The following is an 84,092-nucleotide window of genomic DNA, read 5'->3' as shown; positions in this document are numbered from 1 at the left end:
AGCAGTAACCCAAAACACACAACACCACACGTGAAGCCACAAACCTCATTCACGCGAGGAATGCCCGGACCTGCTCAAATAAACAAGAGCCAGACCGGGCATCAAACACAACCACCAAAAACCGAATCAGTTTTCTGCGGTCATGCGTCCATTGGTGAAACTCATACCCAGACGGCGTTACCGGTACGAGGATCGAAATAATAGAGTTCTTCAGTTATCGGCTGGGCGCGATATTCGCTGTTCGGAGCAATAAGTACATTACGTGGTAGTAATACTGCCACGCGGCTGCTACCAGAAACATGTTCGACGTCGCCATATAGAAATGATTGGTTTCCTAGCTGTTCGACAATACTTGTCTTTAACGAAACACTAGGTTCTTCCTCACGGGCGGGTGTCCAAGACTCAGGCCGAATACCGATCGTAATCTCTTTGTCTAGCTGCGCAGTAACAGTGCGCGGAAGTCGAATCGGATAATTTCCCAAGTACACTGTGCCATCTTCAACGATTGGCAGAGTGAAGAATGATATTGCAGGTGAACCGATGAATCCAGCTACAAACATATTTGCTGGATGGCGATACAAATTAGTTGGCGTGTCAATTTGCTGGAGATGACCGTCTGCTAACACCGCTACGCGATGCCCCATCGTCATCGCTTCGACTTGATCGTGCGTCACATAGATTGTGGTGACGCCGAGTTCTCGCTGTAACGCGGCTATTTCGGCGCGCATCGTTACGCGAAGTTTTGCATCGAGGTTCGAAAGCGGCTCATCCATACAAAATACTGTAGGCTTGCGCACGATAGCTCGTCCCATGGCAACGCGTTGGCGCTGTCCACCTGATAAAGCTCCCGGTTTACGGTCTAACAGATCGTGTATTTCAAGCAATCGCGCCGCCCATTCGATCCGTTCCTTAATCTGCGGCTTAGGGACCTTTTGATTTTCGAGAGCGAAGGCGAGGTTCTGTGCCACTGTCATATTCGGATACAGAGCATAGCTTTGGAATACCATCGCTACGTCGCGGGCTTTGGGGCGCAGGTTGGTAATATCACGGTCACCTATGAGTACTTGACCTGAGTCAAGTGGCTCGAGACCAGCGACCATACGTAAAGAAGTGGATTTCCCGCAGCCAGATGGACCTACAAACACAACGCATTCGCCGTCGTCGATATGAAGATCGAGGTGATCAACAGCAGGTTTTTGCGCACCTGGGTAAATACGTGTTGCTTGATTGAGCGTTACACTGGCCACGGGAAATCCCTTCTAGAATTGATTAGTTACTTCTTGAGCTTGGGTTTGATTTGAGTGTCGATCTGTTTTTGTAGATCGTCTGCAAGCGTCTGCAAAGTGGCTTTGACGTCTGCGCCTTGCGCAATCTTGTCGAGCGCCGCGCCGATCTTCATTCCTCCACCAGCAACGTAGGCACGAGCGGCATCTTGTGCCTTCGTATGAGGCAATTGCTTTATTGCTGTTTCGAAGTTTGGATGCTGCGCGATGTACGCTTTGGTCTTTTCATCGCTTAAAGCAGATGTGCGCACCGGCATATAGCCAGTAGCTTGGCTGAACTTGATCGTATTATCAGTGTTCGTCAAGAAAGCCAAGAACTTAGCTGCAGCGGCTTGATTCTTTGATTTCGCTGGAATAGCGATTCCAGCACCACCTGTTGAAACGCCCGACTTTCCTTCTGGGGCTGGCAAGAATGCGGTGCCTACGGCAAATTTTCCGTCTTTCTCAACGCCGCGCAGCGAGCCAGTTGACTGAAGCATCGTGGCTGCTTGACCTGTTGAGAACGGAACTACCGAATCCTTGGCAGCTTGGAAATATCCGTTTTTGAACTGAGACTGGAGGAAGGACGCGGCTTGCACACCGGCGTCATCAGCGATAGTGACGTCTAGATCCTTGGAATATGCGCCGTCCATCGACCAAATCATGCCCTGGAAGTACCAGTCCATGTAGTTCGAGCCGTCAGGGATCGAGAGTGGGATTACGCCAAGAGCTTTGAGCTTAGGCGCATAAACGTCATTCCACTCCTGCCATGTTGCAGGGCCTTTCGCAGGAAGACCTGCTTTGGCGAAGAGGTCTTTGTTGAAGTAGAACAGTGGGGTGGAACGAGCATAAGGAACGGCGAAGTGAGCGTCGTCAATCGTGTACTCGTCGTAGAGGCTTTCGACATAATCGTCCGTCTTCGCATCTGCCTTCTTCATAAGATCATCGATTTTGGCGAAGTTCCCGTTTAGGGCAAAGTTGTACCAGTTGACGTCCGAAGCGACAACGAGATCAGGTACTTGACCACCGGAAAGAGCGGCATTGAATTTCTGTGCCACTTCCTCGTAATTCTTTCCTGCGTCAGTGAGCTTGATTTTTATCTTGGGATTCTCTGCTTCGAAGGCTTTGATCATTTCTTCTTCGATTGGCTTTGAATTACCTGGATGGTTGGACCAAAAATCGAGGGTAACTTCTTGGTTTGGGTCGTTTTGTGCTGTTTCGCTGCCTGAGCCCGTTCCGGAACATGCAGCAAGCGTTAATGAAAGGGAAATTGCCGAAGCAACGACGGCGATTTTCTTGAGTTTCATTTATTCTCCTTTTGAAAACCCGGTTCAGCCTTTGACTGCTCCGGAAGTTAGACCTTTGATCAGATTCTTTTGAAGGATCAAAAACACGATCAAAACTGGAATGACGGCGAGCACAGTGCCTGCCATGACTGGACCCCAGTTGGTGATTCCTTCGTTGTTTTGAAGGAACGTTAAACCGATCTGGATAGGGGCGGTTCGTTCGTCTTCCGACATCAAGAACGGCCACAAGTACTCGTTCCAGTCGTTGACAATTGTGATCAGCGCAAATGCCGACAAGGTGGGCCACGACATTGGCAATACAACTCTCCAAAGCAACTTGAAAGGACCGGCTCCATCCATTCGGGCAGCTTCTATCACTTCTTTAGGAAGCGATAGAAAATGATTGCGCATAAGAAATGTTCCAAAAGCAGTTCCAGCCAGCGGCAAGATTATTCCCAAAAATGTGTTGCGCAATTCTAGTTGAGATATCAGCGCATAATTTGAAATTAACGTGATCTGATTTGGCACCATCAGCGCAGATATAACTACGAGAAACAGCAGATTTCGGCCAGGGAAGCGCAACAGTGCTAAGGCATAAGCAGAAAATACTCCAAGCAATATTTTCAAAGCGGATAGCACCGTAGTGAGAATGAGTGAATTACGCAGGTACATCCATAGTGGAATGTCAGTGGCAACAGTTCGGTAGTTCTCTGTGGTGAAAGGATGTGGAAAGTATGTGGCAGGAGCCGTGTAAATATCGCCTTGAGTCTTGACGCTCGCCAAAACGATCCAATAGATCGGAATCATTACCGTGAGCAGAACCAAGATCATCACCACGTAGCCAACGATAGTGAACGCTCGAGATTGCCCCACGAAGCGCACCGACTCGTCGTCGATATGATGTGGTGAATTTGTTTGTTTGAGCGAAAAAGTGTGCCGCACTATTTCTCGCCTTTCTCCATGATGCGAACCTGAAGCAGCGTTACTGCCAGCAGAATAACGAAAAGAATTGTTGCTACCGTGGCGCCGTAACCTGCGCGAGTATTGACGAATGTTTCTTGATAGATCTGGTAGACGATCGTCGTCGTACCATTGCCCTGCGGACCACCGCGGGTCATGACGTTAATCAGGTCAAAGACTTGCATCGAATTCAATAAAACAGTGATTGACAAGAAAAACGAGGTTGGTCGCAACTGCGGAAGTAATACCTTGAAGAAACGACGAGCGGGTGATGCGCCGTCGATTTCTGCGGCTTCGTCGAGATCACGGCGTCTTGCTTGCAAAGCTGCCAAATAAATAACGAAGGTGTAGCCGAGATTTTTCCAAATATATGTAATGGTCACCATGAATAATGCCCAGCCAGGGACTTGATAGAAGTCTGGGCTTGGCAAACCGAGACGATGCAAGAAATCAGAAATCAATCCGACGCTCGGATCGAAAATGAATTGAAAAGCAATTCCGATTGCCGCACCCGAAATAATATACGGTGCAAAGACAATTGAACGTATCGCATTGCGCCCTATGAGTTTTTGGTCAAGGATAAGTGCAAGTACTAGACCTAGCACCATCGATCCAATCACCGTGCACGTCGTAAATACGAGCGTATTGAGCAGGACGGTTGCCGTCGAATCTGCAGTAAACCACTCAATATAATTGCTCAAGCCAACGAACGTGGCTATCGGCGCCGATATATTCCAGTCCATGAACGACAAGCGAATATTGTCGATGAGTGGGCGATATGTAAAAACTATTAAGAAGATCAGATTTGGCACCAAAAAGAGGCAAGCCAAGGCGATCTCTGCTGAATCGTAGCGCTTCAATTTGTTGAATAGCCGCGGTTTCACCTTCGCAGAGTTTTGTTCGTGTTCACGTAGTTGAGTGCTTCGAGGCTGCGAGCCATCGTCAGGTACGCCAGCTATCTGCTGTTGCTTGTGCGCCTGTTCGGAGATCGTCGTCGGCATAAGCCAATAGTGATATGGAAAAATTAACTGATAGTTTCGTGAAGGTAACGAAAAGATTATTTTTGCGTAAATGATTGCATGAACGTGGCTGACTCTGTTCTCGTACCCGAGTTCAGTAGCCTGCTGGTACGTGCGCTAGTATCGCAATCGGAATGCGGGCGCGCATCTGTTTGTGCAACCTGATATACAAATTTGTGATCGGCACTGATTGTGATGAGATAAGTCATTTTCATCGAATAATGTGGGATTTCTACGTCCGAAGACGGTACTGTGTAGACAGTATCTAAAACTAGTTTTTTCAAATCTGAATATGCGCACTGCGCTCAACACAAACCGCGAGGAATAGTATGTCCGAAAATAACACAAATAATGGCAAGTTCAATGGTCGCGAAAGACCGTCCTCCGGTTGGCAGTCCGCCTCAGAACGTCGTGGTGGTTTCCGTGATGACCGCCGTAATAACCGCTCGGGTGATCGTGATTTCCGTGGTCGTCGTGACGATGATCGTCGTGGTGGTTTTGGTGGGGATCGTCGTCGTGATGATCGTTTTGAGTCCCGTGGTGGTTTCCGTAATGATCGTCGTGATGATAATCGTGGTGGCCGGCGTTGGGAAGACGGCGATTCGCGCGGCTACCGTGATAATGACCGACGTGACGACCGCCGTGGTGGTTTCCGCGACGACAGGAATAATGATCGTAATGAGCGCCGCGACGGAAATCGACGTTGGGAGGATCGCGATTCGCGTCCACGTCGTGACGATGATCGTCGTGGTGGTTTTGGTGGGGATCGTCGTCGTGATGATCGTTTTGAGTCCCGTGGTGGTTTCCGTGATGATCGTGGTGGACGGCGTTGGGAAGACGGCGGTTCACGCGGTTTCCGTGATAACGACCGACGTGATGACCGTCGTGCTGGTTTCCGTGACGATCGTCGTGGTGGTTTCCGTGACGATCGGGGCTTCCGTGGACGTCGTGACGATGATCGTCGTCGTGATGATCGTTTTGAGTCCCGTGGTGGTTTCCGTGACGAGCGCCGTGATGATCGTGGTGGTCGGCGTTGGGAGGATCGTGATTCGCGTCCACGTCGTGATGATGATCGCCGCGGTGGATTTGGTGGGGATCGTCGTCGTGATGATCGTTTTGAATCCCGCGGTAACCGTTGGGAGGATCGCGATTCGCGCGGCCGTCGCGACAATGACCGACGTGATGATCGCCGTGGTGGCTTCCGTGACGACCGCCGTCGTGGCAACAACCGGGGAGAAGAACGCAACGGACGTTTTAATGATCGTTCCGACTCACCCAACAAAGAATACGAAGTATCGGAGCGTACGCAACTGCACCGTCTTCAATACGATATTCCTGAATCAATTACTGCTGAATCGCTTGACGCCTCAACGCGCCAACACTTGCGTAATCTGAATAAAGAAAATAGTGAGGTTGTGGCACGTCACCTCGCATATGCTGGCGAAATGATGGACATTGATCCAGAAGTTGCTTACCAGCATGCAAAGGCTGCATTCTCTCGTGCTGCTCGAATTGACGTGGTTCGCGAAGCACTGGGCCTGACTGCTTATGTTACTGAGCGCTATGCGGAAGCACTCTCTGAGCTGCGCACTTACCGTAGAATGAGCGACGATTTTTCGCATGTCGCAATTGAAGCTGATGCGGAGCGTGGCCTTGGACGCTCGGAAAAGGCACTTCGCTTCATCGAGGGTATTCCGCTTGCTCGTCTTGATGCCGATGCAAAGATCGAACTTGCGATCGTGGCTTCTGGAGCTAAAGCCGATATGGGCGACAGTGAAGCGGGTCTTGCAGTGCTTAATAAGATCCTCGTGCAAAATCTGAGCAGCGAACTTGGCGCGCGTGTGGAACTTGTTAAAGCTGATCGTCTCGAAGAATTGGGTCGCATCGACGAAGCAAAAGAATTGCGTGAGCAGTGGACGTCGGTTTACGAAGGCAACACGGAAGATGTTTCTATGGTGTTTGACCTCGACGACGTGCTTGACGATGCCGTTATCGAACCCGAACTTGAGCCCGAGTTTGAAGACTCTGAGGACTGGGACGACGCCGATGTGGCTGATACCGAAGAAACTGATCCCGAGTTTGAGGAAAGTTTTGAGGAGCTGTTCGATTCCGAAGATGACGACGATGTGCTTGACGACGAGGACATCGAGGATCTTGACGATCTTGACGACCTCGAAGATATGGATCTAGACGAGGAATTTGAGGAAGAAGATTTCGACGACGACGATTTCGACGTCAACGACTCGGATGATGCTAACGACGATGAACTCGAGCAGAACGAAGAATCACATCAAGAGTGACGGTAGCGCGATGATAGCAAATGCTCAGAATAGGCTCGTAGACGATTTTGACTGCCTCATGCTTGATCTGGATGGCGTTTGCTATCTCGGCGCGCAGCCGGTAAAAAATGCGATTGAAACACTCAATTGTATGCGAGCTGAGAACAAGCAGTTGCTCTATATCACCAACAATTCTTCGCGTGTTCCAGACTCGGTGGCAGCACAACTGACATCGCTTGGCTTGTCAACTAATGACGAGCAGGTACTGACCTCCGCGCAAGCTACTGCGAGGCGGGTGCGTGAGCATTTTCCGTCGTCGTCGAAAATCTTGGCGCTCGGCGGCGAAGGCGTGTTTACTGCCTTACGAAACGAGGGATTCGACGTCGTAAAATCGGCCGACGACGATCCGGTTGCGGTAGTACAAGGCTGGGCGAATTCAATTGGTTGGGCGCAACTTTCCGAAGCGGTGCTTGCGATCAAAAAAGGGGCACAGCATTTCGCGACCAATTTGGACGCAACTTTGCCCACTGAACGAGGTGAAACCATTGGGAATGGTTCGTTCGTTGCCGCTGTACGCAATGCAACGGGCGCACCTGTTATCAGCTCGGGGAAACCAGAGGCGTTTATTTACCAAGCTGCACAGCAGATGTGCATGGCGGAAAATCCATTGGCGATTGGTGACCGGCTCGACACTGATATTCGTGGGGCAAATGCTAGCTCGATACCGTCGATGCATGTGTTGACCGGCGTGAATGACGCACGAGAAGTCATGCTGGCACCGCCAGCGGAACGGCCGAAGTACTTAGCGGTCGATCTTCGAGATTTGCTGGTGCCGTACCCGCAGGTGAAAACCGAGGTGGACGCACATACTGGTGAAGGACAGGCACGGTGTCTTGACTCAACAGTTGAGATTTCGAAGCATGAGCTACGAGTCGATGGTGTTGTGTGCAGTGGCGTTGCAGAAGAATCCGAAGTAGCGATAACGGTCAATGCGTACCGTGCATTAGCCCATTTGCTGTGGCAAATAGCTGATTGCACATCAGAGAGAGCGGCTTTGCCGGTGCTGCCGAAGTTCGTCGTAACGAACTAAGTATCGAGTGGTACTTGAGCAAGTTAGCAGAATTTGGGCTGTCAAGAACTGATTATTAACAACTGATGCTGGACATGCATCAGACATGTAGATGTCCACAGTTATCCCATGTGTAAACTTTTCCCACATCGGCGGTGATGGTAGGTTTCGAGCTTCGTGGTCTAGTATCATCGAAGGAGAATATCGTGTGGATCAAGGAGAGAGGAAGCTCGTGAACCAACAGATGAAGCCGAGCGTGCCAACACCGCGAATTGATCCGCAGTTGATCCTAGATCATCTTGACGATCTTGATACCAACGAGCAAATAGAAGCGCTCGAAAAGGTTCATCAAGAGTTGGTTTCAGAACTGAATCGGGCACAAGCATAATGGCAAAACTTATCCGAATAGACGCTGAACTAGTTCGGCGTGGTTTGGCGAAATCTCGTGCCGAAGCAACGCAGCTTATTCAAGCGGGAAATGTGTGGGTTGATGGCGCAGAGGTCACAAAGCCAGCACGCCAAATAGATCCAGCACAGGCAGTTGTGGTTAAGGCAATTGACACAGATAATTATGCCTCGCGAGGCGCATACAAATTGCTCGGAGCGCTGGAATACTTGGCGGAGCGTGCGCCGATTATTACCGGACGGCGTGCTCTAGATGCGGGTGCTTCGACTGGTGGTTTCACTGATGTATTGCTCAGGCGTGGAGCTCAGAGTGTGGTCGCAGTCGATGTTGGGTATGGTCAACTCTTGTGGAGGCTTCGAGAAGATTCACGTGTTGAAGTGCTCGAACGCACCAATGTGCGCACACTAGAACCTGAGCTGGTTGCGCCTGCTCCCAGTCTTGTGGTTGGCGATTTATCGTTTATCTCATTGAGCCTAGTTATTCCTGCTCTCGTCCGAGTGAGTTCGGCAGATGCCGAGTTCTTGTTGATGGTTAAACCTCAGTTTGAAGTAGGCAAAGAGCGCCTAGGATCGGGCGGTGTAGTGCGCGATCCACGTCTGCACGTTGAGTCTGTGCTGGCTGTTGCACAATCTGCGATTGGCGCTTCTTTGCAAATTATTGATGTGGCACCCTCACCGCTTCCTGGGCCTGCTGGCAACGTTGAATATTTCCTCTATATGAGCAAAACTGAAGGTAGTGCTGATATCAGTAGCGTTGAAGAAATGGTGAGGCTCGCAGTTTCGCGTGGTCCTGCCATGCATGACGAAAGCGAGGCGCGATGAAACGGCAGGTTGCGTTGCTCAAACACGCTTCGCGTGCTGACATTCTTGAATCGGTACGTGCATTCGAAACCGAGATGACTGCAGCTGGATTCGATGTAATCGATATTGATTCTGGAGCTAATTTTTCACACGCTGAACTCGTGGTGGTTTTTGGCGGCGATGGAACAATACTGCGGGCCGTGGAAAAAACGCGTGAGTGCGATATTCCAGTTATTGGCATCAATTACGGACATGTCGGCTTTTTGGCAGAAGCAGAGCCAGATTCACTATCCGATCTAGTGTCTGCGATAGCTGGTCGCTGCTGGACTGTAGACCAACGCATGACCATCGACGTCGTCGTTCGGCGTCCAGACGGAACCGTAGAGCGTAGCTGGGCTCTGAACGAAACATCAGTAGAAAAAGATGCCAGTTCGCGCATGATCGAAACCGATCTGGCAGTGGACGGAAGGGGAGTGTCGTCTTTCAAAGCGGATGCAGTGCTTATGTCCACTCCCACTGGCTCTACTGCGTATAATTTCTCTGCTGGTGGCCCAATTGTGTGGCCGAACGTCGAAGCGATTTTGCTTGTACCGGTGGCAGCACATGCACTGTTTACGCGGCCGATGGTAGTTGGCCCAGCATCTGAACTCGATGTGCAAATTCGTGCCGACAATGCGCTGGTGTGGTGTGATGGGCGTCGCTGTATTGAAGCTCCCGAAGGCTCGGTTATTAACGTGCGACGCGGCGCAAAGCCAGTGCGCTTAGCGCGTATTCATAATACGCCATTCTCGGGTCGCCTTGTTGCAAAATTCGATTTACCTGTTCAGGGTTGGCGAAATCGACGGGAAGATCTTCCATGATAGAAGAATTGAATATACGCGATCTTGGCGTAATCGAAGAGGCACATCTGTTTCTCGGTGCCGGAATGACTGCGGTCACGGGTGAGACCGGTGCGGGTAAAACAATGGCTCTGACATCGCTCGACTTGCTTATGGGTGGCAAGGCCGATGCCAATAAGGTGCGGCTTGGCGCTGAGCGAGCAGTGGTGGAAGGCGTCTTTCGGGTGAACTCGGATTCGCCGGTAATCGCGATGGTAGAAGATGCCGGTGGTCATGTAGAAAGTGACGACGACGGTGCATCAGTTATCGTCTCTCGCCATGTTCTGAGTAAGGGCAGGTCGCGGGCATTTATTGGCGGTGCCTCGGTTCCGGTGAGCACGCTGGTCAATATCGCTCAACATCTTGTGACTGTACATGGACAGGCAGATCAACTCCGCTTGGCATCACCGATTCAACACAGGGCAGCTCTCGATCAATACGCGAATATTTCGGGTTCAGATCTAGAACAGACGTATGCGAAGCAATGGGCGACGTATCAAAAATTGTTGAAAGACGTTGAACATGCGAAAGAACGTGCCGAATCTGCTGGTACTGAGCGCTTAGCTTTGGAAGCCTTGATAAAACGTATTGACGCTACCGAGCCCGAGATTGGCGAAGACGATGCGCTCAAAAATGAATTGCTGCGTCTAGAAAATGTTGAAAGCCTCCGACAAGCAATTGCTCACTCATTGTGGGCACTCTCAGGTGACGAATCGCAACAAGGCGCTTTAAATCTACTCGACTCCTCAGCTCATATACTCGGAAAATCCGATGATTCGGAATTGCAGAACTTAGCCCAGGCGCTCTCGCATTCTTCCGAAATCGCTTCCGAAGTAGTTAACCAACTTGGGATGATTGTTGAAACAATTGATGTTGATCCCGAACGGCTCAATGAGATTCATGAGCGCCGTGCGCAGTTGCGTGCAATTCAACGGGAACTATCGATGGATATTCCAACACTTTTGCAGCGGCGTGAGGATGCGCGTATTCAGCTGAACGAGCTTGCCGATCCACAAGCGCATATTGAACAGCTTGAACGTGACTGTAGCGCATCGTATTCAGAGCTGATGAGTTTGGCATTGCAAGTATCGGAACAACGTATTGCTGCGGCAAAACGACTCGAAAAAGAAGTGACAGTCGAACTGCAAAATTTAGCGATGAAGGATGCAATTTTTACCGTTGCTATAACTAAACTCGACCAACCTACTAAAGATGGAGTCGATTCAATCGAGTTTCTGCTCACACCGCATAATGGTGCAAAGGCGGGAAAACTCGCCACAACGGCCTCTGGCGGTGAACTCTCGCGGCTCATGTTGGCATTGGAAGTGACTCTTTCGCGCGGTTTAAGTGATGCGGATCATACCTTTATTTTTGATGAAGTTGATGCGGGAATCGGTGGCAAGACGGCGCTGTCAATCGGTGAACGATTGGCGATGTTGAGCAGGAAATCCCAGGTCTTGGTGGTTACACATTTGGCGCAGGTAGCTGCGCACGCGACTGCTCACGTGGTGGTAGACAAACAAACCGAGCGTAGTTCAACTGTTACTCAAGTTCGACTTATCGATGCAGGTGAGCGGGAGCGAGAGCTGGCACGCATGCTCTCAGGTCATGAAGATTCTGAGGCGGCACGCACACACGCCGCTGAACTACTTCGCGCCTCAACTATGGCAACATAAAACTGTGGCATTTAATATACGTCGGAAAGTAGTTGCCGAAGGGCAAACGGGAATCGTGCAAGCGGTGGCTCGGGTAGATTCGCGCACCAAGAATTTGACGAAGCGACTTCAGCATGGCGAGATTGCGATTATCGATCATGAGGATATTGATCGAGTTTCAGCCGAAGCCTTGGTGGAGTGTAAGCCATTGGCCGTTCTCAATGCTGCAAAATCAACATCAGGTCGTTACCCGAATCTAGGTCCGGGCATTTTGTTAGACGCTGGCGTTCCGCTCATTGATGATCTCGGTCCGTCGATTATGGATATTCGCGAGGGCGAGTACGTTCGTGTCGACGACGACGGCGCAGTGTACGCCGAGGGAAAACTGATTAGCGAAGGCTCAATACAGACGCCAGAGAAAAACATCGAGAATCTTGCAGAGGCCCGTCAAGGTATGACTGTGCAGCTCAAAGCCTTCGCCACCAATACGATGGAGTATGTTGAAAAGGAGCAAGACCTCATTCTTGACGGTATTGGTGTACCCGATATTGTGACTCGATTTGCCGGAAAACATGCACTGATTGTTGTACGCGGCTACCGTTACAAAGAAGATCTTGACGCATTAAGCCACTATATCCGCGAGTATAAGCCGATTATTATTGGTGTCGACGGCGGCGCTGACGCTGTGCTCGAAGCAGGCTACAAACTAGACATGATTGTCGGCGACATGGACTCTGTTTCAGACAAAGCCTTAAAGTCGGGCGCGGAGATCGTTGTTCATGCGTATCGGGATGGGCGTGCACCTGGGCAAAAACGAGTTGAAGACCTAGGCGTAGAGCACGTCGTTTTCCCTGCTACAGGAACTTCAGAAGATATTGCGATGCTACTGGCTGATGCGAAGGGTGCAGAACTTATTGTTGCCCTCGGAACGCATTCGACTCTCATTGAGTTCTTAGACAAAGGTCGACGCGGAATGGCCTCGACATTCTTGACTCGTTTGCAGATAGGTTCGAAGTTGATTGATGCCAAAGGCGTCTCGCAACTGTACCGAACGAGAATTTCGAATTGGCAGATTGTCTTACTTCTGCTGGCAGGCATTACCGCAATTGGCGCTGCGATGTTCGCGACATCAGCGGGGCAGATTACGTTTGGATTGGCAGCCGTGTGGTGGTCCGATTTCGTGCAGTGGCTCAAGAGTCTCTTTTAGGGTTTTATTTAGGTAGGAAAAATGGTTGATTTTCGATATCACTTAGTTTCTTTAGTGGCAGTATTCCTAGCCCTTTCGGTGGGAATTATTCTCGGTGCAGGTCCATTGCAAAATTCAATTGGTGAGGCGCTCTCTGGAGAGGTCAGCTCTTTACGTGATACCAATATGTCGCTCAAGGCAGATAATGAAGCCCTCAAAGCTATGAAAGAGCATCAGGAAGTTGCTTTGCTTGACGCATCGCCACTCATTATTGGTGGTACACTGTCGGGTTCTAATGTTGCTGTGGTGGTTCTACCTGGCACTCCAAAGGAAACAGTCGACAGTGCAGTTGAATTGATTGGCGAATCAGGTGCGAAAGTATCCGGCGTCGTTGCAATCAACAGCGTGTGGACGGAAGCGAAACAAACTTCATTCCGCTCGGCATTTGCTGAGCAGATTAAGAGTTACATCACGAACGTCGGCGATACTAACGATATCAACACTATCTTGGCGCTTGCGCTCAATCAGATTGTGCGCAATGGTTCGACGCACGAGTCGAACAAGACGCTCTTCGATTTGATGAGTGCAAGCGAACAACCGATGATTTCGGTTAAGTCTGGCGTCGATAAGCCGGCGCAGGCGATTGTCGTCCTCACCCCAGATAACGATGCAACTGGCACGTCAAAGGAAAAGAAAGACGCGGAAACTGAAGCCCAAGCAGATTACGACGTCAAGACATTTTCTTCACTCGTGTCCACGCTTACCAGTAAATCTCCAACGGTAGTGGCTGGCGCTGCAAATTCGAAGAACGATATCGTCGTGGTAGTGCGCACGGCAGGCACCGACGTGTCCACAGTAGATTCTATTGACTCGGCCACGGGCCTTATCAATATTCCGCTAGCTGTTGCTGCTGAATTAAGCAATAAGACCGTCCACTATGGCTTTGGCGATACTGCTTCGAAAGTGTTAGGTGACCGAATTGTCGTTCCTGCTCCGCAGCCAGCGCCTGCATCCTAATGTGAGAATTAGGTAGGGGTTGAGATGGCAATGCGTATGCTCAGTGGTGCATTGGGTGCTTGTGGAGGATATTTTCTAGGTAAGCACATTGTTAAGAAGCTTGATTCGCATCAGTGGGAACGAGCATCTCACAGTGGAAATCCGGTGTCTTTGACAGGCGGCTTTACCACGGTATCGGCATTGAGCACGGGTTTGTTGGCAACGCTTCCGAAGCGCACTAGCATGAGCGCTTTGGTTATTTCTTCATCCGGTGCGCTTGCTGGTTGGATTGACGATCATCTCGAAGACAAATTCCCCGCCCGCGGAAAAGGTTTTAAGGGTCACCTTGGTGCGCTCAAAGAAGGTAAAGTCACTTCTGGCCTGCTCAAAATCGGCACGATTGGTGCAGGTGCGGTGTTTGCAGCTGGCATTGGACAGATAAAGGGTTCGACTTGCCGTTGCAAGCCACTGGTGGTCACGCCAGTGCCGAAGCATCTCAAGAAGCGAAACTTGTTGCTCAAGCGCCTGGCACATATTGGCGTTGACTCTTTGATACTTGCTGGATCTGCGAATTTTCTCAATCTATTGGATCTGCGGCCTGGCCGCGCGCTCAAATTCGCTGGTCTATGCGCCGTTCCCGCGCTATTGATTAGTGACGACGCGCGTTCAACGTCCGGAGTTATCCTTACGACGGCGATCGCGAACCTTCCGTCTGATCTCGCTGGAGAAACGATGCTCGGTGACATGGGAGCGAACGCTTTGGGCGGCGTCGTCGGAACGCTGGTAACCTCCTCGCAATCAATGCCTGTGAAACTGTTGGTGTTAGGCACAATAACCGGTCTCACAGCAGCTTCGGAAAAAGTGTCGTTTTCGAAAGTTATCGCTGAGAACAAGATCCTTTCGGTTATCGACGATCTTGGACGAAAGTAAGATTTTTTGATGAAGCGCGCACTCGGCGGTGTGGTTGGAGCAGCTGGCATTATCGCGATCTTGACGTTACTGTCGAGAATTGCTGGACTCCTGCGCAAGCTTGCACAATCGTGGGCGATGTCGGACGGCGCAGTTGCATCTGCATATGACACCGCGAACACGGTTCCAAATGTGTTATTTGAAGTCGCTGCTGGTGGTGCACTTGCTGGTGCAGTGATCCCGCTGATGTCGAAATTTCTTGCACGGGGTGACAAGGAAAAATTAGATCAAACGGCGTCTGCGTTAATATCGTGGCTTTTGCTGATTGGTCTGCCAATTTCACTGCTGGTAGCGATATTTTCGCATCAGATTGTCGGGCTACTTTTTGGGAGCGACTCCGCGCCACAGATTGTGAATCTGGCATCTGTACTATTAGCCATGTTTGCTTTGCAAATTCCGTTTTATGGTTTGTCGGTAGTGTTTACTGGAATCTTACAGGCACATAAACGCTTCATTCTTCCTGCGCTTTCGCCGCTTTTGTCGTCAGTCGTAGTGATTGCTGTCTTTCTTAGCTATGCGAAAACCGTCGGATTTGGAACGGAGCCGAGCGAGCTTCCGTGGCGATCGATCTTGTTACTCGGTTGGGGAACAACCGCAGGCGTGCTCATTTTTTCATTGCCGCAGCTAATTCCAGTGCTAAAATTGGTGCGTTTGCGGTTCACGCTCAATTTTCCGCCAGGGGTGGCGCGACACACGATGCGCTTGGCAGGTGCTGGTTTCGGTGCCCTCGTGGCACAGCAGATTGCGATTATCGCGATCATGTACACCTCAAATTCCCAAGGAAATGTGGGCACATATAATGCTTTTAACTACGCATTTTCAATATTCATGGTGCCTTATGCGGTCTTGGCAGTTCCGGTTGCCACCGCAGTATTTCCGCGAATTTCGGCAGCAGTTGAAAACGCCAGTATTACAAAGCAAAATCGCGATGCACTTGAATCGTTGGTGTCCACCAGCACTCGTTTAGTAGTTGCTCTCGGTATGGTAGCGGCCGTATTGCTTGCAGTATTAGCCGAACCGGCGAAGATTGTGATTGATTTAGGCCGCGATATTGAAGGTCTCGAAGTTGCTATGACGGCGATGTCAGGTGCATTAGTTGGATACTCAGTGCTTTATCATGGTGCTCGCGTTTTGTATGGTCTTGACGCTGGTAAGCGCGTAATCACGGTGAATTCTTTGGCGTGGGGGACTGTGTGTGTAGTGCTTTTGAGCGGGATCGTGACAGATATTCACGGACGCGTGCCAACCTTGATTCTTATAGGTGCTGCGCTCACTGCGGGCATGTGCGTTGGCGCTTTACTCATCGTTTTGGCAATTCGCGCAGAACTCGGACCTGGTGCTACCGAGCACCTGATGCGCACTGTGCTCTTGCTTTTGACGATTTTGGCACCAGTAGCGATTGTGACGAAACTGCTCACTGATTGGCTACTGAAAATAGGTGGATACTCTATAGCCTCTGCTTTCGGTACTGCCGTTGTTGTAGGCGTGATCGTGCTGGCAGGTGGATTAGCTGCTATCTTCCTGGCAGATCGGCGTGCACTATTATCGTTGCGTAAGTAGAAAATGTTGTTGCGTAAGTAGAGTGTGAAACACAGGTAGATTACGAAACGCACATACAGCGCGAGAAGAGCAATTTTTACTCGTTGGCACAGGAAAATGGCACAGGTAAGTGCACTGGCAACCAATGCTGTGATTCTTCATACCACCGCCGGTGTGGTGCGATCTGCCCGCGAGGCTGTAGAATGAAATTCCATGGTAGAGACAAATTCAGGGATACCTGGGAAACAGCAAAAAGTTACACGTCAAGTATTTGTGACGGGCGGTGTAGCTAGCTCTTTAGGCAAGGGATTGACGGCGTCGTCGCTGGGAAGACTCCTTCGCTCACGCGGACTCAAAGTTGTTATGCAAAAACTTGATCCCTATATCAATGTTGATCCGGGCACAATGAATCCCTTCCAGCATGGTGAAGTTTTTGTGACCGAAGATGGTGCTGAGACAGATCTTGATATTGGACACTACGAACGCTTTTTGGATGTGAATCTTTCTGGAAAAGCGAATTCTACCACTGGTCAGGTGTATCTGAATGTGCTTTCAAAGGAACGTGCAGGCGAGTATCTTGGCGAATGTGTGCAGGTCATTCCGCACATCACGAACGAGATTATTGAACGGATGCGTGCGCAAGCGGTCGCCGACGACGGCGAAGAAGCGCCCGACGTCATCATCACCGAAATTGGTGGCACCGTAGGCGATATTGAATCGCAACCATTCTTGGAAGCTGCCCGCCAGGTGCGTCAGCTGATCGGGCGTAACAACTGTTTCTTCGTTCATGTAGCCCTAGTTCCGTACCTAGCAGCAGGTGGTGAGCTGAAAACCAAACCTGCTCAACATTCGGTTGCGGCGTTGCGATCCATCGGTATCCAGCCTGATGCCATTGTGTTGCGTTGTGATCGTGACTTGCCAGTGTCGGTGAAATCGAAGATTGCGCTGATGTGCGATGTGCCGGATCAAGGCGTGATCCAGTGTGAAGATCGTTCGTCGATTTATGAGATTCCGAAAGTCTTGCATGCACAGGGGCTTGATGCACAGGTTGTGCAACATCTTGGCTTAGCGTTCCGCGATGTCGACTGGTCCGATTGGGACCGTGTGATTGAGCGAGTTGCTTATCCGCATGATGAGGTCACTGTTGGGCTTGTTGGTAAATATATTGACCTTCACGACGCATACCTTTCTGTTGCTGAGGCACTGCATGCAGGCGGTATTCACCACCAGGTAAAAGTCAATATTAAGTGGATTCCAGCCGATGAATGCGCAACAGAAGCTGGCGCTAGCGGGCATCTCGCAAAGGTCGATGCGATACTCGTGCCAGGCGGATTCGGCGTGCGCGGTCTTGATGGCAAGATCGGTGCATTGAAGTATGCACGTGAAAATAAGATTCCTACCCTTGGCATATGCCTAGGCTTGCAATCAATGGTTATTGAGGCTGCGCGCAATTTGCTTGGACTTGAGCAAGCGTCGTCCACTGAGTTTGACCCTGACACCGCAGAGCCTGTTATCGCCACGATGGCTGAACAGCAAAGCGTGCTTGCAGGCGAGGGCGATATGGGCGGAACGATGCGTTTGGGAGCATACCCTGCGGTATTGGCGCCAGACTCGCTTGCGGCACAAGTTTACGGTCGCACAGACGTCTCTGAGCGGCATCGTCATCGTTACGAGGTGAACTCGGCATATCGCGAGCGTTTGGAGGAAGTCGGTTTACACATCAGTGGAACTTCGCCAGACGGAACCTTGGTTGAATTTGTAGAACTCGATCGTGACCTGCATCCTTACTATATTTCGACGCAGGCGCATCCAGAGTTCAAGTCGCGACCAACCAATGCGCACCCGCTGTTCGTGGGACTCATTAGCGCTGCACTCGACAAGCATCGTTCAGCTCGCGCCAAGTGAGGTGCACACATGGATCGGAAATATAACTACAAACTCCGAGATTTTGCAGCACCTGAGCATGTAGATATTATTTCAACGAGCGTTGAATACCGTGGTGGGATTTTCGATATTAGCGATGATCGTATTCGGTTCAATTCTGGCGATGTTGTGCAGCGTCAGTACATGAAGCACGACGACGCCGTGGCAATCGTTCCGATCCGTCGTCGCGCTGATGAGTGGGAAGTGCTCCTCATACGGCAATATCGCCACGCTCCGCGGCGTATTTTTTGGGAGATTCCTGCCGGTTTGCGCGACGTCGGTGGGGAATCTCCGCTGCTGTGTGCACAACGAGAGCTGGAAGAAGAAACAGGGATGGCGGCGTCGGACTGGCGCAAACTCGTTTCCTTCTACACCTCGCCAGGGTGTTCGGATGAAAACTTGGAGATCTTTGTAGCCGTAGAGCCGGTTACGTCTGATGCTGCAGGCTCGTTTCACGCAGAGGCCGAAGAGCGCGAAATAGTGTCACAGTGGTTTGCACTTCGTGATATTCATGACGCGATTTTGAGAGGCGAATTGCAAAGTCCGACGCTTGTGCTGGGTATCTTGGCGGTAAAGTCCTTGCTCAGTCAAGGACTCGAGGCTTTGGAACGCGCTTGACGTGCGATTACAACAGGGCGTGAACTGCTTTGCGAGCTGTTCATTAAGGAACGTTTAAGTTGCGAAAATATATTTTAGCAAGGACAATGTTTCTTAATGAATTGTCTGTGCTGGGAGGTGAATAGATGGATCGAAATGATCTTGGTACCTGTGAACAAATCCTTCGTTTGGTGATTGAACGTGGTCCTATTACCTCGGGAGAATTGGCGAAATTGCTCGTTCTCACTCCAGCAGCAGTGCGGCGTCATATTTCAACGCTTATTGACGACGAATTTATCCAAGAATACAGCGCTCCGAGCTCAGCGCCTTCGCGTAGAGGACGTCCATCTCGCCGCTATGTGGCAACTGCCGCTGGGCAGTCCCAATTGAGTGAGGCCTATTCGGATCTTGCCACGCAAGCATTGGAGTTCCTCCGCGAGAATCTTGGTGAAGAGGGAGTGTCAGACTTCGTCAATCGCCGAATTCAGGCATTGGAGGAGCGCTATGGCGATATCGTTCAATCTGCTGGCGATTCTCCAATGGATAAGATTTTGGCGTTGGCTACGGTGCTTGATAAAGACGGATATATGACGACGTTACGCCGCGGTGGGCCTAATGGCATCGCTTTGCAGCTATGTCAAGGGCATTGTCCAGTTCAGGACGTAGCTGAGGCTTTTCCAGAGTTATGTGAAGCGGAAACTAAAGCCTTTGCACGGCTCCTTGGTATTCCAATTCAGCGGCTCGCTACTTTGGCAGGTGGTGAGCATGTTTGCACAACGAATATCCCAATCGGGATGCCACAAGTGCGCCGAACTCAACAGGGTTCGCAAAGATAAAACCTCATGTATTAGATGAGGTTTGGAAGGAAATCGATGACTCAATCCGAATTGGGCGCAAAGGAAACTTTAACCCAAGAAGAGACAATCGCCTCTATCGGAAATTATGCCTACGGTTGGCATGACTCTGATGACGCGGGAGAAAAAGCGCGCCGCGGTCTGAACGAAGACGTCGTTCGGGACATTTCGATGCGCAAGAACGAGCCAGAATGGATGCTCGAAAAACGCTTGAAGGCGTTGAAGCTATTTGGACGTCGTCCTATGCCAACATGGGGCCCAGACCTTTCTGATATCGATTTTGATTCCATCAAGTACTACGTAAAGTCCACTGAAAATGTAGCGACTTCGTGGGAAGATCTTCCTGAGGATATCAAGGTAACTTATGATCGCTTGGGTATTCCTGAGGCTGAAAAGGCTCGTTTGGTTGCTGGCGTTGCTGCTCAATATGAGTCTGAGGTGGTTTACCACCAGATTCGTGAGGATCTCGAGTCTCAAGGCGTCATCTTCCTAGATACTGATTCCGGCCTGCGCGAGCACCCCGAGATTTTCGAAGAATTCTTCGGCAAAGCGATCCCGTTGGGCGACAATAAATTTGCGTCCTTGAACTCGGCTGTATGGTCTGGCGGTTCGTTCGTCTATGTGCCAAAAGGCGTGCATGTAGAAATTCCGTTGCAGGCATACTTCCGTATCAACACCGAAAATATGGGGCAGTTTGAACGCACGCTCATTATCGCTGATGAAGATTCTTACGTTCACTACGTTGAAGGATGTACAGCGCCTATTTACAAGTCTGATTCGCTTCATTCTGCGGTAGTGGAGATCTTCGTCAAGAAGGGTGCGCGAGTTCGCTACACTACGATTCAGAACTGGTCGAATAACGTCTACAACCTGGTAACTAAGCGCGCCATTGTTGAAGAAGGCGGCACGATGGAATGGATCGATGGCAATATCGGTTCGAAAGTCACCATGAAGTACCCGGCCGTATATCTTATGGGTGAACACGCCAAGGGCGAGACGCTTTCGATTGCGTTTGCAGGTGCTGGGCAACATCAAGACACCGGATCAAAGATGGTGCATATGGCGCCAAATACGTCGTCGTCAATCGTGTCGAAATCAGTGGCGCGAGGTGGCGGACGATCCTCCTACCGTGGCCTCGTTCAAGTGAACGAAAACGCAGCTCATTCGAAATCTAATGTGCTGTGTGATGCATTGCTAGTCGATCAAATTTCGCGTTCGGATACGTATCCCTACGTGGACGTGCGAGTGGACGACGTTGAAATGGGTCACGAAGCTACTGTTTCGAAAGTTTCCGAAGATCAACTCTTCTACCTCATGAGCCGTGGCTTGGAGGAAACCGAAGCGATGGCAATGATTGTGCGTGGCTTCGTTGAGCCTATTGCTCGCGAATTGCCAATGGAATACGCGCTCGAACTCAACCGTCTCATCGAACTTCAAATGGAAGGATCTGTTGGCTGATATGGCACAGGAATCAACACGCACTCAAATTTCCTCGCGCGCAGATCGGCCGCTGTCCTTTAAGGTCGAAGATTTTTCCGTGCCGCAGGGAACCGAAGAAGAGTGGCGCTTTACCCCAATCGAGAGAATCGAAGATTTTTTCGCAGAAAAAGCCGCGGGTGCTGGGCCAACGGTGCAGGTGAGCGGCGATGCTCGTTATGAGATCGTAGATCGTACTGACGCACGTCTTGGTCACCTCCAAGCACCGGAGGATCGCACGGGAGCTATGGCATGGGCTTCTTTCGATGTTGCGCATGTGGTGACTTTGGAAGCTGATCGCCAGTACCCCGATGAAAATGTTATTACGGTGTCGGGGGAGAGCGGCAAAGACGTTGCCGGAATGCACGTACTTATTGACGCGCAAAATTTCTCCGAAGGCACGGTGGTAATCAACCACGTAGGTTCGGCGCGACTTGCCGAAGGCGTGGAAGTTTCGGTGGGCGCTGGGGCGCATTTGACTCTCGTTTCTATTCAAGATTGGGACGACGACGCAGCCCACACGCTTTCCAATCGCATCCGTATCGAGCGTGATGGCACGCTTCGCCACATCGTTGTTACACTCGGTGGCGATATCGTACGCGTGACGACGTCGGTTGAATATGCTGCTCCTGGTGGAAGCGTAGATTTGCTTGGTGCCTACTTCGTAGACGAGAAGCAACACCTTGAGCACCGCCTCTTCGTTGACCACAACCAGCCGCATTGCCGCTCTAATGCAACCTACAAGGGGGCTTTGCAAGGTCAAGATGCTCATTCTGTGTGGGTGGGCGATGTGCTCATTCGGCCAAGTGCTGAAGGAACTGACACCTACGAACTCAATCGCAATCTTGTTTTGACTGAAGGGGCACGGGCTGATTCAGTTCCGAACTTAGAAATCGAAACAGGTGAAATTGAAGGAGCTGGACACGCTTCCGCAACCGGACGTTTCGACGACGAGCAGCTGTTCTACCTCAAATCGCGCGGAATTCCAGAAGATGAAGGCCGACGTTTGGTTGTACGTGGATTCTTTGCCGAGCTCATCAATAAAATCGGTGTGGAGTCCGTGCAGAACAAGCTGATGGATGCCATTGAAGACGAATTGTCGCTAACGATGGGACGCGAGAATGACTGAACATCTCGTGTGCGATACGGCCGCCGTCGCCCCCGGTGACGTTGCACCGTTCACGGTAACGAAAGCGGACGGCGAAACGGTGAACATCGCCGTCATCCATACCGAAAATGACCGCTGGTTTGCCGTGATTGATCGTTGTTCGCACGGTCGTTTCAAGCTGTCGGAGGGCGACGTAGATGGCAATTGCATTGAATGCACACGCCACGGCTCTGCTTTCGATCTCGAGACGGGAAATCCTCTCAATCCACCTGCTTCTATTCCGATACAAACCTTCCCGGTACGCCTAGCAGGCGATGCCGTTTACGTATCCTTAGCATCCAACTGACCCACGAAGAGAAAAGAAATAACGTGACCAATCTAGAAATTAAGAACCTCCACGTTTCAGTTGAAACACCGGAAGGCGACAAGCCGATTTTGCGCGGCGTCAATCTCAAGATCAACGATGGTGAAATCCACGCCATTATGGGCCCAAACGGTTCGGGAAAGTCCACGCTTGCCTATGCAATTGCTGGTCATCCTAAGTACACCATTACTGAGGGTGAAATTTTGCTCGACGGCGAAGATATGGTTCCGCTCTCTGCCGATGAACGCGCACGTAAGGGCCTTTTCCTCGCAATGCAGTACCCGGTCGAAGTGGCTGGCGTTTCAGTTACGAACTTCTTGCGCTCGGCCAAAACCGCGATTGACGGTGAAGCTCCTAAGCTGCGCGAATGGGTAAAGACTTTGAAGAACGTGATGGCTGATCTGAAGATTGATCCAGATTTTGCCCAGCGTGACGTCAATCTTGGATTCTCAGGCGGCGAGAAAAAGCGCTTAGAAATCATGCAGCTTGAAGTGCTCAAGCCAAAGTTCGCAGTGCTCGACGAAACTGACTCCGGCTTGGACGTTGACGCTCTGCGTCTCGTATCCGAAGGCGTTAATCGTGCGCATGCTGCCAACGGAAACGGCATTTTGCTCATCACCCATTACACGCGAATTTTGCGCTATATAAAGCCAGAATTTGTGCACGTTTTCGTAGATGGAAAGGTTGCAGAGTCTGGCGGTCCAGAATTGGCTGACAAACTTGAGGCCGAAGGCTACGCTTCCTACGAAAACTGAGATTTGAGAGTTTGATGATCGCCCCAGAGTCGTTAACTATGCCGTTGCTGCCGCGGAAAGACTTTCCAATTCTTGATCGAAAGATGAAGAATGGGCAGAGCTTGGTGTACCTCGATTCTGGGGCGACTTCTCAAAAACCGCAGGTCGTTGTTGACGCCGAGGTTTACGTGGAGTTGCATGCGAACGGAGCAGTGAATCGCGGCTCACACGAACTCGCTGCACAGGCAACCGATATTGTGGACAACGCGCGCTCTACAGTGGCTCAATTTGTGGGCGCTGATACCGAAGAAATCGTGTGGACCAAAAATTCTACGGAATCTTTGAATCTGCTCGCTTATGCATTCGACAATGTGACGCGAGGTAGAGGTAGCAAGAAAGCGTTCGAACGGTTTGCTATCGAGGAGCATCACAATATTGTGGTGACTCGTGCGGAACACCATGCCAACCTCATTCCGTGGCAGGAATTATGCCTCCGAACTGGGGCACAGCTGCGGTGGATTGATCTCGATGACGACGGACGGCTCGATCTTTCTACTGCCGATGTTATTGATGCCAATACGCGAGTAGTGGCTTTTGCCCACGCTTCGAATGTGACAGGTGCGATTGCTCCGGTCGAACAGCTCGTGGCGCGCGCACACGCAGTAGACGCGCTCGTCGTCTTGGATGCTTGCCAATCTGTGCCGCATATGCCGGTGGATTTCCATGCTCTTGATGTGGATTTCGCAGTATTTTCTGGGCACAAGATGATGGCACCAACCGGGATAGGCGTGCTTTATGGCAAGGCGCAGCTGCTCAAAGAGCTTCCGCCTTTCCTTTTCGGCGGTTCGATGGTTGAGATAGTGACCATGGAAAAAACTACCTATGCGCGTCCGCCTGCCCGCTTTGAAGCAGGAACACAGGCAGTAGCGCAGATTGCTGGGCTCGGCGCTGCCGCGACGTACTTGTCGGCTACAGGTATGGATAAAATCGAAGCATACGAAGCTGACCTGACGCAGTATCTGCTTGCGCAGATTGCCACTGTTCCTCACGTACGGGTATTGGGTCCAACGCAGGCTACCGACCGTTTGGGCGTGGTTGCTTTCGACGTTGATGGAGTACATCCGCATGACGTGGGTCAGATTCTTGACGAAAAAGGTATTGCAGTACGGGTAGGACATCATTGTGCTCAACCAATTCACCAGCATTTCGGCGTGTGGGCATCGAGCAGGGTATCGGTGGCACCATACAATACACGTGCGGATATTGATGCTTTTATCGAGACATTAAGAACTGTGAGAGCGTTTTTTGGTTTGGAAGTGGAATAGACATGAGTGATTTAGAACAGTTGTATCAGGCGATCATCTTGGACGCTTCGCGTGAGCGTTACGGCGAGGGCTCACTCGATAGTCCCGATGGTGAGTCCTTCCAAGTGAATCCAACCTGCGGAGATCAAGTAACGATGCAGGTAGAGCTATCCGACGACGGAACGCGGATTTCACATATCGCTTGGGACGGGCACGGTTGTTCCATTTCTCAGGCATCGATTTCGATTATGACGCAGATGCTTGAAGGTAAGAGCCTTGGCGAAGCTGACGAGCTTTTCCACGAGTTTCGCACTATGATGGACGGGCGCGGTGCTGAGATTTCAGACGACACTGCGGATTTGCTTGAGGACGCTTCCGCCTTCCAAGGTGTATCGAAGTTTCCAGCTCGAATCAAATGTGCTTTGCTCGGTTGGATGGCTTGGCGTGAAGCAACCGATAACGCTCTAGAAAATAAGGAGAATTGATATGACGGATAGTACCGAATCTGGAGCACCAAATCCGATCACGATTGCAGACATAGAAGAAGCGCTACGTGATGTGATTGATCCTGAGCTTGGCATCAACATCGTTGATTTGGGTTTGCTTTACGGAATTACGCTTGATGGAAATTCGGCGATTGCAGATATGACGCTTACCTCTGCCGCTTGTCCTCTCACCGATATGATCGAGGAACAGGCCACGATGGCTGTATCTGGTTTGGTTGACGATTTTCGGATCAATTGGGTATGGCTTCCGCCGTGGGGTCCAGATCGAATTACCGACGACGGTCGTGATCAGTTGCGAGCACTAGGGTTCAACGTCTAATTCGTTTTCTTTACGTCGTGCGTTTTCGGATGCTGCGTGTAAAGTTGTGGGGAGCACTTCAAATGCGATTGAAGTGCTCCCCACAACTAATTTAGTACTTGCACGCTCGAGTTATATCACAGGATATTACTATGGCTGGCGCACAGACCACGTATCACAAGAAGCAATGGTGCCGCCCTTGATGCCACGGGTTAGCCATTCCATACGCTTTTGCGAAGATCCGTGTGAAAAGCGATCAGGATTCGCACGCATTCCAGCGTTTTCCATGATTCGATCATCACCTACTGCGGAAGCAGCATCGAGAGCGGATCGAAGCTGTTGTTGCGTTGGTGGCTTGAGGAATGGAATCCCTGTATCCGGATCAATTGTGCTCGAGGCATTATTGATCCAGACGCCCGCTAAACAGTCGGCTTGTAACTCTGATCGCACCATCGAAGAGGACATCCCGCTTGACTGATGATCAATTTTATTGAGAATGCCGAGATGGTTTTGAATGTGGTGACCCCATTCATGGGCGAGGATATAGAGTTGCGCAAGGGAGGTATTCTGCGCGCCATACTGTTTGAGCTGGTTAAAGAATGTTGTGTCGATATAAACGCTGGCATCAGATGGACAATAGAATGGTCCAGTCTGTGAGCTTCCAGTACCACAAGCAGTGCCAACTGAACCACGATAAAGCATAAGACCCGCAGGATGGTATTGAACTCCCGCTTCTTTGCTCAACTGAGTATTCCAAAACTCATCGAGTGAGTTTTTACCAGCGGCCATGCGGCATTCGTCTTTTGAATTTGCATCTGCACCAGTCTTGCACTCTTGCGAAATTGACTGTTGAGAAGTACCAGCACTTTGCTGACCAGACGATACTAGGCTTCCAAGGTCAGGAACTTGGCCAGTAAAGAAATAAAGTAACAACGCACCGAGAAGGCCTAAACCTCCTACACCACCGCCGATTGCAGCACCACGTCGTCCACGATTCACACCAGATGTGTCGATTGTAATATCGTCGTTAAAGCTCATAGTTTTCTACTTTCTCGCAACAGCTATTTCGATAATACGGGCAACTTTATATTCACCGCGTGCGATATGGCTTTCTTTTCGCCAACGGAATATTTGTTGTGCAGTCTTTCCTATTAGGATTATTGGGTGATTACTTTTCAAGATCTCAATATGCGCATCGGAAGCCGAGAACTTCTCAAGAATGCGAGCTTGCACGTTGACAAGGGGCAGTGCGTTGGACTTGTGGGCCGAAATGGTGCCGGCAAGACCACCTTACTGCGTCTCTTGGCAGGCGAGGGAACTACCTCTGAGATCGTTGAACAAACTGGAACTATTTCCCGGCGTGGCGCCATCGGCTATCTACCACAAGATCCCCGCACTGGCGATCCACAGCAGATTGCGCGTGATCGAGTTCTTTCCGTACGTGGTATCGAAGAGACCTTACGGAGAATCCGCAAAGCGGAGCATGAGATGTCCACACTTACTGGGGCTCGGCAGCAAAAAGCCATGGAACGCTATGTTCGATTAGATGCAGAATTCACCAATGCTGGGGGCTGGGCAGCTCATTCTGAGGCCGCGCGTATTACGGCAGCGCTTGGCTTACCTGAGCGTGTGCTTGAACAGCCGCTAGAAACTCTTTCAGGAGGTCAGCGCAGGCGAGTTGAGCTTGCGCGGGTATTGTTTTCCGACGCCGAAACCCTGCTTCTCGACGAGCCCACCAACCATCTTGACCACGATTCGATCATTTGGTTGCGGGATTGGATCCGTGCGTATTCGGGTGCTTGCATCATCATCTCCCATTCAATTGAATTGTTGCGAGAAACGGTAGATCGAGTGTGGTACTTGGATGCTAATCGTGCCACGATTGACACTTATGCAATGGGATGGGATGCCTACTTAAAGCAACGTGAAAGCGACGAAAAACGCCGTCGTCGAGAACGTCAGAACGCGGAAAAGAAAGCGGCAACGCTCTTGGCACAAGCCGACAAAATGCGGTATAAAGCGACGAAAGCGGTTGCTGCCCAAAACATGGAAAAACGAGCAAAAGAGCTACTTGCGAGTGTGGAGAGTGAGCGCCAGCAAGACAAAGTTGCGAATTTACGTTTCCCCACGCCTTCCCCGTGCGGTAAAACACCACTTGAAGCGCATGATTTGTCAAAGTCCTATGGCTCACTTGAGATTTTCACGGGGCTTGACTTGGCAATTGATCGCGGTTCGCGCGTGGTTATTTTGGGCTATAACGGTGCCGGTAAAACTACGTTACTTCGTATTTTGGCAGGTGTTGAGGCCTCGGATACGGGCGAAGTTATCGCTGGTCATGGCCTAAAACTCGGATATTATGCGCAGCAACATGAAACTATTAGCGATGATCTCTCCGTAGTGGAAAATCTTATGGCAGTAGCGCCAGAGCTTGATAACACAGGATTGCGCAATATTTTAGGTAGCTTTTTGTTTTCGGGTGACGACGCCGATAAGCCTGCGCGCGTTCTTTCCGGTGGAGAAAAGACCAGACTTGCTCTAGCGATGTTGGTGGTCTCGGCGGCAAATGTCTTGCTTTTGGACGAGCCTACGAACAACTTGGATCCAGCTTCCCGAGCGGAGATTCTCAGAGCACTCAGCAAGTATGAGGGTGCAGTTATCCTCGTGACTCACGACGAAGGTGCTGTAGAGGCGCTCAATCCAGATCGCGTGTTACTACTTCCGGATGGTGATGAGGATTTGTGGTCTGATGATTATCTTGAGTTGATTTCAATCGCTTAAGCCACAGATATTGGCGGTGCTCAGGCGGGAAATTCCCAACCAAACATAGCTGCGATAATGTCCAAGCGTGGATGGTTGATCGTGGAGTCTGCTGCCGAAGCCAAAATCGGTTTGGCTCGGTAGGCAAAGCCATGTGCTGCATAGTTAAGCATTTTAAGGTCGTTTGCGCCGTCGCCCACGCATACCACAAGATCAGCGGATATTCCCAAGTCATTGTGCCACTGCTGTGTAAGCTTCAGTTTGGCATCTGCGTCAATGACTGCACCCTCAGTGCGACCTGTGAGCACGCCGTCATGAATCTCGAAACGATTCGCAGCGTAAAAGTCGACGTCGCAGGCCTGCGCAAGCGGCTGAAGAATCTCGAGGAATCCACCCGATACTAAGGCAAATTTTGCACCATTCTTGTGCGCGAGATCTACCAGGCGTAGGGCGCCAGGAGTTAGCGTTATACGTTCGACGACGCCGGTCAAAGTATTGTGCGAAAGTCCAGCTAGCGTAGCTACCCGTTGTGCCAAAGATTGGGCAAAGTCAATTTCACCGCGCATGGCAGCACTTGTAATGCGCTCAACTTCTGCTACTGTTCCTGCATGTGCAGCAATTAACTCAATAACTTCTTGTTCGATAAAAGTCGAGTCAACGTCGCTCACAATCAATCGCGGTCCAGCAATGGCAAGTGCGTCGGTGAAAAATGCGCAATCGGTATCGTTGGCGTTGCTCAGTTGGACGAGCTCTGCCTTGATTGCGGCTAGATCAGATAAAGCATTGGCGTGTGCACGACCACTGAAGGTTACGGCGTCGTAATCGGGAATAGAAACGTGGCGATAGGTGAGGCGTGGATCGAGGGCGCCGAGATGTGCGCATACCTCATCAATCATCCCATCAGATATTGGCGAATAAGACGCGAGGGAGAAACGAAACGGTGTTTCTCCCTCGCGAACGTCGAAATCTTCCATAGTTTAAGGATAGTAAAGGAAGATTAAATGTTCATCATTTGGTTACGATCTTGCCCTTGGGTACAACCACAATTCCACTTTCTGATACGTGCAAACCGCGCGCCAGATCATGTTCGTGGTCGATTCCAACTTGTGCGCCTTCTTCAATCTTTGCGTACTTGTCGATAATCGCGCGCACGACTGTTGCATTTCGCCCGACATTGACGCCGTCGAAAATGACCGAATCACGCACCGAAGACCACGAGTTTACGCGAACATGTGGTGAGAGCACTGAGCCGATCACCTCGCCACCAGAAACGATCACACCAGGAGAAATCACTGAATCGAGAGCGTGACCAAGGCGCTCATGATGTCCGTACACAAACTTTGCCGGTGGGAGACCTGTGTAGCCGGTGAGTAGCGGCCACTTATCGTTGTACAAGTTGAAGATCGGATACACCGAGATGAGATCCATATTAGCTTCGTAGAATGCGTCGATGGTGCCGACGTCGCGCCAATAGGTACGATCGCGTTCAGTTGAGCCTGGGATCTCGTTAAATGTGAAATCGTAGACGCCGCAGTCGTTCTTCGCTACGAACTTTGGCACGATGCTACCGCCCATGTCGTGAGCAGAGGAATCGTCTGCCGCATCTTCGTAGAGTGCCTCGACTAGCGCTTCCGTTGAAAACACGTAGTTGCCCATGGAAGCGAGCACTTCGTTAGGAGAATCGGGCAGGCCTTCGCATTGGGCAGGCTTTTCTAAGAACTCACGCACCTTTTGCTGATTGTTCGGATCGGTATCGATGACTCCGAACGAGGAGGCAAGTTCTTTGGGTTGGCGAATGCCAGCGATTGTGAGCCCAACTCCAGAGTCGATATGTTGCTCAACCATCTGGGAGAAGTCCATCCGGTAGATATTATCTGCACCGGTGATAACAACGATATCGGGCCGTTCGTCGTCGAGAATATTGAGCGACTGATAAACGGCATCAGCTGAGCCTAGGAACCAATTCTTACCAACTCGCTGTTGAGCCGGAACTGGGGCAACATAGTTATCGAGAAGCGTGGACATACGCCATGTTTGCGAGATATGGCGATCCAGTGAATGCGATTTGTACTGGGTAAGTACCACAACTTTTAGATAACCAGAATTAACGATGTTCGACAGTGAAAAATCGATTAATCTGTAAATTCCGCCAAAAGGGACGGCAGGCTTTGCTCGGTCTTGGGTGAGTGGCATAAGGCGCTTACCCTCACCGCCAGCCAAGACGATTGCAAGTACACGTGGTTTTGATCTCATAGTCTAACTTTATCGTGAAACGCCACGATTATGGAGGTTTTACGGAAATTGTTTTCCTGTTGTTTACGCAAATCTGCGAAAAATATACCTACAATATAACTAAACGTGTTTCGTAACTGCGATCACGGCTCATTCGAGATTCGAAAGGAATAATAATGCAGGTCCATCTCCTGACTCGAGAATTTCCACCATTCGTTTATGGAGGGGCCGGTGTTCATGTTTCGGAGCTGGCAAAGGTGCTGAAAGCACACGCGCAGGTGCACGTGCACACGTTCGACGGTGAACGCAACGAGGAATTCGATGGAATAACAGTTAAGGGATATGACTATCCTGAGCAGCTCAAAGATGCGAATGCTGCGCTGCGAACACTCGGTGTAGATCTACAGATGGCGGCAAATCTTGGAGAAGCGGATATTCTCCATTCCCATACATGGTATGCCAATATGGCAGGTCATATTGGCTCTATGCTGCATGGAAAACCACATGTCATTTCAGCACATTCTTTGGAGCCACTGCGTCCGTGGAAACGAGAGCAGCTTGGGGGCGGCTACGAGCTCTCGTCTTGGGTTGAGAAAACGGCGTATGAAAATGCTGCCGGTATTGTTGCAGTGTCTCGGGCGATGAAAGACGATATCCTGCGCTGCTATCCGGCGATTGATCCTAAGAAAGTGCACGTAATCCACAACGGAATTGATCTTGATTCGTGGCGTGCTCCGAGCACTGATGAGGAGTGGGACGAAGCTCGAAAGTACTTTGCGTCTTACGGTCTTGACCCTGACGCTCCTACAATTATTTTCGTAGGTCGTATTACGCGTCAAAAGGGCGTACCTGGTCTTTTGCGAGCACTTCGTCGTGTGCCGAAAGAAGTGCAGGTTATTTTGTGCGCCGGCGCCCCTGATACCCCCGAAATAGCAGCCGAAACCAAAGAACTTGTGGAAAAACTCCAAGCAGAGCGCGATAGTGTGGTGTGGATTGAAGATCATCTGCCACACGAAAAGATTGTGCAGCTTGAAGCCTGTTCTACGACGTTCGTTACACCTTCTGTTTACGAGCCACTTGGAATCGTGAACTTGGAGGCTATGGCGGTAGGTCTGCCCGTCGTCGGCACCAATACTGGTGGCATTCCAGACTGCATCGACGACGGCGTCACCGGAACTCTCGTTCCGATCGAACAGCTTGACGACGGAACCGGCACCCCAATTGACCCGGAGAAATTCGAGGCAGATCTGGGCGAAGCGCTTTCCGAAATGTGTGCAGATCCGCAGCGTGCCGCGCAGATGGGGGCTGCGGGCCGGCGTCGAGTAGAAGAGAATTTTTCGTGGGAATCGATTGCAGAAAAAACGATGGATTTTTACCGCGAAATACTTGGAGAAACCCGAAAGTAAGTCAAACGAGGCGAGGAATTTCGACCAGGCATCGAAATGAAGCGTGTAGGACTTAATCCCTGTATAAATTTAGATTAGGCTTTGAACTATGGGTGATGTACTAGAGGTTATTGACGCAACTGTGCGTCGTGGCGGACATACGATTTTGGATCGTGTGCAGTGGTCGATTAATGAAGGCGAGCGCTGGGTGGTGCTTGGCGCTAACGGCGCAGGAAAAACTACGCTGATCCAGTTGATCGCGGGTCGAATGCATCCCACTGAGGGAAAAGTTTCGATTATCGGTGAAGAAGTCGGAAAAGTTGATCTTGCAGAGCTTCGTCCGCTAGTGGGCTTACTGTCGTCCGCTTTGGACGTGAAGATCCCGGCATCAGAGCGTGTTCTTGACGTTGTTCGCACTGCTGCATACGGAATGACTGCCACGTGGAACGAGTCGTATGAAGAGGAAGACGACGCGCGCGCACGTAGCGTTCTCGCTTCGCTAGGTGTCGAGGCCTTGAGTGAACGCAAGATGGGAACGCTTTCTACTGGCGAGAAGAAGCGGGTAGGAATTGCACGTGCATTGATGCCCAATCCAGAAATACTGGTATTGGACGAGCCTGCCTCTGGTCTCGATTTGGGTGGGCGAGAGAAACTCCTTGGTTCGCTTTCGGATTTATCTGGCGAGATGGCGGCACCTGTGATTGTGATGGTTACGCATCATGTTGAAGAAATTCCACGTGGATTCACACACGCTCTATTGCTCAAATCAGGAAAAGTTTTCGCTTCCGGAGTGATCGATGACGTTATTACATCGGAATACATTTCTGAAGTTTTTGACGTTGACGTGACGATTGAGCAACGAAATGGACGTTTTTCGGTGCTTTCCTAGGAAAAATCAGTCTGTAGTATGACTATATTGCGAGAGTTGCTCAGGTAACATAGCTAACAGGATGCAAGAAAATTCTTAATCGAAGCAGGTGTTCAGATGACTTGGGGGATTTGGGCGATTATCGCAATCGTCTTGTTGATTCTCGAAACTCTCACTGTAGATTTCACCTTTTTAATGCTTGCTGGCGGCGCTTTTGCGGCGGTATTCACTGCAGTAGCAACGGATTCCTTGGTGGTGCAAATCATCGTATTTGCAGTGATTTCGGTGCTTTTGCTGGTATTTATCCGTCCTTGGGCACGCAAGCACGTTAATGATTCATCTACAGGTAATTCAAATGTTTACGCGCTTGCTGGGCAAGATGCAGTAACTCTGACGCTAGTTACTCATTCTTCCGGACGAGTGAAAATTGGCGGTGACGTGTGGACTGCAGCAACTGAAGCAGGAGATATTGACCCTGGTGTCGACGTCGTCGTGAAAGAAATCCGTGGTGTGACGGTTATCGTTGCGCCTAAATAACCGACAGCACTCATAACAAGAAAAGAGGTTCATATGAACGCTGCAGCAATAGGAGGAACTGTCGCCACAGTGGTGTTGGCAGTATTTGTTCTGCTGATCGTCGTGGCTGTGATCCGTTCGGTTTTGCAAGTTCATCAGGGCTATACGGTGATTGTTGAACGCTTGGGTAAGTACCACAAGACACTTACGCCCGGTTTGCACTTTCTCGTTCCGTTTATCGATTCTGTTCGGCAGCGAATCGATATGCGTGAACAAGTTGTTCCTTTCCCGCCGCAACCTGTTATTACTTCGGATAATATCGTAGTCAATATCGACACGGTGATTTATTACCAGGTGACGCAGCCGGAGGCCGCAACTTATGAAATTGCTGATCCTATGTCAGCAATTGAGCAGCTCGCTGTTACAACGCTACGAAATATCATTGGCGCAATGGATATGGAACAAGCACTTACTGGTCGTGACCAGATCAACGGTCAGTTGCGTGGTGTCTTGGATGAAGCCACCGGACGCTGGGGTATCCGAGTATCGCGTGTCGAATTGAAAGCTATTGATCCGCCGGCAACTGTTCAGTCTGCAATGGAACAGCAGATGAAGGCAGAGCGAGATCGCCGTGCAGCTATTTTGACTGCTGAGGGTGTGAAGCAATCTGCAATTCTGACAGCTGAAGGTGAAAAGCAGTCTGCGATTCTTCGCGCAGAAGGCCAAGCTCAGTCCACTATTTTGAAAGCACAAGGCGAATCTCGCGCAATTTTGCAAGTGTTCGATGCTGTGCACCGTGGAAATGCAGATCCTAAGTTGCTTTCCTACGAGTACATTAAGACGTTGCCATTGATTGCAAACTCTTCGTCTTCGAAGCTTTGGATTGTTCCTACCGAGCTCACCGCTGCACTTGATGCGGTCACAAAGGGATTTTCGGGTGCCGGATCGGATGAAGCTGTAGCTGTTGATTTTGATGGCGAGGCAAATATTTCCGACGCTCTTGCTGCAACCAATCTTGAGGATGTAGATGAAGCGCTGGCTTCGGCCCGTGGTGAAGTTTCAAAGGCAAGCAGTGAGGTAGAAGACTCAACTCTGCACACTGGAAAGAAGTTAAACCCTGCCGATAGCATTGTCGATCTTCCTGAAGCAGGTGCAGAGGAAGATCCTGAGAAGCAATAATTTCACGGGGAGAAAATTTCAAAAGTAGACCACTGTTATTGTGGTGACTTCGGGGAGGGTGCGATATTCGCACCCTCCCCGTGCGTCGGATTTGTCTTTTTGGAGAATCGTGGCATTCTGTACACGTGATTATCGAACTGAATGATCTAAATGATTCGCGCTTAGATGACTTTATACGGCTCACCGATGTAGCTCTGCGTAAAAAGCTCGAAACTGAACGTGGACTTTACCTGGCTGAAGGAATAAAAGTCATTGAACGCAGCTTGGAGGCAGGACACCGTCCACGGGCCATTCTTGCTGCGCCGCGGTGGCTGACAGATATTCAGGCGATGCTAGAACGAGTGGGAGAGTGCGTAGCTGATATTCCAATTTTCGTTACATCAATTGACGATCTTGAACAAATAACTGGATATCGTATTCACCGTGGGGCGATGGCATCGATGAACAGGCCTCCGCTGGTTGATGTAGAGACTTTTCTCCAAAATCTTGGACAAGAAAACCTTGGACAAGGTCCTGCTCGAATTTTTGTGTTGGAAGATCTGGTTGACCACACGAACGTTGGCGCAATATTTCGTTCCGCCGCAGCTCTTGGAATTGACGGAATTCTAGTGACGCAGTCGTGTGCTGATCCTTTATATCGGCGTTCGGTGAAAGTGTCGATGGGCAATGTTTTTCAAATTCCGTGGACTCGTATCAACAATTGGCCACGCTCTATCGAAACTTTACACGAGAATGGTTGGATTACGGCGTCTTTGGCGCTGCGTGAGGATGCTAAACCTCTTTCTGAGTTTGCTGCGCTTCCAGAAGTCCGTGATCCCAATTCGAAGATCGCGATAGTTTTGGGAACTGAAGGAGATGGGCTGAGCTCTCGCACCATTGCAAGCACTCACCATAGCGTTGTCATTCCAATGGCGCGGCAAGTGGATTCGCTCAACGTTGCGTCAGCGGGCGCTCTCGCCGCGTGGGAGTTGCGGATTCGCAATTAATTACGACGGCGGTTAGCGGGTTCCTGGGCGGTATTGCACAAATGAGTGGTAGTTTTCGTCCACTTGGTTGTACTCGTTAATTGCGTCGTCAATGAGATCAGATACCGTGCATTCGAGCACACGCGAAAGCCGAATAAGCGTGTGTAGACGCGGATTTAACGCGGAATTATTCTTCCGGTTTGAGCGAGCAGACTCCATGAGTTGGTAGTGGTTTTTATCGATGTCTGCCTCTGCGGCAACCTGTTCTTGCGTCATGCCAAGGGCTGTACGACGGCTACGAATGGTTTTAGCGAGTGCCGATGCCAAGACACGTTCTGCTGCAGATGAATTTTGCATTTCTAAATTTTCCGCTGTGAACCATAAGGGGATCAACCGTGTAAAGACAGTGTTATTGAGAACGTGTGATAATTGTTTTTGTGTATTTTGCTTTTGAAGGAGTGGTTTTTGCTAAGAAATATCCGATGCGCCTGGGAAGTCTAGCTGACGCCACGCCTCATAAATCGCTATTGATGCCGAGTTGGCGAGGTTGAGGGATCTGCGCGAGGGGAGCATTGGAATGCGGAGCCACTTAGTGAGTCGCGGGTCGTTGAGTACGTCGTCAGGCAGCCCAGTTGGTTCTGTTCCAAAAAGTAGCACATCGCCGTCGCGATACTGCTCGTGGGCGTAGTTATTTTCGGTGTGCGAGGTAAATGCAAAGATGCGGCACTCGTCGCCGAAGTATTCTTTCGCTTCCATCCAGTTTTTATGAATGACGACGTCGGCGAGGTCGTGATAGTCGAGGCCAGCGCGTTTTAGGTGAGTATCTGAAAAATTGAAGGCGAGCGGCTCTATGAGATGGAGCCGCGCTCCGGTGCAAGCAGAAAGTCTGATTGCGTTGCCGGTGTTGCCGGGAATTTTTGGTTCATGAAAAACAATGTGAAGCACGAAACTAGGTTAGCTCACTTTTTCTTCGCTGCTGGTATTTTGGGCAATTTTGCTTTAAATGCCTCATTATTGGGGCTGGATTTGGAAGTGGACATTGTTTTTGGCGGGAGAAGTAATTTAATATTTTATCGAACAGGCGTTCGAAGCATGGGTTGGTGTTAGCTGATCCGAAATCGAATATATGGGGAGTGAACTATGGACGATCGACTGAACGTGGCACGGCGCGTACTTGCGCAAGCTCAGCTGCGTACAGGGATGCGTGTAGTTGAGTCCTGGCCCGTATCCGAAAATAATGAGCTTTTTGCGCAAACAGCTCGCAAAGCGTTTACGGTTCCAGATTCCCTTCGGAATGTTTTTCCTTATGGCATTCCGAAAGCTGAAGTAATTAACGTGCGAGGATCAGGGGCGGCAGCTGCGCTTATAGCTGGAATCGCTTCGCAGCAAGGAGCTTGGGTTGCACTTTTGGGAGCAAGCGATGTGGGATGGGATTTTTTGCTTAAAAGTGGAGTGGAAACAGAGCGCTTTGTGTATGTTCCCGCTGTAGAGTCCCTTACTTCGCATGTTCTTTTTGCTGCCATTGACGGCTTTGACGTGGTGCTTTTGGAAGGAATGCGGTTTCGCGCACGTGAAGAAATGCTTATTACTAAACGAGCACGGCTCAAAAATACGTTAGTTGTTTCCGATAGCTGGAATGGCGATCTTTTTCGATTCCACTGTGCTGTGCAGGGAATTGGAGGAATTTCGCGTGGGCGCGGACATATTCGCGAAGTTGCCTACCAGTTCACATCTAAATACGGAACAGCGTACCTGAACTTTGGAATGCATGGATGGAATTTCAATAACGCAGGTATTACACGAAAGCAGCATTCGCCCGATGCTGAAGAAGTACTTGATACGGTTATTCCTAAATTAGCGGTGGTGAAATAATATGCACGCAGTTGTGTGGATTCCTTTGTGGCCTGTAGAAACATTGCGTTCGCACGGTTTTATTAAGCAGCAAGAAGGAGTGGCAGTCTACGACCATAACGGGATCGTAAGCTTTGATAGTAAAGCAGCTCAGCTGGGAATTTCGTACGGAATGAAAAAACGTTACGCCAAAGCCTCAGCTCCTGAGATCGAACTGGTGCGCCGGCGTCTTGACTTGGAGAATTTCAATTTCGAAAAAGTCATGAAGGCTTGTGAAAATTTTGTTTCCAGCCTCACCATCTTGCGTCCTGGCATGCTTATTTTTCAGACGCGTGGTGCGGTAAGGATGTTTGGCTCCCAAGAAAAGCTAGCGGAGGAAATCTTGGGGAAGATAACTGAAGATACCGGACATGAGGCACATATTGGTTTTGGTGAAGGGACTTTATGTGCAATATTGGCTGCATATAACGATCAATTTGTTGAAAACGCCCAAACGTATCTTGACCCTTTGCCAGTTGAAGCTCTCGAGCATGCATGTTTCTCTCCGAAGCTCCAAGCGCAGATGAAAACATTTATTGCAGATTTACAATTGCTTGGTATTGCTACCCTCGCTGATCTTCGTGCCCTAGACAAGTCTTTACTTTATAGTCGTTTCGGATATATCGCGCAGTTTGCATTCTCCTTACTTGAATTAGAGTTTTCCTTACCCGAACAAAAAGAAGAATTACGCCGCTATATTGCGGTAAAACGAAATCTCGATCCTCCTGTAACAAACAGTGAGAGCTTTGCCTTTTTAGCACGAGAACTTGGAAATGAGTTAGTGCAATTACTCGAGCGAGAAAGTTGTTTTGCAAAAGAACTCTGTGTGTATGTGCGAACCTCAGATTCTAAAGAACTGAGCAGAACGTGGCATTTAGATGCAGTGGACGTTCCAACCATTGTGGATCGCACTCGCTGGCAGCTCAAAGTCTGGATGGAGCAATTGCATGAGAGCGATTCTGACGATGAGGGGCAAAGCGTTACTTACCTCGAAATACGAGCTCAAAGTCTTTTTCCGGCAGGATTTTCACAAGGCGTGTTATGGGGCAGGGAGGACAGCTACTCAGAACTTGCTCATAAAGCAATTAACCGTCTGCAAGCTTTAGTTGGTCAAGAAAAAGTTCTGATTCCTACTTTGAAAGCCCAGTTAGCTCCGAATACAGCATATAAGCTCGAGCCATGGGAATGTGGAAATAACTCCGCTGATAAGGGGAAAGATGGATCTTGGCCAGGTGCGATACCAAGACCTTGGCCAAGAAAAATATTGGAAACATATGAGCCAATAACAATTTGTGATGTACAGGGGCACGTATGTGTAGTTAATTCGCTAGGTCGATTCTATTGTGTGCATGGTTGCGGATTTGTTGAACCTGTTTTCTTTAACTCACAGAGATATTCAGGTGAAATAAACAGCTATTCTGCGCCTTGGTTACATCGGAGACAATGGTGGGCGCCGAAAAAAGAAACAGATCACGTGTGGTGTGAAGTGGTGCTTGATGATTTACATGCTTTTCTTTGCCGATGGGATTCAGCTGGATGGCGTTTAGTAGGTGAATACACATGATGCGTCCTTATTCCGAACTTCATGTGCACTCTGCTTATAGTTTTCTTGATGGGGCATCGATGCCGGCAGAGCTTGTACAACGCGCTGTGGAATTGGAACTAGAAGGTATTGCTTTAACCGATCACGATGGTTTACCTGGTGTTGTACAACTCTCAACTGCTGCGCGTGCAGCAGGACTCCCTACCATTATTGGATCTGAAATATCTATTGCGGATAGTACGGGTGAATTAAAAACACGGGCTGGTCAACGTGATCCACAAGCCAAACACGTAATTGTTTTAGCACGCGATACAGATGGATACCGGCGTCTTTCTCGAACTCTTAGTGAAGGAATGCTTAAATCGGGCGAAAAAGGAAAATCGTCTATTAATTTGGAGATGCTGTCTGATTCGGGGAAAGGGTATTGGCAGATACTTACCGGATGCCGGAAGGGGTATGTGCGCTCGGCACTTGAAGAAGAGAGAGGGATGTGGGCCTTTGATAAAGCCTATTCAGAACTTGATCGTTTGATTCAGCTCTTCGGAAAAGATTCAGTAGCTGTGGAGATCACAAATTGGGGGCAGCCGCTAGAACGAGAAAGAAACGATGTTCTGGTGAATTTAGCTAAGAAAGCGGGAGTGCGAGTGGTTGCTACCAATAATGTGCATAGCGCTCGATTTAAGGACGTGCCACTCAGCGACGTTTTGGCGGCTATTCGCGCGGGAGAAACTGTAGAGGACTTGGCATTTTCTCTGCCAAGCTGGGGGAGCTATTTGCGCTCAGGAAATGAAATGGAAATTATCCACTATGACCATCTTGAAGCGGTTGATACGGCTGCGGAGATTGGCCGGGAGTGTGCATTCGACTTAACTCTTGTGGCGCCGCAGTTACCACCTTTTCCCGTTCCTGCCCAGCATACAGAAGCTACATGGTTACGTGAACTGGTTGAAAAACAAGGAACAAAAAGATACGGATCGCGCCAAGAAAATACCGTGGCTTGGAGACAAATAGATCATGAGCTAGAAATTATTTTGGCACTAGGGTTTGCTGGATATTTTTTGATTGTTCATGAGATTGTGGAGTTTTGTAGGACGCGCGGAATTTGGTGTCAAGGTAGGGGATCAGCTGCTAATTCGGCAGTATGTTTTGCTTTGGGGATCACTGCAGTTGATGCAGTTAAGCATAAGATGCTTTTTGAGCGGTTTATTTCTCCGGGTAGGTCGGGTCCGCCAGATATCGATTTAGACATTGAAGCCCGGCTGCGCGAAGAAGTGATTCAGCATGTATACGAGCGCTATGGCAGAAAACATGCTGCGCAAGTTGCGAATGTAATAACATATCGACGTCGTTCGGCTATTCGCGATGTAGCAAGAGTTTTTGGGTATAACGATGGAATCTCTGACGCTTGGGCAAAAGACTTTGAGCGTAAAAGTAGCGTACGTGCTGATGAACGAGGGGTTCTGGAGCCGAAATCTAGTTCACATATGCCCTCACACGTGGAGTATTTTGTGTCAAAAATTCAAAATTTACCACGTCATTTGGGAATTCATTCGGGAGGCATGGTCATATGCGATCGCCCGGTAGTTGAGGTGTGTCCAGTTGGGTGGGCCAATAAGCGCAACCGTACCGTATTGCAATGGGATAAAGACGACTGCGCAGAGGCCGGATTAGTGAAATTCGATCTGCTTGGTTTGGGCATGCTTACAGCGTTAAAGATTGCTTTTACCTCATTAAAAGATTTCGGAATACGTGCCGATGATGGATCTGATCTGCATCTATATAACGTAAATCAGGAAGATAGCAGAGTTTTTGATTTGCTTTGCGCGGCGGATACGGTGGGAGTTTTTCAAGTTGAATCACGAGCGCAGATGGCAACGCTACCGCGACTACAACCGCGCACTTTTTACGATATCGTGATCGAAGTAGCTCTTATTCGTCCAGGGCCGATACAAGGTGACTCAGTGAACCCCTATCTCAACCGTCGTCGGGGGAGAGAAGCGATAACTTATCTGCATCCGCTGTTGGAAAAGTCCTTGAAAAAGACCCTTGGAGTTCCGCTGTTTCAAGAACAGCTGATGCAAATGGCTATTGATGTGGCAGGTTTTAGTCCAGCTCAAGCGGATAGGTTGCGAAAAGCAATGGGTAGCAAACGCAGCCATGAAAAAATGGAGGAGCTGCATGCTGAAATGGTGGCCGGAATGAAAAAGCGTGGAGTTGATGACGAAACATGCGAAATAATTTTCCGTAAGCTACATGCTTTCGCTGATTTTGGGTTTCCAGAGTCACACTCCTTCTCTTTTGCATATTTGGTATATGCGAGCGCTTGGCTGAAAGTGTATTATCCCGAATTTTTCTATGCGGGAATTTTGGCTGCACAGCCAATGGGATTTTATTCGCCACAGACCTTACTCACCGATGCGCGCCAACATGGAATTCTTATTTTGCCAGTGGATGTGTGTCATTCGGGCGAGCATACTCAAGTGGAGAAAACACAAGTGCAGCACAAGCACACTGTAAAGAAACACCCGCTTGTAAACGCGCATCCAGATTTAGGGATTCGCTTGGGGCTTTCAAATATTAAAGGATGCAAGCGGGCAATTGAGAGAATCCTTGCAGCGAGATCCGTAAAACAGTTTGAATCAGTGGCAGATCTCGCGCACAGAGCAGAGTTAAACACCGAGGAGTTAAAAAGTTTATCGGCAAGTGGAGCGCTTGAGAGTTTGAAAATGAAAAGGCGAGAAGGGACGTGGGTGGCGCAAGCGCTGTCCTACACAGGCATTAAGCAGGGAAATTACTTCCAGCCTGCCATTCTTGGAACGGAAGTGGGAGTTAGTGTTCCCAATCTTCCTGAAATGACGGAAGCGGAAGAAGTTTATGCTGACCTGCAAAGTATGGCGATTTCTCCGCATAAACATGTGATGGATATTTTGAGACCTCGCATCGATAACGACGACGTGCGTACGGTTGCCGAGGTACGAAATACGGAGGCAGGAACGCGAGTTTGGGTTGCAGGGGTTGTGACGCATCGGCAACGCCCAAGAACTGCCGGAGGGATTACTTTTATCTCCTTGGAAGACGAAACAGGGCTGCTGAATATAGTTTGCTCAGAAGCGTTGTGGAACAGGTATAGCACTTTAGTGAGATATCATCAGGGTCTACTCGTTCGAGGGAAAGTGGAAAGAGGAGATGATGTAGTGAATCTTATTGCGGACGGTTTTAAGGAAGTTGAACTCGGGGTGAAGGTATCTTCTCGAGATTTTCGTTGAGACATAGCATAGGCGAAAGAAAACGGCGGTGCAGTAGGTATGAGGGAGAAAATGAGGCATATGAGGCGAAATTCGCCAGCAGAAAACTGTTGCTATTGTTTTGAGCGAAAAATTCAGTGCGGACGTTGAACAACAGATAGAATTAACGTACGTCACGAAGAAAGGTGCATTATGGGAAAAATTGGTGGGCTGATCAAGGTAGCTACTGTTGCTGGACCAGCAATTCTGAAAGTAGTGAAAATTTATGGTCCTCAATTGCGTACCGTGATGAAAGAAAATCCTGAACTATTCGCTCAGATCAAAGGGCGTATTGGGCGAATCGCTGGCGCAAAAACGAATGCTAAAGGCATCAAAGGCAACCAAGAGCGTTTGAGCATATTACGAGAGCAAACAACATATCTGTATGCATCTGCAAATACTCCGAAGATGGCGGAAAAGGCACGTGGATGGCGTTCGGAGATCGATCAGCTTGAAAAAGCTCTGCCTTTGCTTGAGATCATGGGTAGTGATGCCAAAAAAGAAGAGATGAAAAAGGTTCAAACCCGAATTGATCGACTGTCGGCAGACATATTAGCTGCCACGATTGACGATGATATTGAGGATGCGGAAGTTATAGACCGCGACCAGTAAAGTGCTCTCCTAGTAAAGGTTATTTTCGCTGGGTTATAAACTGAGAGTTCATAAACCGAGTATCTGCGTCTTTATTGACTATAGACCGAGTACCTTTGCAATATCGGGTGAGAAGAAGTTAGGGCCCTTGAGAACTTTTCCGTCTTCGCGGTAGATAGGTTTTCCATCTTCGCCCAATTTTGACAAATTCGAAGCTTGGATTTCAGTGAGCACTGCATTCATCGGAATGCCTGTTTCAAGTGCCATGCCATAGATTACGTAGACGAGATCTCCTAGCGCGTCGGCAGTTTCGACCGTGTCGCGAGTTGAATCGTCTAAACTCACAGCAGTTTTGAATGCCGATTCAATGGTTGCACGAGCGTCTTTTCCATAAACAGCACCCACCAGCTCGGCAAATTCTTCCGCAATTAACGACATGCGCATGTGGACGCGTTCGCGATCAACGTTTGGGGCGTCGTCAACGATAGGTAAGCCGTAAGTGGTGTGAAAAGTGCGGACCAAATCTTCCGGACGAGACCCGTCGGGAATTGCGCTAGTGTTCGATACTTCATTTACTTCGTGTGACATGGCATTACCTCGGGATCGTTGTTAGTACTCTTTTATCTTAGTTGATCGCCATGAGGGAGATAAATCGGTAAATGCTTGCGTTTGTGCGGTAAAAATAGAATGTTGTTCCAGATCACACAAAAATATCGCCTCGCAAATTGTCATGAAAGACCTAATGGTGGTACATTTTTATTCGTTGTCAAACGACACCTGCGCGGGTGGCGGAATAGGCAGACGCGCTAGCTTGAGGTGCTAGTCCACGTATAGTGGGTGGGGGTTCAAGTCCCCCTCCGCGCACAATTGAATACAAAGCCCTTGCATTGTAAGTATACTGAGTGCAGGGGCTTTGTTTTGTCTGAGAGGTGAGAGGGGGACGACATGAGAAAAAAGATCGAAACTACGTCACCTTTATGCTGGGGTTGGCTTGGCTTCTTCTTGTAGTTCTATACCATTCCGAGACGCACAAGGTTGTTTTCGTCAGTATTGCGTATTTGATCTTGATGATTATCTGTTGGTAGGCGTGGTACATTACCGAACGGAAATCTCGTGATAAAGAAAAACGCGTGGAACATGCTTCGCAAAATGGTAAGTCTTAAGGTCCTCAAGGCTATCTAGTTCTTAGTTCGCCAACCGAAATTTAAGTAAAGTTCTGTGACAATGCGGTGCTCTCCACGCATTTTGGCACATTACAGCATATATGTACGATAAAATGTCATTAGTCCGTTTGGTCGAATATCAGAACTGAGAGAACATGGAGATATTGCCGCAGCCAGCTAGTACTCGATGGGAAGTGCCCGAATCCGAGCCACAGTACGTACACCGTCTCCAAAATGCGAAGACTCGTAAGTGGCAGATTTACGACGTCGTCGCGTCCTTTTTCGCGGCTGTCGCGCTATTTCTTGTGTTGTGGTTTAGCTTGCTCTTGCTCGATAAAGGCGTGCCGGGGGAGCCTTTCTGGCTTCTCAATTTACTAGTCTTTTGGGCAGTGATTGCCTATTTGGCATTTCCGCGACTCCATCAGATCGTTTCCACAATTTACGTGCCAAATTATTTTATAGGGCGTACTCGAACGTCAGATGGCATTCTTGGAGATCCCGTCAACCTCGCATTTAATGGCGACGAAGTGCAAATACACACGGTTCTACAACAAGCTGGCTGGGTTGAAGCCGACCCGCTCACTGCACGATCAGCGTGGAAGATTGTTGTGGCGTCAGTACTGCGCAAGTCGTATACCTCGGCTCCTGTTTCACACCTGTACCTATTTGGACGGCAAGAGGACTTTGCTTACGAACGAGAAGTGCAGGGTAATCCTGCTCGGCGTCACCATGTGAGATTTTGGAAAACGCCCGATGGGTGGACTCTTCCTGGTGGTATCGCGGTTGATTGGGTAGCTGCAGCAACCTATGATCGTTCCGTTGGTCTTTCTCTTTTCACCGGTCAGATTACACACAAAATTGATGCTCATATAGATGCAGAGCGTGATTATCTCATTGCGACTATCCGCTATGGCGCTCCTGGCGTAGATGTGAACGTAATTGCTCGCTACTTTAATGCCTATCATTCACGCAATGGCGGTGGAGATACTATCAAAACTGATGGAGACCTCCCGATTCTCAGTGTCCAATCTGTACATTGCCCTGCAAACTCCACTGGAAATTCCCGCGAAGCGCTATCTGCAACGCAGGAAGTGTGTACTGAGCCTAAACCTCAACAAGAGGCTGCTTCGGCGTCGTCTCCAAAACAATTGACTGACGTTAAAGAGCTACCTCCAGCGCTAGTGTGGTTCGCAATGCTTTTGGCTGTCATGAATGGATTGAGTAGTCTCGCGCTCACCGATGTGCCGGTGGTGGAAATTGCCATCTCCACGACATTTAACCTTTCGATGTTGGCATTGATTGTGCTGCGACAACGATGGGCATGGGTCACAATGCTGGTGCTCCAAAGCTTAGCGGCGATATTGCTCCTTGTCCTCGCACTTTCAGAAGAGTCAGGACATCTCATGCGATCAAGTTTTCCGGTGCTACTAGTATTCGCTCTATCTGCAACATCGGTGAGGTTATGGGTGAGCAAGGGGCGCAAAGAAAGATATATTAGCAGCCTTCGATAGCGAAATATTGAGGCGTGAAGAGGGACAAGAAAATCAAATCTTGCTACACAAGCGTTTCCTAGATGTCAGAGACAAGCAGGAATTCTAAATAAATCCATGCTTGCGAGCCAATGCTACAGCTTCAGTTCGTGACTCAGCTCCAAGCTTGCTAAATGCGTGGACCAAGTGAGTTTTCACCGTCGCTTCGGTTACAAAAAGTTCTTTTGCGATCTCACGATTGGAACGCCCTTGGGCTACTATGCGCAATACATCTATTTCTCGGCTACTGAGCTTTGGTATCCCTTGCACAATACGATCTGTCATTCTTGCTTCCAGATCGGGGGTAAGTACGAGCGCGCCAGCCGCGGCGTCGTCAATTGCGTCCACAATCGTCTCGGGAAGTGCGTCTTTGAGCAAATATCCCGAGGCTCCGGCCATGACAGCTCGCGCAATATCGGAGTCATTGTCGTATGTCGTAAGAATAAGTACCTTGGGTGGATTGGGGAATTCCTGTACTGCCTCAATAACATCAACACCATCAAGCCCCGCACCTAGGCGTAAATCGCATAGAACAACATCGACCTCGAGCTGTGCTAGCTGCTCGATTGCTTCGGTGCCAGACGAGGCTTCTCCTACCACCTGTAGCTGGGCAGATAAAGACAAAAGCCCTTTTAATCCAGACCTCACAACCGGGTGATCGTCAACAATAAAAACTCTAATCATGGTTCATTCCTCAGAGGTAGCCAAACTGAGAGCGCTGTGCCCGACCCTAACTCGCTTTCGATTGCCAGACCGCCACCAGCCTCGGACAGGCGCGCTTTCAGTGCACCCAGACCATAGCCGCCGTCGAATGTGGGTATCGCAGGAAGGGCCGCGGGATCGAAGCCGACGCCGTCGTCGACGATGTCAAGACGCACCGTGCCGTCGACAACTGAGACGTTAATGCTTACGTGGCTTGCGTGCGCGTGGCGTCGAATATTTGCGAGTGTTCCCTGCGCTGCTCGGAGAAGAATAATCTCATCAGCTATCGGAAGACGGCGGAGGTTTGGGTCTACTTCTACCGTCACCTCCGCGGTGGTTTGGTTCGCAAGATCATTGCCAAGTCGCTGTAAGGGTGCAGAAAGACCGCTTGCGATATCGGGCGGATTGAGCGCATAAACAACTTGACGTGCCTGTGTTAAGTTATCCGACGCCGTCGTCTCAATTTGTGTTACAAGATTGTGAACCGCAGCAGGATCGCTTGTCCGTTCTGCCACCCGCGCAAGCAAGATAATTGAGGAAAAACCCTGCGCAAGCGTGTCGTGAATATCGCGCGCTAATCGCGTTCGTTCCTCTAGTTTGCCTGCCTCGCGCTGCATTCGCACGACTTCGTCAGATAATGCTGCAGCTTCTGACTGCGTAGCGAGAACGCGATCAAGCAGCTCTTGCGAACGTTGCGCTTCGTTTTGCAAGAGCAAAGCGCCTCGCGCGATACCTACAGCCACAAGCGCGCCAATCATCGGACCAATGACGCTCGCGGTAGAGGAGTTTGTCTGTAAGAGCACGGAGATCACAACGGTGAGGCTCGTAGCGGTAGCTGGTAAAGCCCACACTAAAGGCAATGCTTGCGCTGCCAGTAACCACAGCGGAAACTGTAGCCAGACAAAATGGTAGGAGCAGATGACCAACGCTGCGCCGAGTACTAAGACTATGAGTGCCCATTCAACCTTGCGCACGGGTGTAACCTTGCGTCCTGACCGCTCACGACGTTGTTGAATACGTCCAATACCAAGGGATACAAGTAATAAAAGAACCCCGAGAAAACTCATTGTTCCGGCGCCGTCGGACACTGCTCTCACACTGCCAAAGACTGCCAAACCAACAATGAGAATATCTTGAATTATTTCAAGCAAAGCCGCTCCACGTGCAGGAAGTGCAAACGGGAGCGGCTGAGCGTTTTTAGTCATATACCGATATTACTCGATTATTCGCTAATAACTGGTCGGGATGCGTTGGCTTTTACTGCGCGCAAAAGGACAAGGAACAACAAAATAAATGTTCCGGTGAGTACCATATGACCAAGTCCGGCGATTCCTGCGAGAGCCTTTGAACTTGCCCACGAGAGTTCTAGCACTTGAGCAGTTCCTTTAATTGTTAGCATCACGAATGTCAGCGCCAGACCGGCGTCCCAAAAGTTGGGAAAAAATCGGAAACGGCGATCCGATTCGAGGTTGAATACGCGAGTAAGTACTAACACCACTAGCAAAACAACAGTACCGAGTGTGAGTGTGTGCGTGTGGGCGAGAGCTAATTGTGTGAAACCAGTGTAGCCAGTTTGACGTGTTAATTCGCGATAAATGAGTCCGGAGGCGAGACCTAAAATAGTCCAAACAAATGCCGAGCGTGCCAGACGAGATTCCATATTTTTACCTTACTTTGAGAAACCAGTGAAATGAGAGAGTTGTTTTATCTAGAAAAATTAGCGGAAACAAGCTGTTAAACAAGCATTTAGAAGAAAGAGCCGATCATACCTGTGAAGTAGGGAACGAGCCAGATTGCCCAAACAATCACAGATAAACGGTGAAAGACGAGTCTCTCATTGGGACGATCTCGGATCATTACAATGAAAGCCCAGATAAGATGCCCTGCCATGAGAAGCAGTGCGATTAAGCCGGTGATGGCCATAATCTGGTTGAGCAGATTGGGTGTCGCCTGAGTAGCCGCTGCGATACGACACATGATGAAAGTTCCAGTCATGTCAAGGGTCAGTCCGCCGGCAAATAGGCCAACGTGGAACCATTGCAACGACCCTGCACGTTGCTCAGCAAATACGCCGGATGTGTACAACACAAGTGCGCCCGTAATAAGAAACAATAGCTGCGATTAACATACTGCCAGCTTAGTAATGGCAGCTGATGTGCTACCACGGCATAACATCCATCGTTTGGTTGAAAAGCGCTTTGTTAGTGACCTCGATTCGCCACTGTTTCATATTTTGCATTTTTACGCACATCTGAAGGCAAATTGATATTCTGGCGCAATGAAACCATTCGCTTTTCTTGTTGCACGGCCCCCATCACCAATTGGTGACGACGAATATCGCTCGTTTCTCGCTCTCAGCCAGCTCCCGGCACAAAGGCTAGAACGAGTGCGAATGGACACCACAGATTTCGAACAATTTGACATGCAACGCTATAGCGGATTTATCGTGGGCGGATCTCCTTTTGACCTCACGTTATCGGAAGAATCGAAATCAGCTGAACAGCGCAATATCGAGCGTTTTCTTCGATCGCTGAACAAAGAAGTGCTCGCCAAAGATCTACCATTTCTCGGTATATGCTTTGGAATGGAGGCTATGGCGATAACCCAGGGAGAGACTTTAGTAAACAGTTATCGCGAAGAAATTTCTGCCCCCAGTATCGCTCTTACAGCAGCCGGTTTAGAAGATCCACTATTTTCCTCGCTGCAGAATTTGGGTGAAGAGTTTTGGTGCTACACCGGGCACGCTGAAGCTCTTGATCCCAATGCAACGCGCGACGGCGTCGTCCTCGCTTCTTCAAAAACGTGCCCTATCCAGGCAGTGCGCTGGAAGAAAAATATCTATGGAGTGCAGTTCCACCCCGAAATCGATTTACGTGGAATAGAACTGCGCGTGTCACTGTATGCGGGTAAATATTATGCAGCGGGAGATGGAGAGCGTATCTTGAACGCAGCTAAGCGAGCCGATGTGCGAGCCGGCGCCGAAATCCTCAAGGCCTTTGTAGGCGCTTATTCGTGTTAAGCGCAGCGCTTTCACTACGCTCTCGGCAGACTATTTGTGGTGCATATAAAGCTGCTACGTGGAAGAATACGAGACAACTGCCGCGGCACGCACGGTGGTTATCAACTGATTAATGGAAGTGTGTAATCGTATGGCTATGGAATTTGCGCAATCGCCTCGGTCAACTTTGGGGATTGAGTGGGAGCTGCAATTACTAGACTCTGACTCCTACGACTTGCGTCAGAGCGCGAACGCAGTGATTGATTCTTTGCGTGCTTTACCTGCCGACACCTCGATCGTTCAACGTGAGATGCTTTTGAATACAGTTGAGCTGGTGTCACTTCCGCACGAGACTGTGCACGAATGTACAGCGGATTTACAATATGCGCTTTCGCTTCTGCAACCAATTCTTGAGCCATTGCGGATCACGCTCGGTTCTTCGGGCACTCATCCTTTTGCCGATCCTGCTTATCAGCACGTCACTGATTCCAACCGTTATGCCGAGCTCGTGAATCGAACCCAGTATTGGGGCAGGCAGATGCTACTTTTCGGCACGCATGTGCACGTGGGGATTGAGGATCGGGCCAAAGTATTGCCTATTCTTCGTGCAATGCTCACTCGTTTTGCCCATCTGCAAGCGCTCACTGCGGCTTCTCCATTTTGGAATGGCGCTAATACCGGATATGCCGATAACCGTGCGATGGTGTTCCAACAGCTGCCTACCGCAGGCACACCGCACCAGTTCGACACGTGGGAAGAACTCGAGCGATACACCGACGGAATGCTCAAAACAGGAATCATTGATCACTTTAATGAAGTGCGCTGGGATATTCGCCCTTCACCAAAATACGGCACGCTTGAGATGCGCATGTGTGATTCTGCTTCGAATATTTCCGAGGTTGCCATGGTAGCTGCGCTGTGTCAGTGCCTCGTGGAATACTTTTCGCGCCAGTACGACGCCGGTGAGCAGCTTCCCTCGTTGCCAGCGTGGTTTGTTGATGAAAACAAGTGGCGTGCAGCGCGCTATGGCATGGATGCGATCCTCATTCTTGACGATGCGGGAAATGAAGAGCTTGTTACCGACACACTTATGCAGATGTATGAAGATCTTCTCCCGATTGCACAAGAACTCGGCTGTGCTCAAGAGCTCGGTTACATTACGGAAGTTCTGCGATTAGGAGCGCCATATCAGCGTCAGCTCCGAGTTGCTCAATTGCACAACAAATCTCGCGAAGCGATTGCAGCATTTATGTGCGCTGAGATGAAGGCAGGTACCGCGCTTGATCCAGAAAGAGTTGAGCTTGACGGTGAATTGCAGAGCCTACACACTCGAGATCTCACCTAAGATAAGTGCAATAATACTAATAGATTCTTGACCGACGACGATTCACAAAGAGATTTAATTATGACGTCCCCACAAAGTAACTTCGAAACTATCATCCATGGTGCAGATTGCCGGAGTACCAGTAATGTTGGCGATTTTTCTGAGGTCGTTGATATCGCACAGCAGCTCATTCGCTTCGATACCACGAATAATGGCGTGATTGAAGCCGACGTGGAAACGGAAGCTGCCCATTACGTCATGGATCTTTTGCAGGAAGTGGGCTACCAGCCACAGTGGATTGAACCCGTCAAAGGTCGACCCAATGTAGTATTGCGGGTTCCAGGAAAGAATCGCGAACGCGGTGGGCTTGTGGTTCACGGGCATCTCGACGTCGTGCCTGCTGTAGCTGAGGATTGGGATGTTGATCCTTTCGCTGGTGAAATTATCGACGGCGTGCTGTGGGGTAGAGGCGCCGTTGACATGAAGAACATGGACGCCATGATTATTTCGGTGCTTCGGCACATGGCTCGTACGAATTATGTACCAGAACGCGATCTGATCGTTGCGATGTTTGCAGATGAAGAGGCAGGAGGGAAAGTTGGTGCCCATTGGCTCGTGGAACATCGACCGGAGCTTTTTGCAGGTGCAACGCACGCTATCTCGGAAGTTGGTGGCTACAACACTTACGTCAATGGCAAGCGCGTCTACCTCTTGCAAACTGCTGAAAAAGGTTTGACCTGGTATCGCCTTCTAGCTCGCGGCAAGGCAGGTCACGGCTCCCAAGTGAACGAAGATAATGCGGTAACGAAACTTGCCCAAGCGCTTGCCGCCATCGGTGGCGAAAAATGGCAACTCCAACTCACAGATACTGTGCGTGAGCTGTTGGAAGGCGTGTCAGATTTGACGGGTCTACCGTTCGATCCGGAAGATCCAGATACGATCGATCGGCTTATCGATGCGCTCGGTTCGGCGAAAACCTTTGTTGGTGCGACTTTGCGTACTGGGGCAAATCCCACCCAACTGCAGGGCGGTTACAAAGTAAACGTGATTCCGCAAACCGCACAGGGCGGTGTTGACGTGCGTCCAATTCCAGGAACCGAAGCTGAAGTTGCACGCCGAATCGCTGAACTCGCAGGCGATGTGCAGTTAGAGAAGATTCATGACGACGCCGGCATCGAATTTCCATTTGCTGGTGAAACTGTTGAAGCAATGGTCCGCGCGCTCGAAGCAGAAGATCCGCAGGCGGTAGTGTTGCCGTATATGCTTTCGGCTGGCACCGACAACAAAGCCTTGGCTCGTTTGGGAATTCAAGGCTACGGTTTTGCGCCGGTACAGTTGCCGCCTGGATTTGATTTTCCTGCGATGTTCCATGCTGCAAACGAACGTATTCCGGTGGAATCCCTTCATTTTGGATCGCGTGTGCTTTGGCGATTTTTGCAAAATGCTTGAGATAGAAAGCTTTTAAGTTCATTGCTATTGGTGAGCACGGCTTTTCTAAGCTAGGCTGTAGATATGGCTATTGATCCAAATACCGCATACGCTCGTCTCGCGAGCGCGCTCGACGATTTTCACAGCGCAGTCACACAGTTTGCAGACGCTGATGCGCCGGCAGTTTTGCGTGCTGCTGATTTATTAGCCGATGCATACACCGTGTATGACGACGCACTCTTCACGCAATACGGCATCGAAGCACCATTTGATACCTACGCTGATGATGACTTCGAGGACTTTGATGACGAGCTTGACGATGATTTCGACGATCTCGACGACGAAGACGAACTCGTAGACGATGATGAGCTTGACGTCCTCGATTTCGATGAGGATGAAGATGACGAGGACGACGACGCGCGCTAAGTTGGAATGCTAAATTGCGTTCGTGCTCTTTAACGCGGGTACGTCAATTCCAATGCCGAAATCTCATTTAATACGTCAATGACTTGTTGCGGCAAAGCACTCATATCCATGCTGAACAACTGATCGGCTTGGCTTGCTGTGCGCGCGCCACAGAAAGCGGCAGCTACGACGTCGTTGTGGAGCGCCCACGATAAAGAAATATCCGCTGGTGTGCGTCCTAGACCATCGGCAGCCTTGATAATGGCCTCAGTGATGCGGCGCGGAGCGTCGTCAAAATATGGCTCAACTGTGGCTGATAAGTGTGTCGTTGCAGCGCGCGACGTGGGCGGAATCGTGTTTCGATATTTTCCTGTAAGCACACCTGCTGCGAGCGGAGCGTACGCGACCACCCCAAGGCCGCAATCTTCTGCCATAGGGAAGTGTTCAAATTCTGCCTTCCGTTCTAACACAGAATATTGAGTGCCGATGGCAATGGGAGCGGGTAAATGGAGATCTCGCAGATACTGGCATGCTTTTGCCACGTACCAAGCAGGGCAATGTGCGAAACCAATATGACGAGCCTTGCCGTCTATCACGAACTGCGTGAGCGTGCTCAGTGTTTCTTCGAATGGTGTTGAGAAATCGGGGGAGGCGAGCATAATGACATCTACATAATCACTATGGAGCGTGGTGAGCGTGTTGTGCAGCGAAGAAATAAGTGCGCTACGCCCGTTATTATTCACTACTCCGTTAGGCATAAGTTGCTCACCAGCGTGTGCCATGACTACGAAATTCTCACGATCAAATCCGCCATGAAATAGTTCACCGATCGTTGCTTCGGCGTGACCCTGCGCATAAATAGGAGAGACGTCGATGAGGTTGCCACCGGCGTCGAGCAAAGCTGCAAGCATACGCTGTGCGTCGTCGATCTCGGTATCGCGGCCCCATGTCAAAGTTCCCAGGCCGATTTCGCCAACTGTAAGTCCAGATTTTCCTAGCTTGGTGTGTTTCACATAACCGAGCCTAACGCATACCTGCCGCACTTTATGAAATATGCTTGGCGCGTGAGCATATTTGAAGCAGTCATTTTGGGTATCGTGCAAGGCCTCACCGAATTCTTGCCAATCTCATCGTCGGCGCATTTGCGAATTGTCGGTGATCTTTTTCCAAACCTCGGCGATCCTGGCGTGACTTTCACAGCAGTAACTCAGATTGGAACCGAAACAGCAGTTCTGCTCTATTTCTGGAAAGATATCGTTCGCATCATTAAGAAGTGGTTCCAGGCTTTACCCATTGGCCCTTGGAAACGTCAAGTGCCCAGTTCAGATCCCGATGCTCGCATGGGATGGATCGTCATCATTGGCACCTTCCCAATTGTGATTCTTGGGTTGTTGCTTGAGAATGCAATCGATTCGGTGTTTAGAAATCTTTATATTACAGCTCTGATGCTTGCGCTCTTCGCAATATTCTTGGGTCTTGCTGACCGTTTTGGTAAGCGCAGTATTCCACTTGAGAAGATGAGCATGCGCGACGGCATCATTCTTGGCTTCGCACAGTCGATGGCACTCATACCAGGAGTTTCTCGATCCGGCGGCACAATCACAGTGGGATTATTGCTTGGTTATACTCGCGCTGCTGCTGCCCGTGTTTCGTTCTTGCTGGCAATTCCGGCCGTGATGGGTTCGGGTTTCTATCGTTTATTGTCCGACGGCGGTGCGGATAGCACCGTGGGGATGCCTGCGTTATTGATTGCCACAATAACCGCCTTTATTGTGGGATATGGCGTAATCGTGTGGTTCTTGAAGCTTGTTGAAACGAAATCTTATCTTCCATTCGTGATCTATCGCTTGGTACTTGCGGCTTTGGTGGTGTTGATGCTGATGAAGGGGATCTTGGGGGTTTACTAAGTGCAGACTTGGGAACGTCCACAGGTGCCGCTTCTTCCTGGATCAGCACCTACTCTCCAGCTTCGTGATTCACTCACCGGAGCTATTAGTCCTCACCTTCGTGAGGAGCTAAATCTTTGGGTGTGCGGCATTACTCCCTATGATGCCACCCATCTTGGGCACGCAAATACCTACGTGTTCTTTGACATCCTCGTACGCGTGTGGATCGACGGTGGCCGCAAGATGCGCTACGCTCAAAACCTTACCGATATTGACGATCCGCTTTTTGAACGCGCTCACGCTACCGGCGTCGATTGGAAGAACTTAGCCCACGAACAAACCGAACTGTTTCGTCAAGATATGCGTGAGCTGCGGGTAATTCCGCCTCATGCTTGGGTGTCGGTTTCGGAAAAACTCGACGATTTAGAACAACTCGTGCGAGCGTGGGAAGAAAATGCAGGGGCATATCGCCTTCCCAACGACGACGGTTCGGAGGACATTTATGTCGATTCTGCCAGCGACGTTGAATTTGTGAACTCGCCATATTTTTCAGACCTCGATTTGGCAGCTCTTTTTGATGGGCATGGTGGCGATTCACAACGTGTAGGCAAAAGAAACCCGCTGGATCCCTTGGTTTGGAAAGGCGTACGCGGCACTGATTACCGACCACCATCGAAAATTGCAGGGCAATGGCGGCCAGGTTGGCATATTGAATGTGCCGCGATTGCTAAGGATGAATTGGGTACGGTTGACGTACAAGGCGGCGGGTCTGATCTGTTATTTCCTCATCATGAAATGAGCGAATTACATCTTCGGGCTATAAATTCCCAAGAATCGGCAGTTGCGACACTTGCACAACAAAAATCTGTAGCATTCCATGTACATTCGGCAATGGTGAGTTACCAAGGCACGAAGATGTCAAAGTCCTTGGGGAATTTGATTCTTGTATCTCAACTAATTCACACTGGCGTTGATCCACGCGCGATTAGGCTCACGATTTTAAGCCACCATTACCGGCAAGACTGGGAATACACCGACGCCGTTTTGGAACGTGCGCAAAAACGCCTAGCGCAATGGAATGCTGCGTTGGAAGCACCTTTTGATGAATGTGCTCCTGAGCATGGCATGGAGTTACTACAAAAGCTTCGTAAGAATCTCGCCTACGATCTTGACACCCCCGCAGCTCTTGCGGCTGTCGATGATTGCCTTGCACATCTCACCGCCTGGCATTCTGAGGCTGATAAACAACTAGTAATTGACACAATCGACGCATTATTGGGAGTAAAACTGTGACACTACCAGCAGCAATCCTTTTCGACATGGATGGAACTCTAACAGATAGTGAACAAATCTGGTTTAGGGCAGAAACAGAGCTTTTCCAAGACCTTGGCAAAGATTTTAACTTTGATATGGCAAAAGAAGTCATTGGCATGTCAATCGTAGATTCAACGTCCTATTTAGCACAGATTGCTGGGGGAGATATTTCTCCACAGGAAATCCAAGATCGTCTGCTTGAGAAAGTCACCACTGTGGCTGCGCGCGATGGACTGCCATGGCGTCCAGGAGCTTACGAATTATTGGAATTGGCGCAGAATCTCGATATTCCAACAGCTCTTGTTACCTCGTCGTTTCTCTCTTTTGCACAGTACGCGATTGATCGCGCGCCGAAAGGCACTCTTACAATTGCCGTAACGGGAGATCGTGTGCCACAAGGCAAGCCACATCCACTGCCATACCTCATGGCTGCGTCCGAACTCGGTGTTGATATCAACCAGTGTATGGCATTCGAGGATTCAATCCCTGGCCTCACCTCGGCATACCGTTCGGGAGCTGTGACAATAGGAATACCATTCCAAGTGGAATTGCCAAGATTTGATGGCGCTGTATTTATCGAGTCATTGGTTGAAGTGGATGAAGATTTCTTGCATGAGAATATGGGTTCACGATAACTGCCGCTAACGCTGCTGAGTAATAGCTCCTCGCACAGGTCTCAGTGCAAGGTGCTTGCACGGAACAATGTTCGCAAGCGAAATAGCTTCTCCGTTAATGGCATTGTTCCACACCAGCGTTTTCATCGTTTCTACATGTGCATGCACACGGCACTTGTCAACAACTCATCCACGGAAAGCGGTACGCAATTTTTCTATGCCATCATCGTTGATTTCAGGTGGGTTGCCTCCAAACGCTGGGCAGAGATCTTTGAAATGACACCATCCGCACAACGGACCTTCTTTGGGCTCAAATTCTTTGGTGTAGAGACGCTCCGAAATCGCAGACCACAGATGCATCAGGGATGACTCGATAAATGCGACGTCGTCCATACTTGGATCATAGGTGAGTATGCGACCATCACCGAGATAGATGAGCTGAGTTCGGGCAGGTAGTTTGTTTTGTTCGAAATACAGGGCGGCGGCATAAAAGCGCATCTGAAATATCGCGCTGTCTTGATACTGCGGTTTCGGAGATTTGCCAGTTTTATAATCGACAATCCGCAGATCGCCATTGGGAGCTTCGTCAATGCGGTCAATAATGCCGCGAATTGCCAATCCCTGCGGCAATTGGGCATTAACGAAGCTTTCGCGCGCTTTTGGCTCCAAAAACTGCGGATTCTCGAGGGAAAAATAATGCGAGATTAGCGGTCGTGCAGATTCGAGCCACTGCTCTAGAGCTTCGTCGGTTTCAAATAACTCCACAGTATCTGGCTTTTTCTGCAGGTGTTCATTCCATCGCGGAAGCAATAAACTCTGCGCATAACTTTCAGTGCGCTCAGAAGCATTCACTTCAAAAAGATGTTCAAGCACCGAGTGGACAAGCGTTCCACGCAAAGCCTCGAGCGAAGGCGGTTCGGGAATCGAATCAATCACTCGAAACCTGAATTTGAGCGGGCACTGCTTAAAATCGTTCGCGCGTGACGGCGAAATTGCTGCATGACTTGTGTTCATAGTCCTACCGTACCTTGTGGATCCCGCTAGTTTTGTGTGCTACCAGTATGATATTCATTGTGAAACAAAATCTTCATCCGCAAGGGGCAGACCGTCGTCGTGGGCCATTCCGTGCCGGCGAGCGTGTTCAGCTCACCGATACCAAGAACCGCAAGTACACCGTGATGCTTACTGAGGACGGCTTTTTTCAGTCTCAGCGCGGAAGTTTTCGGCACAGCGAGCTAATCGGCAAAGAAGAGGGAACGATTCTCGAAACCCAATCAGGGCATCGGCTCCAAGCATTGCGCCCGCTCGTCACCGACTACGTGCTCTCGATGCCACGTGGTGCCACGGTAGTCTATCCCAAAGACGCCGGTCAGATCGTACAACAAGCTGATGTATTTCCGGGAGCGCGAGTTGTTGAAGCTGGGCTTGGTTCTGGTGCCTTGGCGTTGTCGCTACTTGCAGCTATTGGCGACGCCGGACACCTCACGTCCGTAGAACGGCGGGCGGAATTTGCCGAAATTGCTCAGGCTAATGTGCGCTCTTGGTACGGCGCAGATATGCCGCCGTGGATGGTGAAAATCGGCGATTTAGATCAGGTGCTGTATTCCCTTGAGGAAGGTTCAGTCGATCACGTAATTCTCGATATGCTCGCGCCGTGGGAGAATATTGACGCCGCAGCATATGCGTTGCGATCTGGGGGAGTAATTCTCGCTTACGTGGCTACGACAACGCAGATGTCGCGTTTCGTAGAAGATTTGCGCGATTCCTTTGCATTTGCTGAGCCGGAATCTTCAGAGACGCTGATCCGAACATGGCATTTGGATGGACTGTCGGTGCGGCCCGATCATCGAATGGTTGCGCACACTGGCTTTTTGGTGGTAGCACGTCGCATAGGACGCGAATCAACACCGTTAGTTCCAAAACGACGCCCCGCACCAGCGGCACATTCTGAGCCTCTGGCTTGGGAAACTGAAGAACTTGCCGAACGACGCATTTCAGAAAAGAAACTACGCAAAGTTCGCCGCGACGTCGCTCATCGGGCTGATGTGGAAGAAACCGGTAAATCTGCACAAGGTAAGCACAGTGCTCAGATGGCGGCCAAATTGAGTGAAGAGGTGCAGGAACGTGCCCAAGAACGCTACGAAGAACGGCGTCGTGCGCGAATGAATGACGCTATTGATTCCGCAACCGAATTCACTACCGATAGGCAGGAGAGCAATGACGAATCCTGAATCAGGCGAAAACTTTGGACTTCGGCAGATAGCTGGCTCATTGGAAGAAAAGAACAATCGGCTTGCTAAAGGGCTCCAAGATGCACGAAATCGGATTCAGGAGTTATCTGAGCAGCTGGAGCGCTTGTCGCAACCGCCGTCGTCGTATGCAACTTTTTTATCGGCAAATCACACCGATCACACCGTAACTGCGCTGGTAGGTAACCGAAAGATGCAGCTCGGCGTGGCCAAATTGGTCGAGTTGGGCAGGATTGAACCTGGTCAGGAACTACTTCTCAACGAGCAGATGGTAGTTATCGGGGTAGCGAATTATGCTCGCACGGGTGAGATCGTAACGGTGTCGCTGGTACTTGGCGTTGATCGTGCTTTGGTGAAAGTTCATCAAGACGAAGAACGTATCTTGTGGTTAGGCGGTAAACTGCGCTCACAAGATATTCGCGTGGGAGATCTGCTCCTCGCTGACCTGCGCATCGGATTTGCTATTGAGAAAGTTGAACGTCCAGATGTAGAGCACTTGCTTCTCGAGGAAATTCCCGATGTGGATTATTCGGCAATTGGCGGTTTGAGCTCGCAGATCGAGCAAATTCGCGACACCGTTGAGCTCCCATTTGAACAGCCGCAACTGTATCGAGACTACGGTTTGACTCCTCCAAAAGGCGTGTTGCTCTATGGTCCACCTGGCAACGGAAAAACGCTCATTGCAAAAGCTGTCGCCACATCGCTCGCGCAAAAGATAATTGCCCGCGATGCCGGTGGTAATCAGCGCGCATATTTTCTCAATATCAAAGGTCCTCAGCTCTTAGACAAATACGTAGGAGAAACCGAGCGTCAGATACGCGATATTTTCTCGCGTGCACGGGATCGTGCAGCCCACGGGATTCCAGTGGTGATATTTTTCGATGAAATGGAAGCGCTATTTCGCACCCGTGGTTCGGGAATTTCGTCCGACGTCGAAACAACAGTTGTTCCGCAGCTCTTGGCTGAAATCGACGGCGTAGAGAAACTTGACAACGTGATCGTGATTGGTGCATCAAACCGCGAAGATATGATTGATCCTGCGATTTTGCGGCCAGGGCGACTCGATATCAAAATTCGCATTGACCGCCCAGATCAGCACGGTGCTAAAGAGATTCTTTTGAAGTATTTGCTCCCAACACTACCAATCCACCGCAGCGAGATTCACAGTGTATCGCCGTTCCAAGCTGTTGATAACATGGCGCAAACGACGGTAGATAAGTTATTTGCTAAAGATAATGCGAACGAATTACTTGAGATCACTTTCGCCGATGGCACGCGGGAAAAGATGTATGTGAGCGATCTTGTGTCTGGTTCGATGCTCGCAGCGATTGTGGATCGGGCGAAGAAACTAGCAATTAAGGATTATCTGGCCTCGGGAGAAAAAGGCATTGCCACCCATCATCTCTTGAATGCACTAGCGGAAGAAATTCGCGAGAACGAAGATTTCTCAAATATCGCCGATCCACACGAATGGGCACGGATCAATGGGCATGCTCGCGGGAAGAAAATTCTTGACATCCGCTCGCTCGTTGATCGCCAATCCACCCCAGAGGAACAAGTTTCACCTGCGCGGAAGCAAATTCCGGCCGAAGTGAGCCTTGGCGATGATGACGTAATTGGCAAGGCAATCCACAAAGGACTTATCTGATGAGCGTTCGCAGAAGTATTGGATTAGAAACAGAATTTGGCATTATTGACGCGCGCAATATGAGTGCCAATCCGATTGCGCTCTCTACCCAAATCGTCGACGCGTATGGCGAGGCTGGAGCAGCGTCCACGCCGTTTGGCGCGGTGCGATGGGATTACGACGGCGAAGATCCACTTAACGATGCGCGCGGCTATCGTATTGATCGCGCCGCGGCGCATCCCTCTTTGCTCACGGACGATCCGCTGTCACCAGCACCTTCTGGCGAAGATGGATCATTCTTCCACGTACGCAGGCCTAGCGATGCAGAGTTGGCTCTGCCACGTGCAGCAAATGCGGTGCTTAAGAATGGTGCGCGGCTCTACGTAGATCACGCTCATCCGGAATATTCGGCACCAGAAGTGATCAATCCACGCGAAGCTGTGCTCTGGGATCGCGCAGGAGAATACATCGCTCGGGAAGCGATGACTCTTGCAAGCGACGATGAGCACCAGCTCGTGCTGTACAAAAACAATGTTGATGGAAAAGGTGCAGCTTACGGTACGCATGAAAACTATCTAGTACGACGTGACGTCGATTTCAATGAGATTATTCGGTATCTGACTCCGTTTTTCGTCACTCGACCAATAATCTGTGGTGCAGGACGAATTGGCATCGGACCACGTTCGGAGCAACCTGGATTCCAAATTTCCCAGCGAGCAGATTATGTGGAGAACGATGTTGGTCTCGAAACGACTTTCAATCGTCCAATTATTAATACTCGTGATGAACCGCATGCTGATGCGCGACTTTATCGGCGTCTGCACGTGATCGGTGGCGACGCTAATCAATTCGACTATTCTAATTTGCTCAAAATTGGCACAACATCGCTAGTCTTGTGGTTGCTTGAGCAAGATGAAGTGCCACTGGCTCTCGATTCGCTTGTGATGTACGAACCTGTGCGCGCCACCTGGGAAATTTCCCACGATCCTCACCTGACTATCGCCGTTGATATGCATGATGGCACTCGCAAGACTGCGCTCGATATTCAGGAAATATATCTTGACGTGATCAGGCAAGCTTTGACACGCCACGGCGATATCGATGCCGACACCCAAGAGATACTTGACGAATGGCAGTTGGTGCTCGATGCGCTGCGCAAAGACATCTTCTCGGTAGCATCGCGTGTTGAATGGGTGGCAAAGTACCAAATGCTCTCATCACTGCGTGAACGCGGTGGCTTAGCATGGGATGCTGATAAGCTTCGCGCTCTTGATTTGCAATGGCACGATTTACGTTCAACACACAGTATTGTGGGCAAACTTGACGAAGCCTCGCGAGTAGCAAGAATCTTTAGTCCTGCTGAGATTAACTGGGCTGTGCAAAATGCGCCGCTTTCGACCCGTGCATTTCTTCGTGGCGGCTTAATAAGTAAATTCCCACAGAATATTGCAGCTGCCGGATGGAATGGTATCACTGTGGATTTGCCTGGACGCGCGGATTTATTGAGGATCCCGCTCATGCATCCCGAGCGCGGGACGGGTGATTTGCTTCGTGCGATACTTGAACAATCGCACAGTATCGAGGAATTTATGCAGTTCTTAGGCAATGAATAACGAATTGTGGCTCACGGCCTTGAGACGATTCTAGAGTTTGCCTAATGAGAGGTCTACACTGGATAAGCGAAGTGGAAAGGGAAACGAAAAACGATGTCGCAACAAGAATTTGCACAACCACGCAAACGATCAGAGGTTCACTCCGAGGAAGTCGAATTTGCCCAACCTCAAACCAAGGACTTCGACGTCGATTCGCTACTCGATGATATTGATTCGATCCTAGAATCGAACGCAACATCGTTTGTACAAGGATTTGTGCAAAAGGGCGGCCAGTGAAACGCAGAATTTTCGGTGTCGAAACCGAGTATGGCTTGATGTGCGCCTCGCTTAACGGCGGCGTTCCTCCACTCGATCCGGAAGACGCCGCACAACGACTTTTTGCGCAGGTCTTAGCTACGAATCGCTCAACGAATACCTTCCTAGCCAATGGCGCACGCCTCTATCTCGATGTAGGAGCACATCCAGAATACGCCAGTGCTGAATGCGATTCGGTGCACGATATTGTGTGCAATGACCGCGCTGGTGATGCCATATTTTCGACGATGGTCGATGTATTGAATGAGGAGCTTATCCAAAAGTCCATTCCTGGCAAGGTTCACTTGTTCAAAAACAACGTCGATACGCAGGGAAATTCTTTCGGTTGCCACGAAAACTATCTGGTGCGTCGTCGTCGTGATTATCGGGCGCGAATCGAATCGCTGGTTCCGTTTTTTGTGAGCCGGCAAATCCTCGTTGGTGCCGGTTTTATCGCGAAAGACGACGCCGGAGTCCGCTACGAAATCTCTCAACGAGCTCACCACATGTGGGATGCTGTTTCGTCTGCCTCAACGCGTGCACGGCCGATGATCAATACCCGCGATGAACCGCATGGCGATGCCGAGCTGTACCGCCGTATGCATGTTATTGTGGGTGACTCCAATATTTCTGACTCAACGTCGGCGTTGAAGATTGGCATGACCGAGGCAGTACTTAACTGTTTGGAAGACGGCGTGCGCTTTCGACAGTGCGAATTAGCAGATCCGATGCTTGCCATTCGCGAGATTTCCCAAGATACATCGGGCAAAGCGCTCGTGGAGCAAGCTAATGGCACACGCATCACTGCGCTCGAGATCCAAGTAGCAATATACGAACAGGTCATGGCTCATTACGAGTCGGCAGGATGGCTATCGACGCTTGATCCGACCCGCGAATACGTCTTTGATCTGTGGAAACGCGCACTTGAAGGCATTGAACGCGGCAATACGGATTCACTTGCCACCGAAATTGATTGGATTGCTAAAAAGCGGCTGCTCAAGCGCTATCAGGAGCGCTTAGGGGTGGGACTCGATGATCCTCGCATCGCTCGGCTCGATCTGGCGTGGCACGACATTACGCGCAGCGGTTTACGAGCATCCTTAGAAGCTAGCGGCGGTCTGAAGAAACTTGTTACTGAGGACGAAGTGACGACGGCGATGGCAATTCCTCCGCAGACAACGCGAGCAAAATTGCGTGGAGATTTCGTGGCTGCCGCCCTAGATTCGCGCCGCGATTTTATGGCGGATTGGACTAATTTGCGCTTGATTACCGCCGATGGCTCAGCCACGGTGCTACTCAAAGATCCATTCGTAAACGCAGATTCGCGAGTAGATGCTCTGATGGAAGAACTGGACTGCTAATGGTACGAAGAATTCATCTAGTTTTGGGATTTATACTTGCGCTCCTCATCGGTTTTGGTGTGGGAATTGTGCATACGAAAAATTCAGGATCCAATACAACGCTTACGATAGCATCACATGGCGAGGTGGGATCACCGGCGTCGATATCTGTGACAGGTAGTGTGCATGCCTCTGATGCGGGAGTAAAAATGCTCGTGCAAGGTGGTGGCCGCGTTATCGACGAAGGAACGCAACTGCTCTACCAAGCTGCGTCATATTCGTACACCTCGAATGGCGGGTTAGTAAACAATAATCACGACCAGTTTTATGCTGGACAGGCTGATAAGAAGAAATTAGGCACTATTGCCGAAGCTATCTTGGGCAAAACGGAAGGTTCGCGTATCGCCGTCGTTGATCCTGATGATTCGGCGAAAAACACGGAGATCGTTGTCATTGATCTGCTCCCTACCACTGTCCAAGGACAAATGAAGGCTTTTGCAGGAACTGTACCGTTCCCAGGCATTACGGTAGGAGCAAACAATAGACCGACTTTGGGCGCAACAGGTCAAGCGATTCCCTCGCTCGCAGTAAGTGAACTTATCGCTGGCAAAGGTGCACAGATCACCCAAAACGACGCAATTTTTGCAAATTACGTGCTCGTTGATGCCAACGGCGCTGTGCTTGAAGATACTTGGAATAATCCACAACCGGCATATATAGAGGTGAACAAAGTTTTCGCTGGAATGCGCGATGGCTTGCTCGATCAGCGTATTGGTTCACGAGTCGCGCTAGCGATACCTGCCCAAAATGCGCAAGGGAACCGCGATATTTATGCAATAGTTGATATTCTTGCTATTGCTAATAAAGCTGAGGATTAAGTAGGGGAGAGCCGTGGCGGTTGCAGTGCGTGTTATTCCGTGTCTCGATGTTTCGCATGGTCGAGTCGTTAAAGGTGTGAATTTTGAGAATTTACGCGATGCGGGCGATCCCGTGGAGCTCGCGCGAATCTATGGTGACATGGGCTGTGATGAACTGACATTCCTCGATGTCTCGGCGTCTGTCGAAGGGCGTTCAACGCTACTTGACGTAGTGCGCAAAACTGCCGATCAAGTGTTTATTCCGCTCACTGTTGGCGGTGGCGTCCGTTCCGTTGACGACGTGGCACAATTGCTTCACGCCGGTGCCGATAAGGTAGGAATTAACACTGCTGCCGTGCGCAGGCCAGAACTCATCAGTGAAATTGCAGATCAATTTGGCAATCAAGTTATTACGCTTTCGGTTGATGCACGCCGAGTTCGCGAAGAAACTCGAACAGATTCTGGCTACGAAATTACTACTCACGGTGGCAAACAAGGCACAGGCATTGACGCTTTGCAGTGGGCACGCACTGCTGTTGAACTCGGTGCAGGAGAAATCCTGCTCAATTCGATGGATGCCGACGGCACAAACGCAGGCTTCGATACTGACATGATTAAAGATTTTCGCTCCGAAATTTCGGTGCCCATCATTGCTTCAGGAGGAGCCGGTACTACCGAGCATTTTGTGCAGGCAGTACAAGCGGGTGCCGATGCTGTGCTGGCAGCGAGTGTATTTCATTTCGGAACTCTCACGATACGCGAAGTCAAAGACGAACTTGCCAAAGCCGGAATCGAGGTGCGATGATGAGCGCAGAAAATGCACCACAGGATGTACTTGATCCGCAGTATGAGCAGCGAATTAAGTTTAACGACCAGGGCTTAGTGCTGGCCGTAATCCAAGACTGGGATAACAAAGACGTATTGATGGTTGCGTGGATGAATCGCGTGGCCTTGGCACGCACACTCTCCACTGGCCGCGTTTGGTTCTGGTCGCGTTCGCGGCAAGAATACTGGCGCAAAGGCGATACATCGGGTCACATCCAATTGGTGAAGAATGTATCGCTTGATTGCGACGGCGATTCGCTCTTAGTACAGGTTGAGCAGGTGGGAAGCGCCTGCCATACCGGCGAGCGTACCTGTTTTCTAGCAGGTGGTGAACTGCTTTTAACACACAATGGCGAGAGCGAGAAGCAATGAACGAAGAGCTTTCTTGGGGACAGATTTGGCCAAGTCGGGAAGATTTTTTAGCCTTAGCACGCGATCATCGGGTTATCCCTGTGGTCAAGCGGGTGCTCATCGACGATGCAACTCCTGTTGGTCTCTATCGTCTACTCGCTAAGTCACGTCCTGGCACCTTTTTACTCGAATCCGTAGAGCAAGACGGCGTTCGCTCGCGGTGGTCGTATATCGGCGTAAGTTCCCGTGCGTCATTAATCGCGCGTGATGGCAAAGCCCAGTGGACGGGAGACGTTCCGCAAGGAGTCCTTAAGCAAGGGCCCACAATTGAGGTATTGGCTTCGGCTTTAGCTCAGTTACACACACAACGCTTTGCCCACTTACCGCCACTAACTGGTGGATTAATTGGCGCGTTGGGCTGGGAAATTGTTGCCGAATGGGAGCCACAGTTGCGCTATGAATCTCAGCGAGAACTCGATGTTCCCGATGTATCTTTGTGCCTTGTTGACGACCTGCTCGCCATTGACCACAAAGAGAATGGGGTATGGCTAGTAGCGAATGCCATCAATCGCAATGGAAATGACGACGGCGCTGATGCAGCGTACGATCAAGCAACGGATCGCCTTGAGCAGATGTTCGCAGGCTTAAGCGAACCAGTAACGCTTCATCTTAGCGAACTAAGCAACGGTGCTGAACAGATACCAGCAAAGTTTCGGTTTCGCACGATTCAATCAGACTTCGAAGCGTCGGTTACGCGCGCCAAAACCCATATTGTTGATGGAGATGTTTTCCAAGTAGTTCTTTCGCAGCGGCAGGATGTGGAGTGTAACGCTACACCTCTCGATGTTTATCGAGTTTTACGCACAATAAATCCAAGCCCATACATGTACTACTTACAGCTGGAAAACCTCGATGCTGAGTCTGGGTTTGCGGTTGTGGGAGCTTCGCCCGAAACTTTGATGAAACTCGACGGCACCCAAATCACAACATTCCCGATTGCAGGCTCCCGGCCACGCGGCGTCGATCTTACCGAAGACCAAACTCTTGAAGAGGAATTACTTGCCGATCCAAAAGAATGTTCTGAGCATATAATGCTCGTTGATTTGGCGCGAAATGACCTAGCGAAAGTTGCGGTGCCTGGTTCTGTACATGTTCAGGAACTGATGGCAATTAAGAAGTTTTCCCATATCATGCATATCACTTCAACGGTGACTGCCACTTTGCGCGAGGATAAGACGGCAGTGGACTGTTTGAAAGCCACTTTCCCAGCTGGCACCCTTTCCGGTGCGCCTAAACCGCGCGCTATCGAGATCATCGATTCTTTGGAACCCGCACAGCGCGGGATCTATGGTGGCGTTGTGGGATATTTCGATTTTAGTGGAAATGCGGACTTGGCAATCGCCATCCGCACCGCCGTCATCAAGGGAAAATACGCCCATATTCAAGCCGGCGCAGGAATCGTTGCCGACTCGGATCCAAGCACTGAGTTTGAGGAAACACGCAATAAAGCTGCCGCAGTAGTGCGGGCAATCCACATCGCAAACTCGCTCGGATAGCGTGCATCGTCCAAACGGTGAGCAAGTTCGGACTATCGCCTAAATCACGTTAAGATTGGTTTCAGGCGATTGGAGGAAAGATGACCGTCTTGGAAGATATCATTGCCGGTGTCCGCGCTGATGTAGCCACGCGCGAAGCTCAGGTTTCGCTTGACGATCTGAAAGCGCGCGCAATGAAAATTCCGCCAGCTCTCAATGCTTATGGCGCATTGAAAACGGACGATCATCGTGCGGTGCGGATTATTTCGGAAATCAAACGCAAGAGTCCGTCCAAAGGTCATCTTGCAGATATTACCGATCCTGCAACACTTGCTCAGATTTATGAAGACGGCGGGGCAGCAGCGGTCTCGGTACTCACCGAGCAGCGCCGTTTTGGCGGTTCGCTAGACGATCTCGATATCGTGCGTCGGAGTATTGATATTCCTGTCTTGCGAAAAGACTTCATTGTTAGTCCCTATCAAATCTGGGAAGCGCGCGCTCACGGCGCAGACCTCGTACTGCTCATTGTTGCCGCGCTAGAGCAGATTGTGCTCGAATCTTTCGTAGAACGTGTTCACTCCTTGGGTATGACTGCGCTTGTAGAAGCCCACAATCAAGAAGAAGCTCTACGGGCGGTGGACGCAGGAGCGTCCGTTATTGGGATCAATGCCCGCAACCTGAAAACACTCGATGTGGACCGCAAGACATTCGATCGGGTAGTTGATGTATTACCGCGTGACGTGCTGAGAATTGCTGAATCAGGCGTGCGCACGCCACAAGACGTTTTGGATTATGCCCGCAGTGGCGCAGATGCCGTTCTGGTTGGAGAAGCTCTCGTAACCAGTGGCAATCCAGGTCAAGCGATTCGCGATATGGTAGCAATTGGTGAACACCCCTCGCTTACTGCGATGGAACGATGAGGACTCCCTATGGAAAATATTTCGGAAATTCAAGGACCCTATTTTGGCGAATTTGGTGGCAGGTTCATCCCAGAAGCGCTGATGAAAGCTTTAACTGACCTTGAAAATGGTTGGAATAAACTGAAAGTAGATCCAGCATTCATCGCGGAACTTGAGGCTCTCCACCGAACGTATTCAGGCCGTCCTTCAATCATCACTGAAGTACCCAAATTTGCGAAGCACTGTGGCAATGCGCGGGTGATCTTAAAACGTGAAGATTTGAACCACACCGGATCACACAAGATTAACAATGTGCTCGGTCAGGCATTATTGACTCGGAGTCTGGGGAAGAGCCGGGTTATCGCTGAAACCGGCGCTGGACAGCACGGTGTTGCCACTGCAACCGCCGCAGCTTTACTCGGTTTGGAGTGCACCATTTACATGGGCGCAGTAGATGCTCAACGCCAAGCTTTGAACGTGGCGCGTATGGAATTGCTCGGCGCGCGCGTCGTCGCAGTTGAACACGGATCAAAGACTCTCAAAGATGCTATTAATGAAGCATTCCGCGATTGGTTTACGAATGTTGATTCTACTAACTACATCTTCGGCACAGCAGCTGGTCCGCATCCTTTCCCCAGTTTAGTTCGTGATCTACAGAAGATCATTGGCGAGGAAGCGCGCACGCAGGTACTGGAACTCACCGGAAAATTGCCGGACGCCGTCGTTGCCTGTGTGGGAGGAGGATCGAATGCGATCGGTATCTTTAACCGTTTCCTCGACGATCCGACTGTGACGCTCATCGGTTGCGAAGCTGCTGGCGATGGCGTTGATACTTCGCGTCACGCCGCATCGATTTCCGGCGGTAGCACGGGAGTTTTGCACGGAGCAAAGACTTTCATTTTACAAGATGACGACGGGCAAACAATCGAGTCACACTCGATTTCTGCAGGACTCGATTATCCTGGAGTCGGCCCTCAACACGCCTGGCTAGCGCAGACTAACCGTGCCCACTACCTACCTGTTTCTGATGCAGAAGCGATGGAAGCCTTCCGGCTCTTGTGCCGAACCGAAGGTATTATTCCGGCGATTGAATCGGCGCATGCCCTGGCTGGCGCGATGAAATTTGGCTGCGATGCGCAGGTGGCTGGTCAAACTCCGCCAATTATCTTGGTGTGTTTATCTGGTAGGGGAGATAAAGACGTGGAAACCGCTGCCCGTTATTTTGGACTTTTGAAAGAGGGCGAATGATGAATTCCCGTACTGGTGATGCAATTGATGCGGCTCTCGCTCAAGAACGACCTGCCTTCGTGGCTTATCTGCCGGTTGGGTTTCCCAGTGTGGATTTGTCTATCAAGGCTGCTCAACAGGTCGTTGCGGCGGGCGCGGACGTCATCGAACTCGGCTTTCCCTATTCCGATCCAACCATGGACGGTGCGGTTATCCAACACGCTGCACAGTTAGCTCTCGACAATGGGCTACGCCGTGGGGATGTATTCCGGGCCGTAGAAGAAGTTGCCGAGTCTGGCGCTGCTGTACTGGTCATGACTTACTACAATCCCGTGTTCAAATATGGTGTCGAGAATTTTTCCCGCGATCTGCACAATGCTGGAGGAGCTGGTTTGATCACGCCTGATCTTATTCCAGAAGAAGCTGCGGAATGGATCGGCGTAGCGGATAACTATGACCTCGACAAAGTATTCCTTATCGCACCGTCGTCGACAGACGCTCGGATCAAGCTTACTTGCGAAAACACTCGCGGTTTCGTATATGCAGCGTCGCGTATGGGAGTTACAGGTGTGCAGAACGACGTCGGGTCGGATGCGCCATCCTTGGTACAACGCGCACGTTCGCTCGGTGCACAACGCGTAGGCGTGGGCATCGGCGTCTCCAATGCTCAACAAGCGCATACGGTCGGCGGCTACGCTGATGCAGTGATTGTAGGATCAGCGCTAGTTCAGTCCCTCATGGGTGAAGGCGCTCCGAACGAGTTACTGGACAATGTTTCCAGTACTGCGGCAGATATTTTTACTGGTGTTGAAAGCGCTAAGCGGGCTCAATAACGATATGATGGGCACGGTTAGCAAACTTTAAGGAGCAGTTTTTGTTCGCATCAATACCTTCGCCACCTGTTAATGTGTGGTATCTCGGCCCGCTACCAATTCGTGCCTATGCATTTGCGATCATCATCGGGATTATTGTCGCCGTCTATATCCTCGAAAAGCGTTATACGAAAAAAGGTGGTCCGAGCGAGATTTCGATTGACGTTGCAGTTTGGGCAGTTATCTTCGGTATCATCGGCGCCCGTTTGTACCATATTTTTACGACGCCGCAGCCTTACTTTGGCGAAAACGGTGATCTGACCAAGATTTTCCGGATTTGGGAGGGCGGTCTTGGTATCTGGGGAGCTGTTGCTGCCGGTGGACTCGGTATTTATATCGCGCTACATCGTCGAGGTCTGCGGTTTGCTCCTTTCGCTGATGCCTTAGCGCCAGGATTGCTTGTGGCCCAAGCCATTGGCAGGTTTGGCAACTGGTTTAATCAAGAACTTTACGGACGTCCCACTGATCTGCCGTGGGGGCTTGAGATTTCGCCTGAACATATTGTGGGCGGATATCCGGCTGGAACCACTTTCCATCCCACATTTCTCTATGAAGCACTATGGTGTTTAAGTGCAGCTTTAGTGCTGATACTGCTTGAACGTGGCAAAAATCTGCGCGGTGGCCAGGTAATTGTTCTCTATGTTGCCTTTTATACCTTGGGTCGAGTCTGGATTGAGAATTTACGCATCGACGAAGCAGAGATCATTGCCGGACTTCGCCTCAATGTGTGGACTTCAATTTTTGTTTTCCTCGGCGCAATCGTGGTTTATGTGTTCGTCACTAAGAATCTGCGTGCGAATCCTCAGGTCGACGATATTTATCTCCAAGCGCCGGCGGAGGCCAAAGCGGATAACAACGAGGTGGATCGTACCGCTGAGGCGTAACGTATTACCAAGCTAATAGAAAATACCGCAAAAGAAAACGGATTGATCGGTTAGAATAGAGATATGCGAAGAGCAAAGATTGTATGTACTTTAGGCCCCGCTGTGGGTAGCAAAGAGCGAATTGTTGAACTCGTTAAAGCTGGAATGAATGTGGCGCGTATTAATGCGTCGCATGGTTCCCATGCTGAGCACGAAGAGCGAATCAATTGGGTTCGTGAAGCTGCTGCAGAGCTTGACACGCCTGTAGCGGTGCTTGTGGATCTCCAAGGTCCGAAGATTCGCCTTGGTAATTTCGCTGAAGGTCCAGTATTGCTTCAAAATGGCGATATTTTTACTATTACTACTGAAGACGTTCCAGGCGATAAAGATTTAGTCTCTACCACCCACAAGGGACTTCCAGGAGATTGCCATCCGGGCGATACTATTTTGATCGACGACGGTAAAGTCCAGGTTCGCGTTGTTGACGTAGATGGTCCACGCGTACGCACTGAAGTCGTTGTTGGCGGTACTGTTTCGGATCACAAGGGTGTTAATCTCCCCGGTGTAGCGGTTTCTGTTCCGGCACTGTCGGAAAAGGATAAGCTTGACCTGGAATGGGGTCTCGAATACGGCTGTGATCTCGTTGCACTTTCGTTTGTGCGCTCTCCAGAAGACGCCGCCGACGTGCACGCTGTGATGGACAAAGTTGGACGTCGAGTTCCTGTGATTGCAAAGATCGAAAAGCCACAGGCAGTTACTGTGCTTGAAGATCTTGTCCAGGTTTTCGATGGATTTATGATCGCCCGCGGCGATTTGGGTGTGGAACTTCCACTCCAGCAAGTTCCTATTGTGCAGAAGCGCGCAATTGCTATCGCACGTCGTCATGCAAAGCCAGTTATTGTGGCTACGCAGGTGCTCGAATCAATGATCAACGCTCCAACTCCAACTCGCGCTGAGACTTCCGATTGTGCGAACGCAATTCTCGACGGTGCCGACGCGGTTATGCTTTCGGGCGAAACATCGGTTGGTAAGTACCCAATCCGTTGTGTTGAAACAATGGCATCGATTATCGAGTTCACCGAAGAGCATGGACTCGAATCCATTCCAAAGATTGGTAACCTTCATCGCACCCGCAACGGCGTCATGACCCGATCTGCAATGGATATCGGTGAGGCCTTGGGCGTTAAGTACCTTTCAGTATTTACTTCGTCGGGTCAAACCGCTCGCCGCATGGCTCGACTACGTGCGCGTATTCCACTTTTGGTGTTTACACCAAACGAAGATATCCGCCAACAGCTCGCTTTGACATGGGGTGTGCAGTCGGTACTGGTTCCACCTGTTAAGCACACAGATGATATGGTTGACCAAGTGGATCACTCTTTGCGTGAGCTCGGTCTCGCAGTAGACGGTGATCGTGTCGTGATTATTTGTGGCATGCCACCTGGGCAAGTTGGCTCCACAAATACGATTCGAATTCATAAGATGGGTGAAACGTTTACTAATCTCAACTAACTTTGTGAGATTTGTGACGAAAACACTGGTCAAATGAAATTGAAGCTGGGCGATTAGATATATAAACTTTGATTGTCCAGTCACGCTCCTGTGGTGGAATTGGTAGACACACTGCACTCAAAATGCAGCGCCCACAAAGCGTGCGGGTTCGAGTCCCGCCGGGAGCACTGTAAATCCGGATATCAACGGAATGTCCGTTCGATATCCGGATTTGCGTTTCACCGTACGTAAACCAGATGCCGAAGGAGGCAAACAATGGCAGTTGAAGATAGCCAAGCACAAGACGCCATTTCTGGTGCAGAATTCGAGAAAATCGAAGATACAACGGATCGTCCGTCAATTCGTGTGCTCGTGGTGGAAGACGAAACTTTAATCCGACTCGATATTGTTGAAACATTGTCAGATGCCGGATACAACATCGTCGGCGAGGGAAGCAATGGCGATGAAGCCATCAAACTTGCTGCAGAACTAGAGCCTGAACTCATCGTTATGGACGTCAAGATGCCTGGCACCGATGGCATCACAGCAGCTGAACGCATTCTGTCAGAACGCCACTGCGCCGTCGTCATGCTCACAGCTTTCTCACAAAAAGATCTGGTTGACCGTGCTCGCGATGCTGGAGCAATGGCATACGTTGTTAAGCCTTTTACCCCAGCAGATCTGCTCCCGGCAGTCGAAATTGCCATTTCACGTAGCCAAGAGATTGCCGCCCTCGAATCTGAGGTAGCTTCTTTGACCGAGCAGTTTGAAACTCGCAAGCGTGTTGATCGCGCCAAGGGTCTCTTGCAAGACAAGATGGGACTCACCGAGCCTGAGGCATTCCGGTGGATTCAAAAGACTTCTATGGATCGACGTCTCACTATGCGCGAAGTAGCTGATGCAGTTATTGAGCAGGTAGGCGACTGAGAGATTTTTCCAATGCTGGCTACAGCATCGGATTGAGGCATATTTTTCGATAGACTCATATCGTGAACTCGAATAATTTGCTCCTGATTGACGGCCACTCAATGGCATTCCGCTCGTTTTATGCACTTCCTCCTGAGTCATTTCGCACGGCTTCGGGCACATATACTAATGCCGTCCACGGTTTTTTTAACACCTTGCTGAGGCTGGTCAAAGACTACAACCCAAGCCATGTGGTAGTTGCTTTTGATTTGCCAGGCGGCACATTCCGTACCCGCGATTTCGCCGAGTACAAAGGTGGACGCAAAGCGACACCGGAGGAGTTCAAAGGGCAAATTTCGATCATTCAAGAGCTCCTCGATACCATCGGAATCTCCTGGTTAACTGTCGAGGACTACGAAGCTGACGACATCGTGGCAACGCTGGCGACAATTGGTGCCAAGCGCGGAATGAAAGTTTTTATTGCGTCGGGCGATAAAGACTCCTACCAGCTAGTAAACGACGATATTACAGTGCTTTATCCGATGCCGCGATCACAGATGCTGGTTATGACTCCAGAAGTGGTGCAAGAACGGACCCAAGTTTCGCCACAACGTTACTCAGATCTTGCTGCTTTGGTTGGCGAAGGAGCCGATAATATTCCTGGCGTGCCAGGCGTCGGCCCAAAGACGGCAGTGAAATGGCTTGAGCAGTACGGCGATTTAGAAGGCGTCCTTGATCACGCCGCTGATATCAAGGGCAAAGTAGGTGAGTCACTACGCGCGCACCTCGACCAAGTACGTTTGAATCGCAAGTTGAATGAACTCGTGCGCGATTTGCCCATTGGTGAGAGCTTTGACGATTTCGTACCGCACGGTGTGGACAGGCGTAGCTTTCACGAGCTGTGCGACGTACTTGATTTCTCTTCGGTGCGCGATCGTGTGCTGAGTGAATTTCCAAATCGAGCATCCGTTGATGAGGATACCGATTTCGATTCGGTAGCGATCCGTACCACCCGAACTGCTATGGCATACGACGGCGATTTGGTGCAGTTTCTTTCCAAAGACGCTTTTTTCATCGGAATGTATGTGGAAGGCCAGTTCTCACCGGGCCAAGGCAATGTACATAAGTTTGCATTATCGCGTGCCGATGGCACCGCAATTTCTCGTGAGCTTTCGACTCTCAACAGCGAAGAAACAGCCGCACTTGCACAATGGCTGGCAGATGAGAGCATGAAAAAGATTGTTCACAGTGGCAAGGCCGCAGCTCATGCTTGGCTAGGCGCTGGATTTACGCTCGCTGGTGTCGAAAGCGACACTGAATTGCAGGCGTATTTGCTCCACCCTGATCAGCGGAAATACGATTTTGTAGAACTTGTGCAGCGTTATCTTTCACTTGATCTCGACGCCGATTCTGACGACTCGCTTGGCATCACTATGGATGGTCTGCTCGCAAGCGATAACCTCATCCAATACGCAGCTGCAGTTATGGATCTCGCCGATGTTTTCGCCCAAGCGATCGAAAAACAGGGCATGTCTGGCGATCTTTTAACACTCGAACTTGAGGTGTCGCGCGTACTATTTGCGATGGAGAATCGTGGCATAAGCGTCGATCAGCAACGTTTAGCGCAGCTCATTAGCGAATTTGCACATCGAGTTGACGAAGCGGTGCAGCGCGCACATATGGCTGTTGGCGATTTCGAGGTTAATTTATCAAGCCCGAAGCAATTGCAGGCATTGCTTTTTGACCGGCTCAATTTACCTAAAACAAAAAAGACGAAATCGGGTTACACAACTAACGCCGATGCCCTCGCAGAGTTGCTGGTTAAAATCGCGAGCAGGGAAGACGATGATGCCCTCATGGGCAAAGCATTTCTCGGCGCTCTACTTACCCATCGTGATGCAATTAAGCTCTTACAATCGGTTGAGGGACTACAGAAGTCCGTACAAGACGATGGGCGTATCCACACCACTTACCAGCAAACGGTAGCGGCAACAGGTCGGTTGTCGTCTACCGAACCTAATCTTCAAAATATTCATGCTCGCACCGAGGAAGGCTTGCAGATCCGCGAAGTTTTTGTGCCTGGTGAGGGCTTCGATTCGCTAATGACTGCTGATTACTCACAAATTGAAATGCGCCTCATGGCTCATTTATCGGGGGATGCGGCGTTGATCGAAGCCTTCAACGCCGGCGCTGATTTACATAACTACGTGGCAAGCCGGGTGTTTAACGTTTCTGAAGACGATGTCACCGCCCAGCAACGTTCGAAGATCAAGGCGATGAGCTATGGTCTGGTCTACGGATTGTCTGCCTATGGATTGTCTGCCCAACTCGGCGTATCAGTTCCGGAAGCAGCGCGACTCATGGACGGTTACTTTAGTAGGTTCGGTAAGGTCAAGGAATACCTTGACACGGTGGTTGATTCGGCTCGCAAGCTGGGCTACACCGAAACTATCCGTGGCCGGCGTCGTTACCTCCCAGAACTTACCTCAAGTAACCGAAAGTTGCGTGAGGCAGCCGAACGAATGGCACTTAATGCACCCATTCAAGGTTCTGCTGCTGACCTCATCAAGGTTGCCATGCTTGACGTTGAACAAGCGCTCAATGAAGCAGGCTTAAAATCGCGTGTACTCTTGCAAGTTCACGACGAACTCGTGCTCGAGATTGTCGATACTGAGCGTGAACTGGTCGAGCAGATTGTACGTGAAAAGATGGGGGATGCTGAAGAGCTTTTGGTGCCACTGTCTGTAGGTATCGGCGTGGGGAAGAACTGGCGTTTTGCAGCTCACTGATTTTTGATCGCGCGAACAATCAAAGTGCCAGGAATAAACGCTGAGCGTTCTGGACCCCATCCACCCCATACGACATTTCTCCCGAGCGGCCACTGCGGCTCAATCAGTTCTGCAATGCTAAATCCGCAGGCCGTAAGGGAGTTTATGTGGTCAGCAAAGGTGTGATGAAATTCGGCATATTCCAATTCGCCCCGTGAGTTCCGTTCAATGTACGGCTCTGTTCCGAAGTACGACGCCGTGACGGACATCCCTCGCCGGGTGGGATCGTCTGGGAACATCCAGCGAATTGGATGCATTGCCGAATACACCCACGCGCCTCCGGGTTTGAGTACGCGGCGCACCTCGTTATGCACAGTTTCGAGGTCCTCCACAAAGGGGATCACTCCAAAGGCGGTGAAGACGACGTCGAACACTTCCGCATCGAACGGTAGCTTGCGTGCATCAGCTTGCACCAAACGGAAATCGTGACCATATCGGGTGTTGATTTTCTGGGCATTTGCGAGCATGGTATCGGACAAATCTGAAGCAGTGACGTCATAGCCGAGAGTGTGAAGATAACGAGAGCATTGGGCAGCGCCTGCTCCGATTTCGAGTATCTTAGCCTTTTTGAGCTCCTTAGCGGTGCCAAGCAAATTGAGATCAGCTTCGCGGATGCCTTCTGGTCCCCAGATAAAATCGGCATCTCCGAGTATTTCTCCATGCTCATCGAGGTATTGCGCTGCATTTGCGTTCCACCAGGCACGATTCGACGTTACTGGATCGTCGTCGTGACTTAAAGGCATTCGTCCTGCTGAAAACATCGTCTCTCTTCCATCGTCAATTACGGCTACGTGCTTACGTGTAATGGCCGACATCGTTCCGTCGGATTAACGCGATTACTTTCAAAGGCACAGATGTGGCGCACTGATCACTACACTAGCAATCTAAGCTTGCTTTTCGGTATATTTTCGCCCTAAACTTGTATATTGGTGTGCCGGAGTTATATCCACACACCATTGTCCGAATTCAAATCTAGTTTTATCCGTAACGGAGTCACCAACTCTATGACCGCTAATATTTCATCCTCCACGTTCCCGGAGGTAGCTATCAACGACATCGGCACCAAAGAAGATCTTATTGCCGCTGTTGACGAAACAATCAAGTACTTCAACGACGGGGACATCGTCGAGGGTACCGTAGTCAAGGTCGATCGAGACGAAGTTCTTCTCGATATCGGCTACAAGACCGAAGGTGTTATTCCTTCGAAGGAACTTTCCATCAAGCATGACATCGATCCAGAGGACGTCGTCAAAGTTGGTGACAAGGTAGAAGCACTCGTAACGCAGAAGGAAGACAAAGAAGGTCGCCTGATGCTTTCGAAGAAGCGCGCACAGTACGAGCGTGCTTGGACCGAAATCGAGGGCGTTAAGGAAGCAGACGGTGTTGTTACCGGCACCGTTATTGAAGTTGTTAAGGGCGGTCTCATTCTTGACATCGGTCTTCGCGGCTTCCTCCCAGCTTCGCTTGTTGAAATGCGTCGTGTGCGCGATCTGCAGCCTTACATTGGCAAGCAGATTGAAGCCAAGATCATTGAGCTCGATAAGAACCGCAACAACGTGGTTCTCTCGCGTCGCGCATTCCTTGAGCACACCCAGTCTGAAGTTCGTTCCCACTTCCTCAACACCCTGCAGAAGGGCCAAGTTCGCGAAGGCGTTATTTCGTCGATCGTCAACTTCGGTGCATTCGTTGATCTTGGTGGCGTAGACGGTCTCGTTCACGTTTCTGAGCTCTCGTGGAAGCACATCGATCACCCATCAGAGGTTGTTGAAGTTGGAACGCCAGTAACGGTTGAAGTTCTCGATGTTGATTTCGACCGCGAGCGTGTTTCGCTTTCGCTCAAGGCTACCCAAGAGGATCCTTGGCAGACCTTTGCTCGTACCCACGCTATCGGCCAAGTTGTGCCAGGCAAGGTTACGAAGCTCGTACCATTCGGTGCTTTTGTTCGCGTTGAAGATGGCATCGAAGGCCTCGTTCACATCTCAGAGCTTGCTCAGCGTCACGTTGAGTTGCCAGAGCAGGTTGTGAAGGTAAATGACGATGCATTCGTCAAGGTTATCGACATCGACCTCGAGCGTCGTCGTATTTCGCTCTCGCTTAAGCAGGCGAATGAAGGCGTGGACCCAACTTCTGAAGACTTCGATCCATCGCTTTACGGCATGGCTGCTGAGTACGACGAAGAGGGCAACTACAAGTACCCAGAAGGTTTCGATCCAGAAACCAACGAGTGGATGGAAGGCTACGAAGCCAACCAAGCTGCTTGGGAGAATGAGTACGCACAGGCAGAAGCACGTTGGCAGGCACACAAGTCGCAGGTTGCTAAGGCACTCGAAGCAGATGCAAACGCAGCTGCCGAAGCTCCAGCTCCTGCTGCTGAAGAAGAGCCAGCACCAGCATCTTACTCCTCGGGTAACGATGCATCGGGCACGCTCGCTTCCGACGAAGCACTTGCAGCATTGCGTGAAAAGCTGACTGGTAACTGAACAGTTTAAGCTCTAGTGTGGGGGCGAGATCTTAGGATCTCGCCCCCACACTTTTATTATCCGCCATTTCGCGCTGAGCTTGATTCGTTATTAGTTAGGCATCCCTAAGTATTGATAAGCTGTGGTTATGCACGAAATTTTTGGAAAGACGAAGAAAAAGCACGAATTAAAAGCTCGTCGGGGAGTAGTTACTCATATTGAGCATATTGACGATGCCTTCGTCAGAGTCCGAATTGAGGGCGACGATCTTGCGGATCTACCTGCGCAGGGACCTTCCGATCATTTTAAGCTCGTCTTGCCGCACACTGCCGGTGAGCAGGTTGAATACGATCCAGAGACTCATAAACTTGGCTCGCGGGAAATTTTCCGCGACCTCACTGCAATGAGATTGTTGCCAGCGGGAATAGAGATCGATATAGCCAAACATGCAGATGGAGAACTCGCACAATGGTTAACGCGCATTTCTTCTGGTAGCGCTAACAACGCTGCTCAGCAATCCTCAGAAGTGTTGCTCCTAGGACCTAAGAGTTCCATAATTTTGCCGCCGGTTAAGCGAATTCTTATCGCCGTCGATCATAGCGCATTTCCTGCCTTGACCCGCTGGCTTGATTGTCTCGACGACGACGCCCACATCGACGTCGTACTCATCACCACATGGAATGGCGTAGAGAAGTACTTCCGCAAACACTGGAACCGCGACAACGTAACTTTCCATATCATTGAGCCGGATTACAGCGGTGAAACCTTATTACACCAAATAAAATCCATCCCTCTAGAAATCGATCAGTATGTATGGCTTGCGGGTGAAGCGAGTACATTCATTCCAGTGCGTCAATGGTTGCGCAACGATTCTGGCATACCAAAAGAGAATATGAAGATTGACGGATATTGGAAACATGGTGTGGCGGGGCGTTCACATCATGATCCGATTGATCCAAACGAACCAGAACTCGGATAAAATGCATTAATATAATGGCATGCGCGTTTTAATTACAGGCTTTGGAGTATTTGCCAATAATACTGAGAACCCAACTGAAACTCTTATTACGAGCATTTCTGAAATGAACGACCCAGCTCTGGTACTCGGCGTTGACGACGTAGCGCATACGAGGCCATGCGCAATTGACGTCGAAATTTTACCCGTCGAATACCGAGCTGCTCGGGAGCGATTGGAACAGCTCGGCGCTTATGATCTCCATGTTGCACTCGGTCTTGCAGCGGATCGCACCAAGATCACAATTGAGCGTTTCGCAATAAATAAACAAGATTCTCGTACTGCGGATATGAGCGGACATATTGCCCGCAATGAATCTATCGACGACGGTGCTCTAGCACTCGAAACCTCATTCGACGTGCCTGCACTAGTTGAGGCAGCACGCCAAGCTGGTTTCGATGTTGAGGAGTCACTATCTGCTGGGCTTTATGTATGTAATACGGTGTACTATACCGCTTTGCAGGTATCACGCTCGGCGGTATTTGTTCATATCCCGTCACCGGAGTATTCATCGCTAGAAACTAATCTCGATTTCATTCGATGGATCGTGCGCAAACTGCTGAGCGAAATTTTCTGAACCAGTGCTTAGGAAGCATTTACACGAACACTATGTTTTGGCAACCGTGTGTTACCGTACTTGGGGAGGTGTTCGATGTTAGTGCTGGCTTTGACTGGCGGTATAGCTGCTGGGAAATCTTATTTTGCCCGTGCGTTGGCGGACCGCGGCGCGCAAATTATCGACTACGACGTTCTGGCTAGACGTGCGGTGGAACCGGGCTCGCCGGCATTAAATCAGATTATTGAGACGTGGGGGAGCGACGTTCTTTCTCCCAGTGGCACACTCAATCGGCAGCGCCTCGCGCAAATAGTATTTTCCTCACCCCACGATTTGTCAAAGCTCAACGCAATCACTCATCCATATATTGGCAAACTAGCCCGTGAAGCAGAGCAAGCAACATACGAACGCAACCCGAACGGCGTCGTCGTACACGATATTCCGCTACTCAAAGGAAGCGACGTTGAGATGCGCGCACACGGAATTGTCGTTATCGATGCCCGTGAAGAAGTTCGCGTCGAACGTATGATACGCGAGCGTTCCATGAGCGAAGACGACGCGCGCTCACGTATCGCAAGGCAACTCCCAGCACACGAATTGCACGCTAGCGCCGATGTAATCGTGGACAATACACAGCCGAAAGATACCGACGCAGTAGTGTCCTGGCTTTGGGATCACTGGATCAATCCTTTTACCAAAAATCTCGCTTGCCAAGAAAAACTTCCGTACGCGCCAGCCTCACGTCCCGATGCCATTAAGCTAGTTGCTAATACTGCCCATATACAACGTAAGCTACACAATCTCGGCATATCGTGCGATCTTGCCGAGAGCAATACTTCTATTTTAGAACCAGTACAACCATTGCCCACCGATTACAAAATTCGGCTACACACAGCTGGATTCGTGCCGGTAGGCGAGCATTTCGAAATCGCAAATCCAGCTAACCATTTGAGTATTTGGTTAAATAGCAAATAGAACAAGTTTAAGCAGCGATGAGTCTGTCCAGAACTGCCAAGTCATGAGTGCGCGGTTTTTAACAGCAAGAGAGTAGATAACTGATGAGACCAGTGTCCGATATTGTGCGCAGCGATGCGAAATTCGAAGTCGTATCAGAATACACGCCTTCGGGTGATCAGCCTCAGGCTATCAAGGAACTTACCGAACGGATCAACGCTGGTGAGAAGGACATCGTCCTGCTCGGTGCCACAGGCACCGGAAAGTCGGCAACTACCGCCTGGCTCATTGAGCAAATACAACGTCCTACGCTGATCTTGGAGCCAAACAAAACTCTCGCGGCACAAATGGCAGCGGAATTTCGCGAGTTACTACCGAATAACGCAGTCGAGTATTTCGTCTCGTACTACGACTACTACCAGCCAGAAGCCTATGTGCCGCAAACCGATACATTCATTGAAAAAGACTCGTCGATCAATGATGAAGTTGAGCGTTTGCGCCATTCCGCCACTAATTCCTTGCTCACGCGGCGCGATACGGTGGTTGTTGCTTCGGTGTCCTGCATCTATGGTCTAGGTACGCCGCAAGAATACGTTGATCGTATGGTACGCCTCGAAGTCGGACAAGAAATTGAGCGCGATGAACTACTCAAGAAATTCGTTACCATGCAATACACTCGCAACGATCTCGCTTTTACGCGCGGCACATTCCGAGTGCGCGGCGATACCGTTGAGATTATCCCCGTGTATGAGGAATTGGCAGTGCGAATTGAGTTTTTTGGCGACGAGATCGACTCATTATCTTATCTTCATCCGCTCACGGGTGACGTTATTGAAAATACCGATCACGCGCATGTATTTCCGGCTTCTCATTATGTTGCGGGTCCTGAACGCATGGCGCGCGCGATTGGCACAATCGAAGACGAGCTCGCAAAACGTCTACACGACCTTCGCGAAGACAACAAACTTCTTGAGGCACAACGCTTAGAAATGCGCACTACATACGACATCGAAATGATGCGCAACCTTGGCACCTGCGCAGGTATCGAAAATTACTCGCGGCATATTGACGGGCGTGCACAAGGCACTCCGCCTAATACCTTATTGGACTACTTCCCCGAAGATTTCGTGCTCATCATCGATGAATCACATGTGACTGTTCCACAGATTGGCGCGATGTATGAGGGGGATATGTCCCGTAAGCGTACGCTGGTAGATTATGGATTCCGCCTGCCCTCAGCTATGGACAACCGCCCGCTTAAATGGACGGAGTTTCTTGAGAGAATCGGGCAAACAGTATATCTGTCGGCAACTCCTGGAAAGTATGAGCTTGAGCAGTCCGATGGTTTCGTAGAACAAATCATTCGTCCAACTGGCCTGGTAGACCCTGAGATTATCGTCAAATCTACCCAAGGTCAGATCGACGATCTGCTTGAGGAAGTTCGTCTGCGCGTCGAGCGCGATGAGCGTGTGCTCGTTACTACGCTGACGAAGAAAATGGCAGAAGATCTTACTGAGTATCTCGCCGAGCGCGGGGTGCGGGTGGAGTACCTTCATTCCGACGTCGATACCTTGCGGCGCGTAGAACTCTTGCGCGAGCTTCGGCTAGGCAAATTTGACGTGCTCGTAGGCATCAACTTGCTCCGTGAAGGTCTCGATTTGCCCGAAGTCTCGCTCGTGGCAATTCTCGACGCCGATAAACAAGGTTTCCTGCGTTCTACCACCTCACTTATCCAGACGATCGGTCGTGCCGCTCGAAACGTATCTGGTCAAGTACATATGTACGCCGACACAATCACGCCGAATATGCAAGAAGCTATCGACGAAACAAACCGTCGTCGAGAAAAACAAATCGCATACAACACCGAACGGGGCATCGATCCGCAACCACTGCGAAAGAAGATCGCAGACGTTACCGATATGTTGGCTCGCGAAGACATCGACACGAAAGACCTCCTCGAAGGCGGTTATCGACGCGAGAAAGCAAAGACTGCTGCCAATAGCGGTGACGGGCGCGAGATAGCGGAGCTCCTTGACGAACTCACCGCACAAATGCACGAAGCTGCCGAACATCTACAATTCGAACTCGCAGCTCGCCTGCGAGATGAAATTAATGACGTTAAAAAAGAGCTGCGCAAGATTCAAGGAAACTAACTCATTTAAGGATCTATAAGCACCGAATTTCCGCGATTTTCTTCGGGCGTGGTTATTATCATTGCTCTCAATGAAGAACCAAAGCCCTTCCTTCGCTAGAATGTATCGAGGAGGGGAGTATTCCCACGAAATATCGGCTCGTCAGTACGATGATAAGAATCATCCGGGTCGAGGCCCTCGCTTGGCGGGAAGAGACCTCCGGTATTTGTTTTACCAGTACCGGAAAGGGCAATTGTGGCGCTGTCATTTTTAGCTAATACCACATCCGTTTATCATGCACATCAATCACTGCTAACTGCACCCATGACCGGCACAGGCATGACTGTTTACCTTTGGGAATGGTTCGTGCTGGGTGCAGTGGTATTAGCCTTGATTTTGTTTGACTTATTCGGTCACGTGCGCAAAGCTCACGAGCCAACGATCAAAGAAGCAGCGATTTGGAGTTGTATTTATATCTCCCTCGCCGTGGCGTTTGGAATCTCATTGCTTGTGCGGCATGGATCGCGATTCGCAACGGAATATTTCGCAGGATATATCACTGAGTACTCGTTATCCCTCGATAATATCTTCGTCTTTATCATTATTATCGCCGCGTTTAAGGTTCCGCGCATCTACCAACAAAAAGTCTTGATGTATGGTATCGTGATCGCCCTTGCCCTGCGGTTTGTATTTATTTTGCTCGGTGCAGCACTGGTCGAACGCTATATTTGGGTATTCTTCATTTTTGGTGCGTGGATGCTCTACACGGCCATCAAACAGATTATTGATGGCGTGCAAGAGATTCGCGAACGCGATTCAAACCACGAGCTATCCGAAGAGTATGAGCCTAATTTCACCACTCGCCTGATTTCTAAATACGTTCCGACGACGGATGGTTACGTTGGTGATCGCCTGATTACCAGGCACGCTGGCAAGACGATGATTACGCCGTTATTGTTGTGCATCGTATCGATTGGCTCGGTTGATCTGATGTTTGCACTTGACTCAATTCCCGCAATTTATGGTCTTACCAAGGAACCTTTTATCGTGTTTGCGGCAAACTCCTTTGCATTACTGGGTTTGCGCCAAATGTTCTTCCTCATTGATGGATTGCTCGAGAAGCTCATTTACCTGCACTTCGGTCTTGCGGCGATTCTG

General features: G+C 50.1%; 76 protein-coding genes, 2 tRNA genes and 1 pseudogene (1 of these 79 running past the window's edge). 62 read left to right on the top strand and 17 right to left on the bottom strand.

Annotation, left to right across the window (positions count from 1 at the left end):
• Positions 1-161: 161 nt before the first annotated feature.
• From EZJ44_RS03815 to EZJ44_RS03800, 4 genes are read right to left on the bottom strand one after another with little or no spacing between them, the layout of a single operon-like run.
• Positions 162-1,247 (bottom strand): ABC transporter ATP-binding protein, encoded by a 1,086-nt coding sequence (locus tag EZJ44_RS03815; RefSeq protein WP_131280277.1) that lies wholly within the window; start codon positions 1,245-1,247, stop codon positions 162-164.
• A 26-nt stretch (positions 1,248-1,273) separates the two neighbouring features.
• On the bottom strand, positions 1,274-2,569 hold the full coding sequence (locus EZJ44_RS03810) for an ABC transporter substrate-binding protein (RefSeq protein WP_131280274.1): 1,296 nt from the start codon (positions 2,567-2,569) through the stop codon (positions 1,274-1,276).
• Positions 2,570-2,593: 24 nt separating this feature from the next.
• Positions 2,594-3,490, bottom strand: coding sequence for a carbohydrate ABC transporter permease (locus EZJ44_RS03805; protein WP_241658574.1), 897 nt, complete (start codon positions 3,488-3,490; stop codon positions 2,594-2,596).
• On the bottom strand, positions 3,490-4,509 hold the full coding sequence (locus EZJ44_RS03800) for a carbohydrate ABC transporter permease (RefSeq protein ID WP_131280271.1): 1,020 nt from the start codon (positions 4,507-4,509) through the stop codon (positions 3,490-3,492). Before EZJ44_RS03800 ends, EZJ44_RS03805 begins: the two co-directional genes overlap by 1 nt.
• A 347-nt stretch (positions 4,510-4,856) precedes the next feature.
• On the opposite strand from EZJ44_RS03800, the gene EZJ44_RS08900 reads away from it, so the two are divergent.
• The 20 genes from EZJ44_RS08900 to EZJ44_RS03705 all read left to right on the top strand — a co-directional run bounded on the left by EZJ44_RS08900 (position 4,857) and on the right by EZJ44_RS03705 (position 25,489).
• Positions 4,857-6,827 carry a hypothetical protein gene (locus EZJ44_RS08900; protein ID WP_165496100.1) on the top strand — a complete coding sequence of 657 codons (1,971 nt, stop codon included), beginning with the start codon at positions 4,857-4,859 and terminating at the stop codon, positions 6,825-6,827.
• A 10-nt stretch (positions 6,828-6,837) separates the two neighbouring features.
• Positions 6,838-7,896, top strand: coding sequence for an HAD-IIA family hydrolase (locus EZJ44_RS03790; protein WP_165496099.1), 1,059 nt, complete (start codon positions 6,838-6,840; stop codon positions 7,894-7,896).
• A 211-nt stretch (positions 7,897-8,107) separates the two neighbouring features.
• The gene (locus tag EZJ44_RS08705) at positions 8,108-8,263 is read left to right on the top strand and encodes a hypothetical protein (protein ID WP_165496098.1); all 156 of its coding nucleotides are present in this window, start codon (positions 8,108-8,110) and stop codon (positions 8,261-8,263) included.
• Positions 8,263-9,102: a TlyA family RNA methyltransferase gene (locus tag EZJ44_RS03785; protein ID WP_131280265.1), complete on the top strand. Its 840-nt coding sequence runs from the start codon at positions 8,263-8,265 to the stop codon at positions 9,100-9,102. The genes EZJ44_RS08705 and EZJ44_RS03785 overlap by 1 nt, the downstream gene beginning before the upstream one ends.
• Positions 9,099-9,941 carry an NAD kinase gene (locus EZJ44_RS03780; RefSeq protein ID WP_131280262.1) on the top strand — a complete coding sequence of 281 codons (843 nt, stop codon included), beginning with the start codon at positions 9,099-9,101 and terminating at the stop codon, positions 9,939-9,941. The genes EZJ44_RS03785 and EZJ44_RS03780 overlap by 4 nt, the downstream gene beginning before the upstream one ends.
• Positions 9,938-11,635, top strand: a complete 1,698-nt coding sequence (gene recN, locus EZJ44_RS03775; RefSeq protein ID WP_131280260.1) for a DNA repair protein RecN — start codon at positions 9,938-9,940, stop codon at positions 11,633-11,635. Before EZJ44_RS03780 ends, recN begins: the two co-directional genes overlap by 4 nt.
• A 4-nt stretch (positions 11,636-11,639) precedes the next feature.
• Positions 11,640-12,821, top strand: a complete 1,182-nt coding sequence (steA, locus tag EZJ44_RS03770; protein WP_241658573.1) for a putative cytokinetic ring protein SteA — start codon at positions 11,640-11,642, stop codon at positions 12,819-12,821.
• Between the two features lie 21 nt (positions 12,822-12,842).
• Positions 12,843-13,817, top strand: a complete 975-nt coding sequence (locus EZJ44_RS03765; protein ID WP_131280256.1) for a copper transporter — start codon at positions 12,843-12,845, stop codon at positions 13,815-13,817.
• A 24-nt stretch (positions 13,818-13,841) separates the two neighbouring features.
• Complete coding sequence (locus EZJ44_RS03760) at positions 13,842-14,726, top strand: hypothetical protein (RefSeq protein WP_131280254.1); 885 nt, start codon at positions 13,842-13,844, stop codon at positions 14,724-14,726.
• Between the two features lie 9 nt (positions 14,727-14,735).
• A complete protein-coding gene (gene murJ / locus EZJ44_RS03755) occupies positions 14,736-16,325 on the top strand; it encodes a murein biosynthesis integral membrane protein MurJ (RefSeq protein ID WP_131280252.1) in 1,590 nt (529 codons plus the stop codon).
• 192 nt (positions 16,326-16,517) lie between these two features.
• Positions 16,518-18,209 (top strand): CTP synthase, encoded by a 1,692-nt coding sequence (locus EZJ44_RS03750; protein WP_131280250.1) that lies wholly within the window; start codon positions 16,518-16,520, stop codon positions 18,207-18,209.
• Positions 18,210-18,218: 9 nt separating this feature from the next.
• Positions 18,219-18,845: an NUDIX domain-containing protein gene (locus EZJ44_RS03745; protein WP_131280248.1), complete on the top strand. Its 627-nt coding sequence runs from the start codon at positions 18,219-18,221 to the stop codon at positions 18,843-18,845.
• A 125-nt stretch (positions 18,846-18,970) separates the two neighbouring features.
• A complete protein-coding gene (locus tag EZJ44_RS03740; RefSeq protein WP_131280246.1) occupies positions 18,971-19,660 on the top strand; it encodes a helix-turn-helix transcriptional regulator in 690 nt (229 codons plus the stop codon).
• A gap of 36 nt (positions 19,661-19,696) precedes the next feature.
• Complete coding sequence (gene sufB, locus EZJ44_RS03735) at positions 19,697-21,136, top strand: Fe-S cluster assembly protein SufB (protein WP_131280244.1); 1,440 nt, start codon at positions 19,697-19,699, stop codon at positions 21,134-21,136.
• A 1-nt stretch (position 21,137) separates the two neighbouring features.
• The gene (sufD, locus tag EZJ44_RS03730) at positions 21,138-22,283 is read left to right on the top strand and encodes a Fe-S cluster assembly protein SufD (protein WP_131280242.1); all 1,146 of its coding nucleotides are present in this window, start codon (positions 21,138-21,140) and stop codon (positions 22,281-22,283) included.
• Positions 22,276-22,608, top strand: coding sequence for a Rieske (2Fe-2S) protein (locus tag EZJ44_RS03725; RefSeq protein ID WP_131280240.1), 333 nt, complete (start codon positions 22,276-22,278; stop codon positions 22,606-22,608). Before sufD ends, EZJ44_RS03725 begins: the two co-directional genes overlap by 8 nt.
• Positions 22,609-22,631: 23 nt before the next feature.
• On the top strand, positions 22,632-23,381 hold the full coding sequence (gene sufC, locus EZJ44_RS03720) for a Fe-S cluster assembly ATPase SufC (protein ID WP_131280238.1): 750 nt from the start codon (positions 22,632-22,634) through the stop codon (positions 23,379-23,381).
• A 14-nt stretch (positions 23,382-23,395) separates the two neighbouring features.
• On the top strand, positions 23,396-24,685 hold the full coding sequence (locus EZJ44_RS03715) for a SufS family cysteine desulfurase (RefSeq protein ID WP_131280236.1): 1,290 nt from the start codon (positions 23,396-23,398) through the stop codon (positions 24,683-24,685).
• A 2-nt stretch (positions 24,686-24,687) separates the two neighbouring features.
• Positions 24,688-25,149, top strand: a complete 462-nt coding sequence (gene sufU, locus EZJ44_RS03710; protein ID WP_131280234.1) for a Fe-S cluster assembly sulfur transfer protein SufU — start codon at positions 24,688-24,690, stop codon at positions 25,147-25,149.
• 1 nt (position 25,150) lies between these two features.
• Positions 25,151-25,489, top strand: coding sequence for a metal-sulfur cluster assembly factor (locus EZJ44_RS03705; protein WP_131280232.1), 339 nt, complete (start codon positions 25,151-25,153; stop codon positions 25,487-25,489).
• Between the two features lie 129 nt (positions 25,490-25,618).
• On the opposite strand, the gene ypfJ is transcribed toward EZJ44_RS03705, so the two are convergent.
• A complete protein-coding gene (gene ypfJ, locus EZJ44_RS03700) occupies positions 25,619-26,506 on the bottom strand; it encodes a KPN_02809 family neutral zinc metallopeptidase (RefSeq protein ID WP_131280229.1) in 888 nt (295 codons plus the stop codon).
• Positions 26,507-26,632: 126 nt separating this feature from the next.
• On the opposite strand from ypfJ, the gene EZJ44_RS03695 reads away from it, so the two are divergent.
• Positions 26,633-28,246, top strand: coding sequence for an ABC-F family ATP-binding cassette domain-containing protein (locus EZJ44_RS03695; RefSeq protein WP_131280227.1), 1,614 nt, complete (start codon positions 26,633-26,635; stop codon positions 28,244-28,246).
• 20 nt (positions 28,247-28,266) lie between these two features.
• On the opposite strand, the gene serB is transcribed toward EZJ44_RS03695, so the two are convergent.
• Together serB and glgC are read right to left on the bottom strand one after the other, a co-directional pair.
• Complete coding sequence (gene serB / locus EZJ44_RS03690; RefSeq protein ID WP_131280224.1) at positions 28,267-29,199, bottom strand: phosphoserine phosphatase SerB; 933 nt, start codon at positions 29,197-29,199, stop codon at positions 28,267-28,269.
• 34 nt (positions 29,200-29,233) lie between these two features.
• Positions 29,234-30,478, bottom strand: coding sequence for a glucose-1-phosphate adenylyltransferase (gene glgC, locus EZJ44_RS03685; RefSeq protein WP_131280222.1), 1,245 nt, complete (start codon positions 30,476-30,478; stop codon positions 29,234-29,236).
• Between the two features lie 155 nt (positions 30,479-30,633).
• Here glgC and glgA point away from each other — a divergent pair, with 155 nt between their 5' ends.
• The 5 genes from glgA (at position 30,634) to EZJ44_RS03660 (ending at position 35,391) form a co-directional block, all read left to right on the top strand.
• Positions 30,634-31,863, top strand: coding sequence for a glycogen synthase (gene glgA, locus EZJ44_RS03680; RefSeq protein WP_131280219.1), 1,230 nt, complete (start codon positions 30,634-30,636; stop codon positions 31,861-31,863).
• An 88-nt stretch (positions 31,864-31,951) separates the two neighbouring features.
• Complete coding sequence (locus EZJ44_RS03675; RefSeq protein WP_131280216.1) at positions 31,952-32,731, top strand: ABC transporter ATP-binding protein; 780 nt, start codon at positions 31,952-31,954, stop codon at positions 32,729-32,731.
• 96 nt (positions 32,732-32,827) lie between these two features.
• On the top strand, positions 32,828-33,247 hold the full coding sequence (locus EZJ44_RS03670; protein WP_131280213.1) for an NfeD family protein: 420 nt from the start codon (positions 32,828-32,830) through the stop codon (positions 33,245-33,247).
• Between the two features lie 33 nt (positions 33,248-33,280).
• Positions 33,281-34,405, top strand: a complete 1,125-nt coding sequence (locus EZJ44_RS03665; RefSeq protein ID WP_131280210.1) for an SPFH domain-containing protein — start codon at positions 33,281-33,283, stop codon at positions 34,403-34,405.
• A 125-nt stretch (positions 34,406-34,530) separates the two neighbouring features.
• A complete protein-coding gene (locus EZJ44_RS03660) occupies positions 34,531-35,391 on the top strand; it encodes a TrmH family RNA methyltransferase (RefSeq protein WP_131280207.1) in 861 nt (286 codons plus the stop codon).
• Between the two features lie 12 nt (positions 35,392-35,403).
• Here EZJ44_RS03660 and EZJ44_RS03655 read toward each other — a convergent pair whose 3' ends face one another.
• Positions 35,404-35,727 carry a helix-turn-helix domain-containing protein gene (locus tag EZJ44_RS03655; protein ID WP_131280204.1) on the bottom strand — a complete coding sequence of 108 codons (324 nt, stop codon included), beginning with the start codon at positions 35,725-35,727 and terminating at the stop codon, positions 35,404-35,406.
• Positions 35,728-35,838: 111 nt separating this feature from the next.
• Entirely contained in the window at positions 35,839-36,315 is a 477-nt protein-coding gene (locus EZJ44_RS03650; RefSeq protein ID WP_131280201.1) for a tRNA (cytidine(34)-2'-O)-methyltransferase, read from the bottom strand.
• Positions 36,316-36,510: 195 nt separating this feature from the next.
• Here EZJ44_RS03650 and EZJ44_RS03645 point away from each other — a divergent pair, with 195 nt between their 5' ends.
• From EZJ44_RS03645 to EZJ44_RS03630, 4 genes are all read left to right on the top strand, one after another.
• Positions 36,511-37,242 carry a hypothetical protein gene (locus tag EZJ44_RS03645; protein ID WP_131280199.1) on the top strand — a complete coding sequence of 244 codons (732 nt, stop codon included), beginning with the start codon at positions 36,511-36,513 and terminating at the stop codon, positions 37,240-37,242.
• Position 37,243: 1 nt separating this feature from the next.
• Positions 37,244-38,824, top strand: coding sequence for a Y-family DNA polymerase (locus EZJ44_RS03640; protein WP_131280197.1), 1,581 nt, complete (start codon positions 37,244-37,246; stop codon positions 38,822-38,824).
• A complete protein-coding gene (locus EZJ44_RS03635; protein WP_206661838.1) occupies positions 38,821-42,069 on the top strand; it encodes an error-prone DNA polymerase in 3,249 nt (1,082 codons plus the stop codon). The genes EZJ44_RS03640 and EZJ44_RS03635 overlap by 4 nt, the downstream gene beginning before the upstream one ends.
• 171 nt (positions 42,070-42,240) lie before the next feature.
• Positions 42,241-42,699 carry a hypothetical protein gene (locus EZJ44_RS03630; protein ID WP_131280195.1) on the top strand — a complete coding sequence of 153 codons (459 nt, stop codon included), beginning with the start codon at positions 42,241-42,243 and terminating at the stop codon, positions 42,697-42,699.
• A 78-nt stretch (positions 42,700-42,777) separates the two neighbouring features.
• Here the strand turns inward: EZJ44_RS03630 and EZJ44_RS03625 are convergent.
• Positions 42,778-43,221 (bottom strand): annotated as a pseudogene (locus EZJ44_RS03625) (pyrophosphohydrolase domain-containing protein); the annotation flags it as partial.
• A gap of 236 nt (positions 43,222-43,457) precedes the next feature.
• On the opposite strand from EZJ44_RS03625, the gene EZJ44_RS03620 reads away from it, so the two are divergent.
• Positions 43,458-43,542, top strand: a tRNA-Leu gene (locus EZJ44_RS03620).
• A gap of 454 nt (positions 43,543-43,996) precedes the next feature.
• Positions 43,997-45,352 (top strand): LssY C-terminal domain-containing protein, encoded by a 1,356-nt coding sequence (locus EZJ44_RS03615; RefSeq protein WP_131280190.1) that lies wholly within the window; start codon positions 43,997-43,999, stop codon positions 45,350-45,352.
• Between the two features lie 84 nt (positions 45,353-45,436).
• Here the strand turns inward: EZJ44_RS03615 and EZJ44_RS03610 are convergent, their stop codons facing one another.
• The 4 genes from EZJ44_RS03610 to EZJ44_RS03595 all read right to left on the bottom strand — a co-directional run bounded on the left by EZJ44_RS03610 (position 45,437) and on the right by EZJ44_RS03595 (position 48,184).
• The gene (locus tag EZJ44_RS03610; protein WP_131280187.1) at positions 45,437-46,054 is read right to left on the bottom strand and encodes a response regulator; all 618 of its coding nucleotides are present in this window, start codon (positions 46,052-46,054) and stop codon (positions 45,437-45,439) included.
• Complete coding sequence (locus EZJ44_RS03605; RefSeq protein ID WP_131280185.1) at positions 46,051-47,277, bottom strand: sensor histidine kinase; 1,227 nt, start codon at positions 47,275-47,277, stop codon at positions 46,051-46,053. The genes EZJ44_RS03610 and EZJ44_RS03605 overlap by 4 nt, the downstream gene beginning before the upstream one ends.
• A 17-nt stretch (positions 47,278-47,294) precedes the next feature.
• On the bottom strand, positions 47,295-47,732 hold the full coding sequence (locus tag EZJ44_RS03600) for a DUF2871 family protein (protein WP_131280182.1): 438 nt from the start codon (positions 47,730-47,732) through the stop codon (positions 47,295-47,297).
• Between the two features lie 86 nt (positions 47,733-47,818).
• The gene (locus tag EZJ44_RS03595) at positions 47,819-48,184 is read right to left on the bottom strand and encodes an HsmA family protein (protein ID WP_131280179.1); all 366 of its coding nucleotides are present in this window, start codon (positions 48,182-48,184) and stop codon (positions 47,819-47,821) included.
• A gap of 166 nt (positions 48,185-48,350) precedes the next feature.
• On the opposite strand from EZJ44_RS03595, the gene EZJ44_RS03590 reads away from it, so the two are divergent.
• From EZJ44_RS03590 to EZJ44_RS03575, 4 genes are all read left to right on the top strand, one after another.
• Positions 48,351-49,091 carry a glutamine amidotransferase-related protein gene (locus EZJ44_RS03590; RefSeq protein WP_131280178.1) on the top strand — a complete coding sequence of 247 codons (741 nt, stop codon included), beginning with the start codon at positions 48,351-48,353 and terminating at the stop codon, positions 49,089-49,091.
• Between the two features lie 130 nt (positions 49,092-49,221).
• Complete coding sequence (locus EZJ44_RS03585; RefSeq protein ID WP_241658571.1) at positions 49,222-50,415, top strand: glutamate--cysteine ligase; 1,194 nt, start codon at positions 49,222-49,224, stop codon at positions 50,413-50,415.
• Between the two features lie 60 nt (positions 50,416-50,475).
• Complete coding sequence (locus EZJ44_RS03580; protein ID WP_131280175.1) at positions 50,476-51,843, top strand: M20/M25/M40 family metallo-hydrolase; 1,368 nt, start codon at positions 50,476-50,478, stop codon at positions 51,841-51,843.
• Positions 51,844-51,906: 63 nt separating this feature from the next.
• A complete protein-coding gene (locus EZJ44_RS03575; RefSeq protein ID WP_131280172.1) occupies positions 51,907-52,248 on the top strand; it encodes a hypothetical protein in 342 nt (113 codons plus the stop codon).
• A 29-nt stretch (positions 52,249-52,277) separates the two neighbouring features.
• On the opposite strand, the gene EZJ44_RS03570 is transcribed toward EZJ44_RS03575, so the two are convergent.
• Positions 52,278-53,240, bottom strand: a complete 963-nt coding sequence (locus EZJ44_RS03570; RefSeq protein WP_165496097.1) for an aldo/keto reductase — start codon at positions 53,238-53,240, stop codon at positions 52,278-52,280.
• Positions 53,241-53,291: 51 nt separating this feature from the next.
• On the opposite strand from EZJ44_RS03570, the gene EZJ44_RS03565 reads away from it, so the two are divergent.
• Genes EZJ44_RS03565 through EZJ44_RS03555 form a run of 3 tightly spaced genes read left to right on the top strand, consistent with a single transcriptional unit; the run spans position 53,292 to position 56,062 of the window.
• The gene (locus EZJ44_RS03565) at positions 53,292-54,134 is read left to right on the top strand and encodes an undecaprenyl-diphosphate phosphatase (protein WP_131280168.1); all 843 of its coding nucleotides are present in this window, start codon (positions 53,292-53,294) and stop codon (positions 54,132-54,134) included.
• The gene (locus EZJ44_RS03560; RefSeq protein WP_131280167.1) at positions 54,135-55,406 is read left to right on the top strand and encodes a hypothetical protein; all 1,272 of its coding nucleotides are present in this window, start codon (positions 54,135-54,137) and stop codon (positions 55,404-55,406) included.
• Positions 55,403-56,062: an HAD family hydrolase gene (locus EZJ44_RS03555; RefSeq protein ID WP_131280165.1), complete on the top strand. Its 660-nt coding sequence runs from the start codon at positions 55,403-55,405 to the stop codon at positions 56,060-56,062. Before EZJ44_RS03560 ends, EZJ44_RS03555 begins: the two co-directional genes overlap by 4 nt.
• A gap of 165 nt (positions 56,063-56,227) precedes the next feature.
• Here the strand turns inward: EZJ44_RS03555 and EZJ44_RS03550 are convergent, their stop codons facing one another.
• Positions 56,228-57,055 (bottom strand): RecB family exonuclease, encoded by an 828-nt coding sequence (locus EZJ44_RS03550; RefSeq protein WP_131280163.1) that lies wholly within the window; start codon positions 57,053-57,055, stop codon positions 56,228-56,230.
• Positions 57,056-57,114: 59 nt separating this feature from the next.
• Here EZJ44_RS03550 and EZJ44_RS03545 point away from each other — a divergent pair, with 59 nt between their 5' ends.
• From EZJ44_RS03545 to polA, 17 genes are all read left to right on the top strand, one after another.
• Entirely contained in the window at positions 57,115-58,272 is a 1,158-nt protein-coding gene (locus EZJ44_RS03545) for a tRNA (adenine-N1)-methyltransferase (protein ID WP_241658570.1), read from the top strand.
• Positions 58,259-59,938, top strand: a complete 1,680-nt coding sequence (gene arc / locus EZJ44_RS03540; protein WP_131280159.1) for a proteasome ATPase — start codon at positions 58,259-58,261, stop codon at positions 59,936-59,938. Before EZJ44_RS03545 ends, arc begins: the two co-directional genes overlap by 14 nt.
• The gene (dop, locus tag EZJ44_RS03535; RefSeq protein WP_131280157.1) at positions 59,938-61,530 is read left to right on the top strand and encodes a depupylase/deamidase Dop; all 1,593 of its coding nucleotides are present in this window, start codon (positions 59,938-59,940) and stop codon (positions 61,528-61,530) included. The genes arc and dop overlap by 1 nt, the downstream gene beginning before the upstream one ends.
• Before the next feature lie 93 nt (positions 61,531-61,623).
• Complete coding sequence (locus tag EZJ44_RS03530) at positions 61,624-61,806, top strand: ubiquitin-like protein Pup (RefSeq protein WP_131280155.1); 183 nt, start codon at positions 61,624-61,626, stop codon at positions 61,804-61,806.
• A complete protein-coding gene (pafA, locus tag EZJ44_RS03525; protein WP_131280153.1) occupies positions 61,803-63,185 on the top strand; it encodes a Pup--protein ligase in 1,383 nt (460 codons plus the stop codon). The genes EZJ44_RS03530 and pafA overlap by 4 nt, the downstream gene beginning before the upstream one ends.
• Positions 63,185-64,042, top strand: a complete 858-nt coding sequence (locus EZJ44_RS03520) for an FKBP-type peptidyl-prolyl cis-trans isomerase (protein WP_131280151.1) — start codon at positions 63,185-63,187, stop codon at positions 64,040-64,042. The genes pafA and EZJ44_RS03520 overlap by 1 nt, the downstream gene beginning before the upstream one ends.
• 13 nt (positions 64,043-64,055) lie before the next feature.
• A complete protein-coding gene (hisF, locus tag EZJ44_RS03515) occupies positions 64,056-64,826 on the top strand; it encodes an imidazole glycerol phosphate synthase subunit HisF (RefSeq protein WP_131280149.1) in 771 nt (256 codons plus the stop codon).
• Positions 64,826-65,218, top strand: a complete 393-nt coding sequence (gene hisI, locus EZJ44_RS03510; protein WP_131280147.1) for a phosphoribosyl-AMP cyclohydrolase — start codon at positions 64,826-64,828, stop codon at positions 65,216-65,218. The genes hisF and hisI overlap by 1 nt, the downstream gene beginning before the upstream one ends.
• Positions 65,215-66,753 (top strand): anthranilate synthase component I, encoded by a 1,539-nt coding sequence (gene trpE, locus EZJ44_RS03505; RefSeq protein ID WP_131280145.1) that lies wholly within the window; start codon positions 65,215-65,217, stop codon positions 66,751-66,753. The genes hisI and trpE overlap by 4 nt, the downstream gene beginning before the upstream one ends.
• Before the next feature lie 80 nt (positions 66,754-66,833).
• Positions 66,834-67,652: an indole-3-glycerol phosphate synthase TrpC gene (gene trpC / locus EZJ44_RS03500; protein ID WP_131280143.1), complete on the top strand. Its 819-nt coding sequence runs from the start codon at positions 66,834-66,836 to the stop codon at positions 67,650-67,652.
• A 9-nt stretch (positions 67,653-67,661) separates the two neighbouring features.
• Complete coding sequence (gene trpB / locus EZJ44_RS03495) at positions 67,662-68,879, top strand: tryptophan synthase subunit beta (RefSeq protein ID WP_131280141.1); 1,218 nt, start codon at positions 67,662-67,664, stop codon at positions 68,877-68,879.
• Positions 68,876-69,691: a tryptophan synthase subunit alpha gene (gene trpA, locus EZJ44_RS03490; protein WP_131280139.1), complete on the top strand. Its 816-nt coding sequence runs from the start codon at positions 68,876-68,878 to the stop codon at positions 69,689-69,691. The genes trpB and trpA overlap by 4 nt, the downstream gene beginning before the upstream one ends.
• A 41-nt stretch (positions 69,692-69,732) precedes the next feature.
• Positions 69,733-70,614 (top strand): prolipoprotein diacylglyceryl transferase, encoded by an 882-nt coding sequence (gene lgt, locus EZJ44_RS03485; protein WP_131280137.1) that lies wholly within the window; start codon positions 69,733-69,735, stop codon positions 70,612-70,614.
• A 63-nt stretch (positions 70,615-70,677) separates the two neighbouring features.
• Positions 70,678-72,105 carry a pyruvate kinase gene (gene pyk / locus EZJ44_RS03480; RefSeq protein WP_131280134.1) on the top strand — a complete coding sequence of 476 codons (1,428 nt, stop codon included), beginning with the start codon at positions 70,678-70,680 and terminating at the stop codon, positions 72,103-72,105.
• An 84-nt stretch (positions 72,106-72,189) separates the two neighbouring features.
• Positions 72,190-72,272, top strand: a tRNA-Leu gene (locus EZJ44_RS03475).
• Positions 72,273-72,360: 88 nt separating this feature from the next.
• Positions 72,361-73,011 carry an ANTAR domain-containing response regulator gene (locus EZJ44_RS03470; RefSeq protein WP_131280131.1) on the top strand — a complete coding sequence of 217 codons (651 nt, stop codon included), beginning with the start codon at positions 72,361-72,363 and terminating at the stop codon, positions 73,009-73,011.
• Between the two features lie 62 nt (positions 73,012-73,073).
• Entirely contained in the window at positions 73,074-75,779 is a 2,706-nt protein-coding gene (polA, locus tag EZJ44_RS03465) for a DNA polymerase I (RefSeq protein ID WP_131280128.1), read from the top strand.
• Here polA and EZJ44_RS03460 read toward each other — a convergent pair.
• Positions 75,773-76,633 carry a class I SAM-dependent methyltransferase gene (locus EZJ44_RS03460; RefSeq protein ID WP_241658569.1) on the bottom strand — a complete coding sequence of 287 codons (861 nt, stop codon included), beginning with the start codon at positions 76,631-76,633 and terminating at the stop codon, positions 75,773-75,775. The genes polA and EZJ44_RS03460 overlap by 7 nt on opposite strands.
• Positions 76,634-76,822: 189 nt before the next feature.
• On the opposite strand from EZJ44_RS03460, the gene rpsA reads away from it, so the two are divergent.
• The 6 genes from rpsA to EZJ44_RS03430 all read left to right on the top strand — a co-directional run.
• Positions 76,823-78,298: a 30S ribosomal protein S1 gene (gene rpsA / locus EZJ44_RS03455; RefSeq protein WP_131280125.1), complete on the top strand. Its 1,476-nt coding sequence runs from the start codon at positions 76,823-76,825 to the stop codon at positions 78,296-78,298.
• A gap of 127 nt (positions 78,299-78,425) precedes the next feature.
• Positions 78,426-79,256, top strand: a complete 831-nt coding sequence (locus tag EZJ44_RS03450; protein ID WP_131280122.1) for a siderophore-interacting protein — start codon at positions 78,426-78,428, stop codon at positions 79,254-79,256.
• Between the two features lie 19 nt (positions 79,257-79,275).
• The gene (locus tag EZJ44_RS03445; protein ID WP_131280120.1) at positions 79,276-79,869 is read left to right on the top strand and encodes a pyroglutamyl-peptidase I; all 594 of its coding nucleotides are present in this window, start codon (positions 79,276-79,278) and stop codon (positions 79,867-79,869) included.
• Positions 79,870-79,950: 81 nt separating this feature from the next.
• Positions 79,951-80,823 carry a dephospho-CoA kinase gene (gene coaE, locus EZJ44_RS03440; RefSeq protein ID WP_165496095.1) on the top strand — a complete coding sequence of 291 codons (873 nt, stop codon included), beginning with the start codon at positions 79,951-79,953 and terminating at the stop codon, positions 80,821-80,823.
• An 83-nt stretch (positions 80,824-80,906) separates the two neighbouring features.
• Complete coding sequence (gene uvrB / locus EZJ44_RS03435; protein ID WP_131280114.1) at positions 80,907-82,955, top strand: excinuclease ABC subunit UvrB; 2,049 nt, start codon at positions 80,907-80,909, stop codon at positions 82,953-82,955.
• Positions 82,956-83,273: 318 nt separating this feature from the next.
• Positions 83,274-84,092: the 5' portion of a TerC/Alx family metal homeostasis membrane protein gene (locus EZJ44_RS03430; RefSeq protein ID WP_131280112.1), read on the top strand. It continues 183 nt past the right edge of the window; the window shows 819 of its 1,002 coding nt (coding positions 1-819); it begins with the start codon at positions 83,274-83,276; the stop codon falls past the right edge of the window.

Origin of the sequence: Arcanobacterium bovis (genome assembly GCF_004331995.1) — a bacterium.
Taxonomy (GTDB): Bacteria; Actinomycetota; Actinomycetes; order Actinomycetales; family Actinomycetaceae; genus Arcanobacterium_A; species Arcanobacterium_A bovis.
This window is presented reverse-complemented; position numbering and strand designations above follow the sequence as displayed.

Excerpts from the sequence above, each read along its gene's own strand:
- EZJ44_RS03810 (WP_131280274.1), bottom strand. The coding sequence starts at position 2,569 with ATGAAACTCAAGAAAATCGCCGTCGTTGCTTCGGCAATTTCCCTTTCA.
- EZJ44_RS03800 (WP_131280271.1), bottom strand. The coding sequence starts at position 4,509 with ATGCCGACGACGATCTCCGAACAGGCGCACAAGCAACAGCAGATAGCT.
- EZJ44_RS08900 (WP_165496100.1), top strand. The coding sequence starts at position 4,857 with ATGTCCGAAAATAACACAAATAATGGCAAGTTCAATGGTCGCGAAAGA.
- EZJ44_RS03790 (WP_165496099.1), top strand. The coding sequence starts at position 6,838 with ATGATAGCAAATGCTCAGAATAGGCTCGTAGACGATTTTGACTGCCTC.
- EZJ44_RS03785 (WP_131280265.1), top strand. The coding sequence starts at position 8,263 with ATGGCAAAACTTATCCGAATAGACGCTGAACTAGTTCGGCGTGGTTTG.
- EZJ44_RS03780 (WP_131280262.1), top strand. The coding sequence starts at position 9,099 with ATGAAACGGCAGGTTGCGTTGCTCAAACACGCTTCGCGTGCTGACATT.
- recN (WP_131280260.1), top strand. The coding sequence starts at position 9,938 with ATGATAGAAGAATTGAATATACGCGATCTTGGCGTAATCGAAGAGGCA.
- EZJ44_RS03765 (WP_131280256.1), top strand. The coding sequence starts at position 12,843 with ATGGTTGATTTTCGATATCACTTAGTTTCTTTAGTGGCAGTATTCCTA.
- EZJ44_RS03760 (WP_131280254.1), top strand. The coding sequence starts at position 13,842 with ATGGCAATGCGTATGCTCAGTGGTGCATTGGGTGCTTGTGGAGGATAT.
- murJ (WP_131280252.1), top strand. The coding sequence starts at position 14,736 with ATGAAGCGCGCACTCGGCGGTGTGGTTGGAGCAGCTGGCATTATCGCG.
- EZJ44_RS03750 (WP_131280250.1), top strand. The coding sequence starts at position 16,518 with ATGGTAGAGACAAATTCAGGGATACCTGGGAAACAGCAAAAAGTTACA.
- EZJ44_RS03745 (WP_131280248.1), top strand. The coding sequence starts at position 18,219 with ATGGATCGGAAATATAACTACAAACTCCGAGATTTTGCAGCACCTGAG.
- EZJ44_RS03740 (WP_131280246.1), top strand. The coding sequence starts at position 18,971 with ATGGATCGAAATGATCTTGGTACCTGTGAACAAATCCTTCGTTTGGTG.
- sufB (WP_131280244.1), top strand. The coding sequence starts at position 19,697 with ATGACTCAATCCGAATTGGGCGCAAAGGAAACTTTAACCCAAGAAGAG.
- sufD (WP_131280242.1), top strand. The coding sequence starts at position 21,138 with ATGGCACAGGAATCAACACGCACTCAAATTTCCTCGCGCGCAGATCGG.
- EZJ44_RS03725 (WP_131280240.1), top strand. The coding sequence starts at position 22,276 with ATGACTGAACATCTCGTGTGCGATACGGCCGCCGTCGCCCCCGGTGAC.
- EZJ44_RS03715 (WP_131280236.1), top strand. The coding sequence starts at position 23,396 with ATGATCGCCCCAGAGTCGTTAACTATGCCGTTGCTGCCGCGGAAAGAC.
- sufU (WP_131280234.1), top strand. The coding sequence starts at position 24,688 with ATGAGTGATTTAGAACAGTTGTATCAGGCGATCATCTTGGACGCTTCG.
- EZJ44_RS03705 (WP_131280232.1), top strand. The coding sequence starts at position 25,151 with ATGACGGATAGTACCGAATCTGGAGCACCAAATCCGATCACGATTGCA.
- ypfJ (WP_131280229.1), bottom strand. The coding sequence starts at position 26,506 with ATGAGCTTTAACGACGATATTACAATCGACACATCTGGTGTGAATCGT.
- serB (WP_131280224.1), bottom strand. The coding sequence starts at position 29,199 with ATGGAAGATTTCGACGTTCGCGAGGGAGAAACACCGTTTCGTTTCTCC.
- glgC (WP_131280222.1), bottom strand. The coding sequence starts at position 30,478 with ATGAGATCAAAACCACGTGTACTTGCAATCGTCTTGGCTGGCGGTGAG.
- glgA (WP_131280219.1), top strand. The coding sequence starts at position 30,634 with ATGCAGGTCCATCTCCTGACTCGAGAATTTCCACCATTCGTTTATGGA.
- EZJ44_RS03675 (WP_131280216.1), top strand. The coding sequence starts at position 31,952 with ATGGGTGATGTACTAGAGGTTATTGACGCAACTGTGCGTCGTGGCGGA.
- EZJ44_RS03670 (WP_131280213.1), top strand. The coding sequence starts at position 32,828 with ATGACTTGGGGGATTTGGGCGATTATCGCAATCGTCTTGTTGATTCTC.
- EZJ44_RS03665 (WP_131280210.1), top strand. The coding sequence starts at position 33,281 with ATGAACGCTGCAGCAATAGGAGGAACTGTCGCCACAGTGGTGTTGGCA.
- EZJ44_RS03655 (WP_131280204.1), bottom strand. The coding sequence starts at position 35,727 with ATGCAAAATTCATCTGCAGCAGAACGTGTCTTGGCATCGGCACTCGCT.
- EZJ44_RS03645 (WP_131280199.1), top strand. The coding sequence starts at position 36,511 with ATGGACGATCGACTGAACGTGGCACGGCGCGTACTTGCGCAAGCTCAG.
- EZJ44_RS03640 (WP_131280197.1), top strand. The coding sequence starts at position 37,244 with ATGCACGCAGTTGTGTGGATTCCTTTGTGGCCTGTAGAAACATTGCGT.
- EZJ44_RS03635 (WP_206661838.1), top strand. The coding sequence starts at position 38,821 with ATGATGCGTCCTTATTCCGAACTTCATGTGCACTCTGCTTATAGTTTT.
- EZJ44_RS03630 (WP_131280195.1), top strand. The coding sequence starts at position 42,241 with ATGGGAAAAATTGGTGGGCTGATCAAGGTAGCTACTGTTGCTGGACCA.
- EZJ44_RS03615 (WP_131280190.1), top strand. The coding sequence starts at position 43,997 with ATGGAGATATTGCCGCAGCCAGCTAGTACTCGATGGGAAGTGCCCGAA.
- EZJ44_RS03610 (WP_131280187.1), bottom strand. The coding sequence starts at position 46,054 with ATGATTAGAGTTTTTATTGTTGACGATCACCCGGTTGTGAGGTCTGGA.
- EZJ44_RS03605 (WP_131280185.1), bottom strand. The coding sequence starts at position 47,277 with ATGACTAAAAACGCTCAGCCGCTCCCGTTTGCACTTCCTGCACGTGGA.
- EZJ44_RS03600 (WP_131280182.1), bottom strand. The coding sequence starts at position 47,732 with ATGGAATCTCGTCTGGCACGCTCGGCATTTGTTTGGACTATTTTAGGT.
- EZJ44_RS03590 (WP_131280178.1), top strand. The coding sequence starts at position 48,351 with ATGAAACCATTCGCTTTTCTTGTTGCACGGCCCCCATCACCAATTGGT.
- EZJ44_RS03585 (WP_241658571.1), top strand. The coding sequence starts at position 49,222 with ATGGCTATGGAATTTGCGCAATCGCCTCGGTCAACTTTGGGGATTGAG.
- EZJ44_RS03580 (WP_131280175.1), top strand. The coding sequence starts at position 50,476 with ATGACGTCCCCACAAAGTAACTTCGAAACTATCATCCATGGTGCAGAT.
- EZJ44_RS03575 (WP_131280172.1), top strand. The coding sequence starts at position 51,907 with ATGGCTATTGATCCAAATACCGCATACGCTCGTCTCGCGAGCGCGCTC.
- EZJ44_RS03550 (WP_131280163.1), bottom strand. The coding sequence starts at position 57,055 with ATGAACACAAGTCATGCAGCAATTTCGCCGTCACGCGCGAACGATTTT.
- arc (WP_131280159.1), top strand. The coding sequence starts at position 58,259 with ATGACGAATCCTGAATCAGGCGAAAACTTTGGACTTCGGCAGATAGCT.
- dop (WP_131280157.1), top strand. The coding sequence starts at position 59,938 with ATGAGCGTTCGCAGAAGTATTGGATTAGAAACAGAATTTGGCATTATT.
- EZJ44_RS03530 (WP_131280155.1), top strand. The coding sequence starts at position 61,624 with ATGTCGCAACAAGAATTTGCACAACCACGCAAACGATCAGAGGTTCAC.
- EZJ44_RS03520 (WP_131280151.1), top strand. The coding sequence starts at position 63,185 with ATGGTACGAAGAATTCATCTAGTTTTGGGATTTATACTTGCGCTCCTC.
- hisI (WP_131280147.1), top strand. The coding sequence starts at position 64,826 with ATGAGCGCAGAAAATGCACCACAGGATGTACTTGATCCGCAGTATGAG.
- trpE (WP_131280145.1), top strand. The coding sequence starts at position 65,215 with ATGAACGAAGAGCTTTCTTGGGGACAGATTTGGCCAAGTCGGGAAGAT.
- trpC (WP_131280143.1), top strand. The coding sequence starts at position 66,834 with ATGACCGTCTTGGAAGATATCATTGCCGGTGTCCGCGCTGATGTAGCC.
- trpB (WP_131280141.1), top strand. The coding sequence starts at position 67,662 with ATGGAAAATATTTCGGAAATTCAAGGACCCTATTTTGGCGAATTTGGT.
- trpA (WP_131280139.1), top strand. The coding sequence starts at position 68,876 with ATGATGAATTCCCGTACTGGTGATGCAATTGATGCGGCTCTCGCTCAA.
- pyk (WP_131280134.1), top strand. The coding sequence starts at position 70,678 with ATGCGAAGAGCAAAGATTGTATGTACTTTAGGCCCCGCTGTGGGTAGC.
- EZJ44_RS03470 (WP_131280131.1), top strand. The coding sequence starts at position 72,361 with ATGGCAGTTGAAGATAGCCAAGCACAAGACGCCATTTCTGGTGCAGAA.
- EZJ44_RS03460 (WP_241658569.1), bottom strand. The coding sequence starts at position 76,633 with ATGTCGGCCATTACACGTAAGCACGTAGCCGTAATTGACGATGGAAGA.
- rpsA (WP_131280125.1), top strand. The coding sequence starts at position 76,823 with ATGACCGCTAATATTTCATCCTCCACGTTCCCGGAGGTAGCTATCAAC.
- EZJ44_RS03450 (WP_131280122.1), top strand. The coding sequence starts at position 78,426 with ATGCACGAAATTTTTGGAAAGACGAAGAAAAAGCACGAATTAAAAGCT.
- EZJ44_RS03445 (WP_131280120.1), top strand. The coding sequence starts at position 79,276 with ATGCGCGTTTTAATTACAGGCTTTGGAGTATTTGCCAATAATACTGAG.
- uvrB (WP_131280114.1), top strand. The coding sequence starts at position 80,907 with ATGAGACCAGTGTCCGATATTGTGCGCAGCGATGCGAAATTCGAAGTC.